Source organism: Rhodanobacter sp. MP7CTX1, from assembly GCF_014205795.1.
Classification (GTDB): domain Bacteria; phylum Pseudomonadota; class Gammaproteobacteria; order Xanthomonadales; family Rhodanobacteraceae; genus Rhodanobacter.
In genome coordinates this window covers 57,672-173,014 of record NZ_JACHCN010000005.1, presented here as the reverse complement: position 1 = coordinate 173,014, position 115,343 = coordinate 57,672, and the positions used below count along the sequence as shown (strand labels likewise).

The following is a 115,343-nucleotide window of genomic DNA, read 5'->3' as shown; positions in this document are numbered from 1 at the left end:
GTTCGTTGAGCAGGCGCAGTGTCCGGTTGCCATTATTGGGAAAATCCAGCGCCAAAGTGGCGCCGGCGCGTGGGAAGGACAGCATCCCCGGCGAGGGTAGTGCGCCGAATTGCTTGAGAACAGCCAGAAACGACCCACCACCCGCCGACCCAATGATCCGGGCCAAACGGACGATGCAATCTTCGGCCGCGGTTGGTGGCACCACACACTGGTATTGCATGAAGCCGCGCGGGCCATAAATGCGGTTCCAGTCTCGGATGCCGTCCAGGGGGTAGAACTGCGGTTCGTAGTGCGTCGTGGCACGCACTATCGGCTGGCGCTGCCGGTGGTAGTACAAGGCATTGAAGGCGCGCAGGGTAAACGGGTTGATCAAAGATATCGGGGGTACGAATGGGACGCGTAGGTGCCGCGCTGGAGCAGAAGGTCGGCGGTCCGGACACGCGGGCGCATGATCGGCACGTGTGAAAAGACCGCGCCCCAATGCGCGTCCTTTGGCTGCGCAGTCAATCCAGGCCACGGTGTATTCGTAGTCACGATCGGAGCTTTCTGACAGCTGGAAGAAGCCGGCGAGATCGTCAAAGCGATGAACCTCGGTGCTCATCCAGGGGCTGGCAATGCGGCGGAGCTGGATGCTGGCTCGGGTGATCAAGCCGGTGAGGCCGAGTCCGCCGATGGTGGCGGCAAACCATTCCGGATATTGGGTGGCACTGCACACTCGTCGGCTGCCATCGGAGCGCAGCAGCTCCAGTTCCAGCACATGACGTCCGAAGGTGCCCGCACGATGATGGTTTTTGCCATGCACGTCGTTGGCGATGGCGCCCCCGACACTGACGAACTTCGTGCCTGGCGTCACAGGGAGAAACCAGCCCTGCGGTACGATCAGATCCAGTATTTCCGAGAACAACGCGCCCGCCTCGCAGTCAAGCACCCCGGTCGCGACATCAAGTCTGATGAATCGGTCGAGATGGCTTGTGTGGAGCAGAACGCCGCCGTCGTTGAGACAGCTATCGCCATAACTGCGACCGTTACCATACGGCAGGATGGTCTCGGCCGTCGCCGGCAACCCATGGTGCCGATCGGAAATGGCAATGATGGACTGCTTGGCATCCGGATAGCGGCCCCAGGATTGCCCAGCCTGGCTCATCAGATGGACACGGCGACAATGATCGCAGCAAGTGCGAGTAGCACCCGGCTGACATTATCCATGACCGCGAAAATCACGGGATCGTCGTGCATGATTCCGCGATGGGCGATCGCCCAGGTGCGGCTGATCCAGTACAGCAGCAACGGGCACAGCATCCACAGGTAATGCGGATGCCGGTAGAGCGCTTCGCCAGCCGTGCTGTCGATGTACAGCGCCAGCACGAGCACGGCAAGGTAACCGCTGGAGCCGCCGAGCGACTGAATCAGCGGGATGTCCTCCACGTCATAGCCGCGACCGCTGGCCTTGACCTTACCCGCTTTCTGCGCTGCCAGCAGCTCTGTATAGCGCTTGATCATGGCCAGGCTGAGAAAGATGAACATCGAGAATGCCAGCAACCAGAACGAGGGCCTGGTGTGCAAGGCTGCGGCACCGGCAAGGATGCGGGTGGTGTACAACATGGCCAGAACGACCACGTCGAGCATCATGACGCGTTTGAGTCGTACCGAATAGGCCGTGGTCAGTAGGAAATATGAGATCAGCACGCCAAAGAAAATGTGCGAAATCTGCCAGGCGAGGGCCAGGCCTGCGATCAGCAGGGCAGCCGCAACAACAGGGCCTGATGCCAAAGGCAGCGTCCCTGCGGCGAAGGGGCGGTTCCGCTTGCGGTTATGTTGTCGATCGGCACTCAGATCCAGCAGGTCATTGGTTAGATAAACGCTGGAAGCACACAGGCCAAAGCATAGAAATGCGATGGTTGTGTGGCTCAAGGCAATCACATCAAGGACTCGATGTGAAGCCAGTAGCGGCAGAAATACGAGTACGTTCTTGATCCATTGATGCACGCGCAATGCCTTGAGCCAAGCGCGCAGACTAGCCTTTGGTGTGTGGAAAACGCGTTCCACGGTCGACACTTTCGCCGCGGCCTTGGCTAGCGCAAGCGTCGGTGCAATGACGATGGCGGCGTGCGCGTGCTTCCAGACGGCCAGGTCGACCGATGCATTGCCAACGTAGTCAAAGCCGCGTTCACCATACCGTGCGACCAGCTCTGCGGCTTTGTTGCGACCGGAAAGATTGCGCTCTCCGTCGCTGGCCAGGACATCGCTGAAAAGGCCGACATGTGCCGCCACGCTTCGAGCAAGCCTGGAATCGGATGCGGTACACAGGATGATGGGGCGAAGTGGTCGCTGATCCTGAAGCCACTCGATCAGTGCCTGGTTGTACGGCAGTGTCGACGCATCGACTTCGACGCGGCATGCGATTTCCTGTTTGAGGTACGCCTTGCCACGTAGCAACCATACAATCATCGCGAATATGAGCAGCGGATTCTTCGCGAGCAACGCGAGTGCGGACTCAATGAGGAGGTCCGATCGGATCAACGTACCGTCCAGATCAACGCAGAGCGGCACGTTTTGGCTGTGCGCTTGCTCCTGAACGGCAGCCATTGGTTCTGGGCTCATCACTCTTCCTGGATTCTTGTCCCCCTGCGCTCGCTCCGAAGGGCAGCGGCTTAGGCCCTCCGTGTGAACTTGGGAGGGCGGCACGGATGTTACAGTACTATTCGAAGCCAAGACAGATAGTTGACCCCTATCCAGGCCGGAGAATGACACGGGAATGGTTGTGAGCATGCTGCGAAAAGTGCCGGCCTGAAAGACTGGCGCGACGCGACGGCAACGGTTCCCGCCATCCCGCTTGTTCGGCGAAAGCTCGGATAGGTGCAAGTGGCGGTCGCTGAGCATGAGGCTCAAAAATGGGGCTTTGACGCCGCGATACTCAGGCTGTCTCGCGGCCCATGTTGCTCGACCACAATCACCCGTGATGATGAATCCATGTCGGGAATATGCTCAGGATTGCCATTTTGTGAAAGTTGACGGTTCCAGCGCATCGCGAAAATATCTTAAGCCTATGGCTCGCTTCCTCTACGAGCGGCTTCCGCTTGCTCCTTCGCGCAGAAAGGCGTTAAAGGATGGCGTGTACCGGGTCATGGCCCCTTTGATAAAAAATACTCAGAGCTATCGCTATTGGCAGATTGAGCGACGCGATCAGGCGACGGATGCAGCGTTGCGCTCGCGCGGCGGCGAACGCCACGTTGCGCTCTTGCCGCAGCATTTCGATGAAATCTTCGAGGCGAGTTCGCAGCGCAGTGCTTACTATCGACCCATCCGTGAGCTGCCGGTAACGACGTCTGGATTCAACGTCATTGCATTCTATCTGCCGCAGTTTCACGCGTTCCCCGAAAATGACGAGTGGTGGGGTCGCGGATTTACAGAGTGGACGAACGTTTCAAAATCGGTGCCCCAATTCGCTGGACACCTGCAACCCAGATTGCCCGGGGAGCTGGGTTTCTATGACCTGCGGGTCAAGGATGTCTTGCGGCGCCAGCAGCAGTTGGCGCGACTGTACGGCATTCACGGCTTCTGCTTTCATCACTACTGGTTTGCCGGCAAGCGTCTGATGGAGGCGCCGTTCAATCATGTGCTCGCGGATCCATCCATGGAGCTATCATTCTGTTTGTGCTGGGCGAACGAGAACTGGACTCGGCGTTGGGATGGTGCCGAACATGATGTGCTCATCTCGCAAGAGCATTCGCCGGAAGATGATCTGGCGTTCATCGCCGATATCCTGCCTGCCTTGCGAGACTCTCGTTACATCCGCATTGACGGGGCGGCTTTGCTGATTGTCTATCGGGTGGCGCTGCTTCCCGATCCGCATGCAACGGCGCAACGTTGGAGAGACTACTGCCGACAGCAAGGTGTCGGAGAGATTCATCTCATTGCGGCGCAGACTTTTGGCATCCGGGACCCGCGCGACTATGGCTTCGATGCGGCGGTCGAATTTCCGCCACACCATATCGAACCTGAGGAAATTTCCTCCGATCAACTCGTGTTCAATGCGTTGTTCAGAGGACGCATCTTCCGCTACGCGGACGTGGTCAGGCACCAGCGAGATGCGGTAGCACCGGACTACAAGCTTTACCGATGCGCCTTTCCGAGTTGGGACAATTCAGCGCGAAAACCAGGTCGCGGTCACGTATTTCACGCCTCGTCGCCCGCATGGTTTGGTGAGTGGTTAAGGAATATTGCCGAGGGCAGTCGCGCAGAGTCTTCGGTAAACGCGCCGATGATTTTTGTCAACGCGTGGAATGAGTGGGGCGAGGGTGCGCATCTCGAACCGGACCGGCGCCACGGCTACGCCTATCTCGAGGCGCTCGGCGATGTGTTGGCGGATCATCGGCTGCAGAATGAGAGTCCGCTGGTGAGTGTCATCATCCCGCTTTACAACCACGCCCGCTACATTGGAGATGCGCTAGCGTCGGTGTTTGCGCAGAGCTACACGAACATTGAAGTTATTGTCGTGGATGATGGCTCCACGGATGACTCAGCCGCGGCGGTAAGGCGCTACGGCGAGCGAAATCCGGATCACCCCATTGAAATCGTCCGAAAGGAAAATGGCGGAAGTCATACCGCCATTGCGAAGGGCGTGGCGCATGCGAATGGTGAGTTCATTGCGTTCCTGAACTCGGATGACTGCTATGCGTCATCGAGAATCGGTAGGTTGCTCGAGTGCATGCTGCACGATGGGCTTGAGCTGACATTCAGTGGCGTCGATTTCATTGATGAGGAAGGCCGACCGAGTGCGGAGTCCGAGCACGAAGTGGTGATGTCACTCCGTGAAAAACTGAACGCATCCCTGGAGTATCCGGCATTGGTGTATGCATGCCTCGACTCGAATGTCGCAGTATCCACTGGCAACTTCATGTTGCGCCGCCGCTTGTACGACCGGCTCGGTGGCCTCGCGGCATTGAAGTTGTGTCATGACTGGGACTTCCTGCTGCGCGCTCTTGCGATTGCAAAAGTGGGTTGCGTAGCCGAGCGTCTGTATAGCTATCGCTTGCACGGGGCGAACACGTTCGAGCAACTGCGTGATGATGCGATTTCGGAAACCGACGTGGTGCTTGGCAACTTTTTCCAGTCATTGGATCTTGAGCAGCTGCAGGTGCTGTTCGAAGACCACCGCTATTTTCGCCGGTTCGTCCGACAGCATGGCTACGAGAGATTTCTGCCGCGTAATGGCAGCTTGGCACGCGCATGGCTGATGCAAGATGATGAGCCAGCGTGATCGTCCGATGCTGATAAGCCTCATCCCTGATAGGTTCCTCAATGCAGCATCCTGAAGCAAGTCGAAGCCGACTGCACTGGACAATATTGTCCGGCGTCGTGTTGTTTGGCATGGTCGCCAGCCTGGGTGTATTCCTGCTGGAGGGGCATACCGGTTTCAATCTGGGAGACGAGGGTTACCTCTGGTACGGAGTGCAGCGGGTGCTGCATGGCGAGGTTCCTGTCAGAGATTTCATGTCCTACGATCCGGCGCGATACTACTGGGCGGCGGGTCTGCTATGGCTCTTTCATGCAAACGGCATCATCGCAGTGCGGGCTGCCACGGCGGCATTCGCTACCTTGGGTGTTGTCGTTACAGGGATACTCGTCTTGCGTGGGGCTCCTGGCCGAATCGCCGCGCGTCTGGGCCTCTGCGTATTCGCGATGCTGTTGTGCCTGTTGTGGATGATTCCGCGCTGGAAGGGCTATGACGCCGCGATATCGGTCATCTTGACGGCCAGTTTGGCGCGAGTGCTGGTGTATCCGTCTGCACGGCGCTTCTTTGTCCACGGCATCGTGATCGGTCTGGCCGCCATGTTGGGGCGCAATCATGGTCTCTACGGCGTGACCGCTTGCCTGCTGGTGACTCCAGTGCTGATGCTCGGCGCGGACAGGCCTGTCTGGCTGCGCTGTATCCCTGCATGGATGGCCGGTGTCGTGCTGGGCTTCGCGCCCATCCTGATCGGTCTTGTTCGCGATCATCGCTTTGCGGTCATGTTCTGGGAGAGCATCCGCTTCGTGCTGTTTGAGTACAAGGGTACCAATCTGCCCTTGCCCGTGCCGTGGCCCTGGACTGTTCCCGCACAAGGGCCATTGTCTGCGCTGCTTGGACCGTGGCTGGTCGGATGCTTCTTCGCGGCGTTGCTGCTTTTCTGCGCGAGCGGTGCTGCCGTAGTTCTGCAGCAGGTGTGTCGTGAACGGAGGATCGCGAATCCGGTTTTCGTCGCATGCGTGGCAACCGCCATACCCTACCTCAACGTGGCATTTTCACGAGCCGACGTTCAACATCTCGCGCAGGCGATCCTTCCGTGTCTGATCGGCTTCCTGGTCTGCCCTTGGCCGAGCCGGAGCCGCGCGACCATGCAGGCACTTAGCCTTCTCGGTCTTGTTATCACCACGCTGTGGGTCATGCTGCCGATGCATCCGGGTTATGCCATGCGAACCCATCCCGATTGGAAATCCGTCGACGTGCGTGGCGATCGGGTGTGGATGAGTGCGGATACAGCCACGTCTGTCGAAGATATCGAAAAGCTTGCGAGCCGCTACGTCAGCATCGGCGGCACGATCCTTTCAGCACCGGTCTGGCCCAGTGCCTATGCATTGCTTGGCGTCAGGTCGCCCGTGTACGAAATCTATCCATTGTTTCCACGCAACGATGAATTCCAGGACCAGGAGATTGCCCAGCTAAAGCAGGCGCATCCGCAAATGGTCCTCGTCAACGATGTCGCACTGGATGGACGCGAAGAGTTGCGCTATGCGCATACGCATTCAGGTATCTGGAAGTACATCAACACGCACTATCATCAGATCGGCTCTCCAGATCGCGAGCCTCAGCTAAAGGTATACCTTCCCGCTGCAGTAGAGTGACATCGCAGTTGCGGCGCGCGCTTACCTGCGCCGATAGCGCAGCAGCATCAACAGGCACGCCAGTCCGGTAAGTGCGATCAGTGGCGTGAGCAGGCGTAACGCAATGGCTGTCGTTTCCGCGTCGGTCGCGGAAGCGCCCAGCCATAGCATGATGCCGCGACTGCCCAGTTCGGACACGCCAAGTCCGCCGGGCGTCATGCTGGCGACAGTGACCAACATGACACTGCCAACTAGAAGAGTTACTTGACTGAGACCCAGATGTATATGCATGGACCGGGCGGCGATCCACCACAGTCCGCAGTAGAGCAGCCAGATGATGATTGTCAGCAGACTCGCGAACGCGATGCGACGTACATGGCGCAACGCCTCCGCATAAGGCTGCAGGCGTTGCGGCAGACGCCGGACATGAGCGGACAACAGGCAGAGGAACAGTCCGCCGAGCAACGGGAACAGCAGTGCGACGGGAGCCAGCCATGGCCAGGCGAAGTGCATGGCCAGACCGCACAGCCCGACGCCGAGCACACCGGCCAGATCCAGCACGCGTTCCACGAAGAACCCGGAAACGCCCAGTCGCCAGGCACTGCCGTGATGATCAGGGATCAATCTGATCTTGACGATTTCGCCAAGTTGGAACGGTGTCAGCGAAGCCAGGCCTGCTGCTGCGCCGTTGGCGCAAAGCGACTGCCAGAAGCGATCGCGATTCGGCTTGATTCCCAGCACGATCAGCCAACGCCAGCCACGCACCGCGAAAATGATCGTCAGCATGGGAAACCCGCCGCCGAGCAGGATGCCCACATCCATATGCCGCAGGGCATACGCCACCCTGTGCCAGTCGAATAGCCTGATCGTTGCGCTCACGCAAACGACCAGGATAAGCAGTACCAGCAGGTGACGCAGGTAGCGAAACTTCAGAATCCCGGCGGTATCTGGAAAGCGCATGGACTATGCGATCAACACTTTTCGGCAACCAGGATGTTTCAGCCTGGGAATGACGAATGGTCTGAGCGGAGACATGGATCAGGATTCCATCGACTTGATGAGAATATCCCGGGCAACCTGCATGACATGATCCTGATGATCCTCCAGCCCGATCCACAACGGCAGGCGGACGAGGCGGTCGCTGGTTGCGTCGGTGTGGTGCAGTGTGCCGTTGGTGCGCGCATAGCGCTGACCGGCTGGAGAGCTGTGCAACGGGATGTAATGGAAGACCGTGCCGATGCCGGCGGCCTTCATTGCATCGATAAAGTGCGTGCGATCAGCAAGGTTGCCGAGCAGCAGGTAATACATGTGTGCGTTGTGCGCGCATTCGGTGGGAATGATCGGGCGACGTAGTCGTCCGCCCGATTCGAGCGCTGCGGCCCATTCATGATAACGATTCCAGATGGCGAGACGGCGGCCAGTGATGGCGGACGCTTCCTCAAGCTGCGCGGCCAGGAAAGCCGCGATCAGCTCGCTGGGGAGATAAGACGAGCCGATGTCGACCCAGGTGTACTTGTCAACATGACCGCGGAAGAACTTGCTGCGATTGGTGCCTTTCTCGCGGATGACTTCCGCGCGCTCGACCAGATCCTGGTCATTGATGAGCAATGCACCACCTTCCCCCGAGATCACATTCTTGGTTTCGTGAAAACTCAGTGCGGCCAGATCACCAATGCTGCCAAGCTCTCGCCCCTTGTAGGTGGAGAAAATCCCCTGGGCTGCATCTTCAACTACCTTGAGGCCATGTTTGGCGGCGATCGCCATGATGGTATCCATCTCGCATGCGACGCCGGCGTAGTGCACTACACAGACAGCGCGGGTACGGGGGGTGATGGCCTGCTCGATCAACGACTCGTCAATGTTCAAAGTGTCAGGACGGATGTCCACGAACACCGGCACTGCACCACGCAGCACGAACGCGTTGGCGGTCGTGACGAAGGTAAACGAGGGCATGATCACCTCATCACCAGGCTGCAGGTCGAGCAGGATGGCTGCCATTTCCAGCGCGGCTGTGCAGGAGTGCGTGAGCAGTGCCTTACGCGCGCCAGTGCGTTGCTCCAGCCAGACATGGCAGCGTCGGGTGAACGCGCCGTCGCCTGAAAGCTGACCGTTGGCGTGCGCTTGCGCGATGTATTCCAGCTCGTGACCGGTGAGATACGGGCGATTGAAAGGAATGTTCATTCGGATCTCATGAAAGAATCAGCCTTGCAGGCAATCAAACTTTGGATGAGTGTGCGCAAGCGCGTCATTCATCCGATAGCGCAGAGCGCCTACGCAGGGTTGCCGCGATGGCCCCAGATGTAAGCCGGCGCTTGTGGCCCGGTATTGAAGAGGAGATCGATCACACTGACGGCGTGTTCGAATGGCGGATACATTTGCGGGTACGCCGGATAATCGGAATAGTCCTTGAGTCTGAGCTCAACGCCCACTGCATTAAATTTATCCTGACTGAGATAGTCGGCTGCTGTTGGTCCAGACAGATAGCTGCTAGCCCCGCTCAGGCGGAGCAGGTCGAGTATACGATCCAGCCTGGTACCCTGCGCCGCATAGCTGCTCGACGCCGTGAAGGTGGTCTCGATGCCGAGCAACTCATGGGCAATCCGTTGCGTCATCGACTGGTTCATTTGTGAAAGGTTCGTCCATGTCTTGCCGAGGTACAGCTCCTCAAAGAAAGCTGAGTAAGTGCGGAAATACGGGGCGCGGGCGTAGCTGTGACAGATCGACTTCCAGTGTTTCGCTTGCCAGCTGGCATCCTCCAGCGCGACATCCTCCAGCAGGCGGTTGCGATTTGCTCCGGCCGGGACAGTCAGCCAGATGGGGCCGTTGGCGGTCTGTATGCGATTTCTTGTACGCCAGTCGCGCACGGTGTACTGCACGTCATCCAGGAAGATGAATTCGTCCACTTCGTGGATGATGTCGAAATATCCCTTCCACGGGATATACGACGACTGAATGATGGCGACGCTGTGTCTACTCATAGTGCGTGACAGGCATGGCAGGCGGACAGCAGGCTGTCCACCATGTGGATACGGTTGTTCGCCTGCGTAGCGACTCGCGCCGCGATGCCAGCATGGGGGCTCAGGAATCCGCCTTCGCGCCGCACGATCAGTGCGTGCATGTATCCGGCCTGCACCGCACCTGCGCCATCGCGGAAATAGTTGTCACCGATCATCACGAGCTGTCGTGGATCGATGTTGAGTGCGCGCGCAGCTTGAAGAAAGCCCGTAGGTGCAGGCTTCTCGATACCGTATTCGCGTGCATAGACCACCGCGTTCACGCCATGCAATGCGGGGGCATGCTGAAGTTTGGCCTTCTGCGTGGCGGGCGGATTGTCAGTGAGGATCGCCACGGGGAGGCCGGCTGCTTTGAATGCGGCGAGCGACGGAGCTACGTCGGCAAACAGCGGCGTATCGGACACGATGGCCGCACGATAGGCAGCGATGGCACTGTCGCGCAGTGTGGCCGGGAGCGACAGCGTCGCCAACAGGCGGTCGATGAGCAGCGCACGCTCACCCTCATCAATCAATTGCGCTGCACCCATGAGGAAAGCTGCCTCGTCGACATGGCGGGAAAAAGTTTCCGCGTAGATCGCCTCCAGCTTTCGCAGCATCCACAGCTTATGATCAACCAGGGTATCGTCAAGATCGAAGACAATGCCCTTCGGCGGCTGCGCCAGATAGGGTATCGCGATGTCTTTCAGCACCCTGATCGTCTTGCCCATCCTGCGGATCGTAGGCCCGGCGTCACTCGATGCCGCCTGGCAATCCATGAAAAAGCCCGGCAGGTTGACTCCTTCGGTGAGCGCGTGGTTCGCGGAGGTACCGACGCGCGGATTGACGTCCGAGATGAACGGTGTGCCGGTAGCCGGCCGCAGCATCTGCACGTTGAACAGGCCACAGCCACCCGCGTGGCTGATGCAGGCGGCCGTGCGCTGCGCCATGTCCGCCAGCGTTGCATCCGCTACCGACTCGGAAATCACAGCGAATCCCCCGGACGTACGTAGCCGCCGGCGCAGTACGATCGGCGAGACGTCGCCATTTACACCGATCGCAAAATCCGCGGAGAACTCCTCGAATTGCGCCAACCAGGGCGTCCATACATGCGTCGACAGGTCGCCGTGGTATCCGCGCGCTTCGTCAGCGCCGTACAGAAGGATAGTTTCGCGGCCACCCCAACCGTGACGGGGACGACCGAACAGCGGTAGGGCATAGTCGAACGCGAGTGGATCGACCAGTGCGGGCACGGGCAGGCCGGCTGCGCATAAAAACTCGTGCGTGGACAGTTTGTCGAGTAGTTGACCGAGCACCTTTTTGTCAGAGACGGCGACCTGTGCTCCGTGTGCCTCCAGCTTTGCCTTCAATTGCGATAGCGCCATCAGCTCGAGCGCGGTGGATGGGAAGACCACGTCCACCTTTTCGCGGTCCACGATTTCCAGCAGGGCACGGGTAAAGGCGTCGGCGTCTGAAAGTGGCGGAACGACCACATAGTCGTGACAAATGTAACGGGCGATATTTTCCGGGTACAGATCGCAGACGATCACCCGCACATCGGGCAACTCCTGCAGCGCTCGGATCAGGGTCAGGCCCTGAAAGCCGCCGCCGCTGACCAGCAAAGCGGTCTTCATGCAGGGCGAGCGGTCAGCAGGATCCCGTTGGCGATATCGGGATGCCCGTAACCGACCTCGATGAAGGCCTCCTCGACACGCTCATCCAGCGACAGCTGGTGCAGCTGGGAGGTCGTCAACGGCTTCATCACCAGGCCCACCTTGTCCACCACGACATAACCAGAGTCCTCGACAAGTCGCGTGATGGATTGGCTGTCGAAATAGCGCTTGTGGCCAAGCTCTAGATCGGATGGGCTCAGGGAATGGAGGTCCTGCATGAATCCTGCGGCATGGCCAAGCAGCCGATGCAGCGAACGCGCATTCGGAACCGAAGCGAACAGCACGCCATCCGACTTCAGGAAGGGTAGAAACCGGCGCAGGATCAGGCCCGGATCATCGACATGCTCCAGCACGAACCCCATTTCAATGGCATCGAAAATCGGCTCGAAATGCGCCTTCTCGAAATACATGTGATGGATCGTGACGTGCGACGGCGGCGAGGTTTCCGCGCGATAACGTTCGATGATGTCCTGCGAGCCCTCGAGTATGTGGTACTCGGCTACATCGAGTTGCTCAAGTATCGTGCGACTGACCCGTTGCCCTCCGATGCCAAGGCTGAGCAGCTTGAGTGACTTGCGGTCGCTCAGTTGCTCGACGATCTTGCGCGCATAGGCCTTGAGCAGCAGTTCCTCATCCCAGTGATAGGGAAACTGCGTGGTGTAAGCGGCCTGGTAGGCGTTGAGATCTTCCTTCATCTATCAACCTCAATCATGAAAATTGCGAACGATGAACAGCGGACGATTCTGTGTCTGCGTATAGATGCGCGCAATATAGAGCCCGACTACACCGAGTACCGTAATGATCAAGCCGGCCAGGCCAATCATCACCAGCATAAGCGAGGTGAAACCCTGCAGCACCGTCGCTGGATATAGCAGCTTTCGGACAAGCAGGGCGATGGCCGCCGTGGTGGCCAACAACGTGAAGCCCAGCCCGATGGCCAGTACCAGTTTCAGTGGCACGGTAGAAAACGAAGTGACCGCTTCGATCAACAACGAGAGCCGCTTGCGGAAGGAATAAGTGGAGGCGCCTTCGCGCTGGGTTTTCTCCACTACGGTACCTACCTGCCGGAAACCCGACCAATACATCATGCCGCCGAGAAAGACGTTGCGATCGCCCAGCGACAGCAGCGCCTCGACATAGCGGCGCTTCATCAATCGTTCGCTCAATACGTTTTCCGGGATCTGCGTCTCGCTCAGCATGTTGAACAGCCGCCAGAACAGGGCGCCACCGGCACGCTCCACCAGTGCACCCTTGCGCTGTGCCTGCACCCCGTACACAACGTCTGCATGGGTCTCGCGCAGGGTATCCAGAAAGCGTTGGAGTACTCCTGGACGCACTTCCAGGTCGCAGTCAATGATGAACGTCAGATCGCCTTTCCCATGAGACAACCCAGCCAGCATGGCCTTGTGATGACCAAAGTTCCGCGACAGGTCGACGATCTTGATCCGCGGATTGTCCGCACGCGCCTGCATTAAAAGCGGCAGCGATTCATCGGGCGATCCGTCATTGACGAAAATCAGCTCGTAGTCACTGATGCCCGACTTGTCGACGGCGAGAATCATCTCATCGATGAAGGTCGCGAGAAATCGCTCGGACCGGTATACCGAGGTCACCACACTGAGCGACGGGACTCCATCCGTCAGGCTCTGCGGCGTTTTTTGGCTGGTGGTTGTCAGCATGCACGGATTCCCTGCGGGCGGAACGAAGTGACGGGTGCGAACCGATAGCTGCTCCGTCCCCTTAAAATCCATAGTGAATCAATGGCACCCCGGCGAGTCCAGGACGTGGAGGGAACGATGGAGCCGTCGCCCCGCGAACGCGGGGCCACTAGTGCTTCCACCGATGCCGGCAGGGCGCTCAGCCGAGTGCTTGCTCCAGCTCCGGAATCAGCTTGAACAGATCCCCCACCAGACCGAAGTCGGCGATCTCGAAGATCGGCGCTTCACCGTCCTTGTTGATGGCGACGATGGTGCCGGCGTCCTTGATGCCGGTGAGGTGCTGGATCGCGCCGGAGATGCCGATCGCCATGTACAGCTCGGGGGCGATGATCTTGCCGGTCTGTCCTACCTGCATTTCGTTCGGCACGTAGCCGGCATCGACCGCGGCGCGCGAGGCGCCCACGGCGGCGCCGATCTTGTCGGCGAATTTGTAGATGATGTCGAAGTTTTCTTTCGAGCCGACGCCGCGGCCACCGGAGACGACCTTGCTCGCGCTTTGAAGGTCGGGACGATCGCTGCTGCCCTGCTTGAGCTCGATGAAGCGCGTATGCGTGGGCAACGCCGCGTCGATGGTCAACGCTTCGATCGGTGCGCTGTTGGCGCCACTTGCGGCGGCTGGCCATGATGCGGTGCGAATGGTGGCGACGACCGTGTGATTGGCGTCGGCCTCGACCGTGATGATCGCGTTGCCGGCATAGATCGGGCGTTTGAAGGTATGTGCAGCTTCCACGCTCATCACGTCGCTGACCTGTGCCACGCCGAGCAGGGCGGCGACGCGCGGGGCGACGTCCTTGCCGAACGTGGTTGAGGGTGCGAACACATGGCTGTAGCCCGTGGCAGCCTTGGCAATCTGTGGCGCCAGTACGGCGGCCAGCGGATGCGCGTTCTCTGCGCGGGTGACCGTGAGCACGCGGCTCACGCCGTCGATCTTCGCCGCTTCGGCGGCGATTGCGTCGGGCGCGTCAGCCAGCACCAGCACATCGATGGCCTCGGGTTTCACGGCCGCCGCAGCGCTGACCGCGCGTGCGGTGGAGGGGTTCAGTTTGCCGCCCAGATGTTCGGCGATGACGAGAATCTTGCTCATGGTTGTCTCCGGTGTTTCCTGTAGGAGCCCACCCTGTGGGCGATGCTCCTCGGTGGCAGGGCGGAAAGGCGTCGCCCACAGGGTGGGCTCCTACGGAAGAAGGGTTACAGCAGACCTTTCTGCTTCAGCGCCGCGACCAGTTCGGCCGCGTCCTTCACCATCACGCCCTTGCTGCGCTTGGCCGGCGCGGCATAGTGCGTGGTCTTGAGATGGTCGTGCGTGTCGACGCCGAGCGAGCTGAACTCGATGCTGTCGATCGGCTTGGACTTTGCCTTCATGATGTCCGGCAGCTTGATGAAGCGCGGCTCGTTGAGGCGCAGGTCGGTGGTGATCACGGCCGGCAATTCGGCCTCGATCACTTCAAGGCCGGCGTCGACTTCGCGGGTCACCGTGGCCTTGCCATCGGCGATCTCGACCTTCCCGGCGAACGTGGCCTGTGGGCGGTCCCACAGCGCGGCGAGCATCTGGCCGGTCTGGTTGGCGTCGTCGTCGATCGCCTGTTTGCCGAGGATCACCAGTCCCGGCTGTTCCTTCTCGATCAGCTTGAGGAAGATGCGTGCCGCGGTCAGCGGCTGCACTGCCTCGCTGGTGAGGACGTGGATCGCGCGGTTGGCGCCCATGGCCAGGCCGTTGCGCAGGTGTGAGGTGAGATCAGCCGGGCCAATGCCGACCACGATCACTTCCTCGGCAACGCCTTTCTCGCGCAGGCGCAGTGCCTCTTCCAGCGCAATGTCGTCGAACGGGTTGGCGGACAGCTTGACGCCGTCGGTCACCACGCCGCTGCCGTCGGGTTTCACCTGGATACGCACGTTGTAATCCACGACGCGCTTGTAGCCGACCAGAATTTTCATCAGTGATTCCTTCTACGGGCATCCAGGGGGACGCCGGCGGTAATGAAACAATGGACTATTCTAACCTGAGCCGGTGTTGTGGTCCGGAGTAGCCCGGATGCACTCTGCGCGGGCTGAATTCAGGGCTGTCAGGCAGCCGTTTGGGTATGATGCGCGGTTGTTCGCCATAGGGGTGGGACATGAAGGTATACGCATGCGCCTGATTCTGGTGGGCATGGGCAAGCATCGACCTGCGTCCCTGTCGGTGGGTTCATTGCGTCTACCTGGCGCTGGCATCGCCATCCACGGCACCGTATGAGCATGACGCGACTCCGTCTTTCCATCGTCATGTGCACCTACAACGGGGCTGCCTACCTGCAGCAGCAGCTCGACAGCTTGCTGGCGCAGACGTGCCTGCCGGATGAAATTGTGATGAGTGACGACGGCTCGACGGACGCCAGTCAGCCCATCCTGCAGGCGTTTGCTGAGCGGGCACGCGGGTTGGGCATCGCGGTGCAGCTGTGGAGCAACCCCAACAATCTCGGTTACGTCGAGAATTTCTCAAAGGCACTGCAACAGGCCACCGGTGACGTGCTGTTTCTGTGTGATCAGGACGATGTCTGGCGTCCCGACAAGCTGGCCCTGATGGTCGCGCGTTTCGACAGTGACCCGAAGCTGCTGTTGTTGCATAGCGATGCGCGACTGGTGGATGCACAAGGTGATTCCCTGCAGTGCTCGCTGTTCGACGCGCTGCGGCTGACGTCGGATGAGAAACAAGCCATCCATGACGGCCGCGCATTCGACATCGTGCTGCGCCGCAGCTTCGTGACCGGTGCCACCGCGGCGCTGCGCCGCGAGCTTGTCGAGATGGCGTTGCCGGTAGCGCGTGACTGGATTCACGACGAATGGCTGACCGCCGTCGCGGCCGCATTCGGCCTGGTGGACTTCATCGACGAGCCGCTCATCGATTACCGCCAGCATGATGCCAACCAGATTGGCATGCGCAGGCGCACACTGATGATGAAATGGCATGATCTGCTGCTTTCACGTGGTCAGATGCTGATCGCCGAGGCGAAGCGATGGCAGCGGCTGGAGGATTTCCTCGGGCAAGCCGGCGGCAATTCCAATCTCGCCGCGCAGGCACGGCACCGGCGGACCCATTTCGAGCAGCGTGTGGCGATCGGCCGGTTGCCGCGATACCGGCGTTTGCTGCCGATCCTGCGCGAAGCCCGTGCGGGCTCTTATCGGCGCTATGGAACGGGAGGCCGCTCCATGTTGCGGGATCTTTTGCGCCATGACTGACCACTCCGCGACGACCGTCTGTGCGGTGATCGTGAGCTATCACCCCGAGCCTGCGGCCTTGCTGAGCCTCGTCGATGGGCTGCTGCCCCAGGTCGGCGCGGTAGTAGTTGTCGACAACGCCAGCGAGGGTGATTGGCAGCAACCACTGGACGACAAAATGTCGTCGGCCGGCGGTGCACTCTTGCGTCAGACGCACAACATAGGCTTGGCCGCTGCCCAGAACCTCGGCATCGAATGGGCGCGATCGAACGGCTACCGTCATGTACTGCTGCTGGACCAGGACAGCGAGCCTGGTGCCGGCATCGTGGTGTCGTTGCTGTCGGCACTGCAAACGCTATCGACTACACACAAGGTCGCCGCCGTCGGGCCGCGCTTCCACGACCGGCGCGAGGATCGGGATGCACCGTTCGTGCGTATTCACTTTCCAGTGAATCGCAAGTTCTGGTGTGGAATCGACAGTCAGCCCATCGCCTGCGATTTCCTGATCAGTTCGGGGGCCTTGATCCCGATGGATGTGCTGGATCGGGTCGGCCCGATGGATGCGGGGCTGTTTATCGACAATGTGGATCTGGAGTGGGGTTTCCGCGCGCGCGCGCAAGGCTATGCGCTCTACGGCGTGTGCACTGCAACGATGGATCACCGACTGGGGGATAGCCGCCGCGAGCTTCCGTTCGGTCTCGGCCAGGTCGTTGTGCACGGGCCGGTGCGGCTGTACTACATGATGCGCAATCGTCTGCGTTTGTATGCGATGCCGCATACGCCGTGGGTCTGGGTTGCCCAGGATCTGCCACGGGTGCTGGTCAAGCTGTTGCTGTTCGGCGTTCTGATCGGGCCGCGCGCGCGCAATCTGCGCTGCATGTTGCGTGGCTTGTGGGATGGGCTCCGTGGTCGGCAGGGCGCGTGCCCGAGCGATCTGCTGCCAGGATCTGGATCCGACTCTGGCTAGCGGATCAATCCGCTATGCAGGGCTCTCGATTTCCACGGTTGATCCGATCCGCAAATAGTTCTGTGCGATGCCCTTCGACTTCGCTGCGCTACGCTCAGGGCGAACGGTACTGAGGTGACGCTCAGCGCGAACGGGACAGAGGTGACGCTCAGCGCGAACGGACAGACGTGACGCTCAGGGCGAACGGGATAGACGTGACGCTCAAGGTGAACGGCACAGACATGGTATTTGTGGGCCGAATCAATACCTCGCCTACAGGTTCTGGTAGTTCGGCCCCGAACCGCCTTCCGGTGTGACCCAGGTGATGATCTCGTACGGATCCTTGATGTCGCACGTCTTGCAGTGCACGCAGTTCGCCGCGTTGATCTGCAGCCGACGACCGCCAGCGTCCTCCACCATCTCGTAGACGTTCGCGGGGCAGAAGCGGGTGCACGGGTTGCCGTACTCGGTCGTGCACTGGTCGATGCAGATCGAGGTGTCGGCCACGTGCAGGTGGATCGGCTGGTCTTCGTCGTGTTCGGTGGCCGCGAAGTAGACGCCGGCAAGGCGATCGCGGGGCGCCAGTGTGCGCTGCAGGTAGTCGCGCTTTGGCTCCTCTTGCGCGCCCAGCTTGTGCAGCGATGACCAATCGGGCTTGTTCTTCAGCGTCCACGGCGAGGCGCCGCGGAGAACGGTTTCCCAGGCGGCGTTGAGCAGGCCAAACCACAGGCCCTTCTTGAATGCGGGCTTGATGTTGCGCACTTGCTTCAGCTCAGCCATCACGTCGGAGCCGCGCAGCTTCGCGTCGAAGCCGGCGGACTTCAGGTCATTGGCGACGAGGTGTTCGGCGGCGAGCATGCCGCTCTTGATTGCCTGGTGCGTACCCTTCACCTTCGGCACGTTGAGCAGGCCGGCGGTGTCGCCGATCAGCAGCGCACCGGGCATATCCACTTTCGGCAGCGACTGGTAACCGCCGGTGACGATGGCGCGCGCGCCGGCGGAGAGGATCGTGCCGTCTTCAAGCAGTGGCTTGATCAGCGGGTGGTTCTTCCATTGCTGGAACGCTTCCCACGGCTGGTAGTTCGGGTCGCTGTAGTCGAGGCCGCTGACGTAACCGAGCGCGATGCGATCCTTGTCCAGGTGATACAGGAAGCTGCCGCCGTAGCTGTGGCTGTCCGCCGGCCAGCCGAAGCTGTGCACGATCTTGCCCGGCGTCACGCGTCCGGCCGGTACCTGCCACAGTTCCTTGATGCCGATCGAGTAACCCTGCGGGTCGCTGTCCTGGTCGAGCTTGAAGCGCTTGATCAGCTGCTTGGTGAGGCTGCCACGTGCGCCTTCGGCGAGCACGGTGACCTTGGCCTTGATGTCGATGCCTTCGGTGTAGCCCGGCTTGTGCGAGCCGTCTTTCGCCACGCCCATGTCGCCGATGCGCACGCCGGCGACCGAACCATCGTCGTTATGGATAGTGTCGGCGGCGGCGAAGCCGGGGAATACATCCACCCCGAGTGCCTCGGCCTGCGGCGCGAGCCATGCGCACATGGCGCCCAGCGAGACAATGAAGTTGCCGTGGTTCTTCATCCCCGGCGGTACCGGCAGTTTGCGGCCGCCAGTTTTGTTCAACAGCCAGAACTCATCTTCGCCAGCCGGTACGCAGATCGGTGGCGGGTTGTCACGCCAGCCGGGCAGCAGGGCATCCAGCGGCTGCGGCTCGATCACCGCGCCGGAGAGTATCTGCGCGCCGATCGTCGAGGCTTTCTCGATCACGCATACGCTGACCTCGGGCTTGAGCTGCTTGAGGCGGATCGCAAACGACAGTCCGGCCGGTCCGGCACCGACGACAATGACGTCGTATTCCATCGTTTCGCGTTCGCTCATGGCGGACTTCCTTCGGTAGGCAGATCGTGGTGTATCCGCGGCGCGGCGGCGCCAGGATGACGTGGATCCCTATTGTCCTGTTTCGCGCACGGCGCGGCAAACGCAACCCGCGGCCCTTATGGACACCTCCTCGTTCGTGCAGAATAGAAGAGGGCAGGCCGATCCCGGACGACGATCAGTCAATCATCACCCCAGCGGATAGTCGGGACCTAAATTGAAGGAAGGCCCATGAACCAGATGCCGCCGATCACTGATCTTGACCTGCGTCGAGCCTCGTTGTGCCAATTGCTGCACTGGTTGGCGGTGGGCCGGGTTCAGCCGCAGGCGCTGGCTGACGCTTACCAGGCGGCGATCGAACGGATCAATCCACAGCTCAATGCCTACGTCGACCTGCGCACGGCCCTGCTGCAGGATCAGGCCCATATGGCGGACCGGCGCCGTCGCGACGGTGTGATCGGACGGCTTGACGGCATTCCGCTGGCACTGAAGGACAACTTCGACATGGCTGGCTGGCCGACCCGCGCCGGCCTGCCGGGACGCGAACGACCCGTGTTGGGCGATGCGCATGTGGTGGCACGGCTGCGTGCGTCCGGCGCGGTGCTGGTCGGCAAGACCAATATGGATGAAGGCGCGCTGGGCACGGTGACCGACAATCCGCATTCTGGCGCCACCCACAATCCCCATCGGCATGGCTATACCGCTGGCGGCTCGTCGGGCGGCGCGGCAGCGGCGGTCGCGGCGGGGTTGGCGGTGGCGGCGGTGGGTTCGGACAGCCTGGGTTCGATCCGCATCCCGGCCAGCTATTGCGGTGTCTACGCACTGAAGCCGACGCACGGCGAGATCTCCGCGCGCGGCCTGGTCCCCGCGGCGCGGCGGCTCGATGCGGTGGGGCTGCTCGCGCGCAGCGCAGACGATCTCACCGTACTGCTGCAGGTGCTGGCCGGTTACGACGCCGACGATGCGCGCTCGCGCCGGCGCCGCGTCGCGTTTGCGTTGCCGGACTGGGAGCCGGGCAACCTGCGCACCGGGCTGTTGCCCGACCTGGCGGCCATCGGGGTGCAGCCGGAAGTCATCGACGTGTTCGAGGCAGCGCTGGCGAAATTGCCGCATGCGCTGGGCGATCGACGCACGGTCGATTTCGCCGACTGGAATTTCAGTCGTACCCGTCGTGCCGGCCTGCTGTTGATGGAGGCGGAGATGCTCAGCACCTTTGCCGAGGACCTGGCGAACACCCAGCACCCGGTGTCCAGCCACTTCCGCAACATGCTCGACTTTGCGGCCAACAAGAGTGCGGCCGATTATGCCGTGGCCGATCGCGTACTCGATGCGGCTACCTTGAAGATGCGCCGGCTGTTCGCCCAGGTCGATGTGCTGGTGTTGCCCACGACTCCGCAGGGGGCGTTCCCGCTGGACGGTCCGGCACCCGCTTCGCAAGCCGACCTGACCAGCTTCGCCAGCCTGGCCGGCTGCCCGGCGGTCAGTCTGCCGATGGGTACGTTGCCGAACGGCCTGCCGATCGGTCTGCAGCTCGTCGGTGCGCGCGGCTCGGATCTGCGTCTGCTGGAACTGGCATCGGTCTGCGCGGCGACACTGGATGTCGAGCCGACATATCCGGTCATCGCCTGATTATTACGTAAGATATCCAATCAGGTGCGACGCCGATCGGCGCAATGGCTCTTGGTTGCGACAAACAACATGAAGAATCTCCCACCCCATGACCACACTTTCTTTGCCGCCGCACTCCCATCTCGATGACCTCGAGGCCGAAAGCATTTACATCTTTCGCGAAGTGCTGGCCAGTTTTCAGCATCCGGTGATGTTGTATTCCATCGGCAAGGATTCCTCGGTCCTGCTGCATCTTCTGCGCAAGGCGTTCTATCCGGCGCGGTCGCCGATACCGCTGCTGCATGTCGATACCACGTGGAAATTTCGCGAAATGATCGAGTTTCGCGAACAGGTGGCGGCGACCGGTGATGTGGAAGTTCTGGTGCATATCAACGAAGACGGTGTGCGACAGGGAATTTCGCCGTTGACCCATGGGGCCACCGTGCATACCGACGTCATGAAGACCGTCGCGCTCAAGCAGGCGCTGGACAAGTACGGTTTCGATGCGGCCATTGGCGGGGCCCGGCGCGACGAGGAAAAGTCGCGCGCCAAGGAGCGCATCTTTTCGTTCCGCAATGCGCAGCACCGTTGGGACCCGAAGAATCAGCGTCCGGAGTTCTGGCACACGTACAACACGCGTATCCGCAAGGGTGAAAGCGTGCGGGTTTTTCCGCTGTCGAACTGGACCGAAATGGACGTGTGGCTTTACATTCAGCGCGAAAACATTCCGGTGGTGCCTTTGTATTTCGCCAAGCCGCGCCCGGTGGTTGAGCGCGATGGCGCACTGATCATGGTTGATGACGATCGCTTCACCTTGCGCGATGGTGAAACCGTGCAATTGCGTGAAGTGCGCTTCCGCACTCTGGGCTGTTACCCGCTCACGGGCGCGGTGGAGTCCTCGGCCGACTCGCTGGCCAGGATCATCGAGGAAATGGCCGGATCGAGCAGTTCGGAACGGCAAGGTCGGGTGATCGACCAGGATCCCTCGGCGTCGATGGAGCGCAAGAAACAGGAAGGCTATTTCTGATGACGACGGCCCCGAAAACGATGACTCCGACTGAGCCGGCTACTGAAACGCCCGGCGCGTTGCCCGCGAAGGGGCTGCTGCGCTTCATTACCTGCGGCAGCGTGGATGATGGCAAGAGCACCTTGCTCGGACGCCTGCTGTATGACGTCGGGATGGTGCCTGACGACCAGCTGGCTGCCCTGGCTCGTGACAGTCGCCGGCAGCATGACGACGCTGGCGATGCGCTCGATTTCGCCCTGCTGACCGATGGTCTGGATGCTGAGCGCGAGCAGGGCATTACCATCGACGTGGCGTATCGCTACTTTCATACCTTGCGGCGCAGTTTTATTGTCGCCGACTGCCCGGGGCATGAGCAGTACACCCGCAACATGGCGACCGGTGCATCCAACGCCGAGTTGGCCGTGGTGCTGGTCGATGCGCGCAAGGGTCTGCTGCCACAGACTCGCCGGCATACCTATATCTGTGGACTGCTGGGTATCCGACAAGTGGTGCTGGCCGTCAACAAGATGGATCTGGTCGGTTATGACCCGGCCGTCTATGCGGCAATTGCCGAAGAGTACCGCGCGCTCGCGAAAGACCTGGGCATAGCGCACGTGGAGTGCCTGCCGGTGGTCGCTCCCACCGGCGACAACGTCGGCGCACGTTCGTCGCGCATGAGCTGGTACGAGGGCCCCTCCCTGCTTGAGCTGCTGGAGTCGGCCGATGTATCGGTTGCCCGCCCTGCCGATTTCCGCATGCCGGTGCAGTGGGTGAATCGTCCGGATCAGTCATTCCGCGGGTATGCCGGCACCATCTGTGGCGGTCGCGTGGCTTGCGGTGACGAGATCGTCGTGCAGCCTGGGGCACAGCGTGCCCGCGTCGAACGCATCGTGACCGCCAATGGCGATTTGCAGAACGCTGCGGACGGTCAGGCCGTGACGCTGTGCCTGGATCGCGAGATCGACGCGAGTCGTGGCGACGTGATTGCCGACGCCTTGCGTCCGGCGCCGGTCGCTGACCAGTTCAATGCCCATCTGGTGTGGATGGGCGACACCGTGCTGCTGCCCAACCGCACCTACTGGCTCAAGATCGGCACCCGCACGGTGAATGCCCGGGTGATGTCGATCAAGTACAAGGTGGACGTCAACAGCCAGGCGAGACTCGCCGCGCGACACCTCGAGCTCAACGAAGTCGGCTATTGCACGATCGGCCTGGACGATGCGATTGCCTTCGAGGCCTACGCGACCAACCGCACGCTGGGCGGATTCATCCTGATCGACCGCCAGAACAATGCCACCGTAGCCTGCGGCATGCTGGACTATGCGCTGGGGCGCTCTTCCAACGTGAACTGGCAGCATGTCGATATCGACAAGACAGTGCGCGCTACCAGCAAGGGACAGCATCCGCTGTGCCTCTGGTTTACCGGTCTGTCGGGCGCGGGCAAGTCGACGATTGCGAATCTGGTTGAGCGCCGGCTGCACGCGCTGGGTTATCACACCTACCTGCTGGATGGCGACAACGTACGCCATGGCATCAACAAGGATCTCGGCTTCACGCCCGAGGCCCGCGTCGAGAATATCCGCCGAATCGCCGAGGTGGCCCATCTGATGGTGGACGCCGGCCTGATTGTGCTGGTCAGCGTGATCTCGCCCTATCGCAGCGAGCGCCGGTCGGCACGCGAGCTGTTCGCGCAGGGCGAGTTCATGGAAGTGTTCGTGGATACGCCGCTGGAGGAGTGCGAAAGGCGCGATCCCAAGGGTCTTTACAAAAAGGCGCGCGCCGGAACGATCCGCAACTTCACCGGCATCGACGCCCCCTACGAGCGCCCCGAATCGCCCGATGTACATCTGCTGGCGGGAGGACAGCACGCCGAGCAGCTGGCCGAGCAGCTGACCAGGCAGTTGCTTCCGGTGATTGCTGCTCCGCACGGCGAGGCGGAGCTGGATGACGGCGCCATCGACGCGTGAACGACGCGGCCCACCCGTCTTCGCTATTCAAGTGCGAATAGCGTGACGGGTCGAACGCCGTCGGCGTTTCGAGACTACCGGCATAGCTGATGACGGATGCACCATGACCTTCGTGCTGACGCCCGACTGGCAACGTATCTGCCTCCCCGGCGCCGATGTGGTGTTGCAGCCACGGTGGCTGGCAACGGAAGAGGCGGATGCGTTGCTTGGCGCGCTGCTGGCAACGATTCCGTGGGAAACCCACCACATCCGCCTGTTCGGTCGCGACGTCGCCTCGCCGCGGCTTAGCTGCTGGATCGGCGATCCCGGCACCGGCTATACCTATTCGAAAACCGACTTCGAGCCGCGACTATGGCCGGCGGCTCTGACGGCGTTGCGCAGCCGCGTCGAGACCGCTTGCGAGGCACGTTTCAACAGCGTGCTGGCAAATCTCTATCGCGACGGTAACGACTCGATGGGCTGGCACAGCGATGACGAGCCGGAGCTGGGCGATCAGCCGCTGATTGCGTCGCTGAGCCTGGGCGCCGAACGCGGTTTTCGTCTGCGTCGCAAGCTGCCGCGCGGAGTGCCAGCGGCGCCGGATGACACTATTCGTCTGCCGTTGCCGCATGGCAGCCTGTTGCGCATGGCTGGCCAGACCCAGCGGCTATACCGGCACGACTTGCCAAAAACTCGCGCCGTGGCCGGCGCACGACTCAATCTCACCTTTCGTTGGGTGAATCGGCGCGATAGCTGATGCCGCTGACCATCCGGTGGCGCGTCGTCGCCTGGATTGCGTCGTCGCCCGGATTGCATCAGCGCTTGGAATGCCCTGGGCCGGCAGCGATAATGGAGAACTCCCCTGCAAGGCCTCGCCGTGATGACCGAAAAGACCGTACTCAACGCCACCCATCGTGCCCTTGGCGCGCGCATGGTCGACTTTGGCGGCTGGGACATGCCGATCAGCTACGGTTCGCAGATCGAGGAGCATCACGCCGTGCGCCGGGACGCCGGCATGTTCGACGTGTCGCACATGACGGTGATCGACCTGCATGGCGCACGGACCCGCGAATTTCTGCGCCATCTGCTGGCCAACAGCATCGACAAGCTGAAGGTGCATGGCAAGGCGCTGTATTCGTGCATGTTGAACGAGCAGGGTGGGGTCATCGACGACCTGATCGTGTACTACCTCGGCGAGGAATTTTTCCGGCTGGTGGTCAACGCCAGCACCCGCGAGAAGGATCTGGCCTGGATCGAAAAGCAGGCCGTCGCGTTCGACGTGCAGGTGAAGGAGCGCCCCGAGTTCGCGATGATCGCCGTGCAGGGCCCGAATGCTCGCGCGAAAGTGCTTGATCTGTTGCACGAGGTCGATCGCTCGCGCATCGAGAAGCTTGGCAAGTTTTCTGCCGCCGCCGCGCAGGGGCCGCACGGTATGCCGCTGTTCGTCGCGCGCACCGGCTACACCGGCGAGGATGGTTTCGAGATCATCGTGCCGGCCGATCATGCCGTCGCACTATGGGCGGCGCTCGCCGATGCGGGCGTGGCACCGGCAGGACTGGGTGCGCGCGATACGCTGAGGCTGGAGGCCGGCATGAACCTGTACGGCCAGGACATGGAAGAGGACATCTCACCATGGGAGGCAAACCTGGGCTGGACCATCACGCTGGACGAGGGCCGTGCGTTCATGGGCCGCCCTGCGCTGGAAGCGCAGAAGGCTGCCGGCGTGAAGCGGGTCATGGTTGGCCTGGTACTGGACGACAAGGGCGTACTGCGCCATGGTCAGAAGGTGCTGACCGCGAACGGCGAGGGCGAGATCCTGTCCGGCAGTTTTGCGCCGACCCTGGAGAAGGCGGTCGCGTTTGCGCGCATCCCGGTGGGCGAGCCGGGTGCGGTCCGCGTCGACATCCGCGGCCGCGAAGTGCCGGTGCGGCTGGTGAAATATCCGTTTGTGCGCGACGGTAAACCTTGTGACGGTATCTGAAGCACTCACAGCCATGCATTGCACACCTGCCTCACGGCGGATGCGGCTAGAATTGCCGCTCCCCTATTGACTGAAACCAACGACTGGACCTGATCATGAGCGAGATTCCTGGCGATCTGAAATTCCTCAAATCCCACGAGTGGGCACGCGTCGAAGACGACGGTCTGGTCCGGGTGGGCATCTCCGACCACGCGCAAGGACAGCTCGGCGACCTGGTCTATGTGGAGCTGCCGGAAATCGGCTCCAGCGTGAAGGCGGGTACCGGGGCCGCTGTAGTGGAGTCGGTGAAAGCTGCCTCGGACATCTACGCGCCGGTTTCCGGCGAGGTGGTCGAGGTGAACGAGTCGCTCAACGACAAGCCGGAAACCATCAACGAAGACGCCTATGGTGAGGGCTGGATCTTCCTGGTGCGCCCCAGTGACCGCGCGGAGCTGGACGAATTGCTCGACGCGAATGCCTACGAAGAGCTGGTCGAAAGCGAAGACCACTGAGTCTTCCGGCACCCCTGAAACATCGACGGCCGCCTCTGCGGCCGTCGATGTTTCAGGGGTGCCCTGGGGAAGGCCGCGTCCGGCCAGGGCATCGCATCCGGTCTTCGCGCGCCGCGCCGGGACAGTGGGCTGCGACTACGCCGAGATCTGTCCGGCGAGATCGCGACCCGTTGGCGTGAAGGCCCAGTGATCCGGGCATCGCGCGACCCGAACAAAGCGGTCGCGCTGCCAGTCCGGAATGGCCGCCTGGATGTCTCCAGGATTCAGGCGCAAAAGCTTTTCTTGCTGGCCGCCGCGTCGGTGGCAATCCCTCCAATGGAGAGTTCGCAGGCTTGCATCGCGTCGCCATGGAAGACATCCGAAACACGCTTCCGTCACGTTATCGACAGACGTCCATGATGCGCACCGAGGCGCCCCTCGATCTTTCTTTTTCCATCGGGTCGACTGATATTCCAGAGCGCGCGCGTGAGTCAGTCGAAACACCTGCGAAGAAAAAAATCGCCGCCGGTTTTGTGCTCGGCGAGTCGTGTCCGGGTCATCGGGAATCTTCCGCTCCGCCACGTCGTCGGGGCGCCGGGGGACAAAATATCGAACTTTTCGCGCCCGCGCCGGAGGACTGATTAAAATTTTTTCAGTGGTGTTCTGTTCATCTCCACGGCGCCGCCAGGCCTCATTCAAGCCACCTCGTTTATGACGATTTTCAGAACGATGCATTTTCACTTCACGATCCGCCAAACATCGTGAAATCGTTGCCACGCAAGGGTTTTAAGCCATTTTATCGATTTTATCGAAAATAATGGTTGGACGTATGGACGTCTAAACAATGAAGGCCGTCAGTACCCGCAAAGTGTTGCCGAGGCAGGGTTTCAGAGGGCTTGTGGTCGGGTGGAGTAGTTTGATTTAATGGATAAAATCAATTGACAGCCGAATTCTTCAGGGATAGCTTTCGCATCAGATCACGGGGAATGTGCGTTATGGCTACCGCAAAATTCATCAAGCCTTATGTCGAGCACGGTGAAAAGGCCAATGCAGTACGCAAGATTACTGTCTCGATTCCGCTGCATGTTCTGCGGCGTCTTTCTGATTTGCGCACCCACCGTCAAGTGAACAATCTTCGGCACGCTACCAACAGCGACTTGTTGGTTGAAGCGTTCCTGCACGCTTTTACTGGGCAACCACTGCCAACTGATGAGGAGCTGAGACGAACTATGGCCACTGCCAAGAAATCCGCTGCAAAGAAACCGGCCGCCAAGAAGGCCGCCAAGAAATCCACCGTAAAGAAGGTTGCCGCCAAGAAGCCGGCCGCCAAGAAAGCCGTTAAGAAGGCTGCCGTGAAGAAAGTCGCGGCGAAAAAGGCTGCCAAGAAGCCGGCAGCCAAGAAGGCCGTCAAGAAGGCTGCCGTGAAGAAAGTCGCGAAAAAGGCTGCCAAGAAGCCGGCCGCCAAGAAAGCTGCACCGGCCAAGGTAATGAAGGCCACCAAGACCTCCAAAACCTCCAAGAAGTAATAAGCAACAAGCGGTACTCCAACAAGAAACGCAATCGACTTCTCTCCCCGCGGTGCCCAGCGCGGGGAGAGCACTTCGAAAGACTTGTCCCGGCCTGGCCGGGACGCTTCGTTTCAGGGGTCAGGATTTCTCCGGCCACCGCGCATACAGTCCCTTGACGAGCAGCCCTATGGCGAAACCTCGTCGCCGTCCGACCCATTGAGTCGCCCGTGCCCATGCCGTGGGAATCCCACGATTTGCTGTGCAGCGTCATTGCAGCTACCTTTTGTACATCCGCGCCGCAGCGAGTCCGGGGGACTCACTGCTCCTACAGGGGGAAAAAGCGCGGGTATCTGTCGACACTCAGTGAGAGACTATGGATACCCGATATCTACTTCATACGCGCCGTCATGCGCGCGGGGCCGTCAGGCCGGTAGCGATAGCCATTATCGCCGTCATCGTAATGCTTGCCGTTGGTGCGTGGTTCCTGATCATCAAGCCGCATCAGGAAATGGTCCTGGCCGACACCGGTGGGCATCCGTCCTCGCCAGTATCCGTGGAGTCGCGGGCGGCCCCGGCAGCGCCGGCGAACGTGGCGGCGATGGATATCAATCAGCTGCTGTCCGAGGCGCGCACGGCGATGAACGAGCAGCGCTACCTGGCGCCAGCCGGCAACAACGCGTTCGAGTTCTATCTGAGAGCGCTGGAGAAACAGCCAGGCAACCAGGTGGCTACCGACGCCTTGCGCGAGACCTTCCCGTTCGCTGCCACCTCGGCGGAGCAGGCGATCAATACGCGCGATTTCAATGAGGCGCAGCGCCAGATTGATCTGCTGGCCAAGGCCGACCCGACCAACTTCACGTTGACCATCCTGCGCTCCAAGCTGGATGCGCAGCGCAAGCTGCTCGACAAGCAACAGCAGCAGACGGTTGATCAGCAGAAGACCGAGCAGCTGGCGGCACAGAAGACCGCTGCGGACAAACTGCAGGCCGACAAGCTGGCCGAGCAGCAACGCGAATTGACCGAGCAGCAAAAGGCGAAGCAGGCGCCTGCGACACCGCCGCCAACCCAGCAAGCCGCGGCGGCAAACAAGCCGGCCGCGACCGAAGGTGCCAGTGCGGGCACTGGTGGCCAGAGCAGCGAGGCTGTGCTGGTGAAGGCTGTGTCGCCGAACTATCCCCGGCCAGCGTTGCAGGCGCAGCAGACCGGTTGGGTGGTGGTCGCGTTTACGATCGACGTCGACGGACGGCCCCGGGATGTGAAAGTCGTGGATTCACAGCCGCGGATTGTCTTCGATCACGCGGCGGTGGATGCGGTGAATCGCTATCGCTTCACGCCAGCGATGAAGGACGGCGTGGCGGTCTCCAGCACGCGTCAACAGAAGATCGAGTTCAATCTCTGACCGTATAGATTCAAGGCGACATCAAAGGAACGGCGCATGCTTGCATGCGCCGTTCCTTTTTGTGCGCATCGTGGATCTCGATGCCGCCGCGCTTTCAGTGGCCTGCGTTCTGGTGGATGCGTCAACTGGATCAGGGGGTGCTCCAGAGCTACTGACCGCGGTTCGAACTGCGACTGCGCTTCTTGACCTTTTTAGGCGCCGTATTGGCAGCTGCCGCACCTTCGATGCCAGCCCAGTCCACATGCGGCAAGCCAAGCAGTTCGTCAAACACCATCGGCATCAGCCCGCTGGGAACCGCGCCGCTTGAATTCCACAGGGTGACCACGCCAGCGTGGTACTTCGGGAAGAAGCCGATCATCGTGCGATATCCGGCCACCGCGCCGGCGTGATAGATCAGGGTTTCACCGCCGTATTCGTAGACGCGCCAGCCCAAGGCATAGTGCGCGGCCGTCAGACGCGCACTGCGCCATGGCGTTTCATGGAGCTCGATTGGAGTCGTGATCCCGGGGGTGTGCAGCACGTCCAGCAGCGATGTCGGCAGCACATCCTGGCGGCCGCCCATCTGTGCGATCAGCCATTTCTCCATGTCTCGCAGGCTGGCGTTAACCCCCGCCGCCGGCGCCACGCGATAGTAGGTTTCAGTCGGCTCGAACGGGATCCAGCTATGACCGGACTGCCGATGCGGCCGTGCCCAGCTCTGGCTCGACTCCAGCGCAGCGAGACCATAACTGGCGGTGTTCATGCCCAACGGATAGAAGATGCGCCGGCCGACCTGGCGGTAGAAAAAATCGCCGGTTCGCGCGAAGACCACGTCGCCGATCATTCCGAACGCGACATTCTGATAGCCGTAGCACTGGCCGACGCCACACACCATGTTGACCTCGTCCAGCTTGCGCACCAGCTCCTCGTAGGGGACGTCGCCCTCGAGCATGTTGTCGTAGGTGTTGCGCGGCAGACCCAGGCGCTGGCCAAGGATGTCGCTCACCGTGGCCTCGGCGCCGGCCTGTACATCCTTGAGCTTGAAGTATGGCAACACATCGACCAGCTTGGTGTCCCATTCCAGCTTGCCATCCTGCACCAGCAAGCCGGTGAGAGCCGTGGCAAAGGCCTTGGACAGGGAGGCCAACCGAAACACCGTGTCTGGCGTGACGGGCTGCTGCGTGGCGGCATCGGCGTAACCGAGGGTATGCTCGTAGACCACCTTGTCGTTGATCACCACGGCCGTAACCAGGCCAGCGACGGCTTGACGCTCAGCGAGTCGATCCAACCAGCGCTGGTAGTCGGCAAGGGTACTGGCGACGCGTTCTGGTGGCAGGGCCTGCGTCGCGGTCGCAGCAGTAGGGTTGGTCGGGGCTTGCCGGGAAGTGCTGGAAGCATCCGCGAAGACTGGCGGGCAGGCCAGCCCGAGCGCGCCTGCGATCAGTAGAAAAGACTTTCGAAACGGCATGTGATTCTGGCTTGATTCCGGCGTGGAGCGCGCCTCAGGGTGGAGCAGTCGATGGATCGGATCATGACGCTGCGTGGAGTCCATCTGATTGTCTTGTACTTGCTGGCGATCCACAACGGACCGGTCACGTCACGCCAGGGTCAAGCCACGCCGAGGATCAAGGCGCTTGCGCGCTCCGCCAGCATGATCGTCGGTGCATTGGTGTTCCCGGTAGGCAGGCTCGGCATCACCGAGGCGTCGACCACGCGCAGTCCCTGCACGCCACGCACGCGCAGTTCGCTGTCGACCACCGCGCGGTCGTCCTTGCCCATGCGGCAGCTGCCGACCGGGTGGTAGATGGTTTCCGCCTTGCGCCGGATGAACTCGGCGTATTCGGCATCCGTGCTGAGTGAGCGATCGGGGAACACCTGGTCGCCGCGATACGCATCGAACGCAGGTTGGGCGAGGATGTCGCGCGACAAGCGTGCCGCTTCGATCATCCGCTGCAGATCCTGCCCGGCGGGATCGCTCAGGTACCCGGCGTGAATCGCGATCGGCTGCGCTGGATCGGCCGAGCGCAGGCGCAGGCGACCGCGGCTGCGCGGATGCAGGTAGCACGCATGCAGCGTGTATCCGTTGCCGGGCAGACGATGGCGGCCGTGATCATCAAGCAACGCCGGCACAAAATGGAACTGCAGATCGCAGCGCGCATCGTCAGCCAGCCTGCTGCGCACGAAGCCGCCGGCTTCGGCGATGTTGGAGCTGCCGGGCCCGTCGCGATGACGCAGCCAGCGCAGGCCGGTCGTCAGTTCATTGAGATGATCGTAGGTGACGTCCTGCCTGCTGCCGATCAAAGTGCAGATATCCAGGTGATCCTGCAACTCGCCGCCGACATCGGGCAGGTCGGCGACCACGCCAATATCATGCGCGAGCAGATGATCGGCCGGGCCAAGTCCGGACAGCATCAGCAGCTGCGGCGTATTGATCGCGCCGGCGGCCAGGATCACTTCACCCGCCTCGACCCGCTCCACGTCATGACGCCCACGACGCAGTTGCACGCCCACCGCATGGCCGTGTTCAAGCAGCACGCGTTCGACCAGCGCATGCGTACGCACGTGCAGATTTTCACGACCTCGAACAGGTTTCAGAAAGGCCGCTGCCGATGAGCAGCGCGCGCCATTGCGCTGGGTGACCTGATACAGCCCGAAGCCGGACTGCCGGGCGCCGTTGAAATCGTCATTGCGGTCATAGCCGGCACTGACGCCCGCGTCGACCAGGGCCGCCGACAGCACGTTGTGGTGACGCAGATCGGAGACGCCGAGCGGGCCGCCTGCGCCGTGCAGCGCACTCGCACCGCGGCTGTTGTCCTCGCTGCGCAGGAACCACGGCAGCACTTGTTCCCATGACCAACGTGGATCGCCGCTGACTTGTGCCCAACTGTCGTAGTCGGCCGGCACGCCGCGCACGTAGCACATCGCGTTGATCGAGCTGGAACCGCCTAGCGTCTTGCCGCGCGGCCACCACAAGCGGCGCTGGTTGAGTGCAGGCTCCGGTTCGGTGCGGTAGTTCCAGTTGAGTCGTGGGTTGGTCGCGAGCCGCGCGAGGCCGGCCGGCATGTGGATCAACGGATTCCAGTCGGACGCCCCGGCCTCCAGCAGCAGTACGCGCTTGCCTGGATCCGCGCTGAGCCGGTTGGCCAACACGCAACCGGCCGAGCCGGCGCCAACGATCACATAGTCATAGCTGTTCAAAGGAATTCCCTTGGAGCCTGCTCTCAGCTTCGCTGGATGGACGCAGGCGCATGCTAGTCTTGCCGCGCCCCACGCTGGATGTGCCCGTGAGTTTGCCTCGTGATGCTGTAGTGGAACAAGGCGCTGCGCCGATGCTGTCCGCGCTGGCGTTTTTTTTCGTGATGACCTCGTACTACATCATCCGGCCGGTGCGCGATCAGCTGAGCGGCGCCGTCGGATCGCAGTCGCTGCCACTGTTCTACGGTGCGGTATTCGCCGTGATGCTGTTGCTGACACCGGTGTTTGGCATGCTGGTCGCGCGCTTTCCGCGCAAGCCCCTGCTTGGCTGGAGCTACAGTTTCTTCATTCTGTGCCTGCTCGCGTTTGTGCCGGCCTTCATGGCGCAGGATCGCATCGGCGCGCGCCAGCTTGGCGTGGTGTTCTTTGTCTGGGTCAGCGTGTTCAACCTGTTCGTGGTGTCGTTGTTCTGGAGTTTCATGGCGGACATCTTCAGCAGCGGCCAGGCGAGAAGGGTGTTTTCGATGATCGCGCTGGGCGGCATGGGCGGCGCGATCTTCGGCCCGCTGGTGACCGGCTTGCTGGTGCAGGTGATTGGCGTGGCGCCGCTGCTGGTGGTGTCGGCGGTGGCGTTGGGGCTCGCGCTGATGTTGTTGCTGCGGATTTCCGCGCAGCACGATCGACAGCCGGGCAGTCACGGTGGCGAAGTGATCGGTGGTTCGTTGTGGGCCGGAATCAGAGAACTTTGGTCGCGCCCGTTCCTGCGTTATATGGCCTTGCTGATGGTGTTCGGCGACGGCATCGGCACGCTGGCCTATGCGTTGATGGCGGACTACGCCAAGGCGCATCTGGTCGGCAATGTGGCGCGCACCGCGTTCTACAACGATCTGGATCTGGCGACCAATCTACTTGGTGCCGCGTTGCAGCTGACACTGACACCCTGGCTGCTGATCCGCCGCGGCGCCGGCTGGGGTCTTATCGTGCCTTCGCTGGTCAATATCGCGTTGCTGCTGGGTGTTGTGCTGCTCGGTGGAGGCAATGTCCTGTTGGTCGGCTACAGCGTGCCGATGCTGGCCATAACGCTGGTGATCACACGCGGTTTTGCCTACGGCATGACCAAGCCGGCGGTGGATGCGCTGTACACCAGGGTGCCGCGCGAGACGCGCTACAAGGGCAAGAATTTTGTCGAGACGGCGGTATGGCGTTTTGGCGATCTACTGGTGACCAGTGGCGTGAACGGATTGCATATGCTGGGCCTTGGCGTCGGCGGCCTGGCCCTGCTTGGCAGCGGTGTCGCTGCGTTGGCTACAGCGGTGGCACGACGTGCCGGCTGGTCGCCCGACCTGGCACCCGACGAGCACGCTCAAGCTGCCGTCAATGATGCGTAGGGACGTCTGAAGTGGCGGGCGTAGGTGGGGCTGAGCGCAGCGAAGCCCAACGTGTCCGTGAAGGCTTGAGGCACCGTTGGGCTTCGCTGTGCTCAGCCCAACCTACGTGGTCCGCCGAATCCGTTCCCGACTTCAGCTCGTGATGTAGCGCTGCAGGTGTTCGATCTGTTCGGCCTGCGCGTCGATCACCGCCTTGACCAGATCGCCGATCGAGATCACCCCGACCACCGTATCGCCTTGCACTACCGGCAGGTGCCGTACGCGGCTTTCGGTACACAGGCGCATGCAGTCGAACACATCGGTGTCGGGGCCGACAGTGAGCGGTTCGCTGCGCATGATGTCGGACACGGCGGTCTGCGCCGAGGAGCGGCCCTGCAGGATCACCTTGCGCGCGTAATCGCGCTCTGAAACCACACCTACCAACTTTTCGCCGCGCATCACCAGCAGCGCGCCGATGCGATGCTCGGCCATGTGCTTGATCGCCTCGAGTACGGGCGCATCCGGTGCAATGGCGAAGATCTGGCTGCCCTTGCTTTCCAGCAGATGTTTGACCTGGCTCATGCTTGGGTCTCCCCGGCCCTGATGCGGACCGGCTGGCAACGAGTTTAGCGCCGCTGCATGTCAGGGGTGTAGTGAAGTTGTGAAGCTGCTGCTGGCCGTCATGTGGGCTCAGTGCGGCCTGTCCCGTAGCCCTTGTACTGTGGTGAACGGCGTGCTCGCTTGCCGCGGTTCAACGGGGCAAGCGAGGCGGCGCGTGGCCTTCGATGTAGGACGGCCCACCCAACTGTTCCATCTGCTGCTGGATCCAGCCGGCGCGGCGCAGCACATAAGCGCTGGGTCGATCTGCGTGCAGGCGGCGCGGGCTCGGCAGCACGGCAGCCAGTCGCGCGGCCTGCGCCGGGCTGAGCCGGGCCGGCGGAGTATGGAAATACGCGTCGCAGGCTGCGCCTACGCCATAGATGCCGTCGCCCATTTCGGCAATGTTCACGTACATCTCCAGGATGCGCTGCTTGGGCCATGTCAGCTCGATCAACACGGTGAAATACGCTTCCAGCCCTTTGCGCACCAAGCTGCGGCCGTTCCACAGGAACAGGTTCTTCGCCGTCTGCTGGCTGATCGTGCTGGCACCGCGCAGGCGCTTGCCTTCGTCGGCGGCATCCATCGCGTTCTGGATCGAGTCAAAATCGAAGCCGTGATGGTACGGAAACTTCTGGTCTTCGCCGGCGACCATCGCCAGCGGCACGTACGGCGATATCTGTCCCCAAGGCACCCAGTGCTGGCGTAGATGGAAATCCTGCTCACCACGCAGCCAGGCGCCGGTCTGACGCTCCAGCATCACCGCCGAGGTCCATGGCGGCACGAAGCGCAAAAGCAGCACCAGCAGCCAGCTCACGACCAGCCAGGCCAGCACGAGAATTGCCAGTGAGCGCAGCAGACGAATCAACAGGGGGCGGCGGAACAGGCTGGGCATGGCAGTTCGCGAAGGAAGGTCGGCGCAGTATAGAAGTCTGCCGGGGCGGGATGATCGCGGCGCACTGCAGCTCTTCGCTACGGCTACTCTCGCCGGGAGGTGCTGCTGGGCGTTGTCCCGGCTCGATGGCGCCCCCATCTGGGGCAATAACCTAAAGAGAGCGCATCCGTGGAAACCTTGTCTGTCGAAGAAGATGTGCTGCACCGATTCCTGCTTGAAGGCGCCGGCGTGCGTGGCGTGATGGTGCGGCTGGGAGCGGCCTGGCGCGAAGTGGCCGGTCGCGCCGACTATCCGTCGGCGTTGCATGCGGTGCTCGGTGAGGCGCTGGCAGCCAGCGCGCTGCTGACCGGCAACATCAAGCTGGACGGCGCGTTGTCGATCGAGCTGAAGAGCAACGGCGCGCTGCGCATGCTGTTTGCCGAGTGCACCGATCAGGGGCGCCTGCGTGGTCTGGCGCGCTGGAACGACCCGTTGTCCGAGCCGCTGGAGCTGCACGCGCTGCCCGGCGCGATCATGGCGATCACCATCGGCAACGTGGAGCGCGGTCAACGCTATCAAGGGTTGGTCGACCTGCAGCATGCTGGTCTGGCCGCCGCGCTGGAAAATTACTTCATCCAGTCCGAGCAACTGCCGGCGCGCATCGTGCTGGCCGTCAACGCTGACCACGCGGTCGGCTTGATGCTGCAGAAGATGCCGACAGAGGGTGGTCGTGACGCAGCACAGGATGAGGATGCCTGGGGCCGCGTGGTTGCCCTGACCGACACGCTTGGCGCCGACGAATTGCTGGCCACCCCACCGGAACAGCTGCTCTTTCGGCTTTACCACGAGGAAACAGTGCGCATGTTCGAGCCGCGCCCGCTGGCGTTCGGCTGCAGCTGCAGTCGTGAGCGGGTGGCGACGATGCTGCGTTCACTGGGTCGCGATGAAGTCGAGGCCGCTTTGGCGGCGCGTGGCGACGAGATCGAGGTGATTTGCGAATTCTGCGCGCAGCGCTACTACTTCGATCGCATCGATGCGGAGCATCTGCTCAGTGAGAGCCCAGCACCCGTGGCGCCGGATACTCCGCAATAAACGAAGCCTGCGGGTCGAAACCGGGTGACACGCCGGCGTTGACGCTGGATCAGGCGGCGGGGACGCCGCTCACCAGCAACACCGGAGTGTCCCTGCGTAGCCAGAATTCGGCCGGTTGCGGCGAGGCAAACAGGAAGCCCTGACCATAGCGGCAGCCGACCCGAAGCAGCGCCTGCCGTTGCGAATCTTCCTCGATGCCTTCGGCAATCACTTTCATCTGCAGTGAATCGGCCAACACCTGGATCGCCCGCACCAGCGCGAGCCCCTGGGTTTCTTCATCGCCATGCGGCAACTCGGTGATGAAGGAGCGATCGATCTTCAACGTCTCGAACGGGTATTGGTGCAGGTAACTGAGCGAGGAGTAACCGGTACCGAAGTCGTCGAGCGCGATGCCGACTCCGTGGTTGCGCAGGTTCTGCAGCATCTGCTTGACCTGGTTCGGATTTTCCAGCAGCGCCCGTTCGGTCACCTCGATCCGTATGCAGCGAGTCGGCACGGCATATTGATCGAACAGTGCGAGTAGTCGCTGGTCGAGGTCGGCCGAACGGAAGTGCCGGCCGGAGACGTTGATGCTGATAAAACCGTCGTCGCCGATCAGTCGCACGGCCTGGGTGCAGACCTGTTCGAAGATCTGCCAGTCGATCGCCTCGGCGCAGCCACATTCCTCGGCGATCAGCAGGAAGTCGTTCGGTGACAGCAAACCGCGCTCCGGATGATGCCAGCGCAGCAATGCCTCGTAGCCGCAGACGCGACCATCGGCGAGTTCGACGATCGGCTGGTAGAACGGTACGAATTCGTTGCGGCTCAGTGCATGCCGCAGGTCGCTCTCCATATCCAGCAGCGACAGTGCTTCGCGGCGCAGGCGGGCGTCGAACATGGCCGCGCGATGGCGTCCACCGTCCTTGGCGTTGTACATGGCCGCGTCAGCATCGCGTAGCAATTCTTCCGGCTGCCGATAGTGCGGGCTGGACAGGGCGATGCCGATCGAGGCGGACGTGAATATCTCTTTGGTGCCGAGCCGGAACGGTGTCTGCAACTCGCAGATGATCCGTTCGGCAATCAGCATGGCCTTGCCGTTTTCGGTGATGCCTTCCAGCAACACCGCGAATTCGTCGCCGCCCAGGCGCGCAACCACATCCCGTGTTTTCAGGCAGGCTCGGATGCGGCCCCCGACCTGAAACAGCAGGTCGTCGCCCACCAAATGGCCGACCGAATCGTTGATCACCTTGAAGCGATCGAGATCGATGAACAACACCGCGAACTGCTCGTTCGGGTTCGTGGCGTAGCGCAGCATGGCCTGTTCCAGGCGCTGCAGCAGCAGGGTGCGGTTCGGTAGCCCGGTCAGCGAGTCGTGCAGTGTTTCGTATTTCAGCCGGCGCTCGACCCGTTCGCGCTCGGCGATCTGCTCGCGCAGGTCGCGGTTGGCCAGTGCCAACGCACGCGTGCGCTCGGTCACCCGACGCTCCAGGCCGGCATACGCCTGCTTCAGCGATGAAGCGGCCTGCTTGCGCTGCAACGCATTGGCAATGTGGTAGCTGACGAAGGTGAGCAGCTCCTGGTCGCGCTCGTTGTAGGTGTGTTCGGGCGTATAACTTTGCAGCGCCAGCACACCCATGGACTTGCCGCCCCACATCAGCGGCACGCCCAGCCAGCACAATGCGAGCGCGCCGGAGTGGCTGATTTCGCCAAGGGCACTCAGTCGATCGATCTCACGGGGGTCGGCCAGCATCGGCTTGCCATGACGCAGCACGTACTCGGTAAGACCGCGACCATGGGCGCGCGGTGGACGCACGCTATCGACCTCGTCCACCGAATAAGGGAAGGTCAGTAACCCGTTGTCCTCATCGACCAGCGCGATGTAGAAGTTGCGCGCGTACAGCAAACCGCTGATGACCCGATGCACGGCGGCGTAGAATTTTTCCAGGCTTTCCGAGGTATTGGCGAGTTCGGCAATCCGGAACAGTGCCGCCTGCAGTCGTTCACCACGCTGGCGCTGCAGAACCTGCTGACGCAGGACGCGATTCGCCTCGCGCAACGCGGCCGTGCGGTCAGTCACGCGGCGACCGAGCTCGATGTGTGCTTCGCGTCGCTCCAGCGCGGTCTGTACGTGCTGGGCCACATAGTTCAGCAGATCGAGATCATGCCGCGAGTAATGGGTGTCGGGGCGATAACTCTGCACCACGATGCCGCCCACCACATGGCCACCGCGTATCAACGGCACGCCGAGCCAGTGTTCGCAACTGGGGCCCACCAGTACGAAGCGATCGCCGAACTGCTGTCGCAGCTCTTCGATCGAGCCCATGATCGGCCGGCCTTCCTGCAGCAGGTTCCAGGTCAGGCTGTGCAGCATGTCGTGCAGCGGCAGATTCTCGTCGGGTATCGGCGGGTCGGTATCGGCGGTATCGACGTAATAGGGAAAACGGACGGTGTCAGTGGACGGGTCGTGCAACACGATGTAGAAGTTTTCCGCGTACATCAGGCTGCTTACAATGGCATGCAGCGAACGCATCATCTCGGGCATGTCGTGCTGGGCGCCAGCCTGCTCGGCAATCGCATACAGCGCGCGCTGTAGCCGCTCGGCCAGAGCGAGGCGGGAAATGGCCTCGTAAAGTCGGCTGGTTTCGGCCAATTGACGCAGGCGGGCGTTGGCCAGGCGCCCCAGCCAGGCGAGCTGGGCCCGCAAGCCGTCGGGCAGCGGCAGATCGGCCCCTTCGAGCGTCAGCGTCCGCGGATCTTGCGGATCTTCCGCCAGATCAAGCTGAGCCAACGCCAGATTGTCGGGCTGCTCGTCCGTGGATCGCCACCGAAGGCGGCCCGGGATGCCGAAGTTGCCCAGCATGAGCTCACAGATTTCCCTCACGCTGGCGGCGTCGGGAGCTCTGAACAATTGCTCCACTGCGCCATGCAGAGCCGCAAGATCCCGCGCCACCAGTAGCGGTAGAGACGAACGGATCGTAGGTGTGACGCTCATCGGCTGCAGTCAGTTCCAGGCCGGTCAGGTGAAACCGACGTCGTGTGCCTTTATATCGTGTAAGTTGGCCCCGTCGCCAGCTTTGCGATGGCCAGCGTTTGATGGACGGGAACCTGCCAGCAGCTCGTCCGGTCTCAGTGGCACAGATCATGCGTTTGTGGGGCATGACGTGAGGCATAATACGCCCACGCGGGGTGTTAGCAAAACGTAAAAATGGGGTATACTTGCAGCCCAGACCCGTCCTTAATAGAGTGTCAACGAGCAAGTTTATGCGCCGCCTGCCTGTCCTGTTGCTGATGTGCCTGCTGCCGCTTGCCGCGGCCGGGCAGTCTGCGAGCGGTGACAGCGCTACGGCCGAGCATCTGCTCGCGCAGCCGCCGGCTCAAATCACCCAGGTTCAACCCGGCGTCGTGGTGCCGCTGTGGCGCGGGGCAGATGGTCATCTGCTGGCGCTCAAAGCTGATAGCAGCAGCGGAGCCGATACCCTGCGCAGCAATGTGCCGCTGTCGTTTCACGTGGTTGACGCAAACACGGTCATGACCACCGGACTGCAATACGGCTTGACGCCGAATCTGCAGCTCAATACCGAGGTCAGCCAGCACTCGTGGGCCAATAATCAGGCGTCGCAGGTGCTCGATAGCGAAGTGGGCGCCACCTATGGCACAGCGCGTTACAGCCTCGGCCTGAGTGTCGGCACCATTACGACTCCCGACAACAACACGCCGTTGCCGCGGGTTCTGCCGGGGGCTGCGCCAGGCGTTGATGGCCTGCCAAGTTTCGATAGCAGCGCACAGCTCAACGCGCGTGGTCGGCTCGCACTTGGCAGCGCCAGTGGGATCGACCTGGGCGCCAGCGTGGGCCACATTTATCTGCTGCCGGGCAACCTGCTCGGCGTCAGCACCCTGGATCAGAAAGCGCTGAGTTTTGGCGTCGATCACGGTCCGCTGAGTGGCACCCTGGTCGGTCGTACCATGGAGCCGAGCAGCTATGTGCCAGGCGGCATGATCGGTCCCGACCGGCACTGGAACAGCATCGACCTGGGCGTAACCTGGCGATTGCCGTGGCGCGGCTCGCTGAGCGTTGGCGCGCAGAACCTGTGGTCATCCGGCACCCCGGCGAACACTCCCGCCGGTCCCGAGCCTGATCAATCGCGCACGCCGTACGTGCAATACCACCAGGATCTCTGATCCTTATAGCTCTTGTGGGAGCGACTTCAGTCGCCATGCTTTCCTGCAAGACACCAAAAGCATCGCGACTGAAGTCGCTCCCACAAGGGCAAGAGCGTGCGCTCCCATAGCCTTGGGTGACGACGATCGTCAGTCCTGCTTGCGAATGCGCAGGTCGCCACTGAAGGTCTCGACGTTGATGGTTCCACCACCACTGCCGAGGTGGGTGCTTAGCGTGCTGCCGGGACCGTGCTCAGGCTTTTCCGCGGTGCCGAAGTCACTGCGCAGATCGCCGCTGAAACTGCTGGCATGCAGGGAGCCGGAAGTATCCGCCGGCAATTGCAGCTGCACATTGCCGCTGAGGCTGTCGATACTCAGGTTGCCGTTGGCGGCCAGCTTGCCCGCCAGCTGCACGTCGCCGGACACCGTGCTGAGCGTCAGTTTCTGCCATGGGCCACCCTCGGCTTGGATATGGCCGGAAATGGTCTGCAGCTTGACCTGGCTGCCGAGAGTGGGCGCGAGGATATCGCCGCTTACAGTCTGCAGATTCGCCTGTTCGGCGTGACCCGCCAATTCGATGCCGCCACTGACGCTTTCCACTTTCAGTGAGGGTGTGCGCGCATTGATGCGGGACCTGCCGCTGACGGTATTGACGACGATGCTGCCACCATCGATACCGTCGATGACCAGCGGTGCGCTGACCACGCTGATATCCAGCGAAGCGCCCTTGGGGACGTGCAATTCCAGCGTGCTCGACCCCATGCCATTGTCGCTGCCCCAGTTGAAGACGCTGGAGCTGCCCTGCGGTTCGACCTTGATCGCCAGGTCGGCATTGGTGCCGGTGATCGCCAACGGCTTGGCGCCATCGCCGAGCCGGCCGCTCACCTGCACCTGGTTGCGATCCCAGGCGATCACGCTCACCGTGCCTTTGACGTTGCTGATGCTGACATGGACGGCAGCCGTAGCGTCATGGCTCAAATTGATCGGTGTGTCGGCCAGCGCCTGGCCGACACACAGACACAGCAGCAGGGGGGCGAAGCGGGCGGCGCTGATGGGCATTTTCATGGTCATTCCTCGGGTGCTCAACCGGCCTCGTGGGCCAGTTGGCGAAGTTGCGTCTGTTGATGTTCGGTGCGATCCAGCAGGCGCTGCAACGCGGGCGAGTTTGGTGCTTGCTGGATCGCCTGTTGCAGTTCCATGCGGGCGGCATCCAGCTCGATGGCGGCGCCGGCAAACCGCGGATCGGCAGGCTTCCAGGTGGCCGGAATCGCCGACGTGTTGGCTGGCTGCACGCTGGCGATCGCAGGTGTCACTGCGGCGTGCTGAGGGCGCAGGTACCAGCTGATGCCGACGGCCAGCAGGGCCGAAGCCGCAAGGCTGGCAGCAATCAGCCAGCGACGAGGGCGCGTCGATTGGCGATCCGGCAGCGACAGGGTGAGGGGCTGCTCAGCGTCCCCCAGAGCGGCGTTGATCGAGTCCCACAGATCACGCTGCGGGGCGAGCGGCTGGCGCAGGCCTTGCATTTGACGGCGCCATTCGAATTCGTTCATGCCTGTTCTCCCAAAATTTTGCGCAGCAGGCCACGGGCGCGGTGCAGCTGAGCCTTCGAGGTGCCCACCGCCATGCCCAGTTCGCTGCCGATTTCATCGTGCTTCCAGCCTTCGATGTCGTGCAGTACCAGCACGGCACGGGCGCGCGGCGGCAGCGACGCGATCGCTTGCTCCAGCTCCCTGCGCTCGGCGGCACAGAACGGTGTCTCGCCGTTGTCCGGCAGGTGTTCGTCGTCCAGCACGCTGACCGGATCGGCACCACGGGCACGGATGTCCATCAGCGCCACATTCACCGCGAGCCGATACAGCCAGGTACCGAAGGCGCTTTCGTGACGAAAGCTGGGCAGCTTCTGCCACGCGCGGATGAACGCCTCCTGGGTCAGATCCTCAGCGCGGGCGTGGTCATAACCGGCGAGCCGGAACACCGCACCATGCACCCGGCCCACGTGCAGCCGATACAACCGCTGGAACGCATCGCGATTGCCAGCGGCGGCCGCACGTACGTCATCGGTGCTATGGGCTCCTGCGGTCGCAGCAGGCGACATGGGGCTTCCGGATTCTGGACAGGCGGCGATCATCTTGCCAGCTTGGATGCATCAGCGCGCGGAAGGGTTTGGATCTTCCGCGGCTTCGGTGTCAATGGCCGGTCGGTGATCGGGTCAGCTCAGTCTGATCGGATCAGCCGGATCAAGAGCAAGCCAATCAGGATGCGCTGGCCTCGCGGCGCGGCTGGCCGCTGGCCCCGGCGAGCGCCTTGGCCACGCGTTGCTGTTCCTGGTGCAGGCGCTCGGGCAGACGCGGTGCGAAGGTTTCCAGGTACTCGCCGATGGCGGCGAGTTCGCTCTGCCAGGCGAGGGTATCTACGTCGAGCAGTTCGTCGAGCTGGGCACGCTCGAGCTTGAGCCCGTGCAGTTTGAGTTCACCGGCCGCGGGCACCGTGCCGATGGGCGTCTCCAGACCGCTGACGCGACCATCGACGCGATCCAGCATCCACTCCAGTACGCGCAGGTTGTCGCCAAAGCCCGGCCACAGAAATTTGCCGTCCTTGCCCTTGCGGAACCAGTTCACGTGGAAAATATTCGGCAGCTTCGCGCCGGGCTGGTCGAACGAAAGCCAATGGGCGAAATAGTCGCCGTAGTGATAGCCGCAGAACGGCTTCATCGCCATCGAGTCGCGACGCAGCACACCAACTGCGCCAGTGGCAGCGGCGGTGGTTTCCGAACCCATCGCAGCGCCCATCAGCACGCCATGCGTCCAGTCACGTGCTTCCATCACCAGCGGCAACAGCGACGGACGCCGACCGCCGAACACGATGGCGCTGATCGGCACGCCCTGCGCATCCTCGGCGCGCTCCGACCAAGTCGGGCACTGCCTGGCGCTTACGGTGAAGCGCGAGTTTGGATGTGCTGCCGGGCCATTCGCCGGATCGTACGGGCGACCCTGCCAGTCGGTTACGGGGGTGCCGGGAAGGCCTTCCCACCACGGCTGGTTGTCGGCGGTCACGGCGACATTGGTGAAGATGGTGTCGTGCGAAATGCTCTCGAGCGCGTTTGCGTTGGTCGCGTTGCTGGTGCCCGGCGCCACGCCAAAGAAACCGGCTTCGGGGTTGATCGCATACAGACGGCCATCCGCGCCCGGGCGCATCCAGCAGATGTCGTCGCCGACCGTCCATACCTTCCAGCCGTCCTCGCGGTAGCCTTCCGGTGGAATCAGCATGGCGAGATTGGTCTTGCCGCAGGCGGACGGGAACGCGGCGGCGACGTAGTGCGTCTCGCCCTGCGGGTTCTCGATGCCGACGATCAACATGTGCTCGGCCAACCAGCCTTCACTACGGGCCTGGTGGCTGGCAATCCGCAGCGCGTGACACTTCTTGCCCAGCAAGGCATTGCCGCCGTACCCGGAGCCGTACGACTTGATCATGAGCTCTTCGGGGAAATGCATGATGAAGCGGCGCTCGGGATCGAGCTCGCCGGTGGAGTGCAGGCCTTTGATGAACGGACTGCCGGAGAGGCCTTCGCGCTCGATGCGCTCCAGCGCGGGCGTGCCCATGCGGGTCATGATGCGCATGTTCGCGACCACGTACGGGCTGTCGGTGATTTCAACGCCGCAGCGCGACAGCGGTGAATCGATCGGGCCCATGCAGTACGGAATCACGTACATGGTGCGACCCTGCATGCAGCCGTCGAACAGCGCGTCCATCTTCGCGTGTGCTTCGCTCGGATCCATCCAGTGGTTGTTGGGGCCGGTGTCGTCTTGTTGCGGATGGCAGACCAGGGTGAGGTGTTCCACCCGCGCCACATCGGACGGGTTCGAGCGGTGCAGGTAGCAGCCCGGGTGGGTCTGCTGGTTGAGCTCGATCAGGTCGCCGGTCTGCAGCATCTGCTGCACCAGCGACTGGTATTCGGCGTCCGATCCGTCGCACCAGTGAATCTGCGCGGGGCGGGTCAGAGCCGCCACGTCGTTCACCCAGCGATCGAGTGCATCCAGCTTGCTTACCATCGTTCTCTCTCTGGTCTTGCCGTAAAAAAGAGCTGGAACGGTAGTTTGCAGACACTGGCATTGCAAGGTTGCGCGCAGCAAAAACAGTCTGCTGCAGGCACCGTATGAGCGGCTGAAGAGCCGCTCAGCCGGGGATCAGGGTCGCGATCATGTGTTCCACGTAGGCTTCGAATTCCTCGTGGTTGATCCGCGGCAGACCCAGCGTGAAGTTCAGCTGCAGGAAGCCGACGTACGCGGCATAAGTCAGCCGTGCGCGATTGAGCGCCTGCGGCGGCGGCAGGCCGGCCTCACGAAACGCGGTCGTCAGGAACTCCATCCGCCGTTGCGACACGCGGGCCATCACCGGGACGACTTGTGGATGGTCCAGCGCCTTCAACAGTGCGGCATACACGCGATGCGGCTGCAGCTCGTGCGCAACCCGGCGGAATAGCTCAGGCAGGCGCTTGCGCGGATCGCTGATCTGTTCGATCTGACTGATGATCTCGCGCTCGCCATATTGCTCCCAGCGCTCCAGCGCGGCGTTCAGCAGCGCTTCGCGGGTGCGAAAGTGCCAGTAGAAGCTGCCCTTGGTCACGCCGAGCTGGCGCGCCAATGCTTCCACGGCCAGTGCGCCGACGCCTTGTTCGGCAATCAGGTGCAGGGCGGCGATTTCCCAGTCTTCGGCTGACAGACGGGTGCGTTCAGGCTTGCTGCTGACATTCATGCGCGTATGGTAGCGATACCCCGCGACTTTGTAATGTGAGGACGTTAGATAATTGAAATAAATGGATATTCGCCGTCGCAAAGAGATTCGCGACTTGCATCTGTTGACGGCGCTTGCTCAGACCGTCCATACTCATCCGTATGGTAGATGCGACTCACACCCACGCTGAATTGAGCCGTTTCCGTGTGGCCGACCTGGGGTTGGCCGTGGAAACGCGCCATCCAGCTGGCAGCCCAACGCTGTTGTTCGCGCACGGATTCGGACAGACGCGCGGCGCCTGGAACGGTGCGGCGACGGCGCTGGCCGAGCAGGGGTGTCGTTGCGTGACGTTCGACAGCCGCGGCCATGGCGAAAGCGATCGCATGCCCGGTGGCGCGGACTCCGGTAATGGTTACCACATGGATCAGTTTGCCGACGACCTGTTGCGGCTGGCCGCTGCCCAACCGCAGCCGCCGATCCTGGTGGGTGCGTCGATGGGCGGTTTGCTCGGCATCGTGCTCGCTGGCGACGCGCGCCCGGTGCCGTTCCGCGCACTGGTGCTGGTCGACATCACGCCGCGCTGGGAAACCGCCGGAGTGGAGCGCATTCTCGCCTTCATGCAGGCCCATCCAGACGGTTTTGCCAATTACGCCGAGGCTTCCGAGCAGATCGCCGCCTACCTCCCGCAGCGGCGCGAGCGCAAGAGTGAGGAACAATTGCGTCCCTTGTTGCGCGAAGGTGCTGATGGTCGGCTGCGCTGGCACTGGGATCCGGCTTTGCTGGCTGGTGATCTGGTGCAGGAGAGCGCGCGCTATCAGCCGCTCCTGCAGACGGCCGCGGCGAAGATCGATATACCCGTGCTGCTGTTGTCAGGCGCGCGTAGCGATGTGGTGTCACGCGCCACAGTGGATGAATTCCTGCAAATGGTGCCGCATGCGCAGCATGTGGAGTTGCCGCACGCCACCCATATGGTGGCCGGTGATGCGAATGATGCGTTTACGCGCGAAGTTATCCGCTTCGTGCAAAGTCTGGACAGGTCAAGTCTGGATCCGTCAGTGGAACGGCCGCGTGCCGACGCTGTTCAACCGTGATGAGGTGCTGAGATGTCCGTGATACTGACCCTGTTGGCGGCGCTGATTGCCACCGGTGCCTGCGCCTACCACCGAAGCACTTTGCTTACCTGGGCCATCGTTACTGCGGTGACCACGTTGCTGGTTGGTCTGGTGGTCGGTGCGCCGTGGACGCTGTTGATCCTGCTGATCATCGAGGCGGCGATCGCCGTGCCGCTGCTGATGGTGGACTTTCGGCGGCGGCAGATCAGTGCGCCGTTGCTGAAATTGTTCGCCAAGGTGACGCCGAAACTATCCGAGACCGAACAGACCGCGCTGGAAGCGGGCACGGTCGGTTTCGAGGGTGAGCTGTTCTCCGGCAAGCCGAACTGGCACGAACTGCTGAAGCAGCCGAAGCCCGAGCTGAGCGTGGAGGAGCAGGCGTTTCTCGATGGCCCGGTGGAAGAACTGTGCAGCATGATCGACGACTGGGAGATCACCCACGAACTGGCCGATCTGCCGCCGAACGTGTGGGAGTTCATCAAGAAGAACAAATTCTTCGGCATGATCATCCCCAAGCGCTACAACGGGCTGGAATTTTCCGCGCTGGCGCATTCGGCGGTACTGCAGAAGCTGGCGTCGATGTCGGCCACGGTGTCATCGACCGTCGCCGTGCCGAACTCGCTCGGGCCGGCGGAACTCCTGCTGCACTACGGTAGCGAGGAGCAGAAGAATTACTACTTGCCGCGGCTGGCCGTGGGTGAGGAAATCCCGTGCTTCGCGCTGACCGGTCCGTATGCCGGCTCCGATGCCACTTCGATTCCCGACTTCGGCATTGTGTGCAAGCAAACTGTCGATGGCGTGGAAACCGTGGGCATCAAGCTTACGTTCGACAAGCGGTACATCACACTGGCACCGATCGCCACGGTGATTGGTCTGGCGTTCCGCATGTACGACCCCGAGCATTTGCTGGGTGAAAAAGAAGACCTCGGCATCACCCTGGCACTGCTGCCGCGATCAACTCCGGGGCTGCAGATCGGTCGCCGGCACTTCCCGTTGAACGTGCCGTTCCAGAATGGCCCGGTCCACGGCAAGGACATGTTCGTGCCGCTGTCCACCTTGATCGGCGGTCCGCATATGGCCGGCCACGGCTGGCGCATGCTGGTCGAGTGTCTATCGGTGGGCCGTGCGATTTCGCTGCCATCGAGCGCCACGGGTGGCGTGCGTGCGGCCGTCGCGTCCGTCGGATCGTATGCGCGTATGCGCAAGCAATTTGGTCTCGCGATCGCCCGCTTCGAAGGCGTCGAAGAGGCGCTGGCACGTATCGGTGGACTGACCTACGCAACCGCGGCGCTGTCACGTGCCACGGCAGCGGCCGTGGATCGCGGCGAAAAGCCGGCGGTACCGTCGGCGATCGCGAAATACCACGCCACCGAATGGGGCCGGCAGATTGCCGGCGACGCGATGGACGTGCTGGGTGGCAAGGCCGTGCAGCTCGGTCCGAAAAACTATGCCGGCCGTGCGTGGCAAGGCGTGCCGATCGCCATCACCGTGGAGGGCGCGAACATCATGACGCGCAGCCTGATGATCTTCGGTCAGGGCGCCATCCGCTGCCATCCGTACGTGTTGAAGGAAATGCAGTCGCTGGCGATCGTCGATCGCCGCGAGCAGTTGCGCACCTTCGATCGTCTGCTGTTTGGCCATCTGGGCTTCGGTATTTCGAATGCCGTGCGCAGCTTCGTACTCGGCCTCACCGGTTCGCATATCGGCGAGAGTGCAGGGGATGCCTATACCCGTCGCTATTACCGCAAGCTCGATCGCTACTCTGCCGCGCTGGCGCTGTGTTCGGACGTATTCATGGGTGTGCTCGGCGGCAAGCTGAAGTTCAAGGAGAAGCTGTCCGCCCGTCTCGGTGACGTGCTGAGCTATCTGTATATCGCCAGCGCGATGCTCAAACGCTACGAGGACACCGGCCGACCGGAAGCGGATCGCCCGCTGCTGGCATGGGCGTTCCATCAGTGCGTGTGGAATATGCAGATGGCGCTGGATGGTGCGATCCGCAATTTCCCGGTGCGCCCAGTGTCGTGGTTGCTGCGCATCCTGGTGTTTCCGTTTGGTCGTCGGGAAGTGCCGCCATCCGATCGTCTGGGCCGCCGCGTGGCTGCCTTGATCACGGCACCCAGCGAAGCGCGCGATCGCTTGCTGGAATGGGTGTACCTGACACCGACGGCGAATAACACGATGGGCCGCATGCATGCGCTGTTGCCCGAGGTGATCCTCGCCGAACCGGTCGACCGCAAGTTTGCGAAGGCGCAGAAGAGCGGCCAGTTCAAGTCACACGATTACATGGATCAGCTGGCCGAGGCGGAGCAGGCCGGCGTGATCAACGCTATCGAAGCGGCGCTGCTCAAACGCGTGCGCGAGGGCGTGTTCGAGTTCATCTCGGTGGATGATTTCGAGCCGGATGAACTGCGTTCGGCGGTGACGCGTGCCGATCTGAAGAAACTGGCTGACGCGGCGTAATGCGTTTCATCGGATGCCATCAGGAAGGCGGCAGGCGCGGCACGCTCAGGGATACCCGGTGAGTGCGCCGTTGCTGTCGATGTATCGGCGCATCACGCGCTGGCCAGGCGGTCACGGGCTGTTCTCGCGCGCGGTTTGCTTCAGGGCGCCGTATTTCGCCACCATCGCGCCACGTTTCGTGGCGCTGGAACCGGGGCGCTGCGAGGTTCGCATGCGCGATCGTCGGCGCGTGCACAACCATATAGGCACCGTGCATGCCATCGCGTTGTGCAATCTTGCCGAACTCAGTGCGGGTGTGATGGCGGAGGCAACTCTGCCGGCAGACATGCGCTGGATTCCCAAGGGCATGATCGTCGAATACCTGAGCAAGGCGACAGGCAGCATGCATGCGGTAGCCACGCCCGACGCGCCCGTGGTGGCGTCGGACACGGGGCACGAATGGCCGGTGGTGGTGCTGGTCACCGATTCGGCGGGGAAAGCGGTTTTCCGTGCACGTATCGCGATGTGGGTGTCACTGCGCAAGCAAGCCTGAGCAACAGCAGTCGCGCTCTGTGGAGCGCGGGCTCAGCTTGCCAGCACGCAACAATTCTTGCCGCTGCGCTTGGCTTCGTACATGGCGCGGTCAGCGGCGTGGATCAGTAGCTCTTCGACGTCAGGGCGATCGCTGGGCACGTACGGCGCGACGCCGATGCTGGCGCCAATGCGAACTTCGATGGAACAGCCGTTGACGACCAGCGAGTAGGGCTCGCCAAGCAGCGCGCACAACTTCTGGCAGAGCTGCAACGCCAGCGGCTGATCGTTTATTTCTTCCAGGATCAGCGCGAACTCGTCACCACCCAGTCGCGCTACAGTGTCGTTGCCGCGAAGCTGCGCCGACAGGCGTGCAGCAATCTGTTGCAGCAGGGCGTCGCCGGCGGCATGGCCATGGGTATCGTTGACATTCTTGAAGCCGTCAATGTCGATGCAGGCGAGTGCGAACAGTCCGTGATGGCGATGCGCACGCTGGATCGCACCGTACAGGCGATCACGAAACAGCATGCGATTGGGCAGGCCGGTCAGCGTGTCGTGACTGGCCTGATGGCGTACCAGTGCCTCGACACGCTCGCGTTCGGCGATTTCAACGGTAAGTTGCCGATTGCGCTCCGACAGCGCGGCCATTGCCTGTTGCAGTTCGGCACGGGCCGCATGCAACTCAAGAAACACGCGTACCTTCGACTGCAGGATCACATCGTTGATTGGTTTGGCGATGTAATCCACTGCGCCCGAGCGATAGCCCTTGAGCTTGTTCAGATCATCGGCATAGGCGGCGGTGACGAAGATGATCGGCGTCTCACGCAGCTGCTCGGTTTCTCCAAGCAGAGCGGCTACCTCAAAGCCATCCATGTCAGGCATGTTGACGTCGAGCAGGATCAGCGCGAACTGATGATCCAGGCACAGCGCCAATGCCTGGTTGCCGCTGGTTGCCTCAAAGAGCTGCGCGCCGCAGTTCACGAGCAGCCGGCGCATCGCAACCAGGTTGGCGGAAGTATCGTCAACGACCAGGATTTTAGGGAGCATCGCGTTCATGTCAGGCAGAGACGGTTGAGCAATGGAGCGATCTCCTCCAGCGGCAGACAGTAGTCGGTGCCGGCGGTATCCAGCGCCGCCTGCGGCATCGCCGCTGCTTTGGCGCTGGTGGGTGTCTGTATCACGGCGATGCCGCCGCGGGAACGGATCTGCACCAGGCCATCGGCACCATCGCGGTTTGCACCAGTTAACACCACGCCGATCAATGCCGCGTGATAGACGTCCGCCGCAGACTCGAACAGCACGTCGATGGATGGCCGCGAAAAGCACACCCTTTCGTCCACCGACAATGCAAAGTGTCGATCGTGTTCCAGCAGTAGATGGTACCCACCGGGAGCCACATGTACGGTGTTGCCGCTGGCCGGTCCACGCTCACGCGCTTCGACGACTGGCAATGTCGAATGGCTGGCGAGCAACTCGCACATGGCTTCGACATTGCCGGCGGTGTGGCAGCACACCAGCACCACTTGCGGCAAGCGCGGGTCGAGTGCGGCAAGCAAGATCTTGAGCGCGTCGAAGCCGCCCATCGAACAGCCGATCGCGATCGCTTCAGGGCGATTCATCGCGGTTTCCCGATGTTGGTTGGCTGGATCGCCGGTACAACCGCAGTTTGGGATCGACGGCAGTGAAATCGACCGCGACCGGAGCGAAATCCAGTGTTTCGCGCAATCCCAGACAGAGGTGGCCGCCGCGCACCAGGCTGTCGCGGAACAGCGTCAGCGTGCGGTTCTGCAGCGGGTTCGAAAAGTAGATCAGCACGTTGCGGCACAGCACCAGATGCGCTTCGCAGAACACCTTGTCGACCACGAGATTGTGATTGGCGAACGTGATGTTGCGGCGCAGTCGTTCGTGCAGCCTGATGAAATCGTAGCGGGCGCTGTAGTAGCTGGCCAGCGACAGGCTGCCGCCGGCTTCCAGATAATTGCGTGACCACTGCTGCGCATCCTTTGCTGGGTAGATGCCTTCGCGCGCACGCTGCAGGGCATCGGGATTGAAGTCGGTGGCGAAGATGTGGCTGCGTTCGTACAGGCCTTCCTCTTCCAGCAGAATCGCCAGCGAATAGGCTTCCTGGCCGTGCGCGCAGCCCGCCTGCCAAATGTTGATCTGTGGATAAGAGGCCAGTATCGGTAGCACCTGTTCGCGCAGCGCGCGGAACACTGCCGGATCGCGAAACATTTCCGAGACCGGTACCGACAGTCCTTGCACCACCTGGATCACAAAATCCGGCTCGTGCAGCAGCTGCGCCGTGAGGGCGCTGATGCTGCTGCAATGATGATCATGCACCAGCTGGCGCACACGTCGCATCAGCGAAGCCCGCGCGTACTGGCTGAAGTCATGGCCGTGCCGGCGTTTGAGCGCCTCCACGAACAGGTCCAGCTCAAGCTGTTCCAGTTCGGTGTCTGGCGGTGGAGTCGACATGGCTATCAGCGCTGCAGCCAGACCCGGATCATCGACGACAGCTTGTCGATATCGATGGGTTTGGACAAGTAATCGCTGGCACCTACTTCCAGGCATTTCTCGCGATCGCCGCGCATTGCCTTGGCGGTCAGCGCAATGATCGGAAGCGTAACGAACTGTGGCTGTGCGCGGATCGCGCGGATGGTCTCGTAGCCGTCCATCACCGGCATCATGATGTCCATCAACACCAGCTCCGCCGTGCCGTCATCTGCCAGCACCTTCAGCGCCTTCTGGCCATCCTGTGCCACGCTCACCACCAATCCCCAACTGCGCAGCACCTTGGACAGTGCAAACAGATTGCGCATGTCGTCGTCCACCAGCAATACCTTGCGGCCAGCCAGTTCGCTCGCAGAGTGCGTGGCGCCGCCGCCCACAGAACGCCGCCGCGCATGCTGGACGCTGTGCAGGAACAGGCTGACCTCGTCGAGCAGGCGCTCCGGCGAACGTGCGCCCTTGACCACGATGGAATCGGTGTACTGGCGCAGCAATAGGTTCTCCTCGCGGCTCAGGTCGCGCCCGGAGTACACCACTACCGGCGGCACGCCGCCGGGAGCCTTGGACAATTGCTCAAGCAGTTCCAGTCCGGACATGCCCGGCAAACCCAGGTCGAGCACGATGCAGTCGTAGTGGGTGTCCGCCGTTTTCTCCAGCGCCTCCTCTGCCGAGCCTGCTTCGTCAATCAATACGTTGTCCGCGCGTAGCATGGTGCGCACCGCAGTGCGCGAATCGGCTTCATCATCCACGATCAGCAGATGCCGCTGATGCCCCTCAGCGAAATGCAGCAAGCGTTCGAATGCGGTACTGATCGACTCGCGACTGACCGGCTTGGTGAGAAAGCCGACCGCCCCCTGTTCAAGCCCGCGCGTGGCATCGTCGGTGGCGGAAATGAAATGCACCGGAATCGCCCTTGTGGCGGCATCGGCTTTCAGCTTTTCCATCACCGTCCAGCCGTCCATGGTCGGCAGCATCACGTCCAGCAGGATGCCGGTGGGGTGATGCTCGCGAGCCAGCTGCAAACCTGATTCGCCATTGTTCGCCGCCAGTGCGCGATAACCCTTGCGGTGGATCATGTCGATCAGGATCCGCGCGAACGGCGGGTCATCCTCGATCACCAGGATCGTGATCTGACCGGGCTGTAGCGAGCGGCGATCATCGTCAATGGCATCCGGCAGCAGGTGAGCCGACAAGGGTCGCGCGGGCGCCGGCGTCTCCGCACGTGGCGCACTTTCCGCGCGCTCGGCCGGGGGCGTTTCGGGCAACAGTACGGAAAAGCTGCTGCCGCGGCCGCTTTCGCTGTGCAGAACAATGTCGCCGCCCAGCAGCATGCTCATTCGCCGCGAAATCGCCAGGCCCAGTCCGGTGCCACCGAACTGTCGGCTAGTGCCGGCATCGACCTGTTCGAACGCATTGAAGATGTTGCGGAACTTGTCGGCCGGAATACCGATGCCCGTGTCGCTCACCGTCATCGCGATCAGCGGCCGATCGGTCAGTGTGGCGGGAATCAGAACGTCGTTGCCCGGACGGCCGATGCGCACGGCAACGGCGCCCTGCGCGGTGAACTTGAACGCGTTGCTGAGCAGGTTGTTGGCGATCTGCTCGAGTTTGGCGCTGTCGGTACGCAGGATCGTCGGCAGGCCGGGCTCGATCTCGACCATGAAGCCCAGGCCCTTTTTCTCGGCGACATGTGAAAACGTACGCTGAAGACGGCGCTGCAGGTCAGCCAGCGGCAACTCGTCGATGAGCAGTTCCATCTTGCCCGCCTCGATCTTGGAAAGATCGAGGATGTCGTTGATCAGATGCAGCAGGCTGGTGCCGGCATCGTTGATGATCCGCGCCGATTCGATCTGTTCCTCGTCGAGGTTGCCACTGTCATTGTCGGCCAGACTGCGCGACAGGATCAGCAGGCTGTTCAGCGGCGTGCGCAGTTCATGCGACATGTTGGCGAGAAAATCGGATTTGTACTGACTGGCCCGCGCCAGTTCATCGGCCTTGTCCGCCGTGTCCCGCTGCAGATCTTCCAGTACGTGCTTCTGCCGGTTGAGGGTGTCGGTCTTCTCGCGCAATTCCTCGTTGGAGGCCAGTAGTTCCTCGGCCTGTACGCGCAGTTCCTCCTCCGAAGCGATCAGCTGTTCGGACTGCTCTTCAAGCTCGGCGGTCTTGGCCTGCAACGTATCATTGTTGTCGCGCAACACCTCTTTCTGCTGCCGCATCACCAGTTCGGATACGCGCAGTTCGTCAGCCTGCTCCTTTGTGCGCTCCAGCAGATCCTGCGTGTCGATCGCGCGGTTGAGGTTCTCGAGGGTCAGCGCCACGATCGGCAGCAGCTCATCCAGCAGCAGCAATTGCAGTGGCGTGAGCGCACTGAAGCCGGCCAGTTCCAGTACGCCGATCAGGCAGCCGCGATAGAGCACCGGCAGGATCGCGATGCTGCGGGGCGCGGCTTCGCCGCTGCCGGAATCGATGTGCACGTAATTTTCGGGCAGGTTGTCGAGGAAGATCGGCTTGCGGTCGGTCGCGCATTGGCCAACCAGTCCCTCGCCCGGCATGTAGTAATCCGTCGAACGATTGTCCAGGCGCAGGCCGTAGCTACCCAGCAGGTCCAGCCGCAGGCGCGTGTCGTCATAAGAGTAAAACAGGCCGACGCCGCCCTTGAACAGCGGTACCAGCTCGCCAACCAGCCACTGTCCGAACTCGCGATGGGTGGTCGCTTGCTGCAGCCGGTGGGATACCGTGGCAACCTGGGTCTTGAGCCAGGTCTGATCCTGGGTATCCATCACCATCTGCTTGAATACCTGCAAGCCCCGTGCGATCTCGCCGATCTCGTCGCGTCGGCCCAGCCGGGTCACCACGACGGAGGTGTCACTCGCCGCCACGCGGTTCATCAGGTCGGTGATCTGCCGCAACGGAGAGGTGACCAGCCGTCGGGTCATTCTGATCGCGTACATGCCGAATAGCAGCGCGGCTAGCGCTGCGATCGCGTTGCCGATGCGCAGCGCACGGAGCGTGCTGTCCATCACGTGGTTGCGGGTGGTGAGCAGCGACTGCTCGGTGTCGGTCATCTGCGCGAGCACGGCGTTGATGTCAGGTGCGCGTGACGCGCTGTGAGCCAGGTAGTCATCGCGGATGCGAATGCGTTGCGCCAGTGCTTGCGCCGGGTCGGTTTGCGGCTGGCCGCCCAGGGGCGTGATCACGCCGGCGCCGATCTCCTTCTCCCATTGGGTGACCAGCGCTAGCAGGCGATCGATGCGTACCTGCTGAAGCGGGTTATCAAGCGTGAGTGTTCGCAACCTGTCCGTAGTTTGCGCGAACTGCTGCTTGCCGTTCTCGAACGCCGTCAGCTCGGCGGGACCTGGCGAGAGGACGTAGCCGCGCACGCTGATCACGCTGGTCTGGTAGGCCTGTCGGGCCTCGTCGATGGTCAGCAATACCTGGTAGGTGTGCTGCACCCATCGGCTTGTCTGTTGCTGCAATCGCAACGCGTTGAACGTGCCCAGGCTGGCGAGCAGGACCAGGGCCAGCAGTGGACAGATCGCCATCAGGATCTTGTAGCGGCCTGGCAGATTGGCCAGCCAGGAATGTTGCTTCATTGCTTGCGTCTTGGGCATGCTCATTTCACCGTGTGCCGTGAGGAAGTACCACTGCACCCATTCCAAACTGCACGGGCGGGCAAACTGGAGCCAGAGTAGCTGCCAGCATGCTACGTGGGTAGCGATGCCGCCGTGATCAGCGCCACCATCTCGGTGGCACGATGCTGCCGCGGCGTAACGCGGCGACGAGCAACGCCAGCGTGACCAGCGAGCAGGCCAGCAAGGCCACCACCGAAGCCTCGGCACCAAACACACCACCGCTCAGCCAGTCCGGGCCGGTGCGGTTGGAGATCAGCCAGCCCTTGCTGGCGCCGCCGGACACCGGAATGCCGTAGACGGTGCCCTGCATGATGTTCCACCCCGCATGCAGGCCGATGCAGGCCCACAGCGAACGGGTGAGATGATAAATCATGGCCAGCAGCAGGCCCGCTTCGATCGCGATGGCGGCCGAACTCCACAGCGTGGCGCCGGGATTGAAAATGTGCGCACCACCGAAAAAAAGCGCCGAGATCAGCAGCGCCCACCAAGTGCCGAGTCCTTCCTCAACGATGCGGAAAATCACGCCGCGCGCAATGATTTCCTCGCCGATTCCCGCGCCGATGCCGGCCACCAGCACGCTCGGCAGCCAATCCACCTGCGGGTCGGTGCCGGTGATGTGGTAACTGCCGGCCAGGTAAAGCACGCCGACCACTACGCTGAACAGCAAAGCACCGCTGAGGAAGCCGACGAGGCCATAGGTTGGAATGGCACGCAGCGACAGTTCGCGCATGCGCCGCCGCTCGATCAGGCGGACCAGGATCGCGTAGCCGAGCAGCGTCGGCACCAGTTGCAGGCTCAGTGTCGCCAGCGCGTGGTGCAGCGGATCGGCCGCCTTCGCCGTCCAGCGCAGCGCGACGACGGCCGCATGCGTGACGAAGCTGAAGCCGATCAACATCGCTGCAAAGAAAATGATGCGGGCCGCGGGCGAGAGCACCAGCCAGCGCTGCCAGCTCGGCGCATCCGTTGGCGTGACAAAGGCGATTTGTTCGTTCGGCATGGTGTCCCCTGAAGTTGTGCGCAGATTAGCAGTGCTGCTTCCCAGCCATGCAGATCACCGAAAAACAATCCGGGCAGCTCTTCAGTTCGTCATTCCAGCGCAGGCCGGACCAGCGCAAAGCGCCAAGAACGCTCGAAGAGCGGCCCCGAACGGGCGGGCGCAGAGAGTAATCAGGTGCCTTGTGAGGGTGGCGGAGAGTTTGGGGTCAGCGAGGTAGGTTGGGGTGAGCGTAGCGATGCCCAACTTGGGGTTGCCTGGTGCTTCGAGGTGGGGGTGTTGGGCATCGCTGCGCTCACCCCAACCTACGACTGGATCCCTGCTGACGATTCGAGGTGAGGTGGGCGCTCGCCAAGTGAGCTCAGCGAGGCCGCAGCACCAACCAAGGTAGCCTTAAACCGGCACCGACGCCGCGTGCTCGCGGGTATTCGAGAAGCGCACCTGTGGCCAGCGTTCCTGCGCCAATTGCAGGTTCACTCGTGTCGGCGCGATGTAAACCAGCTCACCCGCGCCATCGATCGCAAGGTTCATCGCGTTCTTCTCGCGGAATTCCGCGAGCTTCTTATCGTCGTCGCAATGCACCCAACGCGCGGTGGTCACCGTCACTGGTTCGAAGCTGGCGTCGACGTTGTATTCGTCCTTGAGGCGATACGCGACCACGTCGAACTGCAGCACGCCGACCGCGCCGAGGATCAGGTCGTTGCTCATCAGCGGGCGGAAGAACTGAGTGGCCCCTTCCTCAGACAGCTGCGCCAGGCCCTTCTGCAGCGCCTTCATCTTCAGCGGATCGCGCAGCCGCGCACGACGGAACAATTCCGGCGCGAAGTTCGGGATGCCGGTGAAGTTGATTGCCTCACCTTCGGTGAATGTATCGCCGATGGTGATGGTGCCGTGGTTGTGCAGGCCGATCACGTCGCCCGGGTAGGCGGTCTCGACGATCTCGCGGTCGCTCGCCATGAAGGTCAGGGCGTTCGCGATGCGGATGTCCTTCCCGGTGCGCGTCTGGATCATCTTCATGCCGGCGTTGTAGGTGCCCGAGCAGACACGCATGAACGCGACGCGATCGCGATGTGCAGGGTCCATGTTCGCCTGGATCTTGAACACGAAACCGGTCAGCTTTTCTTCTTCCGGCTGTACCTCACGGGACAGCGTGCCGCGCGGGCGCGGCGACGGCGCGTTCTCGACGAAAAAGTCCAGCAGCAGCTGCACACCGAAGTTGTTCACGGCGGAACCGAAGAACACCGGCGTCTGCCGACCGGCCAGGTATTCGTCCATGTCGAAAGCCGGCGCGGCGCCCTGTACCAGCTCTAGCTCGTCGCGCAGTTCGCGCATCGCTTCGTCGCCGATTTTCTCCAGCAGGCCGGGTGCGTCGAGGCCCTTGAAGATGGTCGAATCCTGCCGGGTGAAGTTCTTGCCTTGCTCGAAAATGTGCACTTCATCGAGCAGCAGGTGATAGACACCTTTCAACCGCTTGCCCATGCCGATCGGCCAGGTCAGCGGCGCGCAGGCGATGCCGAGCACGGACTCCACTTCGTCCAGCAACTCGATCGGTGCGCGGCCTTCGCGGTCGAGCTTGTTGATGAAGGTCATGATCGGCGTGTCGCGCAGGCGGCATACCTCCATCAGCTTGATCGTGCGCTCTTCCACGCCCTTGGCGCAGTCGATCACCATCAGCGCCGAGTCCACCGCGGTCAGCACGCGATAGGTATCCTCCGAGAAGTCCGCGTGGCCCGGGGTGTCGAGCAGATTGACGATCTTGCCTTCGTACGGAAACTGCATCACCGACGACGTCACCGAGATGCCGCGCTCCTTCTCCAGCGCCATCCAGTCCGACGTTGCATGCCGCGCCGCCTTGCGCCCCTTCACCGAGCCGGCCATCTGGATCGCGCCGCCGAACAACAGCAACTTTTCAGTCAACGTGGTCTTGCCCGCGTCAGGATGGCTGACGATGGCGAAGGTGCGGCGACGACGGGTTTCTTGCAGATGGGTGGACATACGGGCAGGTCAGCTGGAGCGCGAACCGTCAATTGTAGCTCGGATCGGTTGGCTGATCCTCTGTATGACCCTCACTCCTGAAGCTTCCCGGCCACTGGCTGGCTACGGAGGACGTCGATTGGTCCGTAAGAAATGTCCGCTGGCGAAAGTGGACGCTCCAAGGTCGAAAGCTACCCAGACGCTTAGGCTCCCCGTTGATCGAGGACGGATGCATCCATCGTTGCATCACGCGTTGCATGGACCTTGATCCATAGCGCCGAAGCGAAGACCAACCAAAGTGCAACGCCGTGATTCATTAAATCGATGACGTTCGAGGTAAAGCCCTGCCGCTCGCCGTCTGACCAATGGTGCCAGTGATGGAAGAGCCCAAAGAGAAGAAATAACGTGCCAAGAATCAGGGATGGCAAGCGCCAAGCTTTGGACCGCTTAGCGACGACAAAGACGTATACGGGCATGAGTGAAATGACCCAGAACACATAGAGAAATGCCCTGGCCGCCTGTGGACCAGGATCGCCAGCAAGCGAAAGGAAACCGTTGTTCTCGTAGATGCTAAAAAGAATCGCGGCCGAGAACGAGAAGACCTTCACCAAAAGAAGAAGCACCCATCCGATAGCCACCTGCGTGGTGATATACCGCTCTTCCTGCTGTTCCATATCGACCCCCTGTGATATTTGAACTGCCTAAATTTCGTTTGTACTTGTTGTCTGCCGCAAGTCGCAAACGGACATTGACAGCATATGACGTCTTTTTAAATAGTGATCTGCAAAAAAAGAACCCGGGGATCGCTCCCCGGGTTCCTTTGCTTTATCGCTGGCCGATGAAGCCAGAGCGATGTCAGAAGCGGATTACTTCGCTTCTTTTTCCATCAGCTTCGCGACCATGCTGGCCGGCACTTCTTCGTAGTGATCGAAGATCATGGTGAAGTTGCCGCGGCCGCTGGTGGCCGAGCGCAGGAAGTTGATGTAGCCGAACATTTCGGACAGCGGCACGAAGCCCTGCACGAAGGCCGACATACCCTTGTGGCCCTGGTCGGAGATGCTGCCGCGACGACGGTTGATGTCGCCGATCACGTCGCCGAGGTAGGTCGCTTCGGTGACCACTTCCAGGCTCATGATCGGCTCGAGCAGCTTCGGCTTGGACAGCTTCTGCGCCTCGCGGAAACAGGCACGACCCGCGATTTCAAAGGCCAGCGCCGAGGAGTCGACGTCGTGGTACTTGCCGTCGATCAGGCGTGCCTTGAAGTCCAGCACTTCGTAGCCGGCGACCTGGCCCTGGCGCGATTCGACTTCGATCGCGTGCTGAATGGCCGGGATATATTCGCGCGGGATGCGGCCGCCGACCACTTCGTCGGAGAACACCACGCCCGAACCGGACTCGCCCGGCTCGAAGATGATCTTCACTTCGGCGAACTGGCCCGAACCACCGGACTGCTTCTTGTGCGTGTAGGTGTGCTCGACGGTCTGGCCGAACGCCTCGCGGAAGCTGACCTTGGGCTTGCCCATGCTCGCGTCCACGCCCAGCTCGGTGCGCATGCGGTCGATGGTGATTTCAAGATGCAGCTCACCCATGCCCTTGAGCACGGTCTGGCCGGTTTCCTTGTCCACTTCCATGCGCAGCGACGGATCGGCCTTGACCATCTTGTAGAGCGCGGTGGACATCTTGTCGACGTCGTTGCGGGTCTTCGGCTCGACCGACACGCTGATCACCGGATCCGGGAAGCGCATGCGCTCCAGCAGGGCCGGATGCGCCGGGTCGGACAGCGAGTCGCCTGTCTCGGTGTCCTTCATCGAGACGAACGCGCAGATGTCGCCGGCGCGCACTTCATCGATTTCCTTGGCGGCATTGGCGTGGATTTCGACGATGCGGCCCACGCGCTCTTTCTTGCCACGGGTGACGTTCTGCAGCGTGTCGCCCTTCTTGATCACGCCGGAGTAGACGCGGCAGAAGGTCAGCGTGCCGAACTGGTCGTTGATGACCTTGAACGCCAGCGCGCGCGCCGGTGCGTCGTCGGACACGACCTGCTCGCCGATGACGTTGCCGTCCTCGTCGACCATCGAAATACCACCGTTCTCGCCCGGGTAAGGCAGGTAATCGACCACGGCGTCCAGCAACTGCTGCACGCCCTTGTTCTTGTATGACGAGCCGCACAGCACCGGCACCAGCGCACCGGTGACGGTGCCCTCGCGGATGCAGCGCTTGAGCACGGCCGGGTCAAATTCGCCGGTGTTGATCAGGTGCTCGAACGCGTTGTCGTCCAGAGCCAGCGCGGTTTCCAGCATTTCTTCGCGCAGCTTCGGCAGGTTTGCGATCCACTCGTTGTCGACCGTGGAACCAAACGTCAGACGACCCTTCAGATCGGCCAGCGGCACGGTTTCCCAGGTGCTGTCCTTGTCGTCGGAGGCCCAGATGTAGCCCACGCCGGCGACCAGGTCGGCCATGCCGCAGAACTCGTCGCTGCTGCCCAGCGGAATCTGGCACAGCAGTGCGTTCGCGCCGAGGCGCTCACGGATACCCTTGACGCAATGGCCGAAGCTGGCGCCGATGCGGTCCATCTTGTTGACGTAGCAGATGCGAGGCACGTTGTACTGGTCGGCCAGGCGCCAGTTGGTCTCGGTCTGCGGTTCCACACCGGCCACGCCGTCGAACACCACCACGGCGCCGTCGAGCACGCGCAGCGAACGGTTCACCTCGATGGTGAAGTCCACGTGTCCCGGGGTGTCGATCACGTTGATCTGGTAACCCTTCCACTCGGTGGACACGGCCGCCGACTGGATGGTGATGCCGCGCTTGCGCTCCTGCTCGAGGTAATCGGTCGTGGTCGAACCCTTGCCGTCCTTGGTGTCGTGCACGTCGATGATCTGGTGCTTCTTGCCGGTGTAATACAGCACACGCTCGGTGGTGGTGGTCTTGCCCGCATCGATATGCGCAATGATGCCGATGTTGCGATAAAGGGAGAGAGGTTTCAGTCGGGCCACGTTCTGGATTCCGGTAAGAGTCGTTGGATAAAGGCAAGCGGGGCAGCGCCAGGCTGTCCCAGGGAAAATTCAACGCGTTTGTAGTCAAGGCGTCTGCAAGATGGGGGCGGATTGCGCCGACTCCAGGCAAAACGAGCTTTGGGTGCGTCAAACCCGTTATTGTAGCTGGAATCGATGGCAATGCCGTAATGGCGGTTCAGCCGATCGCCACGGCTCCCTCGGGCGCCATATACGGGCTCTAGGAATGGCCGCTCGCGGCGGTTTGAGCGGGGTTTCCCCACAACTCTCCGCGACATCATGCGATCACGTTCAGGTTTGCGGTATTGGTTTCAGCGCCAGCGATGCCGGCGCGGGATCCGGCCGACCCATCCGCCGCAGCCAGCGGTAGTGCGAGGCGATTCCGGCGCTAAATGAACGATTCGTGTGATATGGCACGTCGTATTCGCGGCAGGTCGCCTCTACCACGGGCGCAATGGTCGGGTAGTGGACGTGGGAAATGCGCGGAAACAAGTGGTGCTCGATCTGGAAGTTCAGGCCGCCGACCAGCCAGGTGATCACCCGGCTGTCGCGCGCAAAGTTGACCGTGGTTTCCAGCTGGTGAATCGCCCATGGCTTGTCGATGCGCCCCGGCTCGCTCGGCGACGGGAACGCGGCTTCTTCCACGGCATGCGCCAGCTGGAACACCATCGCCAACAGCACGCCCGCAACCATCGCGACCACGGAGTAGTAAAGCACGACGGTACCGATCGAATGGAAGGCCAGCGGCAGGCCGAACGCGAGCGTAAAGAACACCAGCTTGCCGAGCACGAAAACCACCAGGTCCTTACCGCGCGGTCGCGGAAACCGGCGCTTGCCGATAGTGCCGGTGATGATGTCGTGGAAGTCGTCATGCAGATGCCAGCTCACCGCCGTCAGGCCGTACAGCAGCCACATGTAAAGGTGCTGCCAGCGATGGTGCCGGTAGCGCTTCTGCATCGGAGCAAACCGTGCAAGCACTCCGAGGCTGATGTCGCTGTCGTGGCCGTCGATGTTGACGTAGGTGTGATGGTAGTGCGCGTGCTTCCAATGCCAGATGTACGAGCTGCCCCCCACCAGGTCCAGCGTCCTGGCCATCCAGTTGTTGATCCAGCGGTGCTCCGAATACGCCTGATGGCCGGCATCGTGCTGGATGTTGAAGCCGATCTGCGCGACCGCGCTGCCAAGCACCGCGCTGAGCAACAGGCCCTGCCACCACGTCGCGGCGAAAAACACCAGCAAGACGTAGGAGGCAGCGAAGGTGGCCAGGATGATCGCCGACTTCAGATACATCCGCGCGCTGTCGCGTTGTTTGTGCCCGCTGCGCCTGAAATGTTCCTCGACCCGCCGCCGCAGCTCACGCTGAAACGTATTGTCACCGTTGAACTTCAGCCGATCCGCAGACACGTCCACAGGTGAGGCTCGAACGGTCTCTGCCGTTCGGTGGATCGACTCAGGTGACATGCAATGAACTCACGAAAAGAGGTTCATGGTAGTCGATGCACTGATAAGTGCCTGTATACATCGTGTCAGGGCAGCACTAATGCTCTGGATGAGCTGCCAGCATGGCCTCGCAGGAGCACTGGCAAAGCACTCAGGCGGCGCGCAGCGCGTTCAAGGCCGCATCCAGTTGGCGGGCATCGTAGGGCTTCTGCAGGATTTTCTCGGTGCGCCAGGCTTCGGGCAGGTCGTCGTCGCCGTAGCCGGAGGAAAATACAAACGGAATACCGCGGCGGCGCAGCACCAGGGCAGCGGGAAAGCTGACTTCGCCGGCCAGATTGATGTCGAGAATCGCCAGGTCGATCGGCGCGGACTCGGCCAGTTCCAGGCATTTGGCCAGACGTGCGGCCTTGAGTACGCGGTATCCCGAGGCGTTGAGTCGATCTTCCAGCATCATCGCCAGCAGCATTTCATCTTCAGCGAGCAAGATGCAGGGTGAATTCCTGTCGGTGTTCATCAGGAAGTTACCTCGTCGAGTGGTACATCGATGGTGCAGATAACGCCGCTGCTGGGAAATTCGTGTGTCACCTCACCATCCAGTTCGTAGGGCACGCCCTCTTCGATCAGGCGTGAGCCGAAGCCGCGGCGCGTGGGCGGCTCGACGGCGGGGCCGCCGGTTTCCGTCCACGCCAGGTACAGCCAGAGACGTTGGTCCCTGATGCGTGTTGTCCACGTGACGGTTACCTGTCCTACGGGAGTCGATAGCGAGCCGTATTTGCCGGCATTGGTGGCCAGCTCATGCAAGGCCATGCTCAATGCCAGCGCCTGCTTTGGCTGCAGGTTGAGCTCGTCGCCTTGCAGGCGTACGCGCGCATCATTCACGCGTGCGTCGGTGTCCTGTCGGTACGGTGCCAGTTCGTTGTTGATGATGCCGCTGAGTGGCGCGCCGGTCCAGGCATCCTTCGCGAGTAGATTGTGGGTGTGCGACAGGGCCAGCAGCCGTGCCAGAAAGCTTTCCTTGAAAGCTTCCAGATCCGGCGCATTGACCACGGTCTGATGGGCAATCGCCTGCACGGTGGCAAGCGTGTTCTTCACGCGGTGATTGAGCTCGGCCAGCATCAGTTCGGTGTGTCGTGCGGCGCGAACGCGTTCGGTGATGTCGCGCGCGATGAGCTTGCCGGCGAGCAGTGTGCCATCGAAGTCCCACACCGGTGAGTAGTTGAGGGACAGCGGCACTGATTCACCGTTGGGTCGCACCCAGGTCATTTCGAACTCGGCCAGTCGCAGGGAGCGCTCGTGGCTGACGAAAAACTTTTTCGTATCTTCAGACGGATTGGGCGGCAGCAGCAAGCTGAGCGGCTTGCCCACTACGTCCGCCGCTGGCATGCCGAATATGCGCTCGGCGCTGGCATTCCAGCTGGTGATCCGCTCGTCCAGCGAGAATCCAAAGATGGCGTCCCGCGAGGAGTTCACGATGGCCGCCAGACGGGCGTGCTCACTATTTAGCCGCTGGATCTCGGTGATGTCGACGAAGGTCAGCACGACGCCGTCGATGAGGTTGTTGATCGTCAGGTAGGGTCGCATGCGCAGCAGGTACGTCGGCGCGTCGCCTTTACCGCGCAGCGTGCGTTCGGCAACTGCCAGGTCGCGCAGCACCCGCGCCACGTCCTCTCTCAGCTCCGGGTAGTTGATGCGAGGCGAGATCTCGTTGATCGGGCGACCCTTGTCACCATCACGCAAGTGAAACAGGTCGGTCATGGCCGGCGTGTAGCTGCGAATGAGCAAGTCCCGGTCGAGGAAAAGAGTCGCAATGTGCGTGCTGTCCAGCAGGTTGCGGATGTCACTATTGACCCGGTTCAATGCCTCGTTCTTGCTGGCGAGTTCCGCGTTGACCGTCTGCAGTTCCTCGTTGATCGACTGCATCTCTTCCGTAGAAGTCTCCAGCTCCTCATTGGCAGACTGCAGCTCCTCGTTGACCGACTGGTATTCCTCGTTCGCCGATTTCAGTTCTTCGCTGGCCGTTTCGTGCAGATCGACGGCGGTATGCAGCTGTACGCGGGTCCCGCGCAACTCTTCCTCAAGCGCCTGGATTCGCCCGAGCTCGTTGTCGGGGGTGCCATCCGGTGCTGGCTCGGTTGCGTGCGGCGCAGGCTCAAGCTCGTGGAAAGCCACCACGCACATCTCGACCCTGCCGTCGTCTTCGGGCAGCGGCTCCACGATCAGGCGCAGCGTCCGCTGATGCCCATTCAACAGGAAGGTCAGTCCCTCGCGAATCACCCGCTTGCCGCTGGCGAATGCCTGCAGTACCGCCGCACGTACGGCGCCGCGCAATGGCTTGTCGAGCAGTTGGAAAAGGTTGAGGCTGGCGGTACCCGATGACGGCGCGAGATAGCGTCCGGTGTCGCCGCCAAAACGCAGCACGTCGTGGCTTGCATTGATCACCGCGTACGCGGGTGACCACTGCTCCAGGGCCTGACGCGCGTGCTGGTCGATCAGATCCTCGACGTGTCGTGGCGCATTGTGCTCCGCGTGTTCGGTGTTGTTGGCCGGGCGAGGTTGAGCACCGAGAAAACCTCGCGGGCGAGGGTGTACGTCGTCGCGGCGAACGTACAGTCGCTGTTTTTTGTCCAGTTCGGTAAACAGGCGGGCATTCTTCGCCAACCGCTCGGACGTACCCAGCAGCAGGAACCCGCGAGGTCGCAACGCGTAGTGGAACGATTGCACCAGGCGTTCCTGCAGATCGTTGTTCAGATAGATCAGCAGATTGCGGCAGGAGACCAGATCCATGCGTGAAAACGGCGGGTCCTTGATCACACTGTGAGGCGAGAAGATGCACATCTCGCGGATCTGCTTGGTCACGCAGTAGTCGTCGCGATCCTTGCTGAACCAGCGCTCCAGGCGCTCGGGAGAAATGCCAATCAGCGGAGAGCGAAAGCGCCCGGCACGTGCCGCACCGATGGCCTGATCGTCGATATCGGTAGCAAAGATCTTCACCTTCAGGCCGCGCTGCGAACCCATCGCCTCGCGCAACAGGATCGCGATGGAGTAAGCCTCTTCGCCGGTGGCGCAGCCAGGTACCCAGACCCGCAGCACGTCGGCGCTGGTCTTGTCGGCAAGCAACGCGGGGATCGCGATGGTTCGCAGTGTTTCAAAGGCAACCGGGTCGCGGAAGAACTCCGTCACTCCAATCAGGAATTCGCGGAACAATAGCTCGGCTTCGTTCGGATGCTGGCGCAGGTGGTCGATGTAGTCCGTAACGTTCTCAGCCTGTACCACCAGCATGCGGCGCTGGATACGCCGCAGCAGGGTCTTTTCCTTGTACTGGCTGAAGTCGTGACCGATTTCCGTATGCAGCAATTCGCAGATGGTTTTCAGGTGCGCAGCGACATCACCGCGCAGGCCATCGGAACCCTTTTGCTGTTGCGCGGCGTGCATCTGCTTTTGATAGGCGAGCAGTCGCGCAGGCATGTCGACCACCGGCAGCACGGCGTCGACCAGGCCGGTGGCCACGGCACTCGCCGGCATGCCGGTCATTGCCTCGTGGTCAAAGCCCGATTGCGCCAGCGCCAGTCCACCGTGATCCTTGACCGCGCGCAGTCCCTGCGCACCGTCACTGCCGGTGCCGGCGAGCACCACGCATACGGCGCGGTCACCTTGATCCTCGGCCAGCGAAGTGAAAAACGTATTGATCGGCCAGCGATGCTCCCGCGGCGGTGCCGGCTTGTGCACCTGCAGGACGCCATCGGAGATGGTCAAGGTGGCATTCGGAGGAATCACATAGACATGCCGTGGCTCGACCCGCATGCCGTGCGTGGCTTCAAGCACCGGCATGACGGTGCTGCGGCCGACCAGCTCGGCCAGCAGGCTATGGTGATCCGGCGCCAGGTGCTGCACCAGTACGAAGGCCAGCTCGCCATCGGCGGGCATGTGCGTGAAGAATGCCTTGAACGCTTCCAGCCCCCCGGCCGAGGCGCCGATGCCCACGATCATGACATTGGCTGACGGTCGCTTTCGGGCTTTCGCCTGCGAGCCGTCCCTGCCGGCGATGGCGGCAGTGGTTGGCGCTGGATCTATTCGTGACGGCATGCGGCGCTGCCTTGATTCCAAGCAAACCTGGATGGACCCGCAGCATAGCGCAGCGGGTCGTTCACCTTGAGTGATTGCCGAGCTTGCACAACTGCCACGTTGCTCGCGCGTTGCAGTGCGCTTGGTTGCGCACGTGTTGTGGGTGATCGAGCCGACACACTTCGATCAGCGCCCTCGCACGCATCAGAGACTGGTCAGCGTGCCGGCGCGTCCGTCAGCAGATCCTCGTAGAACGCCCCGAACGGTTCGGTTGGATGGGCGATCTGGATTTCCAGAATCCACAGTCCGCCCGATGGCGTGGCCTCCAGATCGCCGAGGTCGCCGGCCTTGTGGATCGAGTGCGGAAAGTCGCAGACCCGGTGTCCCTTGATCTCGTGATTGAGCCGCCAGCCCATCGCCTTGGCTCGCTCGTCGGCAAATGCATACAACGCCTGACCGCTCAGCCCCTGCATGCGCCAGGCCTGGGCTACCTCATGGAACAGTGCGCGGGCTGCATTGGCGCAGGCCTGCTGCTCCGGTGCATGACCGACCACGAACGTATCGCCGACATCGCCTTCGTGACCGTCGAACACCAGCCCGATGTCGATGAAGTAACTGTCGTTCTCACCCAGTCGAACGCCGGAATCGGAGCGTTGCCGGTAGGTCTTGGTGGTGTTCGACCCGATCCGGATGTAGGTCGGATGCCACAGCCGCTCGAAGCCGAGTTCGCGGAATACCTCCGCCGCCTCGACCTTGGCCTCGTCTTCGCTGATGCCGGGATGCATGCGCTCGCGGATGCCGTGCAATGCAGCCCATGCAAGTTCGCGCGCACGCTGCATCAAGGTGGGGTCAAACCGGGGGCCGACGGTTTCGCGATGTGTCGTTGTCATGAGTGTCTTGATAGCAGTGAGTGACACGTCGAGTGGGCGACTCGATGATCAGGCCAGCAGCATCAGGACCAGTCCGATCGCTGCCGGCAGCGCCTGGATCCAGAGAATCTTCCGGCTCGCCGTCAGCCCACCGAAGATGCCGGCCACCAGCACACAGCCAAGGAAGAACAGCTTCACACTGAAGCCCACACTGCCGAGACTCAGGCCCCAGACCAGCCCGGCGGCGAGGAAGCCATTGTAGAGGCCCTGGTTGGCGGCCAGTGCTTTCGATTGTTCGGCGAACTCCGCGGTGAGGCCGAACGCACGGCGACCCGCCGGTTTGGTCCACAGGAACATTTCCAACACCAGGAACCAAAGGTGCAGCAGGGCGATCAGGGCGATCACGATGTTTGCGGCGATTGACATGGCGGCTCCCCTTGGCTGGTTGATCCGTGCCGCTCGATGCCCGCAGCTGCGTGCCGGCAGTGTCGCAGCCGGCTCGGTTCATCGCAAATCCCGAGCGCAGGGGGAGGTTGAGATATTCAAAGCGGCGACAAAAAACGGACCCATGGAGGCCATGAGTCCGTTTGTGTTGCTACGGTGGGAAGCTGTGTTCCCAACCGACCAACTTAATGTTGGGGGTTCTGGATGATCTTGGTGATCACGCCAGTGTTTTCATCAACCAGCAGGAAATCGCCATTGTCGCCGCGGACCCAGTGTGAGCCAGTGCTCGGATCATTCAAGTGCTCGGTCTGCCAGTGAGTTACCACATAGCGATTGTCGCGATATTCCGTTGGTACCACGCCACCCTGCTTGTACCAGACTGCATTAGCGCCGTCGACGTGCTCCACGGTCGTGGTCGTCTTGGTCGTCTGAACGGTGGCATCGCCGCTCGGCGGATAGGACTGTGCAAAGACTGCTGCCGAGGACAACAACAGCGCGGTACTCATAGCAAGAATCAGTTTTGTCTTCATGAAGTGTGTCCTTATCTCGTATGCCAAATGCTTGGCGGAACTGCAGGTCAAGGGCCGCAAAAAAATCGCGCGCACTTTTCCCGAGGCGAGACCGTGCAGGGCACGGCTACTACGAGGACAGCTTCGCAAGCTGCAAGCCTTCTGCATGTGAATTTACTGACATTGCGTCGTTCACATCTAAGCGGCGCGAAAGGTCACAACCAACACATCGCGATGAGCAGGTTGCAGCGGATCGATGGGGGTTACCGCGGTGACCCCATGGTAGACGCGCGCGTCGTCGACCAGGGCGGCATCGAGTGCGCGAGTAAGTGTGAAGCTGCCCAGCAGGCAGCCATCGTGTGCGTGGATGGTGGTCGTGCCGCTCTCGATATTCTCGCGGTCGATCATCAATACCAATACGAAGTCGACGCCGTCGCGGTGTACGCCTTCAGGCGTCGGTTCGCCAGGCTCACCGACGCGGGCCTCGATGCGGAACTGGTGCATCTCGACATGCCAGTGCTGCGTCGAAGGTGCCATGGCACCGAACAATTGCCGACAGAAATCGATGATGACGCGCACGCTGGCGCCGTCGGCGATCGCTGGTCGGATCGGTCGGAACCAGCGCTGAATGTCTCCCTGCAGGGCATTGTGCTGCAGGCTCTGAAAATGTGGCTGATGTGATTCGCGGCGCACCTCGCCGCTCGCTGCGACCGAATACGTCGCGTGGCGGCGGCGTCGATGACGACCGCGCAGCGCGAGGTAGGTGTCTGGTGCAAGATCGTTCCAGCTGGCCGCGAACGCCGTCCAGTCGTTCAAACTCTGTGGCTCGCCGAGCAGTTGGCGCATGGTCTCGGCAGTTACGAAGGCAAAGCCGTCGCGCTGTAGCTTGGAGTGCAGGGGCGACGTGTCGGGATGGGGGCTCATGGGGTTACGTTAGCAGGAGCAGTGGACGAAGACAGGGCTGCATCGGGACGGCTCGGTGCGGCTCACCCCGGAAACGCCAGCGCGAGCCAGGACGGCACCGGGATACCCTTTTCGCGCAGGAACGCCGGATTGAACAGCTTGGCCTGATAACGCGTGCCGGCGTCGGCAAGCACCGTGACAATGGTGTGACCGGGGCCGAGGTTGCGTGCGAGGCGAATCGCCCCTGCAATGTTGACGCCGCTGGAGCCGCCCACGCACCAGCCCTCCTGATGCAGGAGCTGATGCGCCAGCGGCACCGACTCCTCATCGGAAATCGACCAGGCCAGGTCGATCGGTGCGCCGGCAAAATTCGCGGTGACCCGGCTCGAGCCGATGCCTTCGCTGATCGAGTTGCCGCTGGCAACCAGTTCCCCGGTATTGACGTAGCTGGCCAGTGCGGAGCCGGTGGGGTCGGCCAATGCGATGCGCACGCCTGGTTTGCGGGCCTTCAGTGCGCGACCCACGCCGGCCAGCGTGCCGCCGGTGCCGGCGGCGCAGACGAAGCCGTCGACCTGGCCGTCGGTCTGCTCCCAGATTTCCATGCCAGTGGTGGCCTCATGGAAGTCGCGGTTTGCGGTGTTGTCAAACTGGTTGGCGAACCATGCACTGCCAGCGTCGCTGGCGTTCAATGCCTCGGCATGGGCGCGCGCATGATGCGCATAGTGATTCGGGTCTTTATAAGGTACGGCAGGCACCAGCCGCACGTCGGCACCGGTGACGCGCAGCGCATCGATCTTTTCACCGCTTTGCGTTTCCGGCATGAAGATCACGGTGCGATAGCCGAGGCTGGCGCCGAGCAGCGCCAGCCCGATGCCGGTGTTGCCGGCCGTGCCTTCCACGATGGTGCCGCCGGGACGGATCAGGCCGCGTTGCTCGGCATCGCGCAGCAGGCCGAGGGCGGTTCGGTCCTTGATCGAGCCACCCGGATTCAGAAGCTCGGCCTTGGCCAATACCTCACAACCGGTCAATGCGGAAGCGTGTCGCAGCCGCAGCAGTGGTGTGTGGCCGATAGTGGCGGAAAGGTCGGGTTGGATGCTCATGGATAGGTGCTCGATGGAGAGCTGTGACGGGAAGTCTGGTCCCCTGCTGCCAGGCCGGATCAAGCATGCGACCAAGCCTGGAAAATGGCAAATCGCATATGCCAATAAACATATAAGCGTTTAGATGTTTAGACGTCTATTGACAAGATGCAGTCAGGCATTCAATATCCGCTTCACTCATCGAGACCGGCTGAGGGACAGGCCCTTTGAAGCCGGGGCAACCTGCGGAATGTTTCCGCAACGGTGCTAATTCCTGCGGAGGCGCTTTGCGGCGCCAACCGGAAGATGGGCGTCAGCCGTGTCACAGCAATCCGCTGTCGACATCGCGCATGGCGACCTTTCCGGTGCTTCGCAGGGCGATGCCGACCGGAGAGACTCCCATGACCTGCCTATCTGACATCAGCACCGCCGGCATCAGCACGTCCGAAACGGGCTCCCTTGCAGCAGCAAGCCCGTTTCCGCCAGATCGCGCCACACAGACAGCGGCGCTGCGCTCGCACTCGGATCTGACCGCCCAGCGGAGTACGCGGCGAGTGCTGCTCAACCCGAAATACGGCAGCGGCCCATGCGAGGTCGACGTGCGCTACCAGTGGTGCGGGGCGCCGGATGCACCGACGCTGATCGTGCAGGGTGGCATTTCGGCCGACCGCGATGTGGCCGCGCTGGATGACAACGCCGCTCCAGGTTGGTGGCAGGCCGTGGTAGGTGCCGGCGCCGCGATCGATCTGAATCGCTGGCGGGTGCTGGCCATCGACTGGTTGACGCCAGCAGAGCTGGGCGCCGGCGCGGTATCCAGCGAAGATCAGGCCGATGCGTTGAGCGCGCTGTTGCATGCGTTGGACATCCAGCAGGTGCATGCCTTTATCGGTTCCTCGTACGGCGCGATGGTGGCGCTGGCGTTTGCCGTTCGCCACCCGCGGCAGGTGGGCCGCCTGTTGCTGCTGGCTGGAGCGCACCGGGCCCACCCATTGGCGACCGCGCAGCGCAGCGTGCAGCGCGGCATCGTGCGGCTCGGGCAATCGACCGGTCAGGTCGATCAGGCGCTGGCACTGGCGCGTCAGCTGGCAATCACCACCTATCGTGGCAGCGGTGAATTCGCGCGGCGTTTTGCTGGCGGCCCGGAGTGGCGCGATGACCGCTTTCATTTCCCGGTGGAGGACTACCTTGAGCACGCGGGCCGTCGCTTCGTCGAACGTTTCGATGCGGATCGCTTCCTCGCCTTGTCCGAATCCATCGACCTGCACGACGTGACGCCAGAGCAGGTGTCGACGCCGGCCACGTTGATCGGCTTTCCCTCCGATCGGCTGGTGCCGCTTGCCGACCTGTGCGAACTGCAGCGTCGCCTGCATGGCCCCGCCACGCTGGAAGTGGTCGAGTCACCGTATGGCCACGACGCCTTCCTGAAAGAACCCGAGCAGCTCGCGCCGCTGCTGCGCGAAGCGCTGCGCTGAACCTGTGGGAGCGACTTCTTGGATAACTCGATGGAGCATCGCCACTGAAGTCGCTCCCACAAGATCCTTTGTACATCGACACATCGAATGACCTGGAGATTGAAATGAGCGAGTCCGCCCCCTGTACACGCGCCGTACGCGCCGGCATCGAGAGCGATACCCAGCACGGTGCCGTGGTGCCGCCGCTACACCTGTCGAGCAACTACAGCTTCGAAGGGCTGGGCAGCAAGCGCGCTTATGACTACTCGCGCAGTGGCAACCCGACCCGCGACCTGCTCGGCAACGCGCTGGCGGAACTGGAGCAGGGTGCCGGTGCAGTGGTGACCTCCAGCGGCATGTCGGCGGTGGCACTGGCGCTGGAGTTGGTGCCGGCGGGATCGAAGATCCTTGCCGCCCACGACTGCTACGGTGGCACCTGGCGCCTACTTGACGCGTGGGCGAAGAAGGGTCGTTTCAGCGTCGAGTTCGCCGATCTCACCGACAGCGTGGCGCTTGCCGCAGGTCTGGCGCAGCGGCCCTCGCTGGTATGGGTGGAGACGCCATCCAATCCGCTGCTGCGCATCACCGATATTCGGCACGTGGCGCAGGCAGCGCACGCGGTGGGTGCGCTGGTGGTGGTGGACAACACGTTTCTGTCGCCGGCGCTGCAGCAACCATTGCTGTTGGGCGCGGACGTGGTGGTGCATTCCACGACGAAGTACATCAACGGACATAGTGACGTGGTCGGTGGCGCGGTGGTGGCGCGCGAGGCCGCAGTATTTGAGCAGCTGAAGTGGTGGGCCAACTGCAATGGCCTCACGGGCGCACCGTTCGACAGCTATCTCACCTTGCGCGGTCTGCGTACCCTGAGTGTGCGCCTGCGCCAGCACCAGGAAAATGCCGAGCGCATCGCCAGCCGTCTGGACGGCCATCCGGCCGTGCGGAAAGTGTATTACCCCGGTCTCGCCAACCATGCCGGGCACGGGCTGGCATCGCGACAGCAGCAGGGCTTCGGCGCCATGCTCAGTTTTGAACTGGATGGCGAGCTCGAACAGATCGCCGCGTTCGTCGATGGCTTGCAGTACTTTTCTCTGGCCGAATCGCTGGGCGGCGTGGAAAGCCTGATCGCGCATCCGGCCACGATGACGCATTCATCGATGGCCGTGGAGGCACGCCGTACTGCCGGCATCGCCGATAGCCTGCTGCGCTTGTCCGTGGGTATCGAGGACGGCGACGATCTTTTGCGTGATCTCGATGCGGCACTGTTGCGTGCGGCCGCTAGCGCAGACAAGGGCAAGTCCAAACGCCGGGTGCTTGCATGAGCGCGGTTGCGGTGGAAGCGGTCGCGGTCGCGAATGGCCGGGATGGTGCGCTGGCGAAACTTGCGACTCGCGCTACCGCCGCCAGCACTGCCAGCGTCGCGATCGTCCTGCTTGGTACCGGTGTGGTCGGTGGAGCGCTGCTGAAACTTCTGAACACACCGGCTGCCGCCAGCGTGCGCTTGGTCGGAGCGGCGAATTCGCGTCGGCAGCAGACCGCTGCCGTCGATCTCGCCAGTCGCAGTCTGCGTGAGCAGCTGAACAGTCAGGGTGACGCGCGCGACGACGCTGCCCTGCTTGCCGCGCTGGACGCCAGCGATGCCACGGCCAAGGTGATCGTCGATGCTACGGCTAGCGCGGACCTGGCCTCGCGCCACGCCGAATGGCTGGTGCTTGGCTATCACGTGGTCACCGCGAACAAGGCATTGGCAGGCGGCGAGCTGCCTGGCTGGCGAGCGTTGCAGGCTGCGCTGGCGAATGGTGGCCGTTACGGCGACTCCGCTACCGTCGGCGCCGGCTTGCCTGTGCTGTCTACGCTGCGTCGCTTGCGTGGCTGCGGCGATGCGTTGCTCACGCTGGAAGGCGTGTTTTCCGGCTCGCTGTCGTGGCTTTTCAATCAGTACGACGGCATCCGTCCGTTCTCCGAACTGCTGCGCGAGGCGCGTCGACTGGGCTATACCGAGCCTGATCCACGCTCCGACCTTTCCGGCGAAGACGTCGCCCGCAAGCTGCTGATCATCGCCCGCAATGCCGGCTTCACGCTCGGCACGGACGAGGTGGACGTGCAGGGTCTGGTACCCGAGTCGCTGCGCGCGCTGGACACCGAGTCCTTTCTCGCCCGCCTGGATGAGCTGGACGAGCCGCTCGCCCAACGGCATGCCGAGGCGAAGTCGCGTGGCTGCGTGCTGCGTTTCCTGGCTCGTCTCAATCAGCGCGGCCGTGCTCGCGTCGGCCTGGTCGAAGTGCCGCAGACTCATCCGGCCGCGCGCCTCTACGGCACCGACAACCAGTTCGCGCTCACTACCACCCGCTACAACACCCAGCCGTTGGTGATTCAAGGGCCGGGTGCCGGGCCCGATGTGACGGCACAGGCGTTGCTGGGTGATCTGCTTGCGCTGGGCTGAGCGCGCCTTCGAAGGTTGGGCTGAGCGAAGCGATGCCCAACCCGGTGCTGCGGGAACGTTGGGCTTCGCTGGCGCTCACCCCAACCTACATCCTGACGGGTGAGTGCCTTCGAAGGTTGGGCTGAGCGAAGCGATGCCCAACATGGTGCTTGCGGGAACGTTGGGTTTCGCTTCGCGCAGCCCAGCCTACGATCCCGAATGTCCCTTGAGGTACTTGCTCACTGGCTGTCGCTGAATCCGATCGATGCATGCGCCCCGTCACAGAAAGGCTTGTTTTTCGACGCGCCACAACGGCAGAGCGTCACGCGGTTGCGTATTTCGTATTCGAAACCATCCGCCCCGATCACCTGCACGCCACCGCGCAACCAGATCGGTCCGGAGCAACGCTGGGCAGGGTCTTCGATCAGGCCGATCGATGGCGCAAACGCGGGTTCGATCGGTTTGCCGGTCGCATTGTCCCAAGCCACCAGCCGCCCTGACGGACACGCGCAAGTCTGGCTGACGAACTGTTTGGTTGCCGTGGGTTCGTCCGTTTCGTTGACGAGATTCCACACCTGGCCATGTGGATCGCAAAAGCGCGCGAACGCGCACAGGCTTTCGACGTCGGTCAACGACATTGTCGGGCCCCGTATGACCTCGGCCTGCTCGATATAGGGTTTGCGACTCGCGGTTTCGGTGCCGTCAAAGCCGACCTTTGCATGTGAGCCATCGCAGAATGGCTTGGTCGCGCTGTGGCCGCAGCGACACAATGCGTATTGCGCTTTCGCTGGATATTCTTGCCCCGGTTGCCATTTTATCGACTCTTCGGCGTCGTTCGTGCCGATGATCTCCTTGCGCAAGGGCAGCTCGCCGGAGACGAGATAGGGTCCGTCTTTCGAAATTCGGACTTTGGCGTCGACAGGTTTCTGGGTATTCATCTAAAGGTTCCTTCCTTGCTTGAGTAACGTGCCTTGCTTGACCAACGTGAAAGCTCCGTTCCAAGCGGCGAATGTACAACTCTCGGCGCTCAGCGCGCGTTAATGCGCCGGCGGCGGTTTGATGCCGGTGGCGCAGGCATGCCCGACATCGGACCCGAGATGAAGTTGGGCTTGGCTGGCGCTCACTCCAACCTTCGGTCTTGGCGCTGACGTGAGCTCTCCCAGGTTGAGGTGACCGCAGCGATGCCCAACGTGCAAAAAAAACGCGCGGTTATTCGCCGCGCGTTCTTGGGGGATTGCTTGACCGAGGCTCAATGGCCGGTGATGCGCTCTGCCGTCTCTTCATCCGGCGGCACCAGCGGCGCCAGTGGATCAGCTTGCGCTGCCAATTGCGCCGCTTCGACCGACGGAGTGCGCCAGCCGGATTTCACGCCCCAGACGTAGAACACCAGGCCGATCAACGCGACCACGGCCAGGTCCATGCCATAGGGCAGATAACCGTGGCCACCGAACGTGGTGCTGCCGGCCCATGACACGAAGGCCAGTATCGGCAGGTAAAACACCAGCCACCATGCGCCCTTCATCTGACGCCCGAAATCGTGCCAGCCGATCTTGGCCTGGTAGTACAGGTACACCGGCAGTGCCACCACCATCAGCAGGATGATCTCGCCGGTCAGCGGCCACCTGGCCCAGTACAGCAGCTCGGTCGCCATGATGAACGCGATGCCGGCGAGAATCGGCAGGCCGGTGATGCGCAAGGGTCGATGCAGTTCGGTCGCGGTACGGCGCAGCGTCATCACGCTGACCGGGCCGGTGAGATAGGAAATGATCGTTGCCACCGAGATCACCGCCGCCAGCGTGCCCCAGCCGCGGAAGAAGAACAGGAACAGGAACGACACCACGAGATTCGTCCACATCGCCGGGCGCGGCACGCCCCACTTCGGATGCACGTTGCCGAGGATTTTCGGCAGTGTGCCATTGCGCTCCATGCCGTAGAGCATCCGCGCGGTGGTGGCGGTGTAGGTCATGCCAGTGCCGCTGGGGCTGATGAACGCATCGGCGTACAGCAGGATCGCCAGCCAGTGCAGGTTGACGATGATCGCCAATTCCGCGAACGGCGAGCTGAAATCAATACCGTGCCAACCGGCCTTGGCCAGCATGTCCGGAGGCACGGCGCCGATATAGGCGACTTGCAGGATCACGTAGACCACGGTAGCGATGGCAATCGAGCCGATGATCGCGAATGGAATGCTCTTGCCGGGATTGCGCGCCTCACCGGCCAGATTCACCGGACTTTGGAAGCCGTTGAAGCTGAACACGATGCCGGCGGTAGCTACAGCCGTAAGAATGGCCGCGAAATCTGTGGTGTGTGAACCACCGTGGATACCGACGGAGAAGTTTTCGCTATGAAAGCCGCTGGCGATCAGCGCGAGGCCGGTGGCAGCCGGCACCACCAGCTTGAACACCGTGATCGCGGCGTTGGAATGCGCGAATAGTTTCACGCTCCAGAAGTTCACCAGGAAATAGATGACCACCAGCACTGCCGCGATCATCAGGCCCGCATGGCTGAGCTCGCCCTGGCCACCTGGCATATGCATGTACAGGTCTTTCGCCCACTGCCATTTCCAGCTGGACATGTACTGCACCGACGCCTCGGCCTCGACCGGAGTCGCCGAGGCAATCGCGATCCAGTTCGCCCAGGCGGCGATGAAGCCGACCAGCGAGCCGTGCGAGTAATGGCCGTAACGCACCATGCCGCCCGATTCGGGAAACATCGCGCCGAGCTCGGCATAGGTCAATGCGATCGTCATGATGATCGCCGCGCCCAGCACCCACGCCCATACCGCGCCGGGGCCAGCCAGACCGGCGGCTTTCCACGCGCCAAACAGCCAGCCAGAACCAATGATCGAGCCCAGGCCAGTGAGCATCAGGGCAAACGGGCCAACGTCGCGGTGGAGGGGGCTGGATGAGGACATTCGGATTCCGTGGGATCGATAGGCCGCCCCTAGGCGACCACAGGGGTTGGATGATGGCAGACCCGTCGGCGGCCTGTCAGCCTCCGAGGGGCGCCTGCTCTCCCCATCGGGGAGAGGACTGAAGTGAGGGACGGGTGCTCGCGGTGAAGTAGGAAAAGGCGGCAGCCAAGGTCAGACGCAACCGCAGGATTGCCCCTCACCCCAACCCTCTCCCCTTGGGGGAGAGGGGGCAGAAGCATCAGCACTCGATGACGTTTACCGCGAGTCCGCCGCGCGAGGTTTCCTTGTACTTGTCTTTCATGTCGCGGCCGGTGTCGCGCATGGTCTTGATCACCTTGTCGAGCGAGACGCGATGCTTGCCGTCACTCTTCAGTGCCATGCGGCTGGCGTTGATTGCCTTCACCGAGCCCATCGCATTGCGTTCGATGCACGGGATCTGTACCAGACCGCCGATCGGATCGCAGGTGAGGCCGAGATTGTGTTCCATGCCGATCTCGGCGGCGTTCTCCACCTGCAAGACCGTCCCGCCCAGTGCGGCGGTGAGACCGCCGGCGGCCATCGAGCAGGCCACGCCGACTTCGCCTTGGCAGCCGACTTCGGCGCCGGAGATCGAAGCGTTCTCCTTGTACAGAATGCCGATCGCGGCGGCGGTGAGCAGGAACTCGATCACGCCGTCATCGTTCGCCTTCGGGCAGAAGCGCTGGTAGTAGTGCAGCACTGCCGGGACGATGCCTGCCGCGCCATTGGTCGGCGCGGTGACCACGCGACCGCCGGCGGCGTTCTCTTCGTTCACCGCGAGTGCGTAGAGGTTCACCCAGTCCAGGATGGTCAGCGGATCCCTCAGTGCGGCTTCCGGCTGGTTGCGCAATTCATCGGCCATCGCCGGTGCGCGACGCTTGACCTTCAATCCGCCGGGCAGCACACCGGGCGATCTCAGGCCACGGTTGACGCAATCCTGCATCGCCTTCCAGATGGTCAGCAGGCCGTCGCGGATCTCGCTCTCGCTGCGCCAGACTGTTTCGTTCGCCATCGTCAACTGGGCGATGGTCAGGTGGTGTTCCTTGCACAGCGCGAGCATCTGATCGCCGGTGGAAAACGGGTAGGGTTGTTCGGTGGTATCGGCGACGATACGGTCTTCGGCCGCTTCATCGGTATTCACCACGAAACCGCCGCCGACCGAGTAGTAATCACGGCTGGCCAATTCGTTGCCGTCGGCGTCGTAGGCGCTGAAGCGCATGCCGTTGGTATGAAACGGCAGCTTCTGACGCTTGTTGAAGATGAGGTCGCGCTTTTCGTCGAACTCGATCTCGTGCTTACCGAGCACACGCAGACGCTGAGTGCCGCGGATGCGTTCGAGTACCTGAGGAATCTGATCCGGATCGACGGTGTCCGGATGCTCGCCTTCCAACCCAAGCAGCACGGCCTTGTCGGTGCCGTGGCCGCGACCGGTCATCGCCAGCGAGCCATACAGCTCGGCGCGCACTCGGCTTACCTTGTCGAGTACGCCTTTTTCCTCCAGCCAGCGTTCGGCGAAGCGGGCGGCTGCGCGCATCGGCCCCACCGTGTGCGAGGAAGAGGGGCCGATGCCAATCTTGAACAGGTCAAATACGCTGACAGCCATGGTTGTACTGCTGATCTATGGAGTGAACCGGCTATTCTACGCGGCGTACCCGTCTTTGGCAGTCCATTCGCAACCGCATGTCCGATCTGATCCTGTACCAGCGCGATTACTGCCACCTGTGTGACCTCGCACTGGCCGTGCTGGCCGAGGCCCGCACGCCGGATTTCGACAGCGTATGGGTCGACGATAGCGACGAGCTTGAGCAGCGCTACGGCACGCGGGTGCCGGTGTTGCGCAATGAGACCAGCGGTCGCGAGCTGGATTGGCCATTCGATGTGGCAGCCGTGCGCGAATTTCTGCTGTAGAAGCGCACCTGTATTTGTGGGAGCGACTTCAGTCGCGATGCTCTTTCCACCATCTGCGCCAGAGCATCGCGACTGAAGTCGCTCCCACAACAACGTGCGTGTCTACGCGTGGCGTGACTTCAGACGTTTAGCGTTTTGGTCGCCATCGTGTGGCAACCGATTATTTCGCGGCGAGTTGCAGGTGCGCGGCAATTTTCACGTCCGCACCAATGACAGAAGTGTCAGCGTAATCGCCGCCGCCCACGCCAAAGTCCAGCCGCTTCACGCTACCGCTCACGTCCATCGTGGCACCGGTACCCTGGGGTTTGAATGTGACCATCAGGCTTACCGGCTTGGTCACGCCGCGCAAGGTCAGGTTGCCGTCGGCAATCACCTGCGCACCGTTCTGGCGAAAGCCGGTGCTGACGAAATGCGCGGTGGGAAACTTCCCGACGTTGAAGAAATCTGCGCCAGGCAAGGCTTTTTCCTGATCCTTGTCGCCGGTCTGGGCACTGGCCGGCGTCACCGTAACATCGAATTTCGATGTTGCGAGGTGGGCGGGGTCATAACTGATAGCCGCAGTCCACTGGTTGAAACTGCCTGTGAATGCGGAGCCCTGGAACGTGTCGCTGAAGCTGAGCTTGCTGGCAGCCGCTTGCACGGCGTAGTCGGCGGCGATGCCGGCAACGGGAAGGGCGAACATGCCCAGAAGCAACGCAAGACGTTTCATCAGGAATTTCCTCGGGGAGTGGAGTCGTTGTGTGGACGGCTAAATGGCAGCATCCGGCGCAGCACGTTGTCGCGATCAAACACATGGTGTTTCAGCGCAGCTCCGACATGCGCCACCAGCACCAGTATTAAAAACCAGAAAAGGTACTCATGCAGGCCCTGCGCGAAATGCGTCAGGTCATCGTTCTTCGCCGCCAGCGCGGGCACGTTGAACAGCTTGAACCATTGCAGTGGTTTGCCAGTGACCGAGTTGAACCACCAGCCGCTGAGCGGAATCGCTGCAATCAGCAGGTACAGCACGCCGTGCGTGAGATGTGCAGCGAGCTGCTGCCAGCGCGGGGCGGGCTCTTCGGGGGGGCGACGATCGCCCAAGCGCCAGAGCACACGCAACAGGAAGAGCGCGAGCACGGTCAGGCCGATCGATTTGTGCAACGCGAGCCAGTTGATCTTCTGCATCGGCGAACTTGCCTCATCCATCAGCAGTCCGAAAGTGCCGTTGCCGAGGATGGCCAGCGCGATGATCCAATGGAAGGTCTTGGCGACCGAACCCCATTGGCGGTCATTGCTGCGCAGACTCATGGTTGTTCCTTTGAAGGTGGGCTGGCTGAAGATTGACTGGTCGAAGGCTGGCCGGCATGGTCGTCGCGGATTGCCTCAAGCTCCAGCCACACGTTCACATCGTGACCGATCGAATCGCGATTGGCGGTGATACCGAACGCGTTGCGATCCAGTGTGGCGGTTGCCGAGAAGCCGGCGACGGTGTGCAGGCCGTAGATTGTCTTCGCCGCGCGGTTGAACGTGAACGGTACGCTCAGTGGCTGGGTGATACCGCGCATGGTCAGCTGACCGTGCAGAACGCCGTGACGGTCGTCCTTGCGTTCGACGCTGGTACTGACGAAGTGCGCATAGCGGTTGTGTGCGCAATCGAGCAATGCCGGTTTGCAAACGGCTGCATTCCAGGCCGCATCACCCATGTCCAGGCCCGATAGATCGATATCCAGTTCGGTGGCTGCCGTCGTCCAGTTGTCCGGATCGAAACGCAGCCAGCCCTTGGCAAGATGCAGCCGTCCAAACGGACGCGAGTAGCCATCGTGATCGATGCTGAAGAGGATCTGGCTGTGCACGGTGTCATAGCCATAGCTCGCGCTCGCGGCGTGCACCGGCGTAAACGGCAGCAGGATCGCGGTGAGCCACAGCAACCAGCTGATTGGACAGGAGCGCAACATATGCGGAAGTCTCGCCGATCCCGAACGGGCGCGCCAGCTGTCCGCTGCGGAACGGATTGTTTCGCTGGCGCGCACCTTGCAATTGGCCCCTTCAATGTGTCGTTGATGATTCATTGCGTTCACTCCATGCATCGGTGGTGAGTGTCGTTAGCTGCCGCAGCCGTTGCCTGCATGGGCGGCAATTCCTGCAGGCGGGCGCCCCATCGTTCTGATCGAGCGCCTTCACCTGCGGCGAGTGGGGCAGCGCCGCAGCGGCAAGCGCGGTAAACGGCAAGCGCGGGCCGCGGGACATTCGTGCATGCCCGTGCGCCGCCCCATTCGAAAAAGTTCCGGCCGAAAAGCTACCGGCACCAGATTACCGTGCTCGCCGCATCGGCCCGGTTTTGGCATGATGGATCGGGGTGAGGGGATCTGCGCATGTTTGTATCGTTCGTGCTGAACGTAGTTTTGGCGGTCTCTTCATTGGCGCCGGTGGCGAACGGTGGCGACACCGTCAATGCTGCGGCGACGGCATCGAAGGTCGGATCGGTGCCCATGGCGACCCCCCAGTTCCGTCGTTACGGTGTGGCCGATGGTTTACCCGACGGAACGATTTACGCGGTGGCACAGGACCACAATGGCCTGATGTGGTTTGGCGCGGCCGGCGGCTTGGTGCGCTATGACGGCGTCGGCTTCAAAGTCTTCCGACATGCCGTCGACGATCCGCTGTCGATACCTGAAGGTGCTGTGTATTGCCTGTTTGTCGACCGCGACAACCGCATCTGGAGCGGGGGCATTTCAAACGGGCTGATCGCTCGTGATCCGTCGAGCGGCCGCTTCCGGCACTGGGAGCATGACGACACAAACCCAGCCAGTCTCGCCAGCAATGAAGTGTGGAGCATCGCGCAAACCCCTGACGGCCAACTATGGGTCGCATCGCAGGGTGGCCTGGACCGCATGCGTGCCGATGGAACCGGCTTCGATCACCTTTCGCCGGATGTGGATGGAACGCATCCCGCGTCGTATGGCCCCACGCGCGCACTGCTTGCCGAGGCGGATGGCCGGCTGTGGATCGGTGCAGAGAGTGGTCTGTACCTGCGCCGGGCCGATGGCTCGATACATCGCGTGCCGGTGGATCCTGCGTTCCATGGCGATCTGGGCAAGATCTGGCACATCGATGGCGACCACGGCGAAGTCCGGGTAGCGGTTACGGGTGGATTGCTGATCATCGGTGCGGACGGTGTGGCGCGCCCACTTGCAAACCAGCAACTGTCATCGCTGCGCGTCCTGAGCAGCACGCGTGACGCGCAGCGGCGGTTGTGGATCGGCGATGTTGATGGACTACTGCTGGATGAAGGTGACGGACAACTGCAATCGATCACCGGACAGCCGTTGCTGCCGGGCGGCTTGCCCGGTAACAAGACATGGCAGACCGCGCTCGATCGCGAAGGTGGTTTCTGGGTAACCTTCGACGATTCCAGCATTGCCTACTTGCCACCAGGCTGGAACGGATTCACGCGCTTTACCCATATCCCGGACGACCCCGGCAGCCTTTCCAATATTGCGGCGTCGACGATACTCATGAGTCGCGACGGCAAGCTGTGGGTCGGTGGCGAGAATGGCTGGATCGACAAGCTGGATGTGAATACCGGCCGCGCCCAGCATGTCGTGCAGGGAAACCGTGAGCAGATCGTGGCGCTGGCGGAGGACGCGCGTCGCCGTCTGTGGATCGCCGTTCCCGGAGCGCTCCATGTGTTCGGCCGCGGCAAGCTCATCGACATCAAGCCAGGCAACGCGCACATGACACGCCCCGTGCTCTTGTCCGGCGCTGACGACGGGAAGGTATTTGTCGCATCCTGGGGCGAGGGTGTATTCGCGATTGACCCGGACAGCCTGCGCGTGACGCCCGTGCCGTTGGAGCCGGTGTCACCGGATAGAGGGGCGGGCGATACCCTGCTCCCGGATCAGCTCACCTTTCACCGGGGCAGCCTCTGGTATGCGAGCGCGGGCGGCTTGATGCGCTGGGACGACAAGGCCCGCAAGCTGGCTTTCGTGCAAGGCGTGCCGCGCCAGGAAATCCTGATCTTTGCATTCGATGCCACCGGTTTCTGGGTGGCCACCCGCGCTGCGTTCGAGCACTACAGATACGCCGACGATCGTGCCGTGCGCGACGACAGCATCGACATCAGCCATGAAGAGTTCGCGTCCGACTTGAGCGACTTGCAGGTCGATCGGGAAGGTCAGCTATGGGTGTTCGCCAATCCCGGCTTGTGGAGACTTGATGCACACACGCGCCGCTTCATCTCGTTTGGCCCTTCGCAAGGCCTTTCGTATGCGGATTTCAGCGGCGGCGCGACCGCCGCGGCCCCGAATGGAATCCTGTTTGGCGCCAACGGCGGTGGCGTCGTTGCGTTCCAGCCGGAGCGACTCCTGCAATCGAACGACCCGACTCCTTCACCGCCGTCGCTGACCTTGATGCATCTGAGCGTGCAACAGGACGGCAAGACGCATGACCTGCCCGCGGACAGCAAGATCGTGTCCCTGGGCTGGCGTGATCGTGATCTGCATGTTGATGTACGTGCGGCTTCATTCATCAATCCCGCCGTCAATCATTACCGCTACCGCCTGGATGGTTTCGATACCGAGTGGGTCGATGTGGACAACCGCGGCGAGCGGGACTTCGCCGGATTGCCTGCCGGTGATTACAAGCTGAAAGTGATGGGAGCCGGAGCGGGAGATGTATGGGGTCAGCTGGTCACGCCGCTGACGATCCGGGTGCAGGCGCCGCCATGGCAGCGCTGGTGGGCCTGGCTGGTGTATGCGCTGTTGGTGGTGGCCATCGGCGGGCTGCTCTTGCGCAACTGGCGTCGGCGTCTGGCGCAACGGCACCGCATCCAGCTGGCAGAGCAGCAGCGGCAGATGGCCGAAGCGGCCAGCGCGGCGAAGACGCAGTTCCTGGCCACGCTGAGCCACGAGATCCGCACGCCGATGACCGGTGTGATGGGCATGGCCGAGTTGTTGCTGAGCACACCGCTCAACCCGCAGCAGCACGACTACACGATGGCCATGCAGCGCTCCGGCGGGATGCTGCTGAAGTTGCTCAACGACGCGCTGGATCTGGCCCGGATCGAGGCCGGCCGGCTGGAACTGGAGCCGGCGCCGTTCGACCCGCGTCAGCTGGTCGACGATGTCGCCCAGCTTGAACAGGGGCTTGCATATGCCAAGGGCCTTCACTTCGTGCTGGATCTGGCCGACGACCTGCCCGAGCGGGTGGTTGGCGATGCGGTGCGGATCAAGCAGGTGCTGTTGAACCTCGCCAACAATGCGTTGAAGTTCACCGAGCGGGGCAGCGTGACGCTGCGCGTGCGACGGATCAGCAACGGTTTGCTGTTCAGTGTCAGCGATACCGGCCCCGGCATTCCCGAGGCGAGCCAGATGCGCCTGTTCCAGCGCTTCGAACAGGAGGAGGGCCCACAGCGACGTGCCGGCAGTGGATTGGGGTTGGCAATCTGCCGTGAGCTGGTGGACATGATGGGCGGCAGCATCGAGCTCGAGTCGCGACTGGCGCATGGCAGCACGTTCCATGTACGGCTGCCGTTGCCCGAGCCGCCGCAAGCATCGCCGTCGCCAGCGACAGACACTGACCCGGCCCGGGTCTATCGCTTGCTACTGGTCGAAGACGACACAATTGTCGCCGCCGTCATCCGGGGTTTGCTGGAGCAACAGGGACATACGGTCTGCCACGTTGCCAATGGGTTGGCTGCGATGGCCGAGCTGGGACACGGCAGATTCGATGCCGTGCTGCTGGATCTCGATTTGCCCGGGGTTGACGGCTTCCAGATAGCCCGGTTGATACGCCAGCGCGAGCATGCCGGGCAGCGCATGCCGATCGTGGCTGTGACTGCACGTTCCGGCAGTGCGGACGAGGCGCGTGCGCGTGCGGCGGGCATGGATGGTTTTCTGCGCAAGCCGCTCAGCGGCGAGCAGCTGGCCAGCGCGCTGGCGTCGATCGCGGCTGCGCCCTCGGCCGAGATGGGGGTGCGGTAGAGCATCGCGACTGAAGTCGCTCCCACAAGAGCCTGCTAACCCTCGTGCCCCTGTGGGAGCGACTTCAGTCGCGATGCTTCACCACGAACTACATATCGTTCTTGTGCAGTTCAAAACCGAGCCGCTGGTATTCGCGCCAGCGCGTGCGTGAACCGTCGCGCTCGGCGGGCTCCGCGGCTACCACTTCGAGCACGCGCTGGTACTGACCAACGGGGCAACTTTCGCGCAGGTTGATCACCAGCGGACGATCTTCGGTGTCGATGCCCGGCGGCACGATCAGTACGGCGGTGTCCGCGTCGTCGTCGTCGCCGGCCAGCTGATGCGGAATCAGCGCGTCGTCGTCAAACGCCCACAGCAGTTCATCCAGCGCTTCGGCCTGTGCGTAGTCGCGGCAAAGGATCAACGCGGGCTGCTGCGTGGCGAATGCCTTCTTCGCCAGCTCGCACACCAGCAGCAAGGGCTGCTCGCGAAAGCGTGGCTTGCTGTCGATCAAGTAGAAGTCGGCGCGTGGCATGAAAAGGCTCGGTAGGTTGGGGTGAGCGAGCGATACCCAACGTGGTGGTGTGCGTTGTTGGGTTATACGCAACGATCGATCAACGCGTAGGTTGGGGTGAGCGTAGCGATGCCCAACAATGCCGCATACCCACGTTGGGCATCGCTACGCTCAACCCACCTACGTGTCTGGGATTACGCGCAGCGATCGATCAGCCACTGTGCCAGCAGCGAGACGGGGCGGCCGGTGGCCAGGCCCTTGCGGCCTTCGTCCCATGCGGTGCCGGCGATGTCCAGGTGCGCCCAGCGCTGGCCCTCGGTAAAGCGCGACAGGAAACAGGCGGCGGTGATCGCACCGGCACTCTTGCCACCAATGTTCGCGATGTCGGCAAAACCGGAATCGAGCTGTGCCTGATAGTCGTCCCACAGCGGCAGGCGCCACGCACGGTCGAGCGTTTCGTCGCCCGCGGCGAGCAACTCGGCGGCGAGGTCGTCATGCTTGCTCATCAGGCCGGTGGCATGCTTGCCCAGCGCGATAACGCAGGCGCCGGTGAGCGTGGCGGCATCGATGATGGTGTGCGGCTGGAACGTCTGCGCGGTGTAGGTCAGCGCGTCGCACAGGATCAGCCGGCCCTCGGCGTCGGTGTTGAGCACTTCGATGGTCAGGCCGGACAGACTCGTCACCACGTCGCTGGGGCGGTAGCTGTCGCCGTCCGGCATGTTTTCCACGGTCGGCACCACGCAGACCAGGTTGAGCTTGAGCTTCATCTTGACCGCGGCGATGAAGCCGCCGATCACGCCGGCGGCGCCACCCATGTCGAACTTCATTTCTTCCATGCCCGCGCCCGGCTTCAGGCTGATGCCGCCGGAATCGAACGTGACGCCCTTGCCGACGAACGCGTACGGCTTGTCGCCGTCGTTGCCGCCCTTGTATTCGAGCACCACCAGCTTAGGCTTGTTGACCGAGCCGCGGGCGACGGCCAGCAGCGAACCGAAGCCGAGCTTTTCCATTTCGACATGGTCAAGCACGTTGCAGCTGACTTTGTCGTCCTGCCCGTCGGCGAACGCCTTGGCCTGGTCTGCGATGTAGGCGGGGTTGCAGATGTTCGGCGGCAGGTTGGCCAGCTCGCGTGCGAAACGCACGCCTTCGGCAATCGCGATGGCCTGATCCAGCCGGGCTTGCGAGTTGCTGTCGCCGGCGAAGGCGAGGGTGGCCAGCTCCGGCTGCGCGCTCTTTTCGCGCGGCTTGAAGGTGGCCGTGTAACGGTAGCTCGCGTGATCGGCGGCCAGCACGGCCGTGCGTACGCGCCAAGCGGCGTCGCGACCCGGCACGTCGATTTCGGACAGGTAGGAGACCGCGCTGTCGATCGGCAGACGGCCGAGTGCACGCACTGCCTCGATGTTGACCTTCTGATAGCGCGCGGCGTCGAACGATTTCTGGGTACCCAGGCCGACCACCAGCACGCGGCGTGCCTTGACACCGTGGGGGGCGAACAGCACGGTGCTGGAACCGGCTTTGCCGCTGATGTCGCCACTTTCCACCTGGCGCTTGATGGCGCCGTCAGCGGCGCTGTCCACGCGGGCAGCGGCACTGCTGAAGACGCCGCCTTCGTAGATGCCGACCACCACGCAGGCAGTGTCGATCGTTTCGGGGGCGGCGGTGGCTAGGCTGAACTGAAGCGTCATCGATGGTCGTCCTACGGGAAGCCGGCGTGCGCCGGACAGGCTAGAATCGGGGTTTGCCGGCCGGTTGCGGCACGACACTGGGCTTTTCATCTTATCGCATGCTGAGCATTCTCGACCGCTATTTCCTGCGTGAACTGGCCCAGACCGTGATAGCCACCGCCATTGTGCTGGTGGCGATCATGGCGGGTTCGCAGTTCGCGACCGTGCTTAAACAGGTCGCCAACGGCAGCTTTCCGGCCAGCGTCATGTTCCAGGTACTGGGGCTGACGATGCTGAATGGCTTGAGCGTCGTGCTGCCGTTGTCCGCCTTTCTTGGCGTGCTCAACGGGCTCGGCCGGATGTACCGTGAAAGCGAGATGCACGTGCTGGCCTCGTCCGGCATGGGTGCGCGCGGTCTGCTGCGCCCCATGACCTTGCTGGCGGTGGGAGTCGCGGTGCTGGTGGGCATCGTGTCGATGTGGGTCGGTCCATGGGCTTCGCGAACTTCGGATAGCCTGGTCGCGGCGGCCAACCGCTCGGTGATTGCTGCCGGGCTCGACGCCGGCCGGTTTACCTCGCTGCCGGGCAAGGGCGGCATCATTCTGGTCGATACCCTGAGCCGCGACGGCAGCCTGCTCGGCAAGACCTTCCTGTCCACCGAACGCATCGGCAAGGACGGCACCCATCACCTCAAGGTGGTCACCGGCAAGCACGGCCAGCTCTATCAGGAGAGCGACGGCAACAGTCGATTCCTCGCCTTGAGCGATGGTTGGCAATACGACATACCGCTGGGTGCCGACGACTGGCGAAAGATGAAGTACGAGCAGAACGACAGCTCACTGTCGGATGTTCAGTCCGAGAACAATGACGAGGATCCGACAGCGGGGATGACCACGTTCGCGTTGCTGAGGGTGGACACACCTGACTCCCGTGCGGAGTTGGCGTGGCGCGTGATCGCACCGGCGATGACGCTTGCGCTGCTGATGCTGGCACTGCCCTTGTCGAGGCAGAGCCCGCGCGAGCCGCGTTACGGACGTCTGTTGCTGGCGGTCCTCAGTTTCTATCTCTATTTCCTGCTGCTGGAGCTGTGCCGCAGCCAGATCGTCAAAGGCCGTTGGCATCACGCCACGCCGATGTGGATCGTGACTCTGCTGGTGTTTGCACTGGCCGCCTGGATGTTCCGCCGCCAGTACATGCCGCGCAAAGTGCGCCAGGCCGGTGCCCGATGATGTGGCGTTTCAAGCGTGTCGACTGGCTGATCGGCACCACGGTACTCGGCTCGCTGCTGATGGTATGGCTCGTGCTCACCGGACTGGATGCGGTGTACCAGTTCATGCACCAACTGGGCGACGTCGGCAAGAACGGCTATACGGTGCTCAATGCCGTGGTCTACGTGCTGGTGACGTTTCCGCGCAGGCTTTACGAGATGTTCGGCAATGCCGCGCTGATCGGTGGTTTGCTTGCCCTGGGTGGCCTGGCGGCGAACGGTGAGTTGACCGCGTTGCGTGCGGCCGGCATGTCCAAGCTGCGCATCGCGGTGTCGGCATCCGGTGTGGTCGCGATGCTGATCGTCTGCGTGGTGATTCTTGGCGAAACGGCCGGACCATGGGGTGATCAGCAGGCGCAGGCGATGGAGTTGCGGCTGAAGTCCGGCAACATCGGCGCGAACACCAACAGCGGCCTGTGGGCGCGCGATGGCGACCGCATCATCAATGCGAAGGGCAGCTTGCTTAAGCATGGCGCGTTGCACGACGAAGTGCAGCTGGTTGACGTGCGCGTGCTGACGTTCACCCCCGATGGGCAGGTCACCCGCTTCGACCAGGCCCAGACCGCCGTACACAACGGTCGTGAATGGATCCTGCAGAACGTGCGGAGCACCACGCTGGACAATGCCGGTACGCACAGTTCCACGGCGGTCAGCGAGCACTGGGATTCGCGACTCAATCCGCAGGTGCTGGAACAATCTCTGATCCTGCCGCAATACCTGCCCATTCGTGACCTGCGCCGCAACATCCAGTATCTGGAGAGCAACGGCGAAAAGGCCGGCGTCTATGCGATTGCTCTGTGGGCGCGCGTGCTCTATCCGCTCAACGTGCTGGTGCTGGTGTTTTGCGCGATGCCGTTCGCGTTCGGCACCTTGCGGTCGGGTGGCTTGGGCAAGCGCATGTTCATCGGTATGTTGCTGGCGATCGGCTGGTACTTCCTGCAGAAGGCGATGGTCAGTTTCGGCACCGTCTACGGGATCCCGCCGATGGTCGCCAACCTGTTGCCAGCGGTGCTGCTGGCGCTCGCTGCGTGGCTGTATTTCAGGAAGCATGGCTAGCATGGCCACGGCCTGAAGAGGCTTGCCGTGATCCGCGCCGATACCTTCGGGCAAGTGGACGATCTCCACTTGCCCGAGCGCTGACGAACGGGCACTCTCGACGCCCCCACCTCGAAGAGAAACGGCTGTGAACCTGATTGATCTGCGCAGTGACACGGTGACGCGGCCGACGCCTGCGATGCGTGAGGCGATGGTGGCGGCGGAAGTCGGTGACGATGTGTATGGCGAAGACCCTACGGTCAATGCCCTGCAGCAGCGCATCGCTGATGACCTGGGCATGGAGGCGGCGCTGTTTGTGCCGACCGGCACGCAGTCCAACCTGCTGGCGCTGATGGCGCACTGCGAGCGTGGTGACGAATACCTGGTCGGCGCCGACGCGCACACCTACAAGTTCGAGGGCGGTGGCGCCGCGGTACTGGGATCGATCCAGCCGCAGCCGATACCGCATGATGCCGACGGTACGCTGCCGCTGGACAAGTTGGCTGCGGCGATCAAGCCGATCGATCCGCATTTCGCCCGCACACGCGTGCTCGCACTGGAAAATACCTGGCACGGCCGGGTGCTGCCGCTGGAGTATCTGCGCGCGGCGCATGCGTTTGCCCGCGAGCGTGGCCTGGGCATCCATCTGGATGGCGCACGCCTCTTCAATGCGGCGGTTGCCAGCAACGTGCCGGCGCGCGACATCGCACAGTATTTCGACAGCGTGTCGGTGTGCCTCTCAAAAGGCCTGGGCGCGCCGGTCGGTTCGCTGCTGGTCGGTTCAACGGTGTTGATCGACAAGGCGCGACGCTGGCGCAAAGTGGCCGGTGGCGGCTGGCGTCAGGCCGGCATGCTGGCGGCGGCCGGTCAATACGCGCTGGATCATCACGTGGCGCGGCTGGCCGATGACCATCAGCGTGCGGCGTACCTGGCCGGTCGACTGCGCGAAATCGCTCGCATCGACCTGCTTGGGCAATACACCAACATGGTCTTCATCGACGTGCCCGCTGATCGACTGCGCGAATTGGACGTCCACCTGCGTGCTGCCGGCATCCGCATCAGTATCGGCTATCTGCCTACGCTGCGGCTGGTGACGCATCTGGATATCGACGACGCGGGGATTGCCCGCGTCGTCGATGCCTTCAGCGCGTTTTTCGCGCGCGGCTGATCGCCGACACGTTGGTCGGGGCTGCAGATGCAGTTGCCTGCGCGGTATCGAACTTGCGGATGAAGTCGCGCACCTGCGGGTAGACGGTTTCGCGCCAGCGACGACCGCTGAAGATGCCGTAATGACCGGCGCCTTCGATCACCTTGTGCACGCTTTTTTCGGTCGGAATGCCGCTGCACAAGCCATGCGCCGCTTCGGTCTGTCCGATGCCGGAGATATCGTCCAGTTCACCTTCGATGGTGAGCAGGGCGCTGTGCTTGATCGCGCCCGGGTCCACCCGTTCGCCGGCCACGTCCCACAATCCGCGTGGCAACAGGAACTGCTGGAACACCGTGCTGATCGTGTCGAGGTAGTACTCGGCCGGCATGTCGAGCACGGCGTTGTACTCGTCGTAGAACTTGCGGTGCGACTGCGCGTCGTCCAGGTCGCCGCGCAGCAGGTCCTGGTAGAAATCCCAATGTGAATTGAGGTGGCGACCGGGGTTCATCGCGATGAAGCCGGCGTGCTGCAGGAAACCCGGATAGACCTCACGGCCGCGACCGGGATAGTTCGCCGGCACGGTGTGGATCACATTGCCCTGGAACCAGGAAAGCGGCTGCTTGGTGGCCAGGTTGTTGACGCTGGTGGGACTGCAGCGCGGATCGATCGGTCCGCCCATCATGGTCAGACTGCGCGGCGTAGCCTCACCGCGCGCGGCCATCAGCGACACCGCCGCCAGCACCGGCACGGTCGGTTGGCAGACCGAGATCACATGCAGTTCGCTGGCACCAATATGCCGGATGAACTCCTCGATATAGCCGACATAGTCATCCAGGCTGAACGCCCCGGCTGTCGTCGGCACCATGCGCGCATCGACCCAGTCGGTGATGTAGACCTTGTGATCGCGCAACAGCGTGCGCACGGTGTCGCGCAGCAAGGTGGCGTGATGACCGGACAATGGCGCGACCAGGAGCACGACCGGATCGTTCTTCATCTTCTCGATGGTGTCCGGATCGTCACTGAAGCGCTTGAAGCGCTTGAGCTGGCAAAAGGGCTTGTCCAGCGCAACGCGCTCGATCACCGCGATCTCTTGCCCGTGCGCCGTGGCGCTGTTGATGCCGAACTCGGGCTTTTCGTATTCCTTGCCCAGTCGGTGGAACAACTCGAAGCCGGCAGCCATTCGCTGGGCACCCGGCATTTGCGAGAGGGGAGTGCCGCTGTCGTTGAGCATGCGCGCGTTGGCCTGCGCGAAGTAGCTCAGCGGTCCAAGGAACGAGCGCTGCCATTCGTGGATTTGATAAAGCATGGGACTTGAGAGTTGCCAAAGACGGGGATCAGGCATCTTAGCGCCGTTTGTTCCCGCTGTGTTGCGTCGCCGCAAATGCTTGCGTCGAGGCGATCGAACGCTTTTCAATCAACGGCTTGGCGGTAGCGGCAGCGCAGCAACACCTCGTCGACACCTTGCGTGTCGCCCAGGCCGTCGCGCCATTGCAGTGTTTTCTGGAAGCGCAGCGCGACCGGCATCAGTACCCGGTTGTACCACCACATCGCGCGTTCACGTTGATGGGTCAGGTACCACTGCCCGAGGTCGAGCAGGCGCGAGGATTTCGGCTGCATGCCATAGATCGCGCTGTATTCGATGGTGAAACCGTGCTGCGCGAGCTTGGCGATAATCTGCGCCGGTTCGTAGCGCCGACAATGGCCGACGAAGTCATCGAACGCGGTCCAGGCTTCAGGGTGCAGCGGTACCGACAGCAGCATGTACGCGCCGGGCGCCGCTGTCCGCGCCAACTCGGCCAGCGCGCCGTCGTCATCGACAACGTGCTCGAGAATGTCGAACGCGCAAAGCAGGTCAAAGCTGGCATCGGCGCAGGGCAGCGCACCGATCATGCCGTGGACAGCATGCGCGCCGCGATCGTGCAGACGACGCAGGGCGGCATGGCTGATGTCGACGAAGCAGGTGCCGTCGAGCGGCAGGCGTGGGCGCAGGCCGGGTGCCACCTCCAATCGACGCGGCGCGGCGGCGGCCAGTTCGTTGAGCAAGGGCCAGGTGTTGAAACGTTCCGGCCCGACCAGCCGCGCGTCGGACCACAACGATTCGTAGAAGCCACGGTTGGCGCGGATCAGTTCGGCATCGCTGCTGCTTTCGACATGGCTCGTGCTCGACATCATTGGATTGAATCCTGCGCCGGCTGAGGAGAATGTGAAGTTCAAACGAGCAAGCGAATCTCGGTGTTCGCGGCGAGGTCGTGCAGCGCGCGTTTGCGTGGATCGAACAATGCCACCGCAAACCAGCCGGCCCACACCAGCAGCAGCGCCCACAACGTTGCATGCAGTCCGATCCGCGGCTCCAGCATCAACAGCAGTAACGGCGCCGATGCCACCAGCACGCGAATCACCACCTGCTGCAGCGACGGCGTGCCGCCGTCCGCGCGGGTGACCCGGATATGCCACGGCCGCATGCCGATGGTCTGGCCGCCGCGCAACCAGGACGTCATGAAATAGGCAGCGACCAGCGCACCTTCAAAAGGAGGAAACCACAGCGCCTGCATGCGCCCTTGCGCGTCGACCAGCTGGCCATGAGTCAGCAGCAAGCCGATCATCACGGCCACCATCATGATCGCGACCACGATCAGCAGGTCATATACCAGCGCAAGCAGGCGACGCCACAGCGGGCAGGGCGGTGCAGTGGCGGAGGGATTCTCGGGCATCGTCGATAGTCGCTTGCGTAGTGCGCGCGCAATGGCCAGCATCATGCGCATGATGAAAGAAAAAAGCCGCGCCAGTATCGCCGAAGGCGATCAGCCACGTATTGTCGCCGAGGCCGATCGGCGGAGCATAAGCGAGTTCCTGGAACGGGTCTGGTCGGAGGACGGCTTGGCCGATCGCACGCTGGAGGCGTACCGGCGCGATCTGGAAGCGCTGGCGGCCTGGCTGGCTGGCCGCAGCCGCAGCCTGCCTTCGGCGCGACGCGAGGATATCTCCGCTTACCACGGCGCGCAGTCGGGAGCGATACGTTCGATCGCGCGGCGGCAGTCGGCCTTTCGCCGCTACTACGCTTTTCTCGCCCGCATGGAACCCGGCTTTGCCGACCCGACCCTGTTGATCGAGCGGCCGCGGATGCCGCGCAGCCTGCCCAAGGCGCTGGCCGAGCGCGAGATCGTGGGTCTGCTCGACGCTCCCGACGTCACCACTACGCTGGGCTTGCGCGACCGCGCCATGCTGGAGCTGATGTACGCCTCCGGCCTGCGCGTATCCGAACTGGTCGAGCTACCGCTGGCGGCGCTGAATACTCGCCAGGGCGTGCTGCGGGTGACGGGCAAGGGTGGCAAGGATCGGCTGGTGCCGGTCGGCGAAGTGGCATTGGAGCGTATCGCTGCCTACCTGGCCGGGGCGCGGCCGGAATTGGCGAAAGGCGGTCAGCCGCTGGCGTTGTTCCTGAGCCGGCGTGGCGAGGGCATGACCCGGCAGATGTTCTGGACGCTGGTGAAGCGTTACGCGATGAGGATCGGCATCCATTCGAAACGCATCTCGCCGCATGTGTTGCGACATTCGTTCGCGACCCATCTGCTGAACCACGGCGCCGACCTGCGCGCGTTGCAGATGCTGCTCGGCCATAGTTCGCTGAGCACCACGCAGATCTACACGCTGGTGGCGAAGGAAGGTCTGAAACGGCTGCATGCGCAGCACCATCCGCGTGGGTAAATGGACTGGCGGGTGAGAGCCCGTTCAGCCGGGTGTGCGAGAATGCTGGATGGCCGCCGGCCGTGTGCGCCGACTGGATCGTACCGAGGTTTGTGATGTTGAAGAAATGGTTGCTGGCCTTGTGCGTCGGCGGATTGGCGTTCAGTGCGTACGCGGCCGATGGTGGCGCGGCGGCGGCGCCGGTCGCAAGCCAGGCGGTTTCGCCGGCCGCAGAGAAGATGGTGCGACAGGCGCTCGGCGCACTCTCGGCGGATGTCCAGGTCGACTCGATCGAAGCCGCGCCCATTCTAGGCTTTTACCAGGTGATTGCTGCAGGCCAGCTGATCTACGTCAGTGCCGATGGCAAGTATCTGTTGAACGGCGATTTGATTGATCTGACCCGCAAACGCAATCTCAGTGATGCCGGCTGGGCTGCCTTCCGCAAGGCTGAGCTGGCCAAGGTCCCGGCCTCCGAGCGCATCGTGTTTGCGCCGGCGCACCCGAAATACACCATCACCGTGTTTACCGACGTCACCTGCGGCTACTGCCGTGCGCTGCACGAAAGCATGGCGGCCTACAACAAGGAAGGCATTGCCGTGGAGTACCTGGCGTGGCCGCGTGATGGCGTGACCAGCCAGAGCGGCGGCCCGACTCCTATCTACACCGAGATGGTATCGGTGTGGTGCGCGGCTGACCGCAACGCCAGCCTCACTGCGGCCAAGCACGATCACGCGCCGAAACCGGCGACCTGCGTCAACCCGGTCAAGCAGGAGTACGAGCTGGGTTTGCGGCTCGGCATCGATGCCATGGGTACGCCGGCGGTGTTCGCCGAAGACGGCAGCATGATCGGCGGCTATCTACCGCCGGCCGAAATGCTGAATGCGGTGCAAAAGCACTCCAGCGCAGGCGGTTAACGCCCATTCATCTGCGGATAACCCTGTGGAGCGCACCCCGTGCGCTTCAACCCAACCGTTCGCCCTGAGCGTCGGCCCGCAGGGCTGGAGTCGAAGGGCCAGAGCCGGACGGTACGCCACGACTGCCCTTCGACTTCGCTGCGCTACGCTCAGGGCGAACGGAGAGGGGAGCGAGTGCAGTTGTTCTCACAGGTTTTCCGCCGGTAGAGCCCGCCAGGCCTCAATCCGGGGCCTCCTCGGACGCTGCCGGGTTATGCCGTATTGCAGCATCAGCTAGAATGGGCGTTTTCCCAGCACAGCGCCGTTTCCCCGCATGATCGCACTCGACGGGCAGAGCGCCCTCTCGCCATTCCGTCTCGAACGCCTGAATGCACGACTTGATGCTTTGCATCGGGGCGTGCGCGTGCAGGCGTCGTGGTTCGTCTATTTCGTCGACACCGACGCGGTGCCCGCTGGTGAGTTGCGCCAGCGGTTGCTGGCGGTGCTGGAAGCGAAGGACGCCACGCCTGAACCCGCCACCCTGTGGGTGGTGCCGCGCTTCGGCACGATCTCGCCATGGTCGAGCAAGGCCACCGATATCCTGCATGGCGCCGGCTTCAATCGGCCAGGCAATGATGTACGCCGGGTCGAACGCGGTCTGGCCTGGCAGGTGTCGGGCCTTCCGTTGACCGAAGCGCCGGATTACGCCGCGATCATGGCGGTGCTGCACGACGCCATGACGCAGTCGGTGCTGACCCGCATCGAAGACGCACAAGGGTTGTTCCTTGCCGGATCGCCCGGCGATCTGGTGCATATCGCGCGCGGTAGCGATCCGCATGCGGCACTCGCTGAAGCGAACTCGCGGCTGGGTCTGGCGTTGGCCGACGACGAGATCGAGTATCTGGTCGAGCGCTACTCGGAACTCGACCGTGATCCGACCGATGCCGAGCTTTTCATGTTCGCGCAGGCGAACTCCGAGCATTGCCGCCACAAGGTGTTCAACGCGAGCTGGACGGTGGACGGCGCAGAACAGGACAAGAGCCTGTTCGGCATGATCAAAAACACCCACCAGCTTTCGCCGGCGCATACGTTGTCAGCCTATTCGGACAATGCGGCGGTGATCGAGGGCAGTGTTGGCAAGCGTTTCTTCGCCGATCCGGCCGATGGTGTGTGGCGCGGTCACGAGGAGCGCATCGACTACGCGATCAAGGTGGAGACGCACAACCACCCCACCGCGATTGCGCCGTGGCCGGGTGCGGCTACCGGTGCCGGTGGCGAGATCCGCGACGAAGGTGCCACCGGGCGCGGTGGCAAGCCAAAGGCCGGCCTCACCGGATTCTCGGTGTCCGACCTGCGCATTCCCGGTCATCCGCAACCGTGGGAAGTGGAGCGTCCGCTTCCGCCGCGGATGGCCAGCGCGTTCGAGATCATGCGTGACGGCCCGCTTGGCGCCGCCGCGTTCAACAATGAGTTTGGTCGCCCCTGTCTGGGCGGCTATTTCCGCAGCTACGAGCACGAGACCGGCGAAGCGGGTCTGCGACGCGGCTACGACAAGCCGATCATGCTCGCCGGTGGTCTGGCGAATTTGCGCGCCGGCCACGTGCTGAAGCGTCCGGTGCAGCCGGGCAACAAGGTGATCGTGCTGGGCGGTCCGGCGATGCTGATCGGTCTGGGTGGTGGCGCTGCCTCGTCGGTGGCTTCGGGCGCGTCGAGTGCGGAGCTGGACTTCGCCTCGGTGCAGCGCGACAACGCCGAGATGGAACGGCGCTGTCAGGAAGTCATCGACGCATGCTGTGCGCGCGGCGACAAGAACCCCATCGTCAGCGTGCACGACGTCGGTGCCGGCGGCCTCTCCAATGCGATCCCGGAGCTGCTCAACGACGCCGGCGTCGGCGGTGAGATCGACCTCTCGAAAATTCCCTGCGACGATCCGCAACTGTCGCCGATGCAGGTGTGGAGCAACGAATCGCAGGAACGCTACGTGCTGGCGATCGGGCCGGAGAATCTGGCTGATTTCGAGGCGATGTGCGTGCGCGAGCGCTGTCCCTACGCGGTGGTTGGCGACGCCACAACGGAACGCCGGTTGCTGGTGACCGACCCGCGGCGCGAGCTGGTCGTGATCGACCTGCCGATGGACGTGCTGTTCGGCAAGCCGCCGCGCATGCATCGTGATGCGAAGCGGAAAAAACCACGCGTGGATCTGCTGCCCGACCTCACCGGCATCGGCATGGACGAAGCACTGCTTCGCGTGCTGCGGTTGCCTACGGTAGGTTCCAAGAGTTTCCTGATCAACATCGGCGACCGCACTGTCGGTGGCCTCAACGCACGTGACCCGATGGTCGGTCCGTGGCAGGTACCGGTGGCCGATTGCGCCGTGACCATCGCCGATTTCGACGGCTATGCCGGTGAAGCGATGGCGATGGCCGAGCGCGCGCCGGTGGCACTGCTCAATAGCGCCGATGCCGCGCGGCTGGCGGTAGGCGAGGCGATCACCAACCTTGCGGCGGCGGCGATTCCGAGCCTGGGCGAGATTCGCCTGTCGGCGAACTGGATGGCTGCTGTCAATCATCCTGGCGAAGATGCTGCATTGTTCGACGCGGTGAAGGCGATTGGCATGGAACTATGCCCGCAGCTGGATATCTCGATCCCGGTCGGTAAGGACTCGCTGTCGATGCAGACGGTGTGGACGGACGGCAAAACGCAGCAGCGCACGGTATCTCCAGTGTCGCTGGTGATTACCGGCTTTGCCCGCGTCAGCGACGTCCGGCGCACGCTGACCCCGCAGCTCAAGCTCGATCGTGGCGACTCGCAGTTGTGGCTGATCGATCTGGGTGCCGGACGCGATCGCCTCGGCGGCTCCGCGCTGACCCAGGTCTTCAACCGCAGCGGCGGCGTGCCACCGGATCTGGACGATGCGAAGCGCTTGAAGGGACTGTTCGAGCTGGTGCAGGAAGCGAATGCCAACGGCCTGCTGCTGGCCTATCACGATCGTTCCGACGGCGGCGCCATCACCACCTTGCTGGAGATGGCTTTTGCCGGTCACTGTGGCCTGGAAATTCATCTGGACGGCTGGGCCGAGGCAACCTTGCGCTCCTTGTTCAACGAAGAGCTTGGTGCCGTACTGCAAGTGGCCGAGGCGAATCGCGAGGCGTTCGAAGCGCTGTTGGTCAAGCACGGTCTGGCCGGCATGAGCCACCGCATTGGACGGCCAAAAGAGAAGCTCGGCATCAAGCTGTTTCTCGCCGGCGATACTTTGTTCAAGTGGAACTGGGTCACCTTGTACAAGGCGTGGAACGAAACCACCCACGCGATGCAGCGGCTGCGCGACAATCCGCAAAGTGCCGATGCCGAGCTTGAATTCCGGCTTGACGACTCCGATCCGGGCATCACGCCGAAGCTCACTTTCAATCCGGCTGAAGACGTGGCCGCATCGCTCATTGGCAGCGGTGCGCGACCACGTATCGCTGTGCTGCGTGAGCAGGGCGTCAACGGTCAGGTCGAGATGTCGGCGGCGTTTACCCGCGCTGGTTTCGACGCCGTCGATGTGCACATGTCCGATCTGGCCAGTGGTCGCGTCAAGCTCGCTGATTTCCGTGGCTTCGCCGCATGCGGTGGCTTCTCCTACGGCGACGTGCTCGGTGCCGGTCGCGGCTGGGCTACTTCGATCCTGTACAACGAGATGCTGCGCGCGCAGTTCGCCGCGTTCTTTGCCGACCCGACGAAATTTGCGCTTGGCGTGTGCAACGGTTGCCAGATGATGGCGCAGCTGAAGGACATCATTCCCGGTGCACAGCACTGGCCGAAGTTCCTGCGTAACTCATCGGAGCAGTACGAGTCGCGGCTGGTCACGCTGGAAGTGCTCGATACACCGAGCATCTTTTTCAAAGGCATGGCCGGTTCGCGGATTCCGGTGGCGGTGGCGCACGGCGAAGGCCGCGTGAGCTTCCCGCAAGTGTGCAGCCCGTCCAAGGCAGGCAGCGCGTTGCGCTTCGTGGACAACCGCGGCAAGCCCACCGAAAACTTTCCGCTCAACACCAACGGTTCGCCCGGCGGCCTGGCTGGCTTTACTGCCGCCGAAGGTCGCGTGATGATCATGATGCCGCATCCGGAGCGCGTGTTCCGCAGCGTGCAGCTGAGCTGGCATCCGGAGAAGTGGGGTGAGGATTCGCCGTGGATGCGCATGTTCCGCAATGCCCGCGTGTGGTGTGGCTGATCGCACTTCGTCGTAAGCGGCCATGACAAACGCTGGGCAGCGCTGAGTCATGGCCGTAAGCCTCATGCCGAGGTGGAAAGCCCTGTTGCTGGCCGCAGCATGGACTGCCTTGCTGGCACTGCTGCCCTGGTGGCTGGGCCTGCCGCTATTGCTCGCTCTGGCCGCGGCGGTGCTGTTGCTGCAGTACCGGCTGGCCGTCGAGCATGCAAGGTTGATTCGCCGCAGCCTGCGTTGGGGGCTGCCCGGCGTTTTGTTTGCACTGCAGCGCGCGTTGGGTGGGACTATCATCGCTTGGGGCGTGGCGTTGCTGGGCGCCCTGGTGGGATACACGCTGCTGGCCGGGTTGGAAGCATGGCTGGACAGGGATCTGCGTCGCGTATCGATGGCGACAGCCTCGGCCGAGTGGCCCGAGCTGGCCATGGCGCCGATCGGGCCGCTGGCGGAGATCATCGAATTGCAGCCGCCGGTCTGGCAGCTCGCGGATGAGCTTGCCGACCCGCAGGTTGGCCAGGCAGGTTATCGGCACGTCGTTTATGCGGACGGTGGCTATCGTTTTGCCGATGGCATGTCGATTGACGGTGTTGGTCCGCATGCCAACTTTAGTCCGCAGGGTCGCTGGTTGGTCATGCGCATGAACGACGACCGCGGTACCGTGTTGTGGGACCGAGAGTGCAACCAGCTGCACCGTCTGCGCGGCTGGCAGTTGTGCGGTTGGCATCATGAACAACCATGGCTGGCCAGACGTGAAGGCGAGATGCCGCTTGCGTTGAAGGTCGTGCTGGAGCAGGACGACGACTGATTGCGTGTCAGGCGCACACTGAGCGTTTCTGGGGTCTTGGCGGTCGTTTTGCCGATTATTCGGCCGATTATTTCGTAAAGCGAGGTTTTCCCTTTGCGCATCCTCGCGCATACTTGGGAGATGGATATTTCTGGCTTTCCCCGATCCCCGTTTTCGCTGGCGCTCAGCGTGATCGTGGTATCGGCTGACAGTGGATCGTCACTGCGCGAGTGTGTGCGTCGATTGCTGGCCAGCACGTTGTCGATGGAGCTGATCCTGGTCGACAACGCCTCCCTGGATGGTGTGCCGCCCGCGATAGAGCGGGCGCATGCACACGACGCGCGACTGAAAGTGATCTACAACCACAGGAATATCGGCTTCGGCCCGGCAGTGAACCTCGCGGCCAAGCAGGCCCATGGGCACGTGCTGCTGGTGCTCAATCCCGATTGCCTGTTGCAGGAGGAAGACCTGGAGCGACTGCTGGAGCTATCAGCAAGTCGGCCGAAAGCCGGGCTAATCGGTGCGGTAGTGTGCGACGACAATGGCCATCCCGACCCCGCTTCCTGGCGCCGTGACCCGCTGCTGCGGCGTTCGCTCAACAGCATGTTTGGGCTAGGTGGGGAGAAGGTCAACATGGAGCAGGCGATTCCTGCCGAAGTGATTGAAGTCGAAGCCGTGTCTGGTGCGTTGATGCTAATGACGCGCGAGATGTTCCAGCGCGTAGGTGGTTTCGACGAAGACTATTTCCTGCATTGCGAGGATCTGGACATCTGTCGGCGCGTGCGCGACATCGGTTATCAGGTGTTGCTGGCCGGTGATGTCCGTGTGCATCACGGCAAGGGTAGTTCCAGCCGCCATCGCCCAGTGTTTGTCAGTCGCTACAAACATGCTGGCATGTGGCGCTGGTTCCGCAAGTTCGATCCGGCTTCACGCAATCCGCTGCTCGCGGCGGTTGTCTGGCTAGGGATCTGGATACATTTTCTGCTGAAAATTCCCGGTCAGCTGTTGCGCCGGCTGCTACGTCGCTAACGTTGTATTCGTCGCGTTGAACGCATCATCGTCAAACCAGTCCCGACGGATTACCGCGCTGGCGACCCTTGGCCTGCTGGTGATGACCGCGGTGTGGGGCTCGACGTTCGTGTTGATCAAGGGCGTGGTCGCGCGCATGCCAGTCGCGGATTTCCTCGCCGTGCGTTTCGCGATTGCCGCGGTGGCGATGCTGCTGCTGTTCGCTGGGCCCGTCTGGCGGCTCGGCCGACGGCAGATCATGCGCGGCCTGCTGCTCGGCGTCATCTATGGTGCGGGGCAGCTGTTGCAGACGTGGGGTCTGTCCTTGATCGCGCCCAGCGTCAGCGGCTTTGTCACGGGCATGTATGTGGTGTTCACACCGATCCTCGCGATGCTGCTGCTGCGCCAACGCATGGCCGGGATCGTGTGGCTGGCGGTGCTGATGTCCACCGCGGGACTCGCACTGTTGTCACTCAATGGCGTTTCGGTCGATATCGGAGTGTGGCTAACGCTCGCCTCGGCGGCGCTGTACGGATTGCATATCGTCGGACTCGGACAATGGTCGCGTCCCGGCGAAGCGTTTGGCCTGTCGGCGGTGCAGATGGTGGCGATTGCGGTGGTCTGCCTGCTTGCCACGGTGCCGCACGGAGGTCCGCTGCTGCCACCCGATCGCAGTGCCTGGTTCGCCATCCTCTACATGGCGCTAGTCGCCGGCGCTGGGGCGATGCTGATGCAGACCTGGGCACAGTCACATCTGCCCGCCGCCCGCGCCGCGATCGTGATGACTACCGAACCCGTATTCGCCGCCGCCTTCGCGGTTGCGCTTGGCAGCGATGTGCTGACCTGGCGCATGCTCGTCGGTGGTGCGCTGGTGTTGGCCGCGATGTACCTGGTGGAACTGATGCCCCGGCGTGGCGAGGCGACCATCGAGTTGTCCGCCGAAGCGATTCATCACGAGGTTTGACGCTGTGGCGCTACGTCCGCTCAGCCTTCTCGTTGGCGCGCTCCGCCCGCGACTGCAGCGCGATGCGCACCAGATACCCGACGATGACGATGTTGCCCAGCAGTACGACCAACTTGATCCAGGTAAAGTGATGCACCGTCTCATACAATTCCAGTGGAACCAGTGAACCGGTCGCGATCACGGTGAACCATTCCGCCCAGTATTTGCGCATCCACAGACCGATGCCCTCGGTAGCGAAAATCGCCGCGTAGGCAAGCGCCACGATACCGATCGCGACGAACTTGCTCGGACCCATGCTTGTCAGCAGGTTGATCAGGCGCCAGCGCAAGCTGTTGCTGTCGGTCAGGGAAAGGTGTTCCAGCCAGTGCACCAGCCGTTCGAAGTTCTGCGTCCGGTCCAGATGGAAAGCCGCGGTGGCGACCAGGATCAGGCCGACCGTCTTCACTGCCTTGTAGATTGCGATGACGCGCAGGCCGACGCTATGCCGCGATGCGCGCTTCGGGGTGGGCGTCATGGAAGCGGCGCTCGAGGTATCTGGCATGGTCGGGGTTGCGAATCTGGGCCTTGATGATGCCAGAGTCGCCGGGCTCGGCGCGCGGGTCAATGCCGCAGGCATGACGGGCGTAATGCTTTCATTACGCGACATCGGGCACGCTTGCTTCTGTCCGGTGTGGCCATACGTCGGAATCAGCGATCCACCAACGAGGCGTCCATGATCCGTGAAATCCTGAAGATGGGTGACGAGCGCCTGCTGCGCATCGCACCGCTGGTGCCTGACAGCATGGTCGGCAGCGCCGAACTGGATGCGTTGATCGCCGATATGTTCGAGACCATGGAGGCGGCCGAGGGCGTCGGCTTGGCTGCGCCGCAGATTGGCGTTGACCTGCAGCTGGTGATCTTTGGCTTCGACAACTCCGAGCGGTATCCCGACGCGCCGGCGGTGCCACGAACGATCCTGCTCAATCCGGTGATCACACCGCTGTCGCAGGACATGGAAGAGGGCTGGGAAGGCTGCCTCTCCGTGCCTGGCCTGCGTGGTGCGGTCAGCCGCTACAGCCTGATCCGCTACGAGGGCATCGATCCTCAGGGCGTGCGTATCGAACGTACCGCCGAGGGTTTCCATGCACGCGTGGTGCAGCACGAATGCGATCACCTGATAGGCCGGCTGTACCCCTCGCGGATCACCGACTTCAGCAAGTTCGGCTATACCGAGGTGCTGTTTCCGGGGCAGGACATGACGGGAGACGAATGATATGCGCGCGCTGTGGAACAACGTCGTACTGGCCGAGAGCGACGACACCGTCGTGGTCGAGGGCAACCACTATTTTCCGGCCGATTCGCTCAAGCGCGAATACTTTCGCAACAGCGATCACCACTCCATTTGCCCATGGAAAGGCACGGCCAGTTATATGGATGTCGTCGTCGGTGACGACGTGAATGCCAATGCCGCCTGGTATTACCCGACCCCCTCGGAGAAGGCCATGCAAATCAAGGACAGGTTCGCTTTCTGGCACGGGGTTGAAGTGCAGGCCTGAGCGCCGTCGCGCGCGCTGAGGTTGTTCCGCGTGCACCGATTCACCGATGATGTGGCATTCCACGGAGTGCCATCGAGATGCGGTCAACCGAATCGAGCCTGCCCGGGGCGGTGAACGCGCAACGCGACGAGCGCAACCCGGGCATCGACCTGTTGCGTGGCATCTCGATTCTGCTGGTGGTGTTGCACCACACCGGTTTGCGCATTCCGCTTAAGCACACAGCGCTCGCCGGCTTCCTGCCGCGAGGGCTGCTGGATGGCCTGAACTACAACGGCTACGAAGCGGTGTTCGTGTTCTTCGTGATCTCCGGCTTTCTGATCACCGGCAATACGCTCAAACGCTGGGGCAGTCTCGATCGCATCGACGTCAAGGCGTTCTATGCACGTCGCTTCGCCCGCATCGTGCCATGCCTGCTGTTGCTGGTTGTCGTGCTCAGTGAACTGCATTTGCTGGGTTTCGACGACTACGTGATCAACCGTGCCGGCCAGTCGTTGCCGCGCGCCATCATCGCGGCGCTCGGTCTGCACTTGAACTGGTACGAAGGGCATACCGGTTATCTGCCCGGCAACTGGGATGTGCTGTGGTCGTTGTCGATCGAGGAGGTTTTCTACATCGGCTTTCCGATTGTCTGTTTGCTGACCCGGCGCGTGTGGGTCCTCGTACCGCTGCTGGTACTTCTTGCCCTGTCACTGCCGGCGACGCATGCGGCCCTCGCAGACAACGAAATCTGGCAGGAGAAAGCTTATTTGCCGGGGATGGCTGCGATCGCCACCGGCGTGCTCGGTGCACTTCTGACAGCACGCTGGGCTGCGTGGCCGCCGCGGACGATCGCGCTGCTGGGTTGGCTTGGCGTCATCGGGCTGGGCGCCGTGATGCTGGATGGCAGCGCGCTATGGCACCTGTTGCATGATGGCTACATGCTGGTGCTGACGTGGTCGGCGCTGTGCCTGGTTCTCGCCACCACGCGGCGTCGGGCTCGCGGCGGCTGGTCGGCCATGCGCGGACTGGGCTGGCTTCGATCATTCGGCCGGCTCAGTTACGAGATCTACCTGACTCACATGTTCGTGGTGTATGCCATCGTGCGGTTGTTCAAGGCCGCCGGCAGCGACATCGGTCTTGGCTATTTCTGGTATGTGCCAGCCGTGCTGGTCAGCTGGCTGCTGGGCATGCTGGTGGCGCGCCTTGTTTCGATTCCCAGCGACCGAGCGTTGCGTAGGATGCAGCTGAAGCCGGTCGTTCAATCTGAACGTCGCGACCTGATGAATGTCGAAGCCGTGGTTGCCGGCGGTGAACGCTGAAGTGCGAAAGACATGGCGTCATGCGCAGAAAACAATCGCTGAACCCTACCTAGCGTAAGCTGCAGTTGGGCGGATATCCGCTCGGGAGAGGTTCGGTGAAGAAAGAAGATGAAACGCACGTGCAGATCGTCTCCGCGGATATCAGTTCGGAATCGCTCAGTGGCATGGTGATTTTTCGGCCGCATTACGTATCCCGTGCGGGTCGTAACGTGCCTGAAGCTACGAAGGTCGGGAACTGGTATGCGTTGCGACCGAGTGAGGTACGCAGCTTTGCGCGCGCATTGCTGGACGCGGCCGATTCGATGGATCTGAAGTCAAAGATGCTGCAGGCGTCGAAGACGGCTTAGTTGACCGAATCGGTAGCACTGACGCGCAACGCGCTCAGTCCTGCCGGTAGCGATTGATCGTGTCGCGCAATTCCTGGGTAGCGCTGCGGGCAGCCGCGGCGAACGCTTCGTCATTGCCGGCATACAGGATCGCCCGCGAGGAACTGATCAGAAGGCCGCTGCCATTAGCGCTGCGGCCGTTGCGCACGACAGCCGCGACATCGCCACCCTGCGCGCCGATGCCGGGCACCAGCAGCGGCATATCGCCGATCAGTGCGCGCACTTCACCCAGTTGTTCCGGCCAGGTCGCGCCGGTGACCAGCGCGCAGTTGCCGTTCGTATTCCAGTCACGAGCAATCATCTGCGCCACGTGCTGGTACAGCGGCTTGCCGCCCACGTCGAGATCCTGCAGGTCGGCGGCGCCCGGATTCGATGTGTGGCATAGCAGGATCACACCTTTGTCGGCGCGATCGAGAAACGGCTGCACCGAATCGCGTCCAAGGTAGGGATTCAGGGTGACCGCGTCGGCCTGATAGCGATCGAACGCTTCGCTGACGTAATGCTGCGCCGTTGATCCGATGTCGCCACGCTTGGCGTCCAGGATCACCGGCACGCCCGCATGCTTTGCATGAATATGTGCAATCAGTCGTTCCAGCGCGTCTTCCGCACGCAGCGCGGCGAAGTGCGCGATCTGCGGCTTGAATGCGCAAACCAGATCGGCGGTGGCGTCCACGATATCGCGGCAGAACTCGAATACTGCGTCCGGTCGGTCGCGCAAATGCGCCGGAAACTTCGCCGGCTCCGGATCGAGCCCCACGCAGACCAGTGAGTTGTTGCGCTGCCAGGCTGCTTGCAGTGACTGCATGAAACTCATCGTGGTCTCCGGTCGGTTTTCCCTTCTCCCCTCGGGAGAAGGTGCCCCGCAGGGGCGGATGAGGGTTCAAGGCTTGCACCGACGTTGGTACGAAGCCGAACCCTCACCCCAGCCCTCTCCCAAGGGGAGAGGGGGTTCAGGCAGGCATCAAGCCAGCTTCTTGTACTTCACCCGATGCGGCTTCGCGCCTTCCTCGCCGAGACGACGCTTCTTGTCGGCTTCGTACTCGTTGTAGTTGCCGGGGAAGAATTCGACGTGCGAGTCGCCTTCGAACGCGATGATGTGCGTGGCGACGCGGTCGAGGAACCAGCGGTCATGCGAGATCACCATCACGCAGCCGGGGAACTCCAGCATCGCGTCTTCCAGCGCACGCAGGGTTTCCACGTCCAGATCGTTGGACGGCTCATCGAGCAGCAGCACGTTGCCGCCTTGCATCAGCGTCTTGGCCAGGTGCAGGCGACCGCGCTCACCACCGGACAGGCTGCCGACAAGCTTCTGCTGATCGGTGCCCTTGAAATTGAAGCGGCCGATATACGCACGCGACTGCAGCTCGTAGCGACCGATGGTGATGATGTCGGCGCCGCCGGACACTTCCTGCCACACGTTTTTCTTCGCATCGAGGTTGTCGCGCGACTGGTCGACGTAGGCCAGCTGTACGGTATGGCCAAGTTTCACTTCGCCTGCGTCCGCCGTCTCCACGCCGGTGATCAGCTTGAACAGCGTCGATTTACCGGCACCGTTGGGGCCGATCACGCCGACGATGGCACCCGGTGGCACCTTGAACGACAGGTCGTCGATCAGCAGGCGATCGCCGAACGACTTGCTGACGTTCTTGAACTCGATCACTTCCTGGCCCAGGCGCTCGCCCGGCGGGATATAAAGTTCGTTCGTCTCGTTGCGCTTCTGGTACTCGACCGAGTTCAGTTCCTCGAAACGGTTGATACGCGCCTTGCCCTTGGACTGACGGCCCTTGGCAGCCGAGCGCACCCATTCAAGTTCACGCGCGAGCGCTTTCTGACGGCCCTTTTCGGCGGATTCTTCGCGCGCCAGGCGCTCGCCTTTCTGTTCCAGCCACTCGGTGTAGTTGCCTTTCCACGGAATGCCGCGACCGCGGTCGAGTTCGAGGATCCACTCGGCGGCGTTGTCGAGGAAGTAACGGTCATGCGTGACCGCGACCACCGTGCCGGGATAGTCGTGCAGGAATTGCTCGAGCCAGTCGACCGACTCGGCATCCAGATGGTTGGTCGGCTCGTCCAGCAGCAGCATGTCCGGCTTGGACAGCAGCAGGCGGCAGAGCGCCACGCGGCGCTTCTCACCACCGGACAGCGGGCCGATCTTCGCGTCCCACGGCGGCAGGCGCAGTGCGTCGGCGGCGACTTCCAGCTGACGCTCCAGCGCATGCGCGTCGTTCGCGGCAAGCAGGTTCTCAAGCTTCTGCTGCTCGATCGCGAGCTTGTCGAAATCGGCGCCTTCTTCGGCATAGGCGGCGTAGATTTCATCCAGTCGGACTTGCGCGTCGAGGATCTCGGCCACGCCTTCCTCGACCGCTTCACGCACGGTCTTCTCCGGATCCAGCTGCGGCTCCTGTGCCAGGTAGCCGATCTTGGTGCCCGGGTTGGCGCGCGCCTCGCCCTGGAAGTCGGTGTCCACGCCGGCCATGATCTTCAGCACGGTGGATTTGCCCGCGCCGTTGACGCCGAGCAGGCCGATCTTCGCGCCGGGGAAGAAGGACAGCGAGATGTCCTTGATGATCTGGCGCTTCGGGGGGACGATTTTGCTGACCCCGTTCATGGTGTAGATGTACTGCATGCGCGCTCTCAATCTAAAGGAAGTCTGCGGGCCACTGGGGGCGCGGCCCGGCAAGGAAAAAAAGGAATACCCCTGATTATCGCCGATCGGCCCCCTGGCCGCCATGGCAGACCCATGACAAAGGCGCCGTTTGGGCCCGGATCGGCCCGCGCTGTGCGTTTCACGGTCGTAGAGCGATCTGCTGTGAAGCCGGCTGCGGACATATCGGCCGCCGGCAGTCGTTCAGCCTGGTCCGGGACACTTTGGGCATGGCGACGCCGGGTAGTCCGGTCAGCTGCTTTTAGGGCCAGGCCGCAAGCGCGCCAGGCACCTTGTGGCTCCGATGCGCGCGCCAACCGGCCGCACGAGTTCGTGGCCGTGCGACAGCGCCCAAGCGGCACAGGTGGCCGCAAACCCCCAGCGGGGCTACACTTTGAGGCTTCAACCCCGCTCGCTACCCGTAGAGGCCAGGATGTTTTCGAAGAACGACACGATCGCCGGTTATGACGACGAACTGGCCAAGGCCATCGCCGATGAAGGTCAGCGCCAGGAGGATCACGTCGAACTGATCGCTTCGGAAAACTATGCCAGCCGGCGGGTGATGGAAGCGCAGGGCTCCAAGCTCACCAACAAGTACGCCGAAGGTTATCCGGGCAAGCGCTACTACGGTGGCTGCGAATACGTCGATGTTGCCGAGAAGCTGGCGATCGAGCGCCTGAAGCAGTTGTTCGGGGCAACCTATGCGAACGTGCAGCCGCACTCCGGCTCGCAGGCGAATCAGGCGGTGTACTTCGCACTGCTCAATCCGGGCGACACGATCCTCGGCATGAGTCTCGCGCATGGCGGTCATCTCACGCATGGTGCCAAGGTCAACATCTCCGGAAAGTTGTTCAACGCCGTGCAGTACGGCGTCGACGCCGACGGCCTGATCGACTATGACGAGGTGCAGCGCCTTGCCACCGAGCACAAGCCGAAGATGCTGGTCGGCGGCTTCAGTGCCTACTCGCAAGTGGTCGACTGGGCGCGCATGCGCCAGATCGCCGATTCAGTCGGTGCGATCTTCTTCGTCGACATGGCGCACGTCGCCGGCCTGATCGCTGCGGGTGTGTATCCGAGCCCGTTGCCGCACGCTCACGTGGTGACGTCGACCACCCACAAGACCCTGCGTGGGCCGCGCGGCGGCATCATCGTCGCGAAGGACGCTGGCGAAGAGATCGAGAAGAAGTTGCAGTCGGTTGTATTCCCCGGTATCCAGGGTGGCCCGCTGATGCATGTGATCGCGGCCAAGGCAGTGGCGTTCAAGGAAGCGTTGGAGCCTGAGTTCAAGGCCTACCAGACGCAGGTCGTGAAGAACGCCAAGGCGATGGCGAAGACCTTCATGGATCGCGGCTACAAGATTGTCTCCGGCGGCACCGAGAACCACCTGATGCTGGTCGACATGATCGGCAAAGATGTCACGGGCAAAGATGCGGAAGAGGCACTCGGCAAGGCACACATCACGGTCAACAAGAACGCGGTGCCGAACGATCCGCGCAAGCCGTTCGTTACCTCCGGCCTGCGCGTGGGTACGCCGGCCGTCACCACCCGCGGCTACAAGGAAGCGGACGTGATCGAGCTGACGAACTGGATCTGCGACGTGCTGGATGCGCCGGGCGATGAGGCCGTGATCGCTAGAGTGCGCGACAACGTCACGGCACAGTGCAAGAAGTTTCCGGTGTACGGCTGAGCCTGCCAGCATGCACTCGCTGCAGATCGGACTGATCGGCGACCGCAACGACGACGTGGTCGCCCATCGCGCCATTCCGCTGGCACTGGGGATGGCGGCCGAAGCTTGCGGTGTGGAAATCGAGCCGATCTGGGTGCCCACCGACGAGGTCGGCAACGGTGCCGCGTTGGCGGAGTTCGATGGCCTCTGGTGCGTTCCGGCCAGCCCCTATCGCAGCATGGATGGCGCGCTCACAGCGATTCGCGTCGCGCGCGAGCGGCATGTACCGTTCCTCGGTACCTGCGGCGGCTTCCAGCACGCGGTGATCGAATATGCGCGCAATGTTCTGGGCTGGGCCGATGCCGAGCACGCTGAAACCTCACCGGAAGCATCGCGTCAGGTGATCGTGCCGCTGCTGTGCTCGCTGGTCGAAGTGACTGCTGCGGTGAACCTGGTTGAGGGTTCGCGTCTGGCGCAGGCTTATGGCGTCAGCTCGATCGTCGAGGGTTATCACTGCAACTATGGCCTGAGTTCCGATTTCCGCGCAGCGCTTGCCGATGGCCCGTTGCGGATCGATGCCGTGGATGATGCCGGCGACGTTCGCGGGATCGAACTGGATGACCATCCGTTCTTCGTTGCCACGTTGTTTCAGCACGAACGTGGTGCGTTGCAGGGGCGCTTGCCGCCGGCAGTGCGTGCTTTTGCACAGGCGATGATCGACACTCACTGAGTATGCATTGTCCCTTCTGCCAGCACGAAGACACCCGCGTGATCGATTCACGCCTCACCGAGGACGGTGGCACGGTGAGGCGTCGGCGCGAGTGCCCGCAATGCAGCGAGCGTTTCAACACCTTCGAGACGGCCGAACTGAAGCTGCCGACGATAGTGAAGAGTGGTGAGCGGCGCGAGGTCTTCGACGAGCGCAAGTTGCGGGTGAGTTTCGAGCGCGCGTTGCAGAAGCGGCCGGTGGCCACTCAAGATGTGGACAGTGCCGTGCGCACCATCATCAACGACCTGCGCCGCAGTGGCGAGCGCGAAGTATCTTCGCGCCAACTCGGCGAGCTGGTGATGCGCGAGCTGAAAAATCTGGATCAGGTCGCTTACGTGCGGTTCGCCTCGGTCTACCGCAAGTTCGAGGATGTGCACGCGTTCCGCGAGGAAATCGAAAAGCTCGAACGCGATCTGCCCGGGCTGGAAAACCTGCAGCTGTCGCTGCTCGGCGAAACGGTGACTACCCGCGGCAAGAAGAGCTGATCGGCTCGCACCACGAAGGAGGGAGCGTGTTCGTAGCCATCTATCGCTGGCGCCTGCAAGCTGGGCTCGAGCAGGACTTCATTGCGAACTGGCAGCGGATCACGGCACTCGGGCTCGCCGCGGGCTCGGGTGGCTCCAGTCTGTTCAAGGGCCCCGATGGTCGCTGGGTGGCCATTGCGCGGTGGCCTTCGCGTGAGGCACGCACGAGCTTCTTCGCGCAACTAACGAGGGATGATTCCGACTCCGCCATGCGTGAACGGGCGCGTCTAGCCGTGCTCGAATCTTTTCCGGAGGAGGAGCTGGAATCAGCTCTGGATATGTCGACTTCCATGCCAGGTCTTGCTTCATGAGTGCCTTCAGCGGGATCGATCACGCACATATGGCGCATGCGCTGCGTCTGGCCGAACGTGGTCTCTACACCACCCAGCCGAATCCGCGTGTCGGTTGTGTCATTGCGCATGGTGACGAAGTTGTCGGTGAAGGCTGGCATCAGCGCGCCGGCGAACCGCATGCAGAAGTGTTCGCGTTGCGTCAGGCGGGTGAGCGCGCGCGCGATGCAACCGCTTATGTAACGCTGGAACCTTGCGCGCATCACGGTCGTACGCCGCCCTGTGCGGACGCACTGATCGCCTCCGGCGTGGCCCGCGTGGTGATCGCCGCCGAAGATCCTTTCCCGCAGGTAGCTGGACGCGGCATCGAGAAACTTCGCGCCGTCGGGATAGCGGTGGATATCGGTTTGATGCGCGAGGCTGCACGCGAGCTCAACATCGGCTTCTTCAGTCGCATCGAACGTGGTCGTCCCTGGCTGCGCGTGAAGCTGGCGATGAGCCTGGATGGCCGCACCGCGCTGGCCAATGGCGAGTCGAAATGGATCACCGGCGAGGCCGCCCGCGCCGATGTGCAACGGTGGCGCGCGCGCAGCTCGGCAATTCTCACGGGGAGCGGCACCGTGCTGGCCGACAATCCGCAGTTGACCGTGCGCCTGCCGCAGGGCGAGGCGTTCACTCCCGCATTGCGGGTCGTATTGGATCGCCAGCTGCGCACCCCGGTGGGCAGCCACGTGCTCGATGGTTCGGCGCCGACATTGCTGCTGCACGCATCAGGGGTCGATCCGGATCATCGTTTCCAGCACGTTGAATGTGCGTCAGTGGCGGAGCAAGACGGTGCGCTCGACCTGTCGGCGGCACTTACGCTTCTGGCCGAACGTGGCTGCAACGAAGTCCACGTAGAAGCTGGCCCTACGCTTTGCGGCGCCCTGTTCGCTGCTGGCCTGGTCGATGAATTGCTGATCTATGTCGCTCCACTCCTGCTCGGCGACAGTGCGCACCCATTGCTGCACTTGCCCACGCTTGGCGACATGGCCGAGCGCTGGCAGCTGCGTCCGGTCGAGCAGCGTCAACTCGGCAACGACTGGCGACTGCGGCTGCGCCCGCCCTGAGCGTGGACTGTGCGCAACGGTGAACACTGCATTTCCGTGTACGCCGCGAGCTAGCCCGGGCGTCGGTGCTAGACTGCCCGGGCCGGCTTGGCCGGCATTACCAATAGCGTCTTCAGGGCGGGGCGAAATTCCCCACCGGCGGTAGGTTGAAGGGGTGACCCGACAACGAGCCCGCGAGCGCCTCGGCCCGATCCTGATGGAGTCCCATCCTGATGGGACAGAACGAGGGTCAGCAGATCCGGTCCGATGCCGGAGCCGACGGTTGGAAGCTGGCGACAGCTTCCTCAAAGTCCGGATAAAGAGAAGACGGTCGAATGCGCGGCCTCGGTGGCGTGCGTCGACCTTATGCCTTGGGGCGTTTTCGCATGGTCCAGCATGGGAAACGTTTCATGAAATCCTTTCAGGCAATCCGTGGCATCACCCTCTCGCGGGAGGTGTGCTGATGTTCACCGGCATCATCCAGTCTGTCGGCCGCATGGTGCGGCTTGAACCGCGCGGCGGTGACGTGCACCTGGTCGTCGATACGGCCGAACTTGATCTCAGCGATGTGCAGTTGGGCGATTCGATCGCCGTCTCTGGCGTGTGCCTCACGGCAGTAACGCTGGAAGCGCGCGGCTTCAGTGCCGACGTGTCCAACGAAACACTGTCGCTGACCACGCTGGGCAAGCTCAAGGCCGGCGATCCAGTGAATCTGGAGAAGGCACTGCGACTGGCTGACAGGCTCGGCGGCCATCTGGTCTCCGGCCATGTCGATGGTCTCGGCAAAGTTGTCTCGATCACTCCGGATGGCCGTTCGCAACGCTGGACGTTCGAGGTATCCGCAGCACTGGCACGCTACATCGCCGCCAAGGGCTCGGTGTGCATCGATGGCACCAGCCTTACCGTCAATGAAGTGGCCGGCCAGCGATTTGGCGTCAACCTGATCCCGCATACGGTCGAGCACACGGCGTTCCATGCGCGGCGTGTCGGTGACGCGGTGAATATCGAAGTCGACGTGATCGCGCGCTATGTCGAGCAACTTTTACGCGCTGGTGAGGCACCCAAGCTGGATGAGGCGTTCCTCAAGCAGCACGGGTTCGCCTGATTAACTCCACTCCCATCGGGAGAGGTGAAGGTTCGGGCGCGCCGACCGTTTCGCGCTGACCGAACCCTCATCCGCCTCTTCGAGGCACCTTCTCCCAAGGGGAGAAGGGAAACGTCACCATACGGACACACCCATGAGCTTCAACACCATTCCCGAAATCCTCGAAGACATCCGCGCTGGCCGCATGGTGGTGATCCTCGATGACGAGGATCGCGAGAACGAAGGCGACCTGATCATGGCTGCCGAGAAGGTGCGCGCGGAGGACATCAACTTCATGGTGCGCGAGGCGCGCGGGCTGGTCTGCGTCACGCTGACCGAGCAGCGCACGCGTCAGCTCGGCCTGAAGCCGATGGTCAGCGACAATACCTCGGCCTACCACACCAATTTCACCGTCTCGATCGAAGCGGCAGAGGGCGTCACCACGGGTATCTCCGCGCACGATCGCGCGCGCACGATCCAGGTCGCCGTTCAGCGCGATGCCAAGCCGCAGGACCTGAGTCAGCCAGGCCACATCTTTCCGCTCACCGCGCAACCCGGTGGTGTGCTGACTCGCGCCGGACATACCGAGGCCGGTTGTGATCTTGCCGCACTGGCGGGGCTGGAGCCGTCGGCGGTGCTGATCGAGGTGCTGCACGAGGACGGCTCGATGGCCCGCCGCCCTGAACTGGAACTGTTCGCGCAGAAGCACGGCTTGAAGATCGGCTCGATCGCCGACCTCATCCGCTATCGCCTGGAAACCGAAAAGACCGTCCAGCGCGTACACGAAGAAGACGTGCAGACCGAGTTCGGCAGCTTCCGCCTGGTGGCCTATCGCGACGTGATTCGCCGAGGCCTGCACTTCGCGCTCGTGCGCGGCACGATCGACGATGGTGCGCCGGTCCTGTCGCGCGTGCATGTGCGCAACACCTTGTCCGACGTGCTGCATCTGCAGCGCGATGACCTTGGACTCACCGTGACTTCGGCGCTGCGCCGGATCGCCGACGAGGGTCGCGGCGTGCTGCTGGTGCTGTCCGGCGAAGACACGCCAGAAGCGTTGCTGGCGCGGCTAAACCGCCAGCCCAGCACGCAGCCGCCGGAAGAAGCGCAGCAGCAGGAGTGGCGCCAGCTCGGCCTCGGCGCGCAGATGCTGGGCGATCTGGGCGTGCATCGACTGCGCGTGCTTGGCACGCCACGCAAGCTGGTCGGCCTGGCCGGTTTCGGGCTCGAAGTGGTGGAGTACGTCTGATCCCTTGCCCCTCTGGGAGCAACTCACTTGTGGGAGCGACTTCAGTCGCGATGCTCTTCTCGAGCCCGTCGCGACTGAAGTCGCTCCCACAAGACCAGAATCTACGCCCGCCGGCGCCACACCCAGGCCATGGCGAAGTCGCTCCGTTTCCGCATAATCAGCCGTCCTCCACTGGCAAAGCCCATGTCCCAAACGCATGTCCGTCTGATCGCCCCTTCCGGTTATCCACACGATCGCGAAGCGATGACGCGCGGTGTGGCGCGACTGCGCGAAGCCGGTTGTGTAGTGAGCGGGCTGGAAGTGCTTGATCGCAACGAGCAGCGTTACGCCGGCAGCGAC

At 62.5% G+C, this 115,343-nt stretch carries 96 protein-coding genes and 2 riboswitches (2 of these 98 cut by a window edge); of the genes, 45 read left to right on the top strand and 51 right to left on the bottom strand.

The window, feature by feature from the left end:
• On the bottom strand, positions 1 to 1,144 hold the 5' portion of the coding sequence (locus HDE77_RS08955; RefSeq protein ID WP_184416862.1) for an FAD-binding oxidoreductase. 161 nt of this gene lie to the left of the window's left edge; 1,144 of the gene's 1,305 nt are visible here — the first part of the coding sequence; its start codon is at positions 1,142 to 1,144; its stop codon lies off the left edge, out of view.
• The gene (locus HDE77_RS08950) at positions 1,144 to 2,586 is read right to left on the bottom strand and encodes a UbiA family prenyltransferase (protein WP_184417034.1); all 1,443 of its coding nucleotides are present in this window, start codon (positions 2,584 to 2,586) and stop codon (positions 1,144 to 1,146) included. The genes HDE77_RS08955 and HDE77_RS08950 overlap by 1 nt, the downstream gene beginning before the upstream one ends.
• 415 nt (positions 2,587 to 3,001) lie before the next feature.
• Here HDE77_RS08950 and HDE77_RS08945 point away from each other — a divergent pair, with 415 nt between their 5' ends.
• On the top strand, positions 3,002 to 5,260 hold the full coding sequence (locus HDE77_RS08945) for a glycoside hydrolase family 99-like domain-containing protein (RefSeq protein ID WP_184416860.1): 2,259 nt from the start codon (positions 3,002 to 3,004) through the stop codon (positions 5,258 to 5,260).
• 41 nt (positions 5,261 to 5,301) lie between these two features.
• Positions 5,302 to 6,885 (top strand): hypothetical protein, encoded by a 1,584-nt coding sequence (locus tag HDE77_RS08940; RefSeq protein WP_184416858.1) that lies wholly within the window; start codon positions 5,302 to 5,304, stop codon positions 6,883 to 6,885.
• A gap of 21 nt (positions 6,886 to 6,906) precedes the next feature.
• Here HDE77_RS08940 and HDE77_RS08935 read toward each other — a convergent pair whose 3' ends face one another.
• The 8 genes from HDE77_RS08935 to HDE77_RS08900 form a co-directional block, all read right to left on the bottom strand.
• Positions 6,907 to 7,824 (bottom strand): lysylphosphatidylglycerol synthase transmembrane domain-containing protein, encoded by a 918-nt coding sequence (locus HDE77_RS08935; protein ID WP_184416856.1) that lies wholly within the window; start codon positions 7,822 to 7,824, stop codon positions 6,907 to 6,909.
• Between the two features lie 78 nt (positions 7,825 to 7,902).
• Positions 7,903 to 9,045, bottom strand: coding sequence for a dTDP-4-amino-4,6-dideoxygalactose transaminase (gene rffA, locus HDE77_RS08930; protein WP_184416854.1), 1,143 nt, complete (start codon positions 9,043 to 9,045; stop codon positions 7,903 to 7,905).
• Positions 9,046 to 9,134: 89 nt separating this feature from the next.
• Positions 9,135 to 9,842, bottom strand: coding sequence for a WbqC family protein (locus HDE77_RS08925; protein WP_184416852.1), 708 nt, complete (start codon positions 9,840 to 9,842; stop codon positions 9,135 to 9,137).
• Positions 9,839 to 11,488: an HAD-IA family hydrolase gene (locus HDE77_RS08920; RefSeq protein ID WP_184416850.1), complete on the bottom strand. Its 1,650-nt coding sequence runs from the start codon at positions 11,486 to 11,488 to the stop codon at positions 9,839 to 9,841. Before HDE77_RS08920 ends, HDE77_RS08925 begins: the two co-directional genes overlap by 4 nt.
• Complete coding sequence (locus HDE77_RS08915; protein ID WP_184416848.1) at positions 11,485 to 12,222, bottom strand: methyltransferase domain-containing protein; 738 nt, start codon at positions 12,220 to 12,222, stop codon at positions 11,485 to 11,487. Before HDE77_RS08915 ends, HDE77_RS08920 begins: the two co-directional genes overlap by 4 nt.
• A 9-nt stretch (positions 12,223 to 12,231) precedes the next feature.
• Positions 12,232 to 13,206: a glycosyltransferase family 2 protein gene (locus tag HDE77_RS08910; RefSeq protein ID WP_184416846.1), complete on the bottom strand. Its 975-nt coding sequence runs from the start codon at positions 13,204 to 13,206 to the stop codon at positions 12,232 to 12,234.
• 178 nt (positions 13,207 to 13,384) lie between these two features.
• Positions 13,385 to 14,329 carry an FAD-binding protein gene (locus HDE77_RS08905; RefSeq protein WP_184416844.1) on the bottom strand — a complete coding sequence of 315 codons (945 nt, stop codon included), beginning with the start codon at positions 14,327 to 14,329 and terminating at the stop codon, positions 13,385 to 13,387.
• A gap of 104 nt (positions 14,330 to 14,433) precedes the next feature.
• Positions 14,434 to 15,180: an electron transfer flavoprotein subunit beta/FixA family protein gene (locus HDE77_RS08900; RefSeq protein ID WP_184416842.1), complete on the bottom strand. Its 747-nt coding sequence runs from the start codon at positions 15,178 to 15,180 to the stop codon at positions 14,434 to 14,436.
• Positions 15,181 to 15,480: 300 nt separating this feature from the next.
• On the opposite strand from HDE77_RS08900, the gene HDE77_RS08895 reads away from it, so the two are divergent.
• Both HDE77_RS08895 and HDE77_RS08890 read left to right on the top strand, forming a co-directional pair.
• A complete protein-coding gene (locus HDE77_RS08895; protein ID WP_184416840.1) occupies positions 15,481 to 16,461 on the top strand; it encodes a glycosyltransferase family 2 protein in 981 nt (326 codons plus the stop codon).
• Positions 16,454 to 17,407 carry a glycosyltransferase family 2 protein gene (locus tag HDE77_RS08890; protein WP_184416838.1) on the top strand — a complete coding sequence of 318 codons (954 nt, stop codon included), beginning with the start codon at positions 16,454 to 16,456 and terminating at the stop codon, positions 17,405 to 17,407. The genes HDE77_RS08895 and HDE77_RS08890 overlap by 8 nt, the downstream gene beginning before the upstream one ends.
• A 252-nt stretch (positions 17,408 to 17,659) precedes the next feature.
• On the opposite strand, the gene HDE77_RS08885 is transcribed toward HDE77_RS08890, so the two are convergent.
• Positions 17,660 to 19,261 (bottom strand): electron transfer flavoprotein-ubiquinone oxidoreductase, encoded by a 1,602-nt coding sequence (locus tag HDE77_RS08885; protein WP_184416836.1) that lies wholly within the window; start codon positions 19,259 to 19,261, stop codon positions 17,660 to 17,662.
• 228 nt (positions 19,262 to 19,489) lie between these two features.
• Between HDE77_RS08885 and HDE77_RS08880 the strand changes: the two genes are divergently transcribed.
• The 9 genes from HDE77_RS08880 (at position 19,490) to HDE77_RS08840 (ending at position 29,176) form a co-directional block, all read left to right on the top strand.
• Positions 19,490 to 20,887 (top strand): amidase, encoded by a 1,398-nt coding sequence (locus HDE77_RS08880; protein WP_184416834.1) that lies wholly within the window; start codon positions 19,490 to 19,492, stop codon positions 20,885 to 20,887.
• An 88-nt stretch (positions 20,888 to 20,975) separates the two neighbouring features.
• The gene (gene cysD, locus HDE77_RS08875; RefSeq protein WP_184416832.1) at positions 20,976 to 21,893 is read left to right on the top strand and encodes a sulfate adenylyltransferase subunit CysD; all 918 of its coding nucleotides are present in this window, start codon (positions 20,976 to 20,978) and stop codon (positions 21,891 to 21,893) included.
• 20 nt (positions 21,894 to 21,913) lie between these two features.
• Positions 21,914 to 23,839: an adenylyl-sulfate kinase gene (gene cysC, locus HDE77_RS08870; RefSeq protein WP_184417032.1), complete on the top strand. Its 1,926-nt coding sequence runs from the start codon at positions 21,914 to 21,916 to the stop codon at positions 23,837 to 23,839.
• A 103-nt stretch (positions 23,840 to 23,942) separates the two neighbouring features.
• Positions 23,943 to 24,575, top strand: coding sequence for an alpha-ketoglutarate-dependent dioxygenase AlkB (locus HDE77_RS08865; protein ID WP_184416830.1), 633 nt, complete (start codon positions 23,943 to 23,945; stop codon positions 24,573 to 24,575).
• Between the two features lie 123 nt (positions 24,576 to 24,698).
• The gene (gcvT, locus tag HDE77_RS08860; RefSeq protein ID WP_184416828.1) at positions 24,699 to 25,799 is read left to right on the top strand and encodes a glycine cleavage system aminomethyltransferase GcvT; all 1,101 of its coding nucleotides are present in this window, start codon (positions 24,699 to 24,701) and stop codon (positions 25,797 to 25,799) included.
• A 95-nt stretch (positions 25,800 to 25,894) separates the two neighbouring features.
• Positions 25,895 to 26,290, top strand: a complete 396-nt coding sequence (gcvH, locus tag HDE77_RS08855) for a glycine cleavage system protein GcvH (RefSeq protein WP_184416826.1) — start codon at positions 25,895 to 25,897, stop codon at positions 26,288 to 26,290.
• 347 nt (positions 26,291 to 26,637) lie between these two features.
• Positions 26,638 to 26,910: a hypothetical protein gene (locus tag HDE77_RS08850; RefSeq protein ID WP_184416824.1), complete on the top strand. Its 273-nt coding sequence runs from the start codon at positions 26,638 to 26,640 to the stop codon at positions 26,908 to 26,910.
• A 354-nt stretch (positions 26,911 to 27,264) separates the two neighbouring features.
• The gene (gene metJ, locus HDE77_RS08845; RefSeq protein WP_184416822.1) at positions 27,265 to 27,795 is read left to right on the top strand and encodes a met regulon transcriptional regulator MetJ; all 531 of its coding nucleotides are present in this window, start codon (positions 27,265 to 27,267) and stop codon (positions 27,793 to 27,795) included.
• Between the two features lie 355 nt (positions 27,796 to 28,150).
• The gene (locus HDE77_RS08840) at positions 28,151 to 29,176 is read left to right on the top strand and encodes an energy transducer TonB (protein WP_184416820.1); all 1,026 of its coding nucleotides are present in this window, start codon (positions 28,151 to 28,153) and stop codon (positions 29,174 to 29,176) included.
• Positions 29,177 to 29,324: 148 nt separating this feature from the next.
• Here HDE77_RS08840 and HDE77_RS08835 read toward each other — a convergent pair whose 3' ends face one another.
• The gene (locus HDE77_RS08835) at positions 29,325 to 30,623 is read right to left on the bottom strand and encodes a serine hydrolase domain-containing protein (RefSeq protein ID WP_184416818.1); all 1,299 of its coding nucleotides are present in this window, start codon (positions 30,621 to 30,623) and stop codon (positions 29,325 to 29,327) included.
• A gap of 140 nt (positions 30,624 to 30,763) precedes the next feature.
• Entirely contained in the window at positions 30,764 to 32,353 is a 1,590-nt protein-coding gene (locus tag HDE77_RS08830; protein ID WP_184416816.1) for a choline dehydrogenase, read from the bottom strand.
• Between the two features lie 131 nt (positions 32,354 to 32,484).
• Between HDE77_RS08830 and HDE77_RS08825 the strand changes: the two genes are divergently transcribed.
• On the top strand, positions 32,485 to 33,738 hold the full coding sequence (locus HDE77_RS08825) for an MFS transporter (protein ID WP_184417030.1): 1,254 nt from the start codon (positions 32,485 to 32,487) through the stop codon (positions 33,736 to 33,738).
• 132 nt (positions 33,739 to 33,870) lie between these two features.
• Here the strand turns inward: HDE77_RS08825 and HDE77_RS08820 are convergent, their stop codons facing one another.
• Positions 33,871 to 34,299 carry a CBS domain-containing protein gene (locus HDE77_RS08820; RefSeq protein WP_184416814.1) on the bottom strand — a complete coding sequence of 143 codons (429 nt, stop codon included), beginning with the start codon at positions 34,297 to 34,299 and terminating at the stop codon, positions 33,871 to 33,873.
• Positions 34,300 to 34,468: 169 nt separating this feature from the next.
• Positions 34,469 to 35,209, bottom strand: coding sequence for a monofunctional biosynthetic peptidoglycan transglycosylase (gene mtgA / locus HDE77_RS08815; protein WP_184416812.1), 741 nt, complete (start codon positions 35,207 to 35,209; stop codon positions 34,469 to 34,471).
• Between the two features lie 168 nt (positions 35,210 to 35,377).
• Between mtgA and HDE77_RS08810 the strand changes: the two genes are divergently transcribed.
• On the top strand, positions 35,378 to 36,280 hold the full coding sequence (locus tag HDE77_RS08810) for an Hsp33 family molecular chaperone HslO (RefSeq protein ID WP_184416810.1): 903 nt from the start codon (positions 35,378 to 35,380) through the stop codon (positions 36,278 to 36,280).
• Positions 36,281 to 36,329: 49 nt separating this feature from the next.
• Here the strand turns inward: HDE77_RS08810 and HDE77_RS08805 are convergent, their stop codons facing one another.
• Positions 36,330 to 39,251, bottom strand: coding sequence for an EAL domain-containing protein (locus HDE77_RS08805; protein WP_184416808.1), 2,922 nt, complete (start codon positions 39,249 to 39,251; stop codon positions 36,330 to 36,332).
• A gap of 269 nt (positions 39,252 to 39,520) precedes the next feature.
• Between HDE77_RS08805 and HDE77_RS08800 the strand changes: the two genes are divergently transcribed.
• Positions 39,521 to 40,438 (top strand): hypothetical protein, encoded by a 918-nt coding sequence (locus HDE77_RS08800; RefSeq protein WP_184416806.1) that lies wholly within the window; start codon positions 39,521 to 39,523, stop codon positions 40,436 to 40,438.
• A 129-nt stretch (positions 40,439 to 40,567) separates the two neighbouring features.
• Here the strand turns inward: HDE77_RS08800 and HDE77_RS08795 are convergent, their stop codons facing one another.
• The 5 genes from HDE77_RS08795 to HDE77_RS08775 all read right to left on the bottom strand — a co-directional run bounded on the left by HDE77_RS08795 (position 40,568) and on the right by HDE77_RS08775 (position 45,169).
• Positions 40,568 to 41,470: a DUF4097 family beta strand repeat-containing protein gene (locus HDE77_RS08795; RefSeq protein WP_184417029.1), complete on the bottom strand. Its 903-nt coding sequence runs from the start codon at positions 41,468 to 41,470 to the stop codon at positions 40,568 to 40,570.
• A gap of 29 nt (positions 41,471 to 41,499) precedes the next feature.
• A complete protein-coding gene (locus HDE77_RS08790; RefSeq protein WP_184416804.1) occupies positions 41,500 to 41,967 on the bottom strand; it encodes a hypothetical protein in 468 nt (155 codons plus the stop codon).
• Entirely contained in the window at positions 41,964 to 42,512 is a 549-nt protein-coding gene (locus HDE77_RS08785; protein WP_184416803.1) for a sigma-70 family RNA polymerase sigma factor, read from the bottom strand. The genes HDE77_RS08790 and HDE77_RS08785 overlap by 4 nt, the downstream gene beginning before the upstream one ends.
• A 157-nt stretch (positions 42,513 to 42,669) precedes the next feature.
• Positions 42,670 to 44,466 (bottom strand): phosphoenolpyruvate carboxykinase (GTP), encoded by a 1,797-nt coding sequence (locus HDE77_RS08780; RefSeq protein ID WP_184416802.1) that lies wholly within the window; start codon positions 44,464 to 44,466, stop codon positions 42,670 to 42,672.
• 124 nt (positions 44,467 to 44,590) lie between these two features.
• Positions 44,591 to 45,169, bottom strand: a complete 579-nt coding sequence (locus HDE77_RS08775; protein ID WP_184416801.1) for a TetR/AcrR family transcriptional regulator — start codon at positions 45,167 to 45,169, stop codon at positions 44,591 to 44,593.
• Positions 45,170 to 45,339: 170 nt separating this feature from the next.
• Here HDE77_RS08775 and HDE77_RS08770 point away from each other — a divergent pair, with 170 nt between their 5' ends.
• Genes HDE77_RS08770 through HDE77_RS08760 form a run of 3 tightly spaced genes read left to right on the top strand, consistent with a single transcriptional unit; the run spans position 45,340 to position 49,252 of the window.
• On the top strand, positions 45,340 to 46,239 hold the full coding sequence (locus HDE77_RS08770; protein ID WP_255482615.1) for an alpha/beta hydrolase: 900 nt from the start codon (positions 45,340 to 45,342) through the stop codon (positions 46,237 to 46,239).
• Between the two features lie 12 nt (positions 46,240 to 46,251).
• A complete protein-coding gene (locus tag HDE77_RS08765) occupies positions 46,252 to 48,720 on the top strand; it encodes an acyl-CoA dehydrogenase (protein WP_184416799.1) in 2,469 nt (822 codons plus the stop codon).
• 58 nt (positions 48,721 to 48,778) lie between these two features.
• On the top strand, positions 48,779 to 49,252 hold the full coding sequence (locus tag HDE77_RS08760; protein ID WP_184416798.1) for a hotdog fold domain-containing protein: 474 nt from the start codon (positions 48,779 to 48,781) through the stop codon (positions 49,250 to 49,252).
• Between the two features lie 32 nt (positions 49,253 to 49,284).
• Here HDE77_RS08760 and HDE77_RS08755 read toward each other — a convergent pair whose 3' ends face one another.
• From HDE77_RS08755 to HDE77_RS08680, 16 genes are all read right to left on the bottom strand, one after another.
• Entirely contained in the window at positions 49,285 to 50,277 is a 993-nt protein-coding gene (locus tag HDE77_RS08755; protein WP_184416797.1) for a diguanylate cyclase, read from the bottom strand.
• 5 nt (positions 50,278 to 50,282) lie between these two features.
• Positions 50,283 to 50,849, bottom strand: coding sequence for a chemotaxis protein CheB (locus tag HDE77_RS08750; protein WP_184416793.1), 567 nt, complete (start codon positions 50,847 to 50,849; stop codon positions 50,283 to 50,285).
• Positions 50,836 to 51,705 carry a protein-glutamate O-methyltransferase CheR gene (locus tag HDE77_RS08745; RefSeq protein ID WP_184416792.1) on the bottom strand — a complete coding sequence of 290 codons (870 nt, stop codon included), beginning with the start codon at positions 51,703 to 51,705 and terminating at the stop codon, positions 50,836 to 50,838. The genes HDE77_RS08750 and HDE77_RS08745 overlap by 14 nt, the downstream gene beginning before the upstream one ends.
• 5 nt (positions 51,706 to 51,710) lie before the next feature.
• Complete coding sequence (locus HDE77_RS08740) at positions 51,711 to 55,355, bottom strand: response regulator (protein WP_184416791.1); 3,645 nt, start codon at positions 55,353 to 55,355, stop codon at positions 51,711 to 51,713.
• Between the two features lie 112 nt (positions 55,356 to 55,467).
• Positions 55,468 to 56,367 carry a type II CAAX endopeptidase family protein gene (locus HDE77_RS08735; protein ID WP_184416790.1) on the bottom strand — a complete coding sequence of 300 codons (900 nt, stop codon included), beginning with the start codon at positions 56,365 to 56,367 and terminating at the stop codon, positions 55,468 to 55,470.
• Between the two features lie 390 nt (positions 56,368 to 56,757).
• Entirely contained in the window at positions 56,758 to 58,359 is a 1,602-nt protein-coding gene (locus tag HDE77_RS08730; RefSeq protein WP_184416789.1) for a peptide chain release factor 3, read from the bottom strand.
• Positions 58,360 to 58,541: 182 nt separating this feature from the next.
• The gene (locus HDE77_RS08725) at positions 58,542 to 59,012 is read right to left on the bottom strand and encodes a hypothetical protein (RefSeq protein ID WP_184416788.1); all 471 of its coding nucleotides are present in this window, start codon (positions 59,010 to 59,012) and stop codon (positions 58,542 to 58,544) included.
• 192 nt (positions 59,013 to 59,204) lie between these two features.
• Positions 59,205 to 61,334, bottom strand: coding sequence for an elongation factor G (fusA, locus tag HDE77_RS08720; RefSeq protein ID WP_184416787.1), 2,130 nt, complete (start codon positions 61,332 to 61,334; stop codon positions 59,205 to 59,207).
• Between the two features lie 309 nt (positions 61,335 to 61,643).
• On the bottom strand, positions 61,644 to 62,813 hold the full coding sequence (locus tag HDE77_RS08715) for an acyl-CoA desaturase (RefSeq protein WP_184416786.1): 1,170 nt from the start codon (positions 62,811 to 62,813) through the stop codon (positions 61,644 to 61,646).
• A gap of 130 nt (positions 62,814 to 62,943) precedes the next feature.
• Positions 62,944 to 63,306 (bottom strand): response regulator, encoded by a 363-nt coding sequence (locus HDE77_RS08710; RefSeq protein ID WP_184416785.1) that lies wholly within the window; start codon positions 63,304 to 63,306, stop codon positions 62,944 to 62,946.
• On the bottom strand, positions 63,306 to 66,875 hold the full coding sequence (locus HDE77_RS08705; RefSeq protein WP_184416784.1) for a chemotaxis protein CheB: 3,570 nt from the start codon (positions 66,873 to 66,875) through the stop codon (positions 63,306 to 63,308). The genes HDE77_RS08710 and HDE77_RS08705 overlap by 1 nt, the downstream gene beginning before the upstream one ends.
• 194 nt (positions 66,876 to 67,069) lie before the next feature.
• Positions 67,070 to 67,744 (bottom strand): M24 family metallopeptidase, encoded by a 675-nt coding sequence (locus HDE77_RS08700; RefSeq protein WP_184416783.1) that lies wholly within the window; start codon positions 67,742 to 67,744, stop codon positions 67,070 to 67,072.
• A gap of 48 nt (positions 67,745 to 67,792) precedes the next feature.
• Complete coding sequence (locus HDE77_RS08695) at positions 67,793 to 68,149, bottom strand: DUF1304 domain-containing protein (RefSeq protein ID WP_184416782.1); 357 nt, start codon at positions 68,147 to 68,149, stop codon at positions 67,793 to 67,795.
• Positions 68,150 to 68,352: 203 nt separating this feature from the next.
• The gene (locus tag HDE77_RS08690) at positions 68,353 to 68,697 is read right to left on the bottom strand and encodes an RcnB family protein (protein WP_255482614.1); all 345 of its coding nucleotides are present in this window, start codon (positions 68,695 to 68,697) and stop codon (positions 68,353 to 68,355) included.
• 177 nt (positions 68,698 to 68,874) lie between these two features.
• On the bottom strand, positions 68,875 to 69,600 hold the full coding sequence (locus HDE77_RS08685) for a 2OG-Fe dioxygenase family protein (protein ID WP_184416781.1): 726 nt from the start codon (positions 69,598 to 69,600) through the stop codon (positions 68,875 to 68,877).
• Positions 69,601 to 69,662: 62 nt separating this feature from the next.
• Positions 69,663 to 70,679 carry a cysteine synthase A gene (locus HDE77_RS08680; protein WP_184416780.1) on the bottom strand — a complete coding sequence of 339 codons (1,017 nt, stop codon included), beginning with the start codon at positions 70,677 to 70,679 and terminating at the stop codon, positions 69,663 to 69,665.
• A gap of 174 nt (positions 70,680 to 70,853) precedes the next feature.
• Positions 70,854 to 70,971, top strand: a riboswitch (SAM riboswitch).
• An 88-nt stretch (positions 70,972 to 71,059) separates the two neighbouring features.
• Here HDE77_RS08680 and HDE77_RS08675 point away from each other — a divergent pair.
• From HDE77_RS08675 to HDE77_RS08665, 3 genes are all read left to right on the top strand, one after another.
• Positions 71,060 to 72,130, top strand: a complete 1,071-nt coding sequence (locus HDE77_RS08675; RefSeq protein WP_184416779.1) for a homoserine O-succinyltransferase — start codon at positions 71,060 to 71,062, stop codon at positions 72,128 to 72,130.
• A 104-nt stretch (positions 72,131 to 72,234) separates the two neighbouring features.
• Positions 72,235 to 73,431: a cystathionine gamma-synthase gene (gene metB / locus HDE77_RS08670; RefSeq protein WP_184416778.1), complete on the top strand. Its 1,197-nt coding sequence runs from the start codon at positions 72,235 to 72,237 to the stop codon at positions 73,429 to 73,431.
• Positions 73,428 to 74,552, top strand: a complete 1,125-nt coding sequence (locus HDE77_RS08665) for a homoserine dehydrogenase (RefSeq protein WP_184416777.1) — start codon at positions 73,428 to 73,430, stop codon at positions 74,550 to 74,552. Before metB ends, HDE77_RS08665 begins: the two co-directional genes overlap by 4 nt.
• Before the next feature lie 218 nt (positions 74,553 to 74,770).
• Here HDE77_RS08665 and HDE77_RS08660 read toward each other — a convergent pair whose 3' ends face one another.
• The 3 genes from HDE77_RS08660 to HDE77_RS08650 form a co-directional block, all read right to left on the bottom strand.
• Positions 74,771 to 75,469, bottom strand: a complete 699-nt coding sequence (locus HDE77_RS08660) for a CDGSH iron-sulfur domain-containing protein (protein WP_184416776.1) — start codon at positions 75,467 to 75,469, stop codon at positions 74,771 to 74,773.
• A 311-nt stretch (positions 75,470 to 75,780) separates the two neighbouring features.
• Positions 75,781 to 77,445 carry an APC family permease gene (locus HDE77_RS08655; RefSeq protein ID WP_184416775.1) on the bottom strand — a complete coding sequence of 555 codons (1,665 nt, stop codon included), beginning with the start codon at positions 77,443 to 77,445 and terminating at the stop codon, positions 75,781 to 75,783.
• Positions 77,446 to 77,683: 238 nt separating this feature from the next.
• Positions 77,684 to 79,066, bottom strand: a complete 1,383-nt coding sequence (locus HDE77_RS08650; RefSeq protein ID WP_184416774.1) for an L-serine ammonia-lyase — start codon at positions 79,064 to 79,066, stop codon at positions 77,684 to 77,686.
• A gap of 77 nt (positions 79,067 to 79,143) precedes the next feature.
• Between HDE77_RS08650 and HDE77_RS08645 the strand changes: the two genes are divergently transcribed.
• Positions 79,144 to 79,371: a glutaredoxin family protein gene (locus tag HDE77_RS08645; RefSeq protein ID WP_184416773.1), complete on the top strand. Its 228-nt coding sequence runs from the start codon at positions 79,144 to 79,146 to the stop codon at positions 79,369 to 79,371.
• Positions 79,372 to 79,531: 160 nt separating this feature from the next.
• Here HDE77_RS08645 and HDE77_RS08640 read toward each other — a convergent pair whose 3' ends face one another.
• The 3 genes from HDE77_RS08640 to HDE77_RS08630 are packed head-to-tail and all read right to left on the bottom strand — an operon-like array spanning position 79,532 to position 81,305.
• Positions 79,532 to 80,080, bottom strand: a complete 549-nt coding sequence (locus HDE77_RS08640; RefSeq protein WP_184416772.1) for a YceI family protein — start codon at positions 80,078 to 80,080, stop codon at positions 79,532 to 79,534.
• On the bottom strand, positions 80,080 to 80,658 hold the full coding sequence (locus HDE77_RS08635) for a cytochrome b (RefSeq protein WP_184416771.1): 579 nt from the start codon (positions 80,656 to 80,658) through the stop codon (positions 80,080 to 80,082). The genes HDE77_RS08640 and HDE77_RS08635 overlap by 1 nt, the downstream gene beginning before the upstream one ends.
• A complete protein-coding gene (locus HDE77_RS08630) occupies positions 80,655 to 81,305 on the bottom strand; it encodes a YceI family protein (RefSeq protein ID WP_184416770.1) in 651 nt (216 codons plus the stop codon). The genes HDE77_RS08635 and HDE77_RS08630 overlap by 4 nt, the downstream gene beginning before the upstream one ends.
• Positions 81,306 to 81,722: 417 nt before the next feature.
• On the opposite strand from HDE77_RS08630, the gene HDE77_RS08625 reads away from it, so the two are divergent.
• On the top strand, positions 81,723 to 85,331 hold the full coding sequence (locus HDE77_RS08625) for a hybrid sensor histidine kinase/response regulator (RefSeq protein ID WP_184416769.1): 3,609 nt from the start codon (positions 81,723 to 81,725) through the stop codon (positions 85,329 to 85,331).
• Between the two features lie 88 nt (positions 85,332 to 85,419).
• Here the strand turns inward: HDE77_RS08625 and HDE77_RS08620 are convergent, their stop codons facing one another.
• Both HDE77_RS08620 and HDE77_RS08615 read right to left on the bottom strand, forming a co-directional pair.
• Positions 85,420 to 85,845, bottom strand: coding sequence for a DNA polymerase III subunit chi (locus HDE77_RS08620; RefSeq protein WP_184416768.1), 426 nt, complete (start codon positions 85,843 to 85,845; stop codon positions 85,420 to 85,422).
• A 173-nt stretch (positions 85,846 to 86,018) separates the two neighbouring features.
• On the bottom strand, positions 86,019 to 87,509 hold the full coding sequence (locus tag HDE77_RS08615; RefSeq protein ID WP_184416767.1) for a leucyl aminopeptidase: 1,491 nt from the start codon (positions 87,507 to 87,509) through the stop codon (positions 86,019 to 86,021).
• A 98-nt stretch (positions 87,510 to 87,607) separates the two neighbouring features.
• On the opposite strand from HDE77_RS08615, the gene lptF reads away from it, so the two are divergent.
• The 3 genes from lptF (at position 87,608) to ltaE (ending at position 90,958) form a co-directional block, all read left to right on the top strand.
• Entirely contained in the window at positions 87,608 to 88,717 is a 1,110-nt protein-coding gene (gene lptF, locus HDE77_RS08610) for an LPS export ABC transporter permease LptF (protein ID WP_184416766.1), read from the top strand.
• Positions 88,717 to 89,811: an LPS export ABC transporter permease LptG gene (gene lptG / locus HDE77_RS08605; protein ID WP_255482613.1), complete on the top strand. Its 1,095-nt coding sequence runs from the start codon at positions 88,717 to 88,719 to the stop codon at positions 89,809 to 89,811. Before lptF ends, lptG begins: the two co-directional genes overlap by 1 nt.
• Positions 89,812 to 89,938: 127 nt before the next feature.
• Positions 89,939 to 90,958 (top strand): low-specificity L-threonine aldolase, encoded by a 1,020-nt coding sequence (gene ltaE / locus HDE77_RS08600; protein ID WP_184416764.1) that lies wholly within the window; start codon positions 89,939 to 89,941, stop codon positions 90,956 to 90,958.
• Here the strand turns inward: ltaE and phaZ are convergent.
• The 3 genes from phaZ to HDE77_RS08585 all read right to left on the bottom strand — a co-directional run bounded on the left by phaZ (position 90,933) and on the right by HDE77_RS08585 (position 93,693).
• Positions 90,933 to 92,243, bottom strand: coding sequence for a polyhydroxyalkanoate depolymerase (gene phaZ, locus HDE77_RS08595; RefSeq protein WP_184416763.1), 1,311 nt, complete (start codon positions 92,241 to 92,243; stop codon positions 90,933 to 90,935). The genes ltaE and phaZ overlap by 26 nt on opposite strands.
• A 104-nt stretch (positions 92,244 to 92,347) precedes the next feature.
• Positions 92,348 to 93,106 carry a methyltransferase domain-containing protein gene (locus tag HDE77_RS08590; RefSeq protein ID WP_184417024.1) on the bottom strand — a complete coding sequence of 253 codons (759 nt, stop codon included), beginning with the start codon at positions 93,104 to 93,106 and terminating at the stop codon, positions 92,348 to 92,350.
• 41 nt (positions 93,107 to 93,147) lie between these two features.
• Positions 93,148 to 93,693 carry an RDD family protein gene (locus HDE77_RS08585; protein WP_343206081.1) on the bottom strand — a complete coding sequence of 182 codons (546 nt, stop codon included), beginning with the start codon at positions 93,691 to 93,693 and terminating at the stop codon, positions 93,148 to 93,150.
• Between the two features lie 4 nt (positions 93,694 to 93,697).
• On the opposite strand from HDE77_RS08585, the gene xerD reads away from it, so the two are divergent.
• The 6 genes from xerD to HDE77_RS08555 all read left to right on the top strand — a co-directional run bounded on the left by xerD (position 93,698) and on the right by HDE77_RS08555 (position 102,477).
• Positions 93,698 to 94,642 carry a site-specific tyrosine recombinase XerD gene (gene xerD / locus HDE77_RS08580; protein WP_184416762.1) on the top strand — a complete coding sequence of 315 codons (945 nt, stop codon included), beginning with the start codon at positions 93,698 to 93,700 and terminating at the stop codon, positions 94,640 to 94,642.
• 95 nt (positions 94,643 to 94,737) lie between these two features.
• The gene (locus HDE77_RS08575) at positions 94,738 to 95,535 is read left to right on the top strand and encodes a disulfide isomerase DsbC N-terminal domain-containing protein (RefSeq protein ID WP_184416761.1); all 798 of its coding nucleotides are present in this window, start codon (positions 94,738 to 94,740) and stop codon (positions 95,533 to 95,535) included.
• 313 nt (positions 95,536 to 95,848) lie between these two features.
• Positions 95,849 to 99,727, top strand: a complete 3,879-nt coding sequence (purL, locus tag HDE77_RS08570; RefSeq protein ID WP_184416760.1) for a phosphoribosylformylglycinamidine synthase — start codon at positions 95,849 to 95,851, stop codon at positions 99,725 to 99,727.
• Positions 99,728 to 99,776: 49 nt separating this feature from the next.
• A complete protein-coding gene (locus tag HDE77_RS08565; RefSeq protein ID WP_184416759.1) occupies positions 99,777 to 100,526 on the top strand; it encodes a hypothetical protein in 750 nt (249 codons plus the stop codon).
• A 120-nt stretch (positions 100,527 to 100,646) separates the two neighbouring features.
• Positions 100,647 to 101,534 carry a glycosyltransferase family 2 protein gene (locus tag HDE77_RS08560; protein ID WP_184416758.1) on the top strand — a complete coding sequence of 296 codons (888 nt, stop codon included), beginning with the start codon at positions 100,647 to 100,649 and terminating at the stop codon, positions 101,532 to 101,534.
• Positions 101,535 to 101,550: 16 nt separating this feature from the next.
• Positions 101,551 to 102,477: a DMT family transporter gene (locus HDE77_RS08555; protein WP_255482611.1), complete on the top strand. Its 927-nt coding sequence runs from the start codon at positions 101,551 to 101,553 to the stop codon at positions 102,475 to 102,477.
• 10 nt (positions 102,478 to 102,487) lie between these two features.
• On the opposite strand, the gene HDE77_RS08550 is transcribed toward HDE77_RS08555, so the two are convergent.
• On the bottom strand, positions 102,488 to 102,991 hold the full coding sequence (locus tag HDE77_RS08550; protein ID WP_184416757.1) for a DUF2127 domain-containing protein: 504 nt from the start codon (positions 102,989 to 102,991) through the stop codon (positions 102,488 to 102,490).
• Positions 102,992 to 103,189: 198 nt separating this feature from the next.
• On the opposite strand from HDE77_RS08550, the gene def reads away from it, so the two are divergent.
• From def to HDE77_RS08530, 4 genes are all read left to right on the top strand, one after another.
• On the top strand, positions 103,190 to 103,729 hold the full coding sequence (gene def, locus HDE77_RS08545; RefSeq protein ID WP_184416756.1) for a peptide deformylase: 540 nt from the start codon (positions 103,190 to 103,192) through the stop codon (positions 103,727 to 103,729).
• A 1-nt stretch (position 103,730) separates the two neighbouring features.
• Positions 103,731 to 104,012 carry a DUF427 domain-containing protein gene (locus tag HDE77_RS08540; protein WP_184416755.1) on the top strand — a complete coding sequence of 94 codons (282 nt, stop codon included), beginning with the start codon at positions 103,731 to 103,733 and terminating at the stop codon, positions 104,010 to 104,012.
• A gap of 77 nt (positions 104,013 to 104,089) precedes the next feature.
• Positions 104,090 to 105,310, top strand: a complete 1,221-nt coding sequence (locus HDE77_RS08535) for an acyltransferase (protein WP_184416754.1) — start codon at positions 104,090 to 104,092, stop codon at positions 105,308 to 105,310.
• A 95-nt stretch (positions 105,311 to 105,405) separates the two neighbouring features.
• A complete protein-coding gene (locus HDE77_RS08530) occupies positions 105,406 to 105,657 on the top strand; it encodes a hypothetical protein (RefSeq protein WP_343206080.1) in 252 nt (83 codons plus the stop codon).
• Between the two features lie 34 nt (positions 105,658 to 105,691).
• Here HDE77_RS08530 and pyrF read toward each other — a convergent pair whose 3' ends face one another.
• A complete protein-coding gene (gene pyrF, locus HDE77_RS08525) occupies positions 105,692 to 106,510 on the bottom strand; it encodes an orotidine-5'-phosphate decarboxylase (RefSeq protein WP_184416753.1) in 819 nt (272 codons plus the stop codon).
• A gap of 147 nt (positions 106,511 to 106,657) precedes the next feature.
• On the bottom strand, positions 106,658 to 108,319 hold the full coding sequence (gene ettA, locus HDE77_RS08520) for an energy-dependent translational throttle protein EttA (RefSeq protein ID WP_184416752.1): 1,662 nt from the start codon (positions 108,317 to 108,319) through the stop codon (positions 106,658 to 106,660).
• 451 nt (positions 108,320 to 108,770) lie between these two features.
• Here ettA and glyA point away from each other — a divergent pair, with 451 nt between their 5' ends.
• The 8 genes from glyA to ldcA all read left to right on the top strand — a co-directional run.
• The gene (glyA, locus tag HDE77_RS08515; protein WP_184416751.1) at positions 108,771 to 110,024 is read left to right on the top strand and encodes a serine hydroxymethyltransferase; all 1,254 of its coding nucleotides are present in this window, start codon (positions 108,771 to 108,773) and stop codon (positions 110,022 to 110,024) included.
• A gap of 10 nt (positions 110,025 to 110,034) precedes the next feature.
• The gene (locus HDE77_RS08510; RefSeq protein WP_184416750.1) at positions 110,035 to 110,733 is read left to right on the top strand and encodes a CTP synthase; all 699 of its coding nucleotides are present in this window, start codon (positions 110,035 to 110,037) and stop codon (positions 110,731 to 110,733) included.
• A 2-nt stretch (positions 110,734 to 110,735) separates the two neighbouring features.
• On the top strand, positions 110,736 to 111,257 hold the full coding sequence (nrdR, locus tag HDE77_RS08505) for a transcriptional regulator NrdR (RefSeq protein WP_184416749.1): 522 nt from the start codon (positions 110,736 to 110,738) through the stop codon (positions 111,255 to 111,257).
• A gap of 26 nt (positions 111,258 to 111,283) precedes the next feature.
• Positions 111,284 to 111,607 (top strand): hypothetical protein, encoded by a 324-nt coding sequence (locus HDE77_RS08500; RefSeq protein WP_184416748.1) that lies wholly within the window; start codon positions 111,284 to 111,286, stop codon positions 111,605 to 111,607.
• A complete protein-coding gene (gene ribD / locus HDE77_RS08495) occupies positions 111,604 to 112,695 on the top strand; it encodes a bifunctional diaminohydroxyphosphoribosylaminopyrimidine deaminase/5-amino-6-(5-phosphoribosylamino)uracil reductase RibD (RefSeq protein ID WP_255482610.1) in 1,092 nt (363 codons plus the stop codon). Before HDE77_RS08500 ends, ribD begins: the two co-directional genes overlap by 4 nt.
• A 104-nt stretch (positions 112,696 to 112,799) precedes the next feature.
• A riboswitch (FMN riboswitch) is annotated at positions 112,800 to 113,007 on the top strand.
• Positions 113,008 to 113,137: 130 nt separating this feature from the next.
• Positions 113,138 to 113,779, top strand: coding sequence for a riboflavin synthase (locus HDE77_RS08490; protein WP_184416747.1), 642 nt, complete (start codon positions 113,138 to 113,140; stop codon positions 113,777 to 113,779).
• Positions 113,780 to 113,912: 133 nt separating this feature from the next.
• A complete protein-coding gene (gene ribBA / locus HDE77_RS08485) occupies positions 113,913 to 115,004 on the top strand; it encodes a bifunctional 3,4-dihydroxy-2-butanone-4-phosphate synthase/GTP cyclohydrolase II (protein WP_184416746.1) in 1,092 nt (363 codons plus the stop codon).
• 183 nt (positions 115,005 to 115,187) lie between these two features.
• On the top strand, positions 115,188 to 115,343 hold the 5' portion of the coding sequence (gene ldcA, locus HDE77_RS08480; RefSeq protein WP_184416745.1) for a muramoyltetrapeptide carboxypeptidase. 792 nt of this gene lie beyond the right edge of the window; the window shows 156 of its 948 coding nt (coding positions 1-156); the start codon lies at positions 115,188 to 115,190; its stop codon lies beyond the right edge, outside the window.

Coding starts and splice junctions, on each gene's coding strand:
- HDE77_RS08710 (WP_184416785.1), bottom strand. CDS start 63,306: ATGAACACCGACAGGAATTCACCCTGCATCTTGCTCGCTGAAGATGAA.
- mtgA (WP_184416812.1), bottom strand. CDS start 35,209: ATGCCCAGCCTGTTCCGCCGCCCCCTGTTGATTCGTCTGCTGCGCTCA.
- HDE77_RS08565 (WP_184416759.1), top strand. CDS start 99,777: ATGGCCGTAAGCCTCATGCCGAGGTGGAAAGCCCTGTTGCTGGCCGCA.
- HDE77_RS08750 (WP_184416793.1), bottom strand. CDS start 50,849: ATGAATCGCCCTGAAGCGATCGCGATCGGCTGTTCGATGGGCGGCTTC.
- HDE77_RS08745 (WP_184416792.1), bottom strand. CDS start 51,705: ATGTCGACTCCACCGCCAGACACCGAACTGGAACAGCTTGAGCTGGAC.
- HDE77_RS08590 (WP_184417024.1), bottom strand. CDS start 93,106: ATGTCGAGCACGAGCCATGTCGAAAGCAGCAGCGATGCCGAACTGATC.
- cysD (WP_184416832.1), top strand. CDS start 20,976: ATGACCACACTTTCTTTGCCGCCGCACTCCCATCTCGATGACCTCGAG.
- HDE77_RS08645 (WP_184416773.1), top strand. CDS start 79,144: ATGTCCGATCTGATCCTGTACCAGCGCGATTACTGCCACCTGTGTGAC.
- HDE77_RS08685 (WP_184416781.1), bottom strand. CDS start 69,600: ATGAGCCCCCATCCCGACACGTCGCCCCTGCACTCCAAGCTACAGCGC.
- HDE77_RS08935 (WP_184416856.1), bottom strand. CDS start 7,824: ATGCGCTTTCCAGATACCGCCGGGATTCTGAAGTTTCGCTACCTGCGT.
- gcvH (WP_184416826.1), top strand. CDS start 25,895: ATGAGCGAGATTCCTGGCGATCTGAAATTCCTCAAATCCCACGAGTGG.
- nrdR (WP_184416749.1), top strand. CDS start 110,736: ATGCATTGTCCCTTCTGCCAGCACGAAGACACCCGCGTGATCGATTCA.
- def (WP_184416756.1), top strand. CDS start 103,190: ATGATCCGTGAAATCCTGAAGATGGGTGACGAGCGCCTGCTGCGCATC.
- xerD (WP_184416762.1), top strand. CDS start 93,698: ATGATGAAAGAAAAAAGCCGCGCCAGTATCGCCGAAGGCGATCAGCCA.
- HDE77_RS08950 (WP_184417034.1), bottom strand. CDS start 2,586: ATGGCTGCCGTTCAGGAGCAAGCGCACAGCCAAAACGTGCCGCTCTGC.
- HDE77_RS08625 (WP_184416769.1), top strand. CDS start 81,723: ATGTTTGTATCGTTCGTGCTGAACGTAGTTTTGGCGGTCTCTTCATTG.
- gcvT (WP_184416828.1), top strand. CDS start 24,699: ATGACCGAAAAGACCGTACTCAACGCCACCCATCGTGCCCTTGGCGCG.
- HDE77_RS08905 (WP_184416844.1), bottom strand. CDS start 14,329: ATGAGCAAGATTCTCGTCATCGCCGAACATCTGGGCGGCAAACTGAAC.
- HDE77_RS08865 (WP_184416830.1), top strand. CDS start 23,943: ATGACCTTCGTGCTGACGCCCGACTGGCAACGTATCTGCCTCCCCGGC.
- HDE77_RS08940 (WP_184416858.1), top strand. CDS start 5,302: ATGCAGCATCCTGAAGCAAGTCGAAGCCGACTGCACTGGACAATATTG.
- ribBA (WP_184416746.1), top strand. CDS start 113,913: ATGAGCTTCAACACCATTCCCGAAATCCTCGAAGACATCCGCGCTGGC.
- HDE77_RS08665 (WP_184416777.1), top strand. CDS start 73,428: ATGAGCGCGGTTGCGGTGGAAGCGGTCGCGGTCGCGAATGGCCGGGAT.
- ettA (WP_184416752.1), bottom strand. CDS start 108,319: ATGCAGTACATCTACACCATGAACGGGGTCAGCAAAATCGTCCCCCCG.
- HDE77_RS08535 (WP_184416754.1), top strand. CDS start 104,090: ATGCGGTCAACCGAATCGAGCCTGCCCGGGGCGGTGAACGCGCAACGC.
- HDE77_RS08775 (WP_184416801.1), bottom strand. CDS start 45,169: ATGAATGTCAGCAGCAAGCCTGAACGCACCCGTCTGTCAGCCGAAGAC.
- HDE77_RS08805 (WP_184416808.1), bottom strand. CDS start 39,251: ATGAGCGTCACACCTACGATCCGTTCGTCTCTACCGCTACTGGTGGCG.
- HDE77_RS08675 (WP_184416779.1), top strand. CDS start 71,060: ATGACCTGCCTATCTGACATCAGCACCGCCGGCATCAGCACGTCCGAA.
- HDE77_RS08660 (WP_184416776.1), bottom strand. CDS start 75,469: ATGAATACCCAGAAACCTGTCGACGCCAAAGTCCGAATTTCGAAAGAC.
- HDE77_RS08765 (WP_184416799.1), top strand. CDS start 46,252: ATGTCCGTGATACTGACCCTGTTGGCGGCGCTGATTGCCACCGGTGCC.
- HDE77_RS08900 (WP_184416842.1), bottom strand. CDS start 15,180: ATGAAAATTCTGGTCGGCTACAAGCGCGTCGTGGATTACAACGTGCGT.
- pyrF (WP_184416753.1), bottom strand. CDS start 106,510: ATGAGTTTCATGCAGTCACTGCAAGCAGCCTGGCAGCGCAACAACTCA.
- HDE77_RS08560 (WP_184416758.1), top strand. CDS start 100,647: ATGGATATTTCTGGCTTTCCCCGATCCCCGTTTTCGCTGGCGCTCAGC.
- rffA (WP_184416854.1), bottom strand. CDS start 9,045: ATGAACATTCCTTTCAATCGCCCGTATCTCACCGGTCACGAGCTGGAA.
- HDE77_RS08690 (WP_255482614.1), bottom strand. CDS start 68,697: ATGAAGACAAAACTGATTCTTGCTATGAGTACCGCGCTGTTGTTGTCC.
- metJ (WP_184416822.1), top strand. CDS start 27,265: ATGGCTACCGCAAAATTCATCAAGCCTTATGTCGAGCACGGTGAAAAG.
- HDE77_RS08510 (WP_184416750.1), top strand. CDS start 110,035: ATGCACTCGCTGCAGATCGGACTGATCGGCGACCGCAACGACGACGTG.
- HDE77_RS08790 (WP_184416804.1), bottom strand. CDS start 41,967: ATGAACGAATTCGAATGGCGCCGTCAAATGCAAGGCCTGCGCCAGCCG.
- HDE77_RS08840 (WP_184416820.1), top strand. CDS start 28,151: ATGGATACCCGATATCTACTTCATACGCGCCGTCATGCGCGCGGGGCC.
- HDE77_RS08925 (WP_184416852.1), bottom strand. CDS start 9,842: ATGAGTAGACACAGCGTCGCCATCATTCAGTCGTCGTATATCCCGTGG.
- HDE77_RS08680 (WP_184416780.1), bottom strand. CDS start 70,679: ATGAGCATCCAACCCGACCTTTCCGCCACTATCGGCCACACACCACTG.
- HDE77_RS08895 (WP_184416840.1), top strand. CDS start 15,481: ATGACGCGACTCCGTCTTTCCATCGTCATGTGCACCTACAACGGGGCT.
- HDE77_RS08550 (WP_184416757.1), bottom strand. CDS start 102,991: ATGACGCCCACCCCGAAGCGCGCATCGCGGCATAGCGTCGGCCTGCGC.
- HDE77_RS08800 (WP_184416806.1), top strand. CDS start 39,521: ATGCGCCGCCTGCCTGTCCTGTTGCTGATGTGCCTGCTGCCGCTTGCC.
- HDE77_RS08620 (WP_184416768.1), bottom strand. CDS start 85,845: ATGCCACGCGCCGACTTCTACTTGATCGACAGCAAGCCACGCTTTCGC.
- HDE77_RS08820 (WP_184416814.1), bottom strand. CDS start 34,299: ATGAGCCAGGTCAAACATCTGCTGGAAAGCAAGGGCAGCCAGATCTTC.
- HDE77_RS08735 (WP_184416790.1), bottom strand. CDS start 56,367: ATGCCGAACGAACAAATCGCCTTTGTCACGCCAACGGATGCGCCGAGC.
- HDE77_RS08725 (WP_184416788.1), bottom strand. CDS start 59,012: ATGGAACAGCAGGAAGAGCGGTATATCACCACGCAGGTGGCTATCGGA.
- HDE77_RS08630 (WP_184416770.1), bottom strand. CDS start 81,305: ATGTTGCGCTCCTGTCCAATCAGCTGGTTGCTGTGGCTCACCGCGATC.
- HDE77_RS08650 (WP_184416774.1), bottom strand. CDS start 79,066: ATGGCTGTCAGCGTATTTGACCTGTTCAAGATTGGCATCGGCCCCTCT.
- HDE77_RS08730 (WP_184416789.1), bottom strand. CDS start 58,359: ATGTCCACCCATCTGCAAGAAACCCGTCGTCGCCGCACCTTCGCCATC.
- glyA (WP_184416751.1), top strand. CDS start 108,771: ATGTTTTCGAAGAACGACACGATCGCCGGTTATGACGACGAACTGGCC.
- HDE77_RS08705 (WP_184416784.1), bottom strand. CDS start 66,875: ATGCCGTCACGAATAGATCCAGCGCCAACCACTGCCGCCATCGCCGGC.
- HDE77_RS08835 (WP_184416818.1), bottom strand. CDS start 30,623: ATGCCGTTTCGAAAGTCTTTTCTACTGATCGCAGGCGCGCTCGGGCTG.
- lptG (WP_255482613.1), top strand. CDS start 88,717: ATGTGGCGTTTCAAGCGTGTCGACTGGCTGATCGGCACCACGGTACTC.
- phaZ (WP_184416763.1), bottom strand. CDS start 92,243: ATGCTTTATCAAATCCACGAATGGCAGCGCTCGTTCCTTGGACCGCTG.
- HDE77_RS08915 (WP_184416848.1), bottom strand. CDS start 12,222: ATGAAGGAAGATCTCAACGCCTACCAGGCCGCTTACACCACGCAGTTT.
- HDE77_RS08715 (WP_184416786.1), bottom strand. CDS start 62,813: ATGTCACCTGAGTCGATCCACCGAACGGCAGAGACCGTTCGAGCCTCA.
- HDE77_RS08740 (WP_184416791.1), bottom strand. CDS start 55,355: ATGAGCATGCCCAAGACGCAAGCAATGAAGCAACATTCCTGGCTGGCC.
- HDE77_RS08540 (WP_184416755.1), top strand. CDS start 103,731: ATGCGCGCGCTGTGGAACAACGTCGTACTGGCCGAGAGCGACGACACC.
- HDE77_RS08785 (WP_184416803.1), bottom strand. CDS start 42,512: ATGTCGCCTGCTGCGACCGCAGGAGCCCATAGCACCGATGACGTACGT.
- ribD (WP_255482610.1), top strand. CDS start 111,604: ATGAGTGCCTTCAGCGGGATCGATCACGCACATATGGCGCATGCGCTG.
- HDE77_RS08640 (WP_184416772.1), bottom strand. CDS start 80,080: ATGAAACGTCTTGCGTTGCTTCTGGGCATGTTCGCCCTTCCCGTTGCC.
- HDE77_RS08885 (WP_184416836.1), bottom strand. CDS start 19,261: ATGAGCGAACGCGAAACGATGGAATACGACGTCATTGTCGTCGGTGCC.
- HDE77_RS08880 (WP_184416834.1), top strand. CDS start 19,490: ATGAACCAGATGCCGCCGATCACTGATCTTGACCTGCGTCGAGCCTCG.
- HDE77_RS08850 (WP_184416824.1), top strand. CDS start 26,638: ATGGAAGACATCCGAAACACGCTTCCGTCACGTTATCGACAGACGTCC.
- HDE77_RS08700 (WP_184416783.1), bottom strand. CDS start 67,744: ATGACAACGACACATCGCGAAACCGTCGGCCCCCGGTTTGACCCCACC.
- cysC (WP_184417032.1), top strand. CDS start 21,914: ATGACTCCGACTGAGCCGGCTACTGAAACGCCCGGCGCGTTGCCCGCG.
- HDE77_RS08585 (WP_343206081.1), bottom strand. CDS start 93,693: ATGATGCTGGCCATTGCGCGCGCACTACGCAAGCGACTATCGACGATG.
- HDE77_RS08575 (WP_184416761.1), top strand. CDS start 94,738: ATGTTGAAGAAATGGTTGCTGGCCTTGTGCGTCGGCGGATTGGCGTTC.
- HDE77_RS08655 (WP_184416775.1), bottom strand. CDS start 77,445: ATGTCCTCATCCAGCCCCCTCCACCGCGACGTTGGCCCGTTTGCCCTG.
- HDE77_RS08755 (WP_184416797.1), bottom strand. CDS start 50,277: ATGCTCCCTAAAATCCTGGTCGTTGACGATACTTCCGCCAACCTGGTT.
- lptF (WP_184416766.1), top strand. CDS start 87,608: ATGCTGAGCATTCTCGACCGCTATTTCCTGCGTGAACTGGCCCAGACC.
- HDE77_RS08780 (WP_184416802.1), bottom strand. CDS start 44,466: ATGGTAAGCAAGCTGGATGCACTCGATCGCTGGGTGAACGACGTGGCG.
- HDE77_RS08920 (WP_184416850.1), bottom strand. CDS start 11,488: ATGAAGACCGCTTTGCTGGTCAGCGGCGGCGGCTTTCAGGGCCTGACC.
- purL (WP_184416760.1), top strand. CDS start 95,849: ATGATCGCACTCGACGGGCAGAGCGCCCTCTCGCCATTCCGTCTCGAA.
- HDE77_RS08890 (WP_184416838.1), top strand. CDS start 16,454: ATGACTGACCACTCCGCGACGACCGTCTGTGCGGTGATCGTGAGCTAT.
- HDE77_RS08825 (WP_184417030.1), top strand. CDS start 32,485: ATGCTGTCCGCGCTGGCGTTTTTTTTCGTGATGACCTCGTACTACATC.
- HDE77_RS08695 (WP_184416782.1), bottom strand. CDS start 68,149: ATGTCAATCGCCGCAAACATCGTGATCGCCCTGATCGCCCTGCTGCAC.
- HDE77_RS08635 (WP_184416771.1), bottom strand. CDS start 80,658: ATGAGTCTGCGCAGCAATGACCGCCAATGGGGTTCGGTCGCCAAGACC.
- HDE77_RS08615 (WP_184416767.1), bottom strand. CDS start 87,509: ATGACGCTTCAGTTCAGCCTAGCCACCGCCGCCCCCGAAACGATCGAC.
- HDE77_RS08910 (WP_184416846.1), bottom strand. CDS start 13,206: ATGCTGACAACCACCAGCCAAAAAACGCCGCAGAGCCTGACGGATGGA.
- metB (WP_184416778.1), top strand. CDS start 72,235: ATGAGCGAGTCCGCCCCCTGTACACGCGCCGTACGCGCCGGCATCGAG.
- HDE77_RS08490 (WP_184416747.1), top strand. CDS start 113,138: ATGTTCACCGGCATCATCCAGTCTGTCGGCCGCATGGTGCGGCTTGAA.